Genomic DNA, 112,949 nt, shown 5'->3' on the forward strand with positions numbered 1-112,949 from the left:
ACACCTCGCAGATGTGCCCGCGTCGCGGACACACAGCGAGACACAACCGTCCCACCCGGGACGCCTTCTCCTGTCGTCGGTGCGGGCTCGCCGGCCCCGCCGATCACGTCGCCGGGGTCAACGTGCGCAACCGCGCACGCTCGGCGTGGGTCCTCGTCAACGGACCCGTACCACAAAGGGCTTGACCTCCCTGACTGGTAGATGCGACCCGTAACCGCCCCGTCGTAGGGGGCAGTCGGGAGCGCGACAAGGTGTAGACGACCGAGCCAACAAGCTCGGTCGTTTACGGCCGAGAAGTTGACTGAAGCTGCTGCTCGCTGCAACAGGGCTCGCGCGGAATCCGCGTAGCGCATCGCGGTCTTCTCGTCGAGTCCGAAGACCTCGGCGAGGTGAAGCGGGTCAGGGCCTTTGAGCATGGCCTCTTCGAGCTGTCGGTCGACGCGAAGTCTCTCCAGGGTCGCTTCCTGTCCCCGCATCGGAGCGCTGATCCAGTGGTTGCCGGCCCGGCTCGTCGTGTTGGCGGTCTGGTTGTTGATCAGCAGGTGGACTGCCGGACGGTCGGGTGTTTCACAGGCGACCACCTATGAAACATCCCGCCACTCCACCCTTGCGGCTCTGACGCCGACCTCGCCGCGACCAGGACCAGGCGTCTTGCAAAATATATAGACCGGTCTATTCTTCAATCATGGTTGGAACCAAGGGAGCCGAGACCAGCTTGCGGCTGGCGGAGTCGATGCTGGAACTGATCCAGCGGCACGGATACAGCGGTACGGGACTCAACACGGTGGTGGAGCACGCGGGCGCCCCGAAAGGGTCGCTCTACTTCCACTTCCCCCAGGGGAAGGAGGCCCTCGGAGAGAAGGCCGTCGAACTCGCGGCCGCGCGATTCGGCTCTCTCGTGGCCGACTCGGCGCTGGGGTCGGCCACGCCGGGTGAGGTGCTGCGCCGTGTGATCGACGAACTGGCCGGGATGCTCGACGACAGCGGCTTCCAGCTGGGATGCCCGGTCTCGGTGGTGACGCTGGAGATGGGTGCGCAGAGCGAACGGCTGCGAGATGCCTGCGCCAATGCCTTCGAGTCGTGGATCGCGCCGGTGAGTGAGCTGCTCATCGCGCACGGCCGTCCTCGTCCCGTCGCCCGTGCCCTGGCGACAGCTGTGGTCAGTATGGTGGAGGGAGCGGTGATCGTGTCGCGTGCCCAGCGGTCCACCGAGCCGCTGCACTGCGCCGCCGAGGCGCTCGCTGTGCTGCTGGAACAGGGTACGGAGGCCTCGGCATGAGCCTGGAGGACCGGCACGCACTGGTGCTGGGCGCGAGCGGCTTCATCGGCCGCCACCTGGTGCTCGCGCTCGGCCAGGCCGGCGTTCGAGTGAGTACGGCCAGCCGGAGCCATGAGTCCTACCAGCGGCTGGCCCGATGGCTGGCTGGGCGCGGGCACGACCAGGTCCCGGCAGACCTCCGGGTCGATTTCACCAAGGCGCCGATGATCGAGGGCGAGTGCGACGACATCACCGAGATCTACAACTGCGCCGGTGCCTACCGGTTCGGGATGTCGGTGGACGAGGCCCGCAGTGCCAATGTTGACAGCGTCCGCGCGGTCGTCGCGTTCGCGGCACGACTGCCGAACCTTCGCCGCCTGGTTCAGGTCTCCGGGTACCGCGTGGGCGGGCAGGACCCCGACCCGTGGAGCGAAGAGTACCGACGTGAAACCTACCGGGCGCTGGGCGCCTACGAGGCGTCCCGGGTCGAGGCGGACGCCGTTTTCCAGGGCGTGGCAGCGCAGTTGGGCGTTCCCTGGTCCATCGTCAATCCGGCCAGCGTCATCGGTGACAGCGCCACCGGGGAGTCCGACCAGTACCTCGGGCTCGCCTCCAACGTGAAAGACCTCTGGCAGGGCTCACTTCCCGCGCTACCGGGCAATGGGCAGACGTTCGTCCCCGTGGTCGCGGCCGACTACCTCGCCCGGTTCATGACCCTGCTGCCGATGGACGCGGCCACCCAGCGCACCGCGTACTGGCCGCTGGATGACGACACGCCCGCGCTGCCCGACCTGCTCACGCTCATAGCGGAGCACTACGGCGTCAAGGCACCCCGGACACGGGTACCGGTGCCCCTGCTCAAGCGGCTTCCCCGCTGGCTCACCAAGGCCGATCCGGAGACCCTGACGTTCCTGTCGACCGACCGCTACCCGACCGATTCGGCCCATGCCTTCGCCGCCCGGCACCGGCTGACCATGCCGGACACCGCCACGACGATCCGCCGCTGGGCCGACCACCTGGCAGCCCATCGCTTCGGCGACGCCCCCGCAGGTGACAGACGGTTCACCAAGCCGGGCGGAATACGGACGTTCGAACTGGGCGAGGCGGGCGCACCCACGGTGGTGTTGCCCGGCCTGCCGGTCAACGCCGACACCTGGGCGCCGGTCGTCGCAGCGGTCGGGCACGCCCGCGCCGTCGACCTGCCCGGCCTGGGCATGAGCACCGGGCGCCGTGACGACTGGCCGTCCTGGCTGACCGCACTGGTGACCGAAACCGGTGCCCGTCACCTGGTGGGCCACTCCATCGGCGCCGCGGCCGCCGTCGAGGCCGCGACCGCCCACCCCTACGCGGTGGATCAACTCACGCTCGTATCACCGTTCTTCCTGCAGGCGCACCCGCCCCGCACCGCCAAGTGGACGCCCCTGACCCGCCGGCACCTGAGCCGGACAACTCCCACGGCACTGGCCGAGCGACTGACCAGCGCCACGGGCCACGCGACCGCGCTCCAATCGGCTGTCGCGGATCTTCGCCGCGGCACCATCGCGGCCACCACCGCCCGGCTCCTGTCCGCCACCGCGAACCCGCAGTGGCGCGCAGACCTCCGGGCCAAGCTGCAGCACTACCCAGGGCGCGTCCACATCGTCATGGGCTCCCACGATCCGCTCACCGTTGAGGGAAAGTCCCTGCTGGACACCCTCCCGCACGCCGCCGTGACAGTGATTGCCGGCGCGGGGCACCATCCCCAGCTGACACACCCAGAAGACGTCGCTCAGGCCATCGGTGAGCAGACCGCCTCCCCCGGCCCGCAGGGAGAAGGTGGCGTCAGGGCGGTACACGAACGTCCGCGGTGACGAGGGCTGTGTGTCGGGGACTGCCATCTGCGATCACAGGGCGTGTCTGCCGTGGAGGCGTACGTCCGCGTACAGCCTCGTCCCGCAATGGCGTCCATGACCTCCTGCATCTTCACGTCGCCCCGGACGAGGCGGCGGGCAGCGGTGGTGACGGCGAACTCGTGCCCGGCCGGGGGCGAAGCGGCAACGTGGCCGGGTTGCACGGGCGCCCGGTCTCGTTGAGGGCCTGGCGGGCCGGCCGGCGACCGCATCAGCACCGGATTCACCAGCACGTACTCGCGCTGCACCGCCCACTCATACAGCCACGCCAGCGCGGCCGGGCCCCGGTTCCACCGTGCCCCGCCGACCCTGCACGGGTTCCGCGGAGACCGGGTCCGCCAGTCCTGACCCGCTACCACCTGGCCCGCCTGACCCACCTGGACCGTGCCACCGGCCGCGTCATACGCCGCTACGAACGCAACCGGCCCGGCGAACTCGTACACGTCGACATCAAAAGCTCGGCAACGTCCCCGACGGCGGCGGACACAAAGCCCTCGGGCGCCAGGCGGGCCGCAAGACCCGCTCCGGCGCCGGCTACAGCTACCTCCACAACGCCGTCGACGACCACTCCCGCCTCACCTACAGCGAGATCCTCGCCGACGAGAAGAAAGAGACCGCCGTCGCCTTCTGGCAGCGGGCCCACGCCTTCTTCACCCAGGCCGGGATCACCGTCGAACGCGTCCTGACCGACAACGGCTCCTGCTACAAGAGTCACCTGTGGCGCAACTCCCTCACCGCTCAGGGCATTTCACACAAGCGGACTCACCCCTACCGGCCCCAGACCAACGGGAAGGTCGAGAGGTCCAATCGCACCCTCCTGGACGAATGGGCCTACGCGCGGCCCTACCGGACCGAGGCCGACAGACGTGCCGCCCACCCGGCCTGGCTGCACACCTATCAATCACCACCGCGGACACACCGCGCTCAAGGGTCAACCACCCGCCATCCGCGTCCCCAACCTCAAGGGTCAGTACACCAGGCGTCGCCGGCCCAGCACCGTGTAGCTGCCCGCGATCGCGGGCAGCGCCCACAGCAGGACCGTCGAGGCGGCTTCCCATTTCTCTGCGGAAGGAGCCGCGCGGCGTTCGTCAAGATGGCGCCTTCCCTGCATCACTGTGGGTGATCTCCGTGTTGCGCAAGCCTGGTAGTGATCTTCGGTGGCATCCCGGTGGCATGCTCGCTCCGGCAGGCCGAGGGGCCGGCGGTGTGCGGGAGGCTGTTGTGATCTGGGAGCAGGGCGGCCGTGCCCGGGTACGGGGCATGGGCCGAAGCGGCCGGGGCGGTGCCTTGAGTGCACCGGTGGCCGTGGGCACCCTCGGTGCCCTTGTCCTTGGAGGGTGTGCGGGGGGTGGCGGGTCCTCGCATCCGTCGCCGTCGGCGAGTGTCGTGGGCAAGGCCACGCTGTTCCCCTCCGATTCCGGGGGCGGTGGCGGCCAGGGTGGCGGTTCCGGGATCGGGTTCCCGACCGTGAAGGTGGGTGAGTCCGCGGACACGGCCGTCGAAATGAAGAACAACGAGCAACGTGCCTGGGAGCACGACAAGCCGACGGTCGCCGGGGATGGTGCGGACGAAGGGGACGGTGTCCAGGGGGCCAAGGCCGACGGAACCGGTACTGCGGCGGAGGCCACCGGCGACGGACACAACGTGTACCTGATCGTCGAGGACCACTGCGGGAACGATCCGATCCCGCCGGGGCAGTCCTGCACCTTCAAGATCCGCTTCATCCGGGGGTCGACCGACGCGCCTCCGGCCGTACTGCTGGAGATCGACTCACCGACGTGGCCGATCCGGGCGGTGGTGACCGCCGCCAGTGAGCCGGGGGTCACCCCCAACACCGTCCCGTCGGGCCTTGAGACATCGGGCCCGGCTGTTTCCCCGGGGACCACAGGGCCGTCTCCCACAGGGAGTCCGACCGGTCCCGGCGAGTCCCCTGTAGAGACATCGGGCCCGGCTGTTTCCCCGGGGACCACAGGGCCGACGGGTCCCGGCAAGTCCCCTGTGCCCCAGCCGCCGAGCGAGCCGCCGCAGAACACCGCTTCTGCCACTCCCGGAACTGAGCGCGGCGGCGGCGTAACGCCGCCTCCACAGCCGGCGACGCCTGGCGCCCCTGCGACCTGACGGCCCGTAAGCTGCCCGGCGTACCGGGGGCGCGGGTGAGGTCAGGATGCTCCTGTTCCCCAGTACTCGCCGCGTACCTGCACCCGGATCGACGCGTCGTCCATGAGGATCATGGTGACATCTCCCCACTGCGGGTCCCGGTCGCCAGGGATGAGGTAGTAGTGCGTCTTGGAGTGGGCCAGTACCCGGTAGCCCTCACAGCGGTAGCGGAACGGCTGGTGTTGCCTCCCTTCGTCCACGCAGCGGATCGCCGCGCTGGCCGGCTCGACCGGCTCCCGCGCGTGAACCAGGACCGCCGGCAGGTCGCTGAAGTGGCGCTGCGCCTCGGCGGCGGCCGACGACTCCCCCACACCCCGGGCGTAGCGGGCCACGTCGAAGAACAGGACCATGGCGAGAACGGCGACCATGAAGCCCTCGGCCAGGCGCCACGGCCCTTCTTCCTGGCCGCCGGACCGGTGGTAGAGGCGGAGCGCCAGCATCATCAGTACCGCCCCGATGGCCACAAAGAGTGTGGGTACGAGGTCTCTCGGCCATCCGGACCTCAGCCGGCTCAGCACCAGATCCGACCACCACGGCGGTTCGAGGAACACCGGGAAACCGAGGAGCAGCAGAGCCACGCCCACGGCCGCGGCCGACCGGCAGACAAGGGTCCGCAGTTGTGTGTGGCGGGGACGGGCCAGTTCGCGCTCGGCCCACCGGAAGGCGAAGAAGACGAGGACTCCGAGGGTCAGCAGGACCCAGACCGGGAGGAAGAGCGCCTGGGGGCTGCCGAGCAGGTAGTCCTGGATCGAGTAGTCCAGTTGGTTCACCCGGATGCCGAAGTAGGTGAAGTAGGCGTTCCAGTAGGTGGCTCCGAAGTAGTACAAGAGGCCCAGAACAGCGGTTCCGGGCGTCACCACATAGGCGGCCTTCTCCACGAAGGACTTGCTCTTCGGCTTCTCCTCGGTCACCTGCTGCCGTCCCATCACTCTTCAGATGAAACAGGAATTATCCGGTTATTCGATCTCCATCCGGTGATCCGAACATAACCCGCATCGTCACCGAACGCAGATCGGGAACCGTTCTGAAGCCAGGCGTGCCCTGTTACGTGGAAGTTGGGGCTTTGCGTAGCCGGCATCTGCTTGAGGATTTCGCGGGGCGGCGGTTGGTGGACCCGCTCGGGTCGAGAAACCGGCAGTAAGCGTCCCGGTCTCGCGCGGAGGATGAGACACGGCGGGCGCGAAGGAACTGGGACATCGAGGTCTCCCGCAGCAGTCCGATCGCCCTACCGGCGCTCAGATGGCGAAGCGACTGCCGATCGACCGGACGGCGCCGGCGTGGGAGAGGTACTCCCCGATGCTGTGGACCCGGTCCCGGGCGTTGACGGCGGCGAGGTCGGTCGGGTTGTCCGCCCAGTCGTCGGCCAGCGGGCATCCGACGACCACCGCGTCGGTCGGGCACCATGCGTTGAGCCAGTCCGCCACCTTCTCCGGGCTTATGGGCCCCCCGGACAGCAGCCGACGGTACACGCTGTCCATGCCGAGAGGACTGCCCGCCGTGATCAGGTGGACGACCTCCACACCGGGAGGCAGCCGCGTGAGGAGGTCCATGCCGACGCCGTGCCCAGGCTGTGGCTGACGAGGACCGTCTCGCCCGCGTCCGGCACGGTCTCGAGCACGCGCAGCCCAGGGCCTCCTCACGGATCCGCTGGTCGTCGCGGTACGCCGTCACGTCGCGGAAGACGAGGGTCATGGTCCACGCGTCGAGATCGCTCCTGGCGGCCAGCCAGCCCAGACACCGCCACACGGCGCCCACCGCGGGGTCCAGGCTCAGTCCCTCGGCGGTCTGCTGCGTCTCGGACGGCAGGTACCACTTGGCGGCCGCCTCGCCGATGATCTCCTCGTACACCGCGCGAGTGGTGGGAGAGTCGGGTACGACGGCCCGTCGGCACCTCGGTGGCTCGCCGCACCACTTGGTGTTGAGCGCGTCCGCGCCGAAGTCGCGCATCAGCAGGTCCGGGACGCAAGGCGCGGTCTTGTCCGCGATCGTGGTGCGCTTCTTGCGCCGCAGGTGCCGGCCGACGATGTGGTTGACGCGAGTCAGCCGGACCACACGCTTGCGGTTGATCTTCCGCCCGCGCGATCGGAGTTCGGCATGCACGGGGGGCACCGTAGGCGCCGTGGTGTTCGGCGTGGATGGCGCGGATCTCCACGACCGCCCGCTCTTCGGCCGCCTGGTGCTCGGCGCTGGCCGGGGCAGTCGCCCGGTACCGGTAGAAGCCGGAGCGGGACACACCAAGGACCCGGAACAGCCGCTGGACGCCGAAGTCGGAGCAGTTGTCGGAGAGGAAGGCCCAGCAATGGAAGAAGTCCGCGGCAAGGATCCCCTGAGCCTGCGCCGTGAGGAAGCCGCGCCAAGTGGAGCCGGAGCGACGCGGGGCCGGGTCGATGCCTGCTGCGTGCAGCATCTCCCAGACCGTGGAGGTCGCGAGGGGGTGCCCGAGCCGGGCCGGTTCGCCCTGGATACGGCGGTGGCCCCAGCGGGGGACTTTCATCAGCCAGGCGCAGCACGAGACTCTTGAGCGCGGCCGCCGTCGGCGGCCGTCCGATGCGGGAGCTGCGGGAGCTGCGGGCAAAGTAGTCCCACTTCCTGGCGATCAGTTTGCGGTGCCAGGCCAGCAAGTACCGGGAGTAGCGGAAAAGACGGCAGCCCAGCGGCCACGCGGTAGCAGCGAGGTCAGGGCGGCGAGCCAGAATCGGTCGGCCGGCTCATAGCGCACCCTGCACCTCACATGCCTGCGCAGGATGGCGTCCTCGTGCCGCAGCACCAGCAGTTCGGCGTCCTTGGCGGTGTCCCGGCGCAGTAGAACCGCGGGGACGGACAACAGCGCACGGGCGGTGCGATAGAGCAGGGACACGATCATCACGGCAGCAATACAAGTCCCCACCGACGAGCCGGGAGGCGGGCGCTGACCAGCAGCGATGACTTTACGAGCCCCACACGTTCAGGATCGTGCTCGCCGACGCCCAACGGCTGCTGCATCACGGTCATGACGCCTTGTCGCAAGGGGCCGACCTCGATCATCGCCCGGCAGTCCGGCGGATCAGTCGACAGCGGCCAGCGCTGCGCGGGCCGCGGCGAGGATCTCCTCCGAGATGGGCGTGCCCTGGGTGGCCCTCGACAGGATCAGCGCCCCGACCATCAGGCTCAGCCTGCTCAGGCCGTCGTTCTCGTCGGTGGCAAGGTGCTGCGCGAACTCGGCCGCCCCCTTGCTGAACCTGTCCCTGGCAGCGGGACCGCCTTGCCCCCTCGCAATGTCGACGGCGAGCGCGGCCACCGGGCAGCCCTCTGCGGTGTCATCGCGGTGCTCGGCGGACAGATAGGCGTCGATCAGCTCGTGTGGTGACGCATCCAACGGGACGTGGTGGCGGTCCGTGCCATGAACGACCGCGTCGAATGCCTGGGCGGTGGCCTCGTCGAAGAGCGCCTCCTTGGACGCGAACTGCTTGTAGAACGCGCCGTGCGTAAGTCCGGAGGCCTTCATCAGGTCGGCGACGCTGACCTGGGCGCCCTGCTCCCGGAAGAGCCGCGCTGCGGTTTCCACCACACGCTGCCGGTTCTCCCGCGCCTGCGCCTGTGACACGCGGCCCATGCCCACCTCCCACTTAGATGCGATTTGACATCTATCGTACGCGCCCATATAGATTTGGTTCGTAATCTAATTGCGGGGCGGGTCTTCCGGCCCCGCGGCGAAAGGGAACGATCATGGAACTCAAGGGTGCGACCGCCGTGGTGACGGGCGCCAACCGCGGACTGGGGCGCCACCTCGCCGAGCAGCTGGTCCGGCGCGGGGCGAAGGTGTATGCGGCGGCACGCCGGCCGGAGAGTGTGGACCTGGAGGGCGTCACGCCGCTCCGCCTCGACGTGACGGACGAGGCATCGGTCCGCGAGGCGGCCCGTATAGCCTCCGACGCGACGCTGCTGATCAACAACGCCGGGATCGCCCTCTACAACCCCCTGATCGCGGGCGACATGGACACGGTGCACGCCGAGATGAACACCAACTTCTTCGGACCGCTCGCCGTGACACGCGCCTTCGCCCCGGTCATCGAGAAGAACGGCGGCGGTGCCGTCCTGAACATCCTCTCCGTGATCTCCTGGTGGCACCCGGCCCAGGCCGGCTCCTACGCGGCGTCCAAGGCAGCCGCCTGGGCGATGAGCGGTGCCGTCCGCGAAGAGCTCGCGCCGCGCGGCATCACTGTCTCCGCGCTGCACGTCGCCCTCATGGACACCGACATGACGGCGAACGTGCCCACCGAGGACAAGGCCGACCCTGCCGAGGTCGCGGCTCAGGCGCTGGACGGCATCGAGGCCGGCCTGCCCGAGATCCTCGCCGACGACACCACCCGGCAGGTCAAGCGCGGTCTGGCCAAGGCCCCGGCGGTCGGCTGACCCCGGTCTGCCGGCAGAGCCCCCGCCGCCCGCATCTACACAAGGCCGCTGCGTCCAGGCCGAGGCCTGGGACGACCTGGGCAGTTATCTGGCCGCAAAGGCACGCGCGCTGGAGGCGGGCGGCGCCGACTTCCTCGCCATCGGCAGCAACACGGGGCACGTGGTGGCCTCGGCCATCGAGGCGAGCACCACGCTGCCGCTGCTGCACATCGCGGATGTGGTCGCCGGCGCCGCAGGCCGTCTCGGTGCGCAACGGCTCGGGCTGCTGGGTACCCGTCCGGTGATGGAGGGCCGCTACTACCACGACCGGCTCGGCAGCCACGGGTTCGAAGTCATCGCCCCCGAGGTGGCGGACCGGGAGTTCGTCCACCGGCTGATCTTTGAGGAACTGACCCGAGGGCAGTCCACGCAGGCGTCCCGTACGGCGTTCACGGACATCATCGGGAAGCTCGACGCGGCGGGTGCCGAGGCCGTTGTCCTCGGGTGCACGGAGTTCGGCCTGCTCGTCAAGCAGTCGGATGTTCCCGAAACACCGTTGCTCGACACCACGGGCCTTTACATCGAGGCCATCGTCAAGGAAGCACTCGCCGCATGAACTGAGCCGTCGCCGCTGACCGACCCGAGCCGGAGACAATCACGCCCGGCCGGCCAGCGGCTGGAACGGCATCAGCCGGTCATGCGTAAACCGGTGAACCTTCAGCGGGAGGCCTGGGCCAGCTGCGGGTAGAGCGCCGCGACGCCCGCGGCCAGCCCGGACTGGCACCTGGCGGCTGACGCCGTCCGCGACGATACCCAGTTCTACTGGGACACTGGCCGACTCAGGCCGTGGGTACGCCGACCGCATCCCACGCCTGGAGTACCGCATCGCGCTCCTGCGGCCCGTAGGCGTCGGCGGCGTCCGCGGTCAGCCGTGCGAAGGACGTGAAGTCGGCGTCGCTGGCGAGCATGCCACTGGTGAGCACGTCGTACCAGATACGGCCGGCACCATCCCAGGCGTGGGCGCCAAGCTGGGTGGCGGCGAGGTAGAAAGCGCGGTTGGGGATGCCCGAGTTGATGTGCACGCCGCCATTGTCGGCGAAGGTCTGCACAAAGTCGCTCATGTGGGCAGGCTGCGGATCCTTGCCGAGCTCATCGTCGTCGTACGCGGTGCCGGGCGCCTTCATCGAGCGCAGCGCGACGCCCTGTACTCCGGGGCGCAGCAGTTCCTCTCCGATCAGCCAGTTTGCTTCCTCGGTTGTCTCGCCCTTGGCGTACTGCTCGACCAGGGACCCGAATACGTCGGACAGGTGCTCGTTCAGGGCTCCGGACTGGCCCATGTACGCCAGGTTGGCGGTGTATTGGGTGACGCCGTGGGTGAGCTCGTGGCCGATGACGTCGGGGGACTGAGTGAAGTCACCGAAGATGTGCCCGTCCCCGTCGCCGAAGACCATCTGCTCGCCGTCCCAGAAGGCATTGTCGTAGTCCCAGCGGTAGTGAATGCTGGCGTCCAGCGGGAGGCCGGCCCCGTCGATGGACGAGCGGGACAGGATCTGCAGATAGAAGTCGAAGGTGGCTCCAAGGCCGTCGTAGGCGTGATTGACCGAGGTGTCCGGTACGTCGGCCTCGCCCTCTCCGCGTATGCGTCTGCCGGGCAACTCCTGCCGGTGCTCGACGTCGCAGACGGTGCGGTCGGAGTGGTCGGGGCCGCGCGTCGGCGCGGCGGCGGTCGGGCCGATCTCGGCCGTCAGCCTGCGTTGGACGCGTTCTGCCGCGTCGAGCGCAAGGGTGCGGCGGGCAGGCTCGTGCACGGCCGGGTCCTCAGCTCGGGCCAGCCGGTTGAGCAGATGCGGCGGCACGATCGCACACGGCGTCGTGGCCACAGACCTGAGCGAGGAGCGCCGGATGTCGTCGGTCATGGGATGTGCTCCGATCGGTGCGGTAGCGCACCTCATCCGCCTGACGCTCGCGCTTTTCGCGGGTGGTGGCACGCGTGCCGACATTGGACTGAAGTGGTTGACGAACAGCGTCATCGTCGTCTGATCCGAGACCCGTATGTCCACCTCGAGGCAGTCCCGTGAAAACAGTGCTGCTGGTCCCTCAGATGCTGCTGCGAGCCGTCGACGCCTGCGACGAACGTAAGGCACTGCCCCCGCGATACTGGGCACGGACATACTCAAGGAAGTCGACGGGACCAACTACCTGAAGAGCACGCACCTCCGCCTTGAGATGCCGCGGCGCGAGAACGTCTTCATGTCGAAGGTGGCCAATTGCTGTGCCGAGAATGGAGTTCTCTCCCTGGAGGAGAAGACGCTTCCGGTTTCAACAGGCGATCCATGCGCGCGCGTGCTATGGCATCAGTTTCCGCCCGTCACCAGAGGCCTGCAACTCAGCGTCCAGCAGCTCCGGCCGTGGCCCGTCACTACAGCCAGGTCTCACCGAGGGGGCGGCATTGGCCTCGGCGCCAGCACCGAGGCCAATGCCCCCAAAGTCAGGGCAAGTTGGCGCAACTCGGCGTGGGTTTCCGGACGAGGCTCCACGGCGTGAGACGGTTTCCGGTCGCGCGATCAGGCCGGATTGGGCATCTTGCCGACATGCCCGAGATATGGATGCCGCAGGCCATCAAGACGGTGCGGGTGCCGATTATTACGTCCGGGCACGTCAAGCGGCGTGTGCGTACTCGTGGAGGACCCCGCCGAGTCGGTCACGTCGATGGACGTCCAGCCGGTGGAGTCGGTCGGGTTCGGTGATCGGCTCGGGGGCTGGCCGCAGGGGTGCTGCGCTGTGCAGGGTGCGGTGGGGCCGATGCTGATTGTAGAAGGCTTCGAACTCGCCGAGTGCGTGGAGCAGGTGGGCCTGGTTCCAGATCGAGGTCCGGTCGAGGAGCTCGTGCCTGCAGGTCTGCACCCAGCGTTCCGTGATCGAGTTCATGCGGGGAACACGGATGCCTGTGGTGATGATCTCGATGTCCTCGGCCTCGAAGACGGCGTCGAACGCACGGGTGAACTTGCTGTCACGGTCCCTGATCAGGTGCGTTACGGTGGCGCCGGCGTCCTGGAGGTCCATCACGACGTTTCTCGCGGCCTGGGTGGCCCAGTCCACGGTGGGGTGTGCGGTGGCGCCGAGGATGCAGATGCGGCAGTTGGCGTGCTCGATGACGGAGAAGACATACAGCGTTACGCCGTTCACGGTGATGGCGGTGAAGAAGTCGCAGGCCGGGATCGCGTGGGCCTGGGCGCGCAGGAACGCGGCCCAGGTCTGGCGGTCACGTTCGGGAGCAGGCTCGATGCCGTGCTGCCTTCAGAATCTCCCACACCGTGGAAGGTGCAACCTTGATACCGAGGGCAGCGAGTTCCCCGTGGATCCTTCTGTAGCCCATCCTGTGGGGCTCGAAAAGTCGTCGTTGCAGGTCACGTGGCGTATCGATACTCGTTGATGATGCCGCCGAGGACCCTGGTGCGGAGCAGGCTTCGGTCGTCGAGGTCGTGCACGATTGCGGGCTGCTCGGTCGCGCTGGGCGGTAGCTGTTGCCGGGATCGGTGCGGCCGGTGTCCGTTGTAGGGGTCCCGGTAGGCAGAGGGAGCACGAAGAGCTCGTTGGAGCCCGCCACCTGCTGGGTGGTGGCGCAGACCCGCGCGACCTCCTCGGCGGCGACGACGGCGACGAGGCGGTCGGCCCCTTCACCGCCGTACTCGGCAGGGATCGTGAGGGTGTGGAGGCGAGCGGCGACGAGTGCCTTCAGGGACTGCTCCGGGAACGCACTCCGGTCGTCGACCTCAGCGGCGTGCGGTGCGATCCGATCCTCGGCGACCTCACGGACGACGGCGCGCAGCTCGAGGTAGTCGGCGTCGAGGCCGAAGGTGGGCCGGCTCATCGGACGTCTCCGAGGCCGAGCACGCGCAGCGCGTTCTCCTTGAGCAGCAGCGGCTTGACCGCGTCCTTGATCTCCAGCGCGGCGAGGTCGCCGAACCAGCGGTCCGGCGTGATGACCGGGAAGTCGGACCCGAACAGCACCTTGTGGCGCAGCGGCCCGTTGAGCTGCCTGACCAGCTGCTGCGGGAAGTACTTCGGTGACCAGCCGGACAGGTCGATGTAGACGTTCGCCTTGTGGGTGGCGATCGAGATCTGGGTGTCGACCCATGGCACGGCGGGGTGCGCCATCACGATCGTCAGCTCCGGGTGATCGGCTGCGACGTCGTCGAGGAGCGCCGGGTCGCAGTAGCGCAGCTTGATCCCACGACCGCCCGGCAGGCCTGCTCCGATGCCGGTCTGTCCGGTGTGGAAGAGCGCGACCACGCCGAGTTCCTCGAGCGTCGACCACAGGCCGGAGAAGGCGGGATCGTCGGGAGCGAACGCCTGGAGGCCGGGGTGGAACTTGAAACCCTTGACGCCGTAGTCCTCGACGAGGCGGCGTGCCTGCGCAATCGCGTCCGCGCCGCGGTGCGGGTCGACCGACCCGAAGGGGATGAGCACGTCGGCGTGTGCGGCGGCCTGCTCGGCGATCTCCTCGCTCGAGAGCGGCGGGTGACCGAGGCCGGTGCCGGCGTCGATCGTGAAGATCACCGCCGCCATGTTCCGCTCACGGTAGTAGGCGGCGAGGTCGTCGACGGTCGGCGTCCGGGGGTGATCGCCACGGAAGTACGCCGCGGAGGCATCCATCAGCTCCTGATCGAGGGAGAGGTGCCCATGATGGTCGGCTTCGACGTGGGTATGGAAGTCGAGCGCTGTGATGGCATCGGTGTCGATGCGGGAGGTGTAGACGGTCATGTCATCCTTCTCGGTGGTTCAGGGCAGCGCGGTGTGCCGGCGCTTGGACTCGAGGAGTGCGATCAGCAGTTCGTCGCGGTCGGTGACGAGATCGCGCTGGTCGATGCCGGCGAGCTCGTCGTCGACGCCGGCGACCAGCAGGTCGACGAGCGCCGGGCTGAGCCGCGCGGGCCGCAGGTCCTTCATCCACTCCTCGGCGGGCGGGCCGAGGTGCTCCAGCGTGTGGGTCATGCCGCCGACGCCCCCGGAGAGGTGCTGGTTGACCAGCGGTCCGAGGAGTGCCCAGCGCAGCCCTGGCCCTTGGGAAATGGCGGCGTCGATGTCGGCGACCGAGGCGACGCCGCGCTCGACGAGCGAATATGCCTCCTGCCACAGCGCTACCTGCAAACGGTTGGTCACGTGCCCGGGCAGCTCCTGGCGTACGTGAATGGGCCGCTTGCCGACGCTCGCGTAGAACCGCATCGCGGTGGTGACGGCGGCCTCGCTCGTGAGGGCGCCGGGCACCACCTCCACCAGCGGGATCAGATGGGCGGGGTTGAAGGGGTGCCCCACCAGCACCCGCTCCGGGTGCCGGGAGCACATCGCCTGCAGCTGCGAGGGCATCAGCCCCGAGGAGCTGCTGGCGACCACCGTGTCGGCGGGCGCGGCTTCGTCGATGGCGGCGAAGAGCTCCCGCTTGAGGGCGATCTGCTCGGGACCGCTCTCCTGCACGAACGCGGCCGGCCCGACCGCAGTGGCGACGTCGGCGACGAAGCTCAGCCGGTCGGGTGACGCCCCGGCGGCGAGGCCGAGCCGGGTCAGGGCCAGCCAGGCGTCGGCCACCGCGGCGCGCAGCCTGTCCTCGGCCCCGGCGGCGGGGTCGTGGGCGATGACATCGTGGCCGGCCGCGAGGAAGAGCGCGGCCCAGCTCGCGCCGATGACGCCGGTGCCGACGACCGCGACCGGTCCGGTGGCGGGTGTCGTCATCGCTCGCTCTCCGCGTGGGTGCGGGCGTACTCGGCGTACGCGTCGAGGGCCGAGGGGTCGACAAGGGCTCCGGGCGAAGCGGCTTCCTCGGGGGCCGTGCCGCGCAGGATCTTCTTGACCGGGACCTCGAGCTTCTTACCGGTGCGGCTGTAGGGGACGGCGGGGACCGGGACGATCGTGTCCGGCACGTGGCGCGGCGACAGCGCGGTGCGGATAGCCTTGACCAGCCTGGCCTTCAGCGCATCGTCGAGGGGCGCCCCATCGGCCGGTACGACGAAGAGGATCAGCTCGCCCATGCCACCGTGCGGGTCCTCCAGGTGGACGATGACGCTGTCGCTCACCTCTGGCACGTCCTGCAGGACCCGGTAGAACTCGGCGGTGCCGAGCCGGACGCCGCCCCGGTTCAGCGTCGCGTCCGATCGGCCGGTGATGATGCAGGAGCCGACGCTGGAGAAGCGGCACCAGTCGCCGAAGCGGAAGACGCCGTCGTACTCCTCGAAGTAGGCAGCACTCAGGCGGCTGCCCCCCTCGTCGCCCCAGAAGCCGATCGGCATCGACGGCATCGGCGAGGTGATGACGAGCTCGCCGAGCTCCCCGACGACGACGTTCCCGTCCCGATCGAAGGCCTTGATGTCGACCCCGAGCGTGGGACCCGACATCTCACCGACGTAGACCGGCGTGAGCGGAGAGGCCTGGACGGTGCCGGTGCACACGTCGGTGCCGCCGCTGCCGACGTTGAGCACGATCCGGTTACCGAACTGCTCGTCGACCCAGCGGAACCCCTCGGCGGGGAACGGGCTGCCGACGACGCCGAGCTGGCGCAGCCGACTGAGGTCGAACTCCTCCGCCGGGCGGATGCCCTCCTTGCGGCACGACATGAGGTAACCCGGGCTGGCGCCCATCAGCGTGGCGCCGGTCTCCTCGGCGAGGCGCCACTGGTAGCGCAGGTCGGGGTGGAGCGGGTTGCCGTCGATCATCACCATGCCGGCCCGCACGAGCAGGGCCGAGACCATGCTGTTCCACATCATCCAGGCCGTGGTGGTGAACCACAGCAGCCTGTCCCCGGGGCCGAGGTCCCAGTGGAAGGTGTGGGCCTTCAGGTGCTCGAGGAGGATGCCGCCGTGGCGGTGGACGATCGCCTTGGGCTGTCCGGTGGTTCCGGACGAGTAGAGGATGTAGAGGGGGTGGTCGAACGGCACCGGCTCGAACGTCAGCGGCGCGTCGGTCTCGGCGAGCAGATCGGTCCACGACACGGTGTCGTCGAGTGCGAGCGGACCGTAGGGCACGTGGACGACGTGCTCGGCCGTCGTGAGCGCGGCGCGGATCTCGGCGACGTCGGCGCGCTTGTCGATCTGCTTCTCGCCGTAGGTGTAGCCGGCCACGGCGAGCAGCACCCTCGGCTCGATCTGCGCGAAGCGGTCGATCACACTGCGGGCACCGAACTCGGGGGCGCAGCTGGACCAGATCGCACCGAGACTGGCGGTGGCGAGGAAGGCGACGAGGGTCTCGGGACAGTTGGGCAGGTGCGCCGCGACCCGGTCGCCACGGCGGACACCTAGGCGCACGAGACCCGCGCGGACGCGACGGACCTGGTCGGCAAGCTCGGCGAAGGTTACCTCGATGGGCTCACGGGTCTGCGAGACCGCCACGACCGCGACGGTGTCGGCGTCCTCGGGCACGCCGAAGCAGTGCTCGGCGTAGTTGAGGGTCGCGCCGGGGAACCACTGGGCACCGGGCATGGTGCGGACCGGCAGCACCGCCTCGTACGGCGCGTGGGCCTTGACGTTGAAGTACTGCCAGATGCTCTCCCAGAAGTCCTCCAGCTGCGTCACCGACCACTGCTGCAGCTCGTCCCAGGTGGCAAGCTCCAGGCCCTTCTCCTCACGCAGCCAGCGCAGGTAGTCCTGCACCCGCGCACGGGCGACGTTGTCGGGGTGCGGCTCGTGGAGCAGCTCGGCTTCGGGCTTGACGGTGGTGGTCATCGGCGCGGCTCCTGGTCGCTCGGGGCGGCCGCGACCTTGGCCGCGCGGCCGGAGAGGAAGTCGGCCATGCGCTGCTTGGCCTCGGTGCTGCTCTGGGCGACGGCGGCCATCAGGGATTCGAGGACGTATCCGGTCTCGGGATCGGCCTCGGCGATGCGCGGAAGCGCCTGGAGGACGGCGAAGTTGGTCACCGGGGAGTTGCCGGCAATGCGTCCGGCCAGTTCGAGGGCCTTGTCGAGGCCCTCCCCCGCTGCGACCTGGTAGTCGGCGAGGCCGAGGGTCGTGCCCTCGGTGGCGGAGAGCACCCGTCCGGTCAGCATCATGTCGGTCATCCGCTGCACGCCGATCAGCCGCGAGACGCGCACCGAGGCGCCGCCGCCGACGAACAGCCCGCGCTGGCCCTCGGGCAGGGCGAAGAAGGCCGAGTCCTCGGCGACGCGGAGGTGGGCAACCGTGGCCAGCTCCAGACCGCCGCCGACGACGGCGCCCTTCAGTACGGCGATCACCGGGACCGGCGCCGACTGCACCTTGCCGAGTGCCTCGTGCCACATCCGGGAGTGGTGCACGCCCTCGACGGCGTCACGCTCGCTGAGCTCGCCCAGGTCCAGGCCGGCACAGAAGTGGTCACCCTCGGCGGCGAGGATCACCGCCTTGGCCGAGCTCGGCAGATCGGCGAAGAAGCGACCGATGGCGAGGATCGTCTCGTCGTCGAGAGCGTTGCGCTTATGCGTACGGGAGAGGGTGAGGATCGCGACCTCGTCGCGATCCTCCACGTGCAGGGAATCGGGAAACGCCCAGGGGGAAGTGTCCACGTCACACCTAAATCAACAGGAAACCTGACAGTCATCGACTGTGGAGTACAATCAGGTTTCCTGTCAATTGTTTGGGCGATAAGAAGTGGGAACGACATGCCCGGGAGACCTTCGAACGGCCCCTCGCTGCTCTACTTGGTCAAGAGGCTCGAACTTGCCATCCGGGCCCAGCTCGACGAGATGCTCCGCGACTCCGGCGTGACGACGCTTCAGTACACGGCGCTCACCGTCCTGGCCCACCGTGACGGGATCTCCGCGGCCCAGCTGGCCCGCGACTCCTTCGTCACACCCCAGTCGATGGCGGACATGCTCCGCCTCCTGGACAACTGCGGACTGATCCGCCGCGAGCCCAACCCACAGAGCAAGCGCGAGGTCCTGGTCCATATCTCCGACGCCGGGCGTGCGTTCCTGCGAGACTACGCCGCACCGGTGGCCGAGCTCGAGGACCGCGTGCTCGAAGGACTCACGCCCGCCGAGGCTGCCGCCTTCCGCTCGGCACTCCAGACCGGCTGGCAACGCCTGCTCTGACAGAGGCACCCCGAACCCTCGGGGGAAAAATCCCGACAACGCGACGGGCGACGGGCCAAGTTGGCCGGTATGACTCTTGCCGCCGAGGAAGAGGCGCACGACGCGACCTCTCTGCAATCGCACCTGCGCGCAGGCGGGATCGTGGCCAAGGTTCGAGAGACGAGCAGCTTCACCGCGCACTTCCGCAACGCCCAACGCGGCGGGATCATGCTCGGCCGCGTACGAGCCGACGAGCACGACTCCTACAACTGTCGTCGCAGCGCAAGTGGCTGCGGGTGCACAACACGCACGAGTGGCACGACTTCTACAGCAGGCACAACGTCGAAGACCTGCGCCGCTTCCTCGACCACGTCCTCAAGGGCGAGAACAACGCCCTTGGTGGGATGCTGGCGGCGTCTGCCGCCGAAGGAGGGGAAAGCAAGGCGTGAGTGTGGGAGACGACCTGGAGGACGAGGCGGTCGCGACGGATCTGCGGCCGCCTGCCGTGGACCCGGTACTGCAGGCCTTGCTGGCGAACCTGGACGAGGCGGCCCGATCTCCGCTGACCCCTGCCAACCTCGCGGCCAGACAGCGCCAAGACGCGACCTGCCGCCCCCGGCCGACAGTCGAGGAACTGCGTGTCGACGGCCGCTTCGAGGTGACGGAGCTGCGCACGCCGTCGGCCCGGAACGCGGGCGAGGTGGTGCTGGTCAGTGCCCGGCCCGCCGGAGCCGGCGGGCCGCTGCCGCTGCTTTACTACCTGCACGGCGGCGGCATGATCATGGGTAACGCCTGGTCCGTACTGCCCCGGTTGCTGCACGAGCTGGCACTCCCCCTGGGCCTCGCCGTCATCTCCGTCGAGTACCGGCTCGCCCCGCAAACCCCCTACCCCGGCCCGCTCGAGGACTGCTGGGCGGGCCTCGTCTGGGCCACCAGGCACGCCGTCGACCTGGGCCTGGACCCGAACCGTGTGATCATCGGCGGGAAGAGCGCCGGCGCCGGGCTGGCCGCAGCGCTCGCCCTGCTGACCCGCGACCGCGGCGGTCCGCAGCCGATCGGCCAGCTGCTGCTCAGCCCGATGCTGGACGACCGCAACAACACCTACTCCAGCCATCAGATGGCCGGCCACGACACCTGGGACCGCACCTCCAACGCCACCGCCTGGCAGGCGCTGCTCGGCGACCGCTACGGTGCCGACGACCTGCCGCCCTACGCGGCCCCCGCCCGTGCCACCGATCTCACCGGGCTGCCCTCCGCCTACCTCGAGGTCGGCGCGGCCGAAACCTTCCGCGACGAAGTCGTGGCCTACGCGGACATGATCTGGCAGGCCGGCGGCTCAGCCGAACTCCATGTCTGGCCCGGCGCCTGCCACGGCTTCGACACCCTCGCCCCGCACGCAGCCATCAGCCACGACGCCCGCAACGCCCGCACCCGCTGGCTCCGCCGCCTCCTCAGCCCCTGACCCCCAGCGCCGCAGGTGCCCGAAGGTTTAAGGTCTGGCCAGCGGGCGGCTCGCAACCGCATGACGAGGTCGGCAGCCTTCGGGCACGGCTTGCGGAAAGCGGTCGGCCTACTCGGGTGCCCGCTCGATCCGGCGCACGTTCTCCCGGCCGCATGCCTGGCAGACGATCCACTCACACAGCCAGCCGTTGTCGACGAAGGACTCGCTGGCGAGGTTGCTGTCCTCCCACCCGCAGAAGACGCAGTCCGCGAACTCACCGGTCAGGCGCCGGAAGGGGTGCAGGATGGGCCGGCCACCGAGGTCGGGCCGCCCCAGCCATCCGCAGCCGGGGCACCTACGCCATTCGTTGGGCTTTCTGCGCCACCCGTAGTCGCTGATCTTCTGCACCAGTGCTTCTCCGCAGCGCGGGCAAGCACTCGGCAGCCCGTCACCCGCCCGACCGGCATCCTCGACACCCACGACGCCCAGCCTCCCCCCCCGTGATCCGCCGCCGACGGCAGCCTAATGCGGCCACCGCAGCAGGCGGAAGACACCAGGTCGGCGCGGCTTATCGCCACGAAGGGATGCGTAGGCGGTCGCCGTGACGGTTGCGCTGCCTACAGGCATCGGTGTGAGAAGGCCGCGGTCGGCCCGTCGGCCAAGCGGACCACCACAGCGGACCCGCGAGGCTCAGGGTAGGTGAACTCAGCAGCGATGCCGCGCTCTCGCAGCCAGGACGCCAGGTGGGCCTTGAGGAGGAGATGGTCGGCCCTTTCCTTACCGCGCTCCTTGCGGCCGCACAGCTTGCCGTCCCCGCAAGCACCAGCTGCCGCAGCTGCTGGGTAGCGGGAGACGTCGGCGAATTCGGGCGGCAGTGCGGGCGTGCCGCCGTAGTCGCCGCCTCTTGTTCCTCGCCGGCTTCAACAACCGCGAGCTACCAAGAGGCCCTTCCTTCATGCGCGCACGGCGGCCAGCTCACCCGATCCAGGACCATGTTCGATCAAGAACGACCACACGACCGGAAGGACAACGTCTTGTGAAATGCTCAGGCAGTCCAGGGCGTTGCTGCTCGACCCTGCCCTCGGGCGCGCCCGGGCTCCGTCGCTTTACGCGCTCCCGCGAGCCGCCGTGACCAGCCCCGGTCGGGACATCTGCGGCCACACCAGCAACACGTCGCTCACACTGCCCTGTTGACGCGTGCCAATGATCACCATAGGCTGCCTCGCCGTCGGCTCCGGCGCGCACCCGGAATCCAGATTCCGTCCGTCTGCGCGCGGCTGCCCCTCGTCGACCCGTCGACGGCGGGTCAGGGGTCGCTGCCCGACAGCACCACCTGCACCGCCCCGTACTGACAACTCCGGGAGGAGCAAGTGAGAAGACGTCGCGCGGCCGCCTGGGCCGCCTCAGCCATCATCACCACCTTCGCGTTGACCGGCACGATCGCCGGATCCGCCGCCGCAACGCCCGGCGCGACATCCGGGTCTGCCACCGCAGCACAGGCCCGGTCGGAGGTGGTGGCCACCGCGACCGACCCCGTCACGCACGAGGAGAACGACCGCGTCCCGGAGGGCTCGCTCTGGACGCAGCACTACTTCCCTTCCTCGGACGGCAGCGGGGTCGAGCTGCACGCCGACGTGCTGCGCCCGGCAGACCTGCCGGCGGATGCGAAGACGCCGGTGATCCTGTCGGTGGGCCCGTACTTCTCCCACGCGGGGGAGACTTCTCCCGCGGGGTGGGACCGGGTCGGGCCATCGGCGCGTTTTCAGGATTTCATCAACGGCGCGCGGCTCATGGAGCGTGGATACACCTTCGTGATGGTGGACCTGCGCGGCTTCGGCGGCAGCACCGGGTGCCTGGACTTTCTCGGCCCGGGGGAGCAGGCTGACATCAAGGCGGCCGTCGAGTGGGCAGCGAGCCAGCCGTGGTCGACTGGCAAGGTCGGCATGTACGGCAAGTCGTACGACGCCAACACCGGGCTGGCGGCCAATACTCTCAAGCTCAAGCCTCTGCGGGCGATCGTTTCCCAAGAACCGACGTGGAACAGGTACAACTACCTGTACAGCAACGGGGTGCCGCGTTCCAACGTGTCCAGCACCCCGCGGAGTTACTACTCGATCGCGACGATGGCGCCGCTGGCCGATGACGGCGACCACTACAAGGCGAACGCGGGGTACGAGAAGAACCACCCCGAGTGCGAGAGTGACAACCTCACCAACACCCAGAACCCCGACCCGAAGTCGCCGTTCTGGCGTGCCCGCGACTTTGCCTCCCGCGCCGCCGGATCCCAGACGCCGCTGTTCGTCACGTCGGGCTTCATCGAGGACAACACCAAGCCGGAGGAGATGCAGAAGTACCTGGCCAACCATCAGGGTCCGCAACGCGGTTGGATCGGCCAGTGGGAACACGTGCGCGGTAACGAGACCAATGCCAGGGGCCAGCTCAAGATGGGACGGGCGGGCTGGTTCGACGAGGTGATGCGGTTCTACGACCAGTACCTCCGCGGCGTCGAACCGTCGGTGACCGACCCGGCGTTCTCCCTCGAGGACAGCCTCGGCCACTGGCGCGCCGAGCCGACCTGGCCGGTGTCCAACGACTCGTACAAGGTGCGGCTGGCTCCCGGGGAGTACGTCGACGACGGGGGCAAGGCGCAGAAGGCCGCCCTGTCGATGACGGCGCCGGAGCCTCAGGGCCGGGACATCGAGTACGCGCCGGAGGTCGGCTCGCTGACGACTGACCAGACGAGTGCGATCAGTGCCGACGCACCCGCCAACAGTTACTGGACCTGGTCCACGCCCGCCGCTGAGCAGGTGCGGATCACGGGCAGCCCGGAGATCACGCTGAAGACCAGAGGTCAGGGCAACGTCTGGGCACGGCTGTGGGACGTCGCTCCGGACGGCAAGGCGACGATGTTCAACGAGAACGTCGCACTGCTGGAAAGCAGCGGATCAACCTCCTTCGCCCTGAAGGCGACGGACTGGACCTTCGAGCAAGGGCACCAACTGGGGGTCCAGATCGGAACCATCACCTCAAACGGCTGGCGGAGCGTTCCCTCGGGTGAGATGATCACGGTTTCCGACGCGCGGCTCGCCCTCGAGGTGCAGGACCCGCGGTTCGACTTGCCGACCCAGGGTGACCGCTCGCCGTACCTGGACACGTACGTGAGGGCGAACACCACCACGCTGAACAACGTCGGCACCCCCACCTTCCCGCTGAGCATCTCAAAGAACGGATGACCTAGCGGCTGCCCGGCACCCGCATGTGCGGGTGCCGGGCAGCGTGGCGTATCGCGTGGCGACGGTGATCAAGGTTCAGGCTGAAGGACTCATGACTGGAGTCCGGATGCCGAGAATGAACTCGATCATGGAGAGGTGGGTGCAGACCTGTCGGCGCGAGCTGCTGGACCGCACCTTGATCTGGAACCAGCGGCACCTGCTCCATGCCCTGTGTGAGTTCGAGAAGTTCTACAACTCCCACCGGCCCCATCAGGGCATAGCGAACGCCCGCCCGCTGAACCCCTTTCCGACGCCGATCGCCGATCCGGACGAGACAGCCCGCCTCGACATACGACGATCCGATCGCCTCGGCGGAATTCCCCACGCGTACGAGCATGCTGCATGACCTGCCCAGACGGGGTCATCGGCAAGGGCAGGGTCATCTCACTTCTCCTTGCCGCCCTGTTCGCGGACCGGCTGTGGGGCCGGAAGGGCTGGTCCGCGGCCAGAGCACAGTCGCGCATTCCCGCCCGAACAGATCTGCCGTCAACCGGTCGGTCCTGTCGCTCGCACCAGAACTGACAGCTGTCTGACTCATGTCCCCCGGGCATCCTGGACGCGGCGGGCCTGTGGGACACCCGTTCGGAGCATCGGTGAACCGGTGAAATTCGAGGTGTCACCGCCAGTCGTACGGGCCGTCCATGGTGGCAGGCGCCACCATCGAGTCAACCTGGCAGGACGGAGTACCGATGGCGCAGGACTTGCAGGAAGCCGCGTCGGCCGAGCCGGCCGACAGGCGCATCAATGCCGGTGTGAGGCTCATGGGCTGGCTGACGACCACGGACCACAAGGTCATCGGCAATCTCTACATGGTCACCGCGTTCGGGTTCTTCCTGCTGGCCGGAGTGATGGCCATGCTCATGCGAGCGGAGCTGGCCCGGCCAGGACTTCAGATCGTCAGCACAGAACAGTACAACCAGCTGTTCACGATCCACGGAACCGTCATGATGCTGCTGTTCGCCACGCCGATGTTCGGCGGCTTCGCGAACGCCATCATGCCTCTGCAGATCGGTGCGCCCGACGTCGCCTTCCCCCGCCTGAACGCGCTCACCTACTGGCTCTTCCTCTTCGGCGGAATCATCGTGGTGTCCGGATTCGTGGTGCCCGGCGGCGCGGCACACTTCGGCTGGTTCGCCTACGCTCCGCTGAACAGTGCCGTCTTCTCGCCCGGTGCCGGCGGAGACCTCTGGGCCATGGGCCTGGTGCTGTCGGGAATCAGTACGACCCTGGCATCGGTCAATTTCATCACTACGATCGTCTGTCTGCGCGCCCCCGGCATGACCATGTTCCGGATGCCGATCTTCACCTGGAACGTTCTGTTCACCTCGATCCTCGCGCTGCTCGCGTTTCCGGTGCTCGCTGCCACGCTGCTCGTCCTCGAAGCCGACCGGAAGTTCGGGGCGCATGTCTTCGACTCCGCCAACGGTGGGGCGCTGCTGTGGCAGCACCTGTTCTGGTTCTTCGGCCATCCCGAGGTCTACATTGTCGCGTTGCCCTTCTTCGGTGTGGTGAGCGAGATCATTCCCGCGTTCAGCCGGAAACCGATGTTCGGGTATTTCGGAATGGTGATGGCCACGGTCAGCATCACCATGCTCTCGGCGGTTGTCTGGGCCCATCACATGTTCGCAACGGGAGCCGTTCTCCTGCCCTTTTTCTCCGCCATGTCGTTCCTCATCGCCGTGCCCACCGGAGTCAAGTTCTTCAACTGGATCGGCACCATGTGGCACGGCAGTATCACGTTCGAGACACCCATGCTCTGGGCGATCGGCTTCCTCGTGACATTTCTCCTCGGCGGCCTCAGCGGAGTGCTGATCGCCTCACCCCCGCTGGACTTCCATCTCACCGATTCATACTTCATCGTCGCCCACCTCCATTACGTACTCTTCGGAACAGTGGTCTTCGCGATGTTCGGCGGCTTCTACTTCTGGTGGCCCAAGTTGACCGGACGCATGCTGGATGAACGGATCGGACGTATCCATTTCTGGACCTTGTTCCTCGGCTTTCAACTGACCTTCCTAGTCCAGCACTGGCTGGGAGAGGCCGGAATGCCCCGCCGTTACGCCGACTATCTCTCGGCGGACGGCTTCACCTTGCTCAATACGATCTCGTCCGTCGGCTCCTTTCTGCTGGGCCTGTCGACCCTGCCGTTCCTGTACAACGTGTGGCACACCAGCCGTTACGCACCGAAGGTCGAAGTGGACGACCCGTGGGGGTTCGGCCGTTCCCTGGAGTGGGCTACATCCTGTCCACCCCCGAGGCACAATTTCCGGGCTTTGCCCCGCGTACGTTCCGACTCACCGGCCTTCGACCTGCACCACTCCATCGGGCCGGAGAAAGAGAAGCCGGGCCTCGGCCGAGGCGGGTCCCACTCCACATCGAGCGCTGAAGAGGAGTCGGGCCAATGAAGACCGAGGCCATTCTCTTCGCCGGAGTCGCGGGGTTCTTCCTCGTGACCGATGTTCTCTACGCCGTGTGGTCCCATGATCCGACAGGCACGGCAGCTCTCACCGTCTCGTTCCTCATGGCGTTGCTGGTCACGTTCTTCTTCGCCACCAACTACCGGAGGAAGGGACTGCGCCCCGAGGACCGCGGGGACGGGCACGTCCATGAGCGGTCCGGCCCGGTGGGCTTCTTTCCTCCGCACAGCATCTGGCCGTCACTGACAGCCGCGGGGATGGCCCTGCTCGCCCTCGGTGTGGTGTTCGGTCTGTGGCTTTTCCTGATCGGGCTGGGCGTGGTCCTGGCCGGGGTGTTCGGAATGGTCTTCCAGTACGTGCGTGCGCAGGCCTGAGGACGATTCTCAATCCTCAGGCTCGCGAACCAGCTCCGGCGGCGCCATCCGGTCCGCGATCCGGGACCGTTGCTCGTCCGTTGCGGGCAGTTCCACGAAGTCCCCGTAGTACCAGCCGCTCAGTACGGTCCGAAGCTGTCGCCGACGCGAGACCGGGCCCTCCGCGGGGAGCTCCAGGGGAGCCGGAACGTCACGCATCAGGATGCGGTAGCGGGCTGTCGGGCTCAGACCACGGTGGCTCTCCGAGAGGTCACCGCTCACCGACTGGGTCACCTGGCCGGTCTCCTCGCCCTCGGTCAGCCGGCGGCGGTCCCGCATCTGAAGGGCGAGGCAAAGGCGTTTGGTCAGCGCGAAGGCCAGGAGCGGGGCGGCGACCAGTGCGATCCTGAGGATCCAGGTCATGGTCTCGATCGAAACCCTGAACGAGAAGGCGACGACGTCGTTGCCGCCGGCGACCAGGAGAACGGCGTAGAAGACGACGGCCGCCACGCCGAGCCCGGTACGGGTCGGCCGGTTGCGCGGCCGGTCACACAGATGGTGTTCCCCGCGGTCGCCCGTCACCCACTTCTCGAAGAAGGGATAGAGGAACAGCACGGTGAAGACCACGCCTGGCAGCACGATCGTCGGAATGAACACATTCCACATGATGGTGTGGCCCGCGATGTCGGTCTCCCATGGCGGCATCAGCCGGAGCGCGCCCTCCAGGAATCCGACATACCAGTCCGGCTGCGCGTTACCGGATACCTGGTTGGCGCGGTAGGGGCCATAGTTCCATACGGGGTTGATCTGGGCGAGCGCACCCAGCAAGGTCAGTACGCCGAACACCATGAAGAAGAAACCTGTGGTCTTCGCGGTGAAGTGAGGGAACGCCGGTGAGCCGACGGCGTTCCTATTGGTCTTCCCCTGACCCGCCCAGTGGGTGTGTTTGAGATAGACCACCAGGATGAGATGAGCGGTGATCAGCGCCACGATCAGACCGGGCACGAGCAGGACATGCACGGGGTACAGACGAGGGATCACGGCATCGCCCGGGAACTGTCCTCCGAAGGCGAACAGCTCCAGGTACGTTCCGACGACAGGGATCGACCCCACAATGGTGGCCGCCGTCCTCAGGCCCGTACCGGACAGCAGGTCGTCGGGCAGCGAGTAACCCGCGAACCCTTCGAGCAGCGCGAGTACGAACAGTGTCACGCCCACGATCCAGTTGGCCTCCCGCGGCTTACGGAAGGCACCGGTGAAAAAGATCCGCAGCATGTGGACGGCGATCGCGGCGACGAAGACCAGGGCCGCCCAGTGGTGGATCTGACGCATCAGCAGGCCTCCGCGCACGGCGAAGCTGATGTCGATGGTGGTGGTGTAGGCCTGCGTCATCCTCTCGCCCTGAAGGGGCACATAGGAACCGGTGTAGACACTCTCGGTCATGCTCGGGTTGAAGAACAGGGTGAGGTACACGCCGGTGAGGAGCAGGACCACAAAGGAGTAAAGAGCGATCTCGCCGAGGAGAAAAGACCAGTGGTCGGGAAAGGCCTTGCGCAGCAACGGCCTGGCCAGCTCGCTGACGGGTAGGCGCCCATCCACCGCGCCGTATCCACTGACCGCCGCCGGCCCGGCCTGGGCCTTCAGCTGCGGCTTACGTCTCCGCAGGGGCATGCACCACTCTCCCGTCGATCTTCCTGCCAGCCTGCGCCCCTCATAGTGCCGGTTCGCCCTTTATGAGTAATGCATTACTCGAAGGGGCGACGCAGAATCGCGGTATCGGCACCTGATCGGCCGACCTGGCTCCGACGTGCCGGTCAGGGCCGTGCCGGCACGTCGGAATCGGCAGCGGGTTCTTCGTGGCGACCGAGTGGCCCGGAGAGCGCATGAAGGACGCCGTTCAAAGCTGTCACCGCATGCCATGCCGGGACACGGCGGCGCCCCCGTGCGTAGCTCGCACGGGGGCGCCGTGAAGAGGGCCGGAATCAATGCGACCAGTGCGCGTGCCCCTTCGCCACGAGGAACTTGACGGGCAGTCGGTGACCCTTCAGGTGGATCGTGTGGTGCTGCCGGCCGCCGTGGCGGATCTTGGTGGACTTCCCGTGCTGGTTGAACTTCCCGTGCTGGTTGAACTTCCCGTGCTGGTTGAACTTCCCGTGCTGGTTGAACTTCCCGTGCTGGTTGAACTTCTCGTGCTTGCAGTGATGCTTCGGGCCGCCGTGCGGGGAGGCGGCGCTCGCGACGGTCGCCGATCCCGCGAGCACCGAGATCGCGGCGACCGCGGTGACGACAGCGCGCTTGATGGTGAGATTCATTGTTCGTTCGTCCCTTCCGTGCCGGGCGTTCCGGCGCGGAATCACGATGTCCCGGGACCTCGTTCAGAGCGGTCTTGCCAGGAACAGCGGCGCGCCGCCCCGTCGGTACTGCATCCGGGCGCCCAGCATGAGGATCCTCTGAGAAGAGTTCGTCCGAAGGGGACCATAAGTCGGAATAGCGGGTGAATTTCTCTCATCTCCCTTTCATCCAGGGAGTTCTGGCGTACTCGGGAGTGCCGGTCAACTTCACTCCGACGGGTCAATCGCGGCCGGTCCTGGAGACGCGCGCGGCGTCATCGGAGACCGACCGGTTGCTTCCCCGCTACAAGCAGGCCGTGCGCCAGGCACGCGTCGAGCAGCTCGCGTTGGCGGTAGCTGCCGGGGATCGTGTCGCCGGATCGTCCTCACCGAGATGACCAGCCGGCGTGGTGAGCCCTTCGGAGACCCCTTTCGGCCATGTGCCCCCTCGGTGGACAACCAGACTTCCGGCTCATCGGGGCGCCGGCCAGGTCGAGGTGCCCGGATATCCGCGTCCCGGCGAGTCTCAGGCACGCGACGGCGCCCGGCTACGACATGGGCGGTGTCATTCACTGCCACCCGTGACCACCGGACAGGGGTCCCGGGCCGGCTCGGCGCCGGGCCGGGACCCCTTGGGACTGTCGTCGGTCACATGTGGGTGCCGCCGTCGATGCGGAGTTCGGTGCCGGTGATGAAGGCACCGTCGTCCGAGGCCAGCATCGCCACGACGCCCGCGACGGACTCCGGACCGGCGAAGCCCGTCGCCGGATCGGCGAAGCCCTCCCCCGTCAGCGCCGGCCGCAGTTTGCCGAACAGCTCCCAGTCGGTGTCCTCGGGCAGGCCGGGCCCGCTGTTCCGGCCGCCGGCACCGGAGCCGTCGGTCATGCCGCTGGAGATGCTTCCGGGCGCCACGCACAACGCCCGCAGCCCCTGCTTGGCGTACTCCAGTGCGATGGCGTGGGTGAAGGACTGGATGCCGCCCTTGCTCGCCGCGTACGCGGCCATGTAGGGGTGGGCGAAGGACGCCGAGGTGGAGCTGAAGTTGACGACCACGCCCCGGCCGTTGGCCAGCAGCGCGGGCAGCGCCTCGCGGGTCACCAGGAAGGTGCCGGTGAGGTTCACCGCGACGATCCGGTTCCAGAACTCCAGCGTCATCTGCTCGGTGTGCGCGGACCGCAGGATGCCCGCCGCGTTGACCAGCACGTCCAGGCCGCCCAGGTCGGCGAGCGCGCCGCCGACGCCCTCCCGTACGGAGGACTCGTCCGCGATGTCCATGACCCGGGTGCGCAACCGGTCCGCGTGGCCGGCGGCCAGGGCGGCCGTCTCCTTGAGCCCGGGCTCGGAGACATCGGCGGCAACGACGGCCGCGCCCTCCCGCAGGAGCCGCAGGACGGTCGCCCGGCCGATGCCCGATCCGCCACCGGTGATCAGGACTCGCCGTCCCTCGAAGCGCTGCATGGGTCCACTTCCTCTCTTGGTCTGCTGTATGCCACAGGGTCAGGTGCGCGCGATGTGGTCGGCCGCGAGCCAGCTGAACGTCATGGCGGGGCCGATGGTCGCGCCGGGACCCGGGTACGTCCCGCCCATGACCGCGGCGGAGACGTTGCCGGAGGCGTACAGGCCCTCGATCACCGTCCCGTCCTCCCGCAGCACCCGGGCCGTGGCGTCGGTGACCAGACCGCCCTTGGTGCCGATGTCGCCGGGGTGCACCGGGACGGCGTAGAACGGACCCTTCTCCAGCGGCGCCAGATTGGGATTGGGCAGCGTCGGGTCGCCGTAGTAGCGGTCGTAGACGCTGTCGCCGCGATGGAAGTCCTCGTCGCGGCCGGCGCGGGCGAAGCCGTTGAATCGGTCCACGGTGGCGCGCAGCCGCTCCGGAGCAGCACCGATCTGCCCGGCCAGCTCCTCGACGGTCCCGGCCCTTTTGGCGAAGCCGTTCTCCAGCCACGGCTTGGGGAACGCCTGGCCCGGGAAGAGCCCCATGATGAAGTAGCGGGACTTGGAGACGGCGTCGAGGACCAGCCAGGACGGGACGGTGGTCGCCTCCGGCCGGTCGTTGGCGTACATCGCGTCGACGAACTGGTGGTAAGGGGCGGCCTCGTTGGCGTAGCGCTCGCCCGCCGAGTCGACGATCACCATCCCGGGGATGCCGCGGTCGGCGACGAGGAAGAACGGCTTGCCTCCGGGAGGCACCGCGGACGGCGCGCCCCACACCCGGTCCATCAGGTCGACCGCGGCGCCGACGGCCATGCCCGCCTCCAGGGCGTCGCCGGTCTGGCCCTCGGGAGCGGCACTCCACTCGGCAGAGGTCGGTGCCGGCAGGTACTTCTCGCGCAGTTGCTGGTTCTGCGAGAAGCCGCCGGAGGCGAGGACCACACCGCCGGTCGCCCGGACCGCGAGCTCCCGGCCGTCTCGGGTGACCCGGATGCCGGCGATCCGGCCGTTCTCCTCCACCAGTCGGGTCAGGGGGGCGGACAGCCACAGCTCGCCTCCGAGGGTCCCCAGCGAGTGCCGCATCCGGGCGATCAGCGCCTCGCCGAGGGAGAGCAGCTTCTGGCCGGAGAGCAGGGCCCTGACCGCGCGGGCGCCGACCCTGGCCGAGGTCCGCCTGCCGGCCCAGGTGCGCCCGGCCATGTTCAGGTGGCGGAAGTCCTTGGAGGTGATGGTGAGCCCGTAGGTGGGCAGCCCGGCCCGTCGCATGGTGGCACGCTGCTCGGGCGGGAGCTTCGTGAAGTCGAAGATCCGCGGTTCGACGGAGCGGCCCTGCGGGTAGCCGCCGAGCTCCTCCGGGAAGTAGTCGGAGTAGCCGGGGGTGTAGACGAACTTGACGGCCGTCCGGTCGTGGAACTCCCGTACCATCCGCGGCCCGTGCTCGAGGTAGGCGTCCTTGCGGGCGGCGGGGACCCGGTCGCCGACGGTGGCGTCCAGGTAGGCGCGGGCCTTCTCGGGGGTGTCCCCGAGCCCGGCGGCGTCCAGGTGAAAGTTGTTCGGCACCCAGATCGCGCCGCCGGACAGGGCGGTCGTACCGCCGTAGACCTCGGTCTTCTCGACCACGAGGGCGGTCAGTCCGCGCAGCCGGGCGGTGATGGCCGCGGCCATCCCGGCGGCGCCGGAGCCGACCACCACGACGTCGTAGGTGTGGTCCCACTCAGTGCTCATGCGGGTGTGCGGTCCTCTCTGGTTCGGCGGGGGTTCAGCGGGCCGGGGGAGATTCGGGCGTCGGTGAGGACCGGTGCGTCGTCGCGGTCCGCGGCCGTGGCCGCCAGCCGGTAGCCGTCGCTGGTCTCCCACACACGCAGCCGCAGAGTCTCACCGGGGAAGAACACCCCGGCGAAGCGCGTACGGCACTCCGCGATGCGGGCGGCGTCCCCGTCCAGTAGGCGGTCGGTGACGGCCTTGACCGCCATCCCGAAGGAGCACAGCCCGTGCAGGATGGGCCGGTCGTAGCCCGCGCGGCGGGCGGTGGCGGGGTCGGCGTGCAGCGGGTTCCAGTCCCCGGCGAGCCGGTAGAGCAGCGCCTGCTGACGGAGCGTCGGAATCTCGAGCACCAGGTCGGGCTCCCGGTCCGGCGCGCGGAGGCGCTCGGAGGGACCGCGGTCCCCGCCGAAGCCGCCTTCCCCGCGTACGAAGATGTGGTTGCGCTGGGTGATCAGCGGCTCGCCGTCCTCGCCGAGGAGGGTGGACTCCTGCACGATGACGGCGGCCTTGCCCTTGTCGTACACCGCAGGCACCCGGGTGACCGTGGTCCCCCGCGCGGCGGCGGGCAGCGGACGATGACCTCCTGGCCACCGTGCAGCACCGCGGCCAGGTCGATGTCCACTCCCGGCAGGTCGAAGACCTGGAACCCCGCTCCCCCGCTGCCGCCGGCCACCACGCCGAAGGTGGGCAGCACGTGCAGGCCCCGCTCGTGCCCTTCGTAGACGTAGCGCAGTTCAGCGGGGTCGGCCTCCGGGACGCCCGCGCCCAGCGCCAGGTGGTACAGCCGCACCTCGCGGTCGTCCCAGACCGCTGCGGCGCGCACGGGCGAGGCGGAGGTCACCTTCTCGACGTCGATCGGCATGGGGGTATGGGTTCCTTTGCGGTCGGTGCGGGGCTGTGCTCAGCTCGAAAACGTGCCGGCGGCGTAGCGGCTCCGGAAGTACAGCAGCGGCCGCCCGTTCTCCTGGGCTGCCAGGTCGACGGCCTCGCCGGTGACGATGTAGTGGTCGCCGGCCTCGTGGACTGCCGCCAGACGGCAGTCCACGGTGGCCAGGGCGCCATCGATCACCACGGTGCCGTGCGCCGAGGTGCGCCAGGGAACAGCAGTGAACTTCTGCCCGCCGCGGGCGCCGAGTGCCGTGCAGACCTGCTTCTGGTCCTCGGCGAGGATGTTGACGCAGAAGCGGCCGGCCCGTTCGATCCTCGGCCAGCTGGTGGACGTCTTGCCGACGGCCAGCATGACCAGCGGCGGGTCGAGGGAGAGAGAGGCGAAGGACTGACAGGCGAACCCGACGGGCTCGGTGCCGTCGAGTGCCGCCACCACCGTGATGCCGCTGGCGAAGCGGCCGAGGACGTCCCGGAAGACGGCTGCGTCCACCCGACCGCCGGTCAGCCGTTCCACCGGTGGCCCCAGAAGCTGTCGGCGGTGATCTCCTTGGCGACCCAGGTGGCGGGGTCGACGAGCAGGCCGTCCCAGCCGTACTCGACCTGGAATCCGCCGGGGGCCTGGGCGTAGAAGGAGACCATGCGGTCGTTGGTGTGGCGGCCGAGGCTGGAGGCGATGGGAATGCCGGCGGCGTTCATGCGGTCCAGTCCGCGGCCCACGTCGTCTAGGGTCTCCAGTTCCACCATGAAGTGCACGATGCCGGGGGGCAGCGCGCCGGGGTACAGGCCCAGGCTGTGGTGGCGGCGGTTGGGGCTCAGGAAGTGCATCCAGTGGAAGTCCCGCTGCTCCGTGGCCGTCGGGACGGCCTGTGGCGGCAGCTTCATCGAATCGCGCAGCTGGAGGCCCAGTAGGTTCTCGTAGAAGTCCAGTGCGGCCTCGATGTCGGGCACCGGCAGCACCACATGGCCGAGGCCCAGGTCGCCGGTGACGAAGCGGTTGCCGTACGGGGTGCCGAGCGCAGTGTGGTCCTGCGCCTGGCCCCAGTAGATCTCCAGCGGGTTGCCGCCGGGGTCCGTCACGTGGATCAGGCCCTGGACGCGGCGCTCGGCGAGTTCGGCGGCGTCGGCCGCCTTGACGGCGAAGCCGGCGGTCTCCAGCTCCTGGGTGGCCGTGGCGAGGGCGGCGGCGTTCGCCACCTCCCAGCCGGCCGCCAGCAACCGGTCGCTCCCGCCCTTCTGGATGGCGATGCGGTACGAACGGTCGTCCATGCGCAGGTAGAGGGTGTCCTCGGTGGTGCCGGAGGCCTCCACCATGCCGAGGACGTCGAGAGTGTAGGCGCGCCACTCCTCCAACTTGGTGGTCTCCAGGCGGAGGTAGCCGAGAGCGCGAATGTCCATGGTTGAGCACCTCTCCGTCAGGGGCGGTAGTGGTTGGGTCGGTGAGCCGGTCAGTGGGAGAAGAAGTCGATGGCGAGGCGGTTGAACTCGTCGGCCTGTTCGGTCTGGGCCCAGTGGCCGCAGTGCGGGAAGACGTGAAGGCGGGCGTCCGGGATGTTCCTGAGGGCGACCAGCGCACCGTCGAGCGGGTTGACGCGGTCCTCGCGGCCCCAGGTGAGCAGCACCGGATGGGGGATCCGGTGGGCTTCGCGCCAGAGCATCCAGTCCTCGGCCCAGGCGGGGTTGGCGAAGGCGGCTGCCATCCGGGCGCTGCCCAGCCTGTTGTCGGGGTCGGTAGCCGACGCCCAGCGTTCCTCGACCAGTTCGTCGGTGACGATCGACTGGTCGTACGCCATGACGCTGATGAAGGCGCGCAGCTGCTCCTTCGTCGGCTCCGGTGCGGCGTTGAACTCGAAGAGCCGCTTGATGCCCTCGGTCGGATCCGGGGCGAAGAGGTTGACCGACACCCCGCCGGGGCCCATCAGCAACAGCTTGGCGGCCTTGTCCGGGTGGTTCAGGGCCATCCGTACGGCGGTCCCGCCGCCGAGCGAGTTGCCGATGAAGTGCGCCTGCGTGATGCCCAGTTCGTCCATCAGCGCGGCGACGGCGTCAGCGCTGTAGCTGAAGTAGTCCTTGTCGAGCTCCGGCTTGTCCGAGCGGCCGAAGCAGGGCTGGTCGACGAGCAGCGTACGGAAGGTCCGTGCGAACACCGGCAGGTTGCGGCCGAAGTTGCTCCAGCCGGAGGCGCCGGGGCCGCCGCCGTGCAGCATGATGACGACCGGGGCTCCCGGGGCCGCCGGTCCGGCCTCGTGGTAGTGGAGGGTGAGGCCGGCGGCCTTGGCGGTGCGGGAGCTCGACTCGTAGCTGATGTCTGTCACGTGATCTCCCATCAGAACATCGTGTCCTGGAAGACGAGGCCGAGGGCTGCTTGGCCGAAGAGGAGCAGGGCGCGCTCGGGGTCGTTGGCGGCGTGACCGCGGCCGGTGTGCGCGTCGCGCCAGGCGCGCTGGACGGGGTTGGGACCGGTGCGCATGGCGTTGCCGCCGGCGTTCTCCATCAGCAGGTCGAGTGCCGCGACCGCACGCTCGGTGGCAATCACCTGGTCGCGGCGGGTGCGGGTGCGCAGCTCCGTGGGGAGCTCCTCGCCGCGCTCGGCGAGGGCGTACATCGCGCCGATGTTGCGGGTCAGTTGCAGCCAGGCTGCGTCGATGTCGCTGGCCGCACGGGCGATGCGCACCTGCGCGAAGGGGTCCTCGGCGACCTTCTGTCCGTAGGAGACGCGGAACCGCTGCTTGGTGGCCTCGACGTAGGAGTCGTAGGCGCCCTCGGCGATGCCGACGATCGGGGTGGAGATGGTGGTGGTGAAAACGCCGGCGTACGGGAGCCGGTACAGCGGCTCGTGGTTGAGTTCATGGCCGGGCGTCTTCAGGGCGGTGACCGGACCGAAGCTCAGGGCACGGTGGTCGGGGACGAAGACGTCCTCCACCACGACGTCGTTGCTGCCGGTGCCGCGCAGGCCGACGGTGTCCCATACGTCGTCGATGCGGTACTCGGTACGGGGGATCAGGAAGGTCCGCATGTCCACCGGGTTGCCCTCGGCGTCCGGGACGAGGCAGCCGAGCAGGGCCCACTGGGCGTGGTCGCAGCCGGAGGAGAAATGCCAGCGGCCGGAGAGCCGGAAGCCGCCGTCGGCCGGGGTGGCCGTGCCGGTGGGGGCGTACGAGGAGGCGATGCGGGTCTTGGGGTCCTGGCCCCACACCTCCTGCTGGGCCCGCGGGTCGTACAGGGCCACGTGCCAGGGGTGGACGCCGACCACCGAGGCGACCCAGCCCGTGGAGCCGCACGCCTTGGCGATCTCCTTGACCGCCGAGTAGAAGACCAGCGGGTCGGCCGCGCGGCCGCCGAAGGCCTTGGGCTGCAGCAGTTGGAAGAAGCCGGTGTCCTCCAGCTCCTTGATGGAGGTGTCGGGCACGCGGCGCAGCGTCTCGGCCTCGGCCGCGCGCTCGCGCAGCGTCGGGGCAAGGGCACGGATCGCTGCCAGCACATCTTCGGCCATGGAGCATCCCCTCTCGGGTCGTGGTGGCGGAAGTGGCAGGACCATACGCTTTCGCTGTTCCGACACGACATGCGCTGCTCCCACTGAGCGGGAAGGTGCGGCGGCCGCACGCGAGAGAACGGGACGGAGCGACCGGCCTTCGTTCTGTCTCGTCGCGTCAGTGGATCGACCGCTCCTCGGGCTGACCACTCGGTGAACGGTGCTTTTCGCCCCACGAGTCCGTTTTCCCGGTCACCGGGAGCTTCGGCGTGTGCCGCGTGGCATGGCCGCCTACGCTCCTGCCCTCTTTCCACGAGGCGAGGGGACGACGACTTGAAGCCCCTGGTGGAGACCGCCGAACGGCTCGGTGTCAAAGCCCACTACGGCATGCGGATCGAGCGGTTGGTGGTCGAGCGGGACGGCAGGGTGTGCGGCGTGGTCGCGCGCAGCTACGGAGGGCGGGTCACCGTACGGGCCCGGCGCGGTGTGGTGCTCGCCACCGGCGGCTTCACCTGATTTCTCGCAGGATGCCCCGGCCTTCAGGCCTGGGAGGAATGGGTCCTTGGAGCGGAGCCGTCAAGCGGCGGAGTTCTCTGCGTACCTGCCGTGACCTGTACTTTCGGCTGTTGTCAGTGGTCGGGGCTAGGTTGGAGGGGTGAAGATTGTGGTGCAGGTGAAGCTGCTGCCGTCGCCCGAGGTGGCGAGGGTTTTGGCTGTGACCCTGCCTGCGTGCAACCGGGCGGCCGATGCCGTATCGGTGGTGGCTTACGAGACGGGCACCACGTCCCGCAACGAGTTGCAGAAGCTGGTCTACGCTCGTGTGAAGGCCGAGTTCGGGCTCGCTGCCCAACCGGCCGTCCGCACGGTGAAGAAGGTTGTTGACGCCTACGCGACGTTGCGTGCGAACATCCGGGCCGGGAACCTCGGCCCCGAGGGATCGAAGCGGCGCAGGCGTGCGGGGTCGAAGCCGATTGTCTTCCGTCCCGGTGCGGCTCAGCCGTATGACGACCGGATCTTGTCGTGGCAGCACGACGTGCAGACCGTCAGCATCTGGACGGTGGGCGGGCGGATCAAGGGCATCCGGTACACCGGGCACCCCGGCCAGTTGGCGATGCTGGCGAAGTACCGGCGAGGCGAGTCGGATCTCGTCCACCGTGACGGTATGTGGTTCCTGATCTCCACGTGCGAGGTCCCCGAAGCGCCGCTCAACACCGACCCGTTGGACTGGATCGGCGTGGACCGGGGCATTGCCAACCTCGCCACTACGTCCGACGGGGACAACTACCAGGGCCGCCGTCTTGGCCGTTACCGGCGCTGGCGCGCCCGCAAACGCGCCGAACTCCAGGCGAAGCAGACCCGCTCCGCCACCCGGCGCGCCAAGCGGCGGGTCAAGCGCGAGTCCCGGCACGCCGCGCACATCAACCACAGGATCAGCAAGGAGATCGTGGCCGTCGCGCAACGCACCGGACGCGGGATCGCCCTCGAAGAACTGAGCGGCATCCGTGACCGGGTACGGCCTTCCCGCGACCAGCGGGCCACGCTCTCCTCCTGGCCGTTCCACCAGCTCGAAGAACACCTCCGGTACAAGGCCCAGCGGGCCGGAGTACCGGTGATCGCGGTGGACGCCCGCTACACCTCGCAGATGTGCCCGCGTTGCGGACACACAGCGAGACACAACCGTCCCACCCGGGACGCCTTCTCCTGTCGTCGGTGCGGGCTCGCTGGCCCCGCCGATCACGTCGCCGGGGTCAACGTGCGCAACCGCGCACGCTCGGCGTGGGTTCTCGTCAACGGACCCGTACCACAAAGGGCTTGACCTCCCTGGCTGGTAGATGCGACCCGTAACCGCCCTGTCGTAGGGGGCAGTCGGGAGCGCGACAAGGTGTAGACGACTGAGCCAACAAGCTCGGTCGTTTACGGCCGAGAAGTTGACCTACAACGAGGAGATGCTGGCGGCGCACCCCCCACTGTTGCTGGACCGTCCGGGCTCGGCGGTCGAGGAGCACGACGGCATCGCGGTGAAGCTGGCGCAGGCGCTGGGCGCGGGGGTCGCGTACATGGACGCCTGCGAGGTCGCCCTCCACATGGATCCGCAGTACCTGATCCGCGGGATCATGGACAACGCCCGCGGCCAGCGGTTCATCAACGAGGACACCTACCCCGGACGGATCGGTCAGGCCGCCCTCTTCCAGAGCAGGACAACCGGACGTTCCTCGTTCTCGACGAGGAGGGTTTCGAGGAGGCCCGCCGGGTCTCCGCCGCGCCGGACGTCCTCCAGCTGCGGCCGGCATGGGTGTGCGAGACGGCGGCCGAACTAGAAGACTGCTGAAAATCTTGTTGAGGGGCTGTTCGGCCGTAGGCCGGGCGGCCCCTTCTTCGTCATGGGGTGGCCGGGGCGAGGTGCCAGGTGGTGTTGGTGCGGGTGAGTCCGAGGTTGATCAGTCGGCGGAGGTTGAGGGCGGCGGCGCGGTGGTGGAGTGCGATGTTGTTGGCGATGACGCCTCGGTAGCGGACTCTGCGGTTGCCGTGGGCGACGAGCCAGGCGATGGCGCGTTCGACCGGGGGCCGCCATCGGCGGTATTCGTCCTGCCAGGCGGTGTCGGTGGCGGCCTGGACGCGGGCTGCGGTCAGCAGTTCGTGCTGAGGGTGGACGTTGATAACCCGTCCGGTCTTGGAGGTTGTGCAGCGTTCCCGCAGTGGGCAGCCGGTGCACAGCCGTTTGAACTGGGCGGTGCGGCCCCCGTCGGCCTTGGTGCAGCCCAGGTTCGCGGTCTGTCCGGCCGGGCAGGTCACGGTGGCGGCGTCGGTGTCGACGTGGAAGTCGTCGATGGTGAAGCCTCCTGGGACGGCCTGCCGCAACGGCGGCGGCTTGACCACCAGGACGTGGCCCTGGGCGGTCAGTTGTTCACGCAGGTCGCCGGTGCCGTAGGCGGAATCGCCGAGCACGGTCAGCGTCTCGCCCTCGCTGTGGTCTTTGTCGGCCAGCAGGTCCAGCGCGACGGCGGCCTCGTGGTTGTCCGGCCCGTAGCCGCTGGTTAACGCGACGGCAGTGAACAGTCCGGCCTCTGGCTCGAAGGACACGTGTCCTTTGAAGCCCTCCTGGTGGCGGGTTCGGTTCTTGTGGATGTGCCGGGCATCGGGGTCGACGGTGGACACCGTCCGGTCGGGCACGGTGCGCCTGGCGATACGCCAGCGTCCGTCGCGGCCGTCGGAGTCCTCGGCCGGCTCCACGTCCTGGCCTGCGACGAGAGCGAGAAGGCCCACCGCGTTCGCGGCCCGCTCGCCCAGCTCACGCTCGGGCAGACGGCCGAGCATGTTGAGCGCGTCGGTCACCAGGGCGTCGACCAGCGCCTCGCGGGCGGCTTCGTCATTCCAGGCGATCCTGGGTTTGCCGGGGTCGGTGTAGTCGTGAGCAGTACACCACCGGCCGGCGACCTCGCCGGCGCCGGGGACCTCACGGATCACGCGGCGGATCGCGGCCACGATCTGGGTGACGGTGTCCTGAGTGGCCACCGCATCGTCCAGGACGGTGGAGTCCAGCGCCCGGCGCTGCTTTCCTCTGAGGACACCGGTGGCAGTCACCACCTCTTTGACCTTGGTGAAAATCCGCGTCGGGTCGGCCGAGCGGGCGAGCCGGCGCCGGAAATAGGTCAGCAGCGAGGGATCGAAGGCGGTGTCGTACAGGCCCAGCCCGCAGGCGGCCTTCCAGCGCAGGTCACATCAATGCCGGTGAGTTAGCGCGTCGGTGCAGGTCAGGCACTTGATGGTGCGGGGTTTGGGTGGGAATATCCCCTGGTGACGTTGCGTGATCCGTCACTTCTGGTGATGTGTCGGCGGAGGCCGGGACACGGCAACGGAGTTCCCGGTAGGACAGAAGATCGACCAAGATCCGACTGTCCGCGAGGGAACTCCGTTGGGTACTCAGTGTGCCATCGTCCGCATGCCGTCTGCCATCACCGAGGGCAGCCAGGCTCCGTTGAACAGGCTGGTGGCCCCCACGGACCGGCGCTTTGGCGAGCACGTCCGTCTCGGCGTGTTGACCGAGGAGATCAGCCCTGAACTGGTTGACGAGGTCGTGGAGTTGACCGGATGCGGCGAGCGTCGCCGCCGGTTGTTGCCGGCCCGGGCGGTGATCTACTTCGTCCTGGCGTTGTGCCTGTTCAGCAGCTCCGACAGTGCCGGGCCGCCGGGATACCGGTCAGTCCTGCGCACGTTGACGGAGAAGCTGCGGCATCTGCCGGGCCTGTGTGTGCAGCGCTTGCCCACCAGTTCGGCCCTGACACGGGCCCGGCAGCGGCTGGGCGACAAGCCGCTGCAGGCCCTGTTCGAGCGGCGGTGCGGCACGCTGGCCACGACCGTCACTCCGGGCGCGTTCGCCTTCGGGCTGCGGCTGATCGCCTGGGACGGCACCGCGCTGGACGTCCCCGACACCCCGGCAAACGCAGCTGAGTTCGGCTTCACCGGCAAGGGCGGTGTCAACCAGAGCGGACACCCGCAGGTCCGCCTGATGGCCCTGACCGAATGCGGCACCCATGCCCTGGTCGACGCGGCCTTCGACGCCGTGGCCAGGTTCAGCGAGCACAAGCTCGCCCGCCGGCTGCTGGCCTCCCTGCGACCGGACATGCTACTGCTGGCCGACCGCAACTTCGCCGGACACCAACTGTGGGGCCTGGCCCGCGCCACCGGCGCCCACCTGGCCTGGCGGATCAAGAAGAACCTGGTCTTCGTGCCGCTGCGGGTGCTGTCCGACGGGTCCTACCTGTCCATCATGCGCACGCCCGCGGAGAACATCCGCCACGGCCAGGCCCGCGCGGCCGGACGCACCCTGCCCGAGCCTCCCCGGGGACACCTGGTACGGATCATCGAGTACACCGTCACCATCCACCCGCAGGCCGGCCCACCCCGCACCGAGACCTTCCGGCTGGTCACCAGCCTGCTGGACCACCGCCTCGCCCCGGCCCACCAGCTGGCGAGGGCATATCACCAGCGGTGGGAGATCGAAAACGGATTCGCGGAACTGAAGAACCGCCTGCGCGGCGCCGGATTCATCCTGCGCTCCAAGGCGCCCGAGCTGATCTACCAGGAGATCTACGCCCTCCTCACCGTCTACCAGGCACTATGCGCACTGCAGACGCGCGCGGCAGAACACGGCGGGACCGATCCCGACCGGATCTCCTTCACCGTCACGGTGCAACTCGCCCGGCTCACCGTCGCCGCCCAGGCCGCAACCGACGCCACCACGCTGGACACCGCCCGCCGCGAAGTCACCACAGAGCTCTTGGCCGCCCTCCTCCCGCCCCGCCGCAACCGGCAGTGCCAGCGCATCAAGAAGCCGTCCAAAAACACCTTCGAGGTCAGAAAACGGGACCAGCCCCGCACTCCCAGTAACGTCCGCTACACACTCAAAGTCACCAAGCACCCAACCTGACCTGCACCAACGCGCTAACTCACCGGCATTGCAGGTCACATCGCAGTTCCTGGACTGTCTCGAAGTCCGACAGCCCCTGCAGGCTCTGCAGTACCACCGTCGCGGCCAGCACCTGCGGCGGCAACGACGGCCGTCCGTTGGCCGACGGATACATGTCCGCGAAGAACTCCGGCGGGAACAGCACCTCACGATGCTCGGCCAGGAAAGCGAACACACTCCCTGCCGGGATCAACTCCCGGCAGGTCTCCCACACATCCGGCCCGACCATCTCCCCGGCCCATTCCCCCTGCATGCTCACAAGACTGGCCCCGGACCTGCCGGTCCGGGGCCAGAACGCAAAAGATTTTCAGCAGTCTTCTAGACGAGTCATTCCGAATGCTGACGGTGTGTCCGGGAACGCAGACAGGGCGTCCAAGATCGTTGTGTGACGAACAACCTGGACGCCCTGCTGACCGCACTGTACGTGAAGATCGACGACGAGATCGGAGGTACCCGATGGCTTGGCCGACCGCCGCAGCTGACGGATTCTGAGCTGGTCACCCTTGCCGTGGCGCAGGCTCTGCTGGGCTTCACCTCGGAGTCCCGCTGGCTGCGGTTCGTGGACTCCCGACTGGGAGCGATGTTCCCGTACGTGCCCAAGCAGCCAGGCTGGAACAAGCGGCTGCGGGCAGCGTTGCCGCTGGTCAAGAAGGCAATACGGCTACTGGCCGTCGATACGGACTTCTGGTTCGACAACCACTGGATCATCGACTCCACGCCGGTGGAGTGTGGCCGCTCGCGTCCGACGGTGAAGCGGTCGGACATGGCCGGCTGGGCCGGATACGGGTACTGCGCCTCGCACTCCCGGTTCTTCTGGGGCCTGCGCCTGTTCCTGGTGTGCACCCCGACCGGGATGCCCATCCTGTGGGCACTGGCGAACCCGAAGCTGGACGAGCGGGAGGTGCTGTCGGCGATGCTGGACCGCGAACCGCACCTGGCCACGGACCGGCCGAGCCTGCTGGTGATCGCGGACAAGGGCTTCGCCTCCAAGGAGTTCGAGGCCGATCTGGCCTTCCGGGGCGCGGAGTTGCTGCGTCCTTCCTTCAAGCGCGAGAAGAAGCGCAAGGGCGAGAGCCTTCTGAAGTCGGTACGGCAGCTGATCGAGTCGGTCAACGACACCCTCAAAGGCCAGCTCGACCTGGAACAGCACGGTGGCCGGACCTTCGAAGGTGTCGCCGTCCGCGTCGCCCAACGCATCCTCGCGATGGCCGCCGCGATCTGGCACAACCACAAGACCGGCCAGCCCGTCATACGATCCTTGATCGCTTATGACCACTGATCACAACACCGTTGCGTTAGCGCCGTGAGCGGCTATTGAGGCCGTGGTCGAAGAACGCGACGGTGGTGCGGACGGTGTAGTTCTGGCTGGTCGTGGGGTGTTGTCCGGCGTTCGGTCCGTACTTGCTGGTGGGGTTCTTGCGGGTGCGGGCCTTCACTCGTTGCCGTCGGTGGGCGGGCAGGAGGGCGTCCAGGGCCGCGTGGCCGATCGTGCCGACCAGGTCGACGAGGGTGTTGGGGAAGATTCCATGGCCGGCGGTGACGGTGTCGGTTGCGGCGGCCAGCAGGACGGTGAAACTGATCCGTTCCATGGGTACTTCCGGCCGACCGGTCAGGGCGTCGTCGCCGGCGCGGATCAGAGCCTGGTAGGCGGTGAGCAGGGCGTAGACCTCCTGGTCGAGACCATCGATGCTGCGGGAGCGCAGGACGCGGCCGTCGAGCATCGTGGCCTTGATCGAAAAATACGTAGTTTCCGCCTGCCACCTGCGGTGATAGAGATCAACGAGCTCGGCGGCCGGATAGCGGACGGGGTCCAGCAGGTTGGTGATCAGCCGCCACTGCTCGGAGCGGACGGTGCCATCGGCCAAGGTGACGGTGAGGGTCGCCTCGATCACGCGTACCGGCAGCAGTACCCGCAGGACGCCGTAGCCGATGCGGGCGATGTAGGAGCCGTCGCCCAGGTGCCCGGCGGGGGTGGGGACACGGCGGGCCCCGGAGCGCACCAGGAACCGCGCCCCGCTCTGATGGACGGCATCAAGGAACTCGTTGCCGTCGAAGGCCGCGTCGGCCAGCAGGAGCATCGTCTTGTCCAGGGCGGCCAGAAGCCGCTTGGCATAGGGGAGTTCACCCTCGGACTCCGGTCCGAAGGCGGCGGCTATGAGCGCGCGGGTGCCGCACTCGACCAGGGTCAGCAGCCGTAGGAGCGGATAGCCGAACTCCAGACCCTCCCCGGCCCGTTTGGGGTAGCGCCAGGTGAGCGTCTCGTCGTCGGGGGTGTGCAGCAGGGTCCCGTCGACGGCCACCGTGCGCAGGCCCCGGTAGAAGGACCCGTCCTGACCGGGGCGGGCGACGGGCCCGGCCAGTGTCTCGAACAGGCGCCGCAGAGGTGCGGCCCCCACCCTGCGCCTGGCCCGCGTCAGCGAGGAGACCGCGGGACGCACCAGGGCCAGCGGGGTCAGGGCGGCGGTCAGTTTGGACCACACCGTGCGGTACGAGCGGTGCTCGAACAGTGCGAGAGCGAGCACGAAGTACACCACCACCCGCGAAGGCAGCAGTCGCAGGCGCTTCTCGCGCCGGCCGGTCTCCTCCAGCACCGCGTCCACCAGCGCAAAGTCCACGACCTGGGTCAACTCCCCCAGATGACCCGGCGCGAACACACCCCGGGCTGTCTCGATCGTGGACGTGATGACAGACTTCTCCTGCAACGGGATCCCTGACCTTGATCGACTTTCTTCGCCGATCGTTGATCTATCAGGTGGTCCCGTTGCGCTGTTCAGCAGGGCTTGACGTACAGCTCAGAGGTCAAACGCAACGGTGTTGCCACTGATCACATCGGAATGACTCGTCTAGAAGGCTGCTGAAAATCTTGTCGAAGGGCTGTCCGGCCGCAGGCCGGGTGGCCCTTTTCGCTATGCGGTGGCCGGGGCGAGGTGCCAGGTGTTGCCCGTCCGGATGAGTCCGAGGGTGATCAGTCGGCGGAGGTTGAGGGCGGCGGCGCGGTGGTGGAGCCAGATGTTGTTGGCGATGACGCCGCGGTAGGGAACCCGGCGGTTTCCCTTGGCGACGAGCCAGGCGATGGCCCGCTCGACGGGCGGCCGCCATCGGCGGTATTCGGCCTGCCAGGCCACGTCGGTGGCAGCCTGGGCTCGGGCGGCAGCCAGCAGGTCGTACTGGGGGTGGACGTTGAGGGTGCGTCCGGTCTTGGAGGTGGTGCAGCGTTCCCGCAGCGGGCAGTCGGTGCAGACGCGCTTGAACTGGGCGGTGCGGGCGCCGTCCGCTTTGACCTGTCCGAGGTTGGCGGCGTGTCCGGCCGGGCAGGTCGCGGTGCCGGCCGCTGGGTCGATACGGAAGTCGTCGATGGTGAAGCCGCCAGGGACGGCTTGCCGCATCGGCGGCGGTTTGATCACCAGGGTGTGGCCGTCGGCCTCAAGGCGCATCCGCAGGTCGCCGGTGCCGTAGGCGGAATCGCCGAGCACGGTTAACTCGCCGTTCTCGCCGTCCAGCAGGCCGGCGGCGACGGCGGCCTCGTGGTTGCCGGGACCATAGCCCCCGGTCAGGGCGACAGCGGTGAACAGGCCGGTCTCCGGCTCGAAGGACGCATGCCCTTTGAAGCCGTCCTGGTGACGGGTGCGGTTCTTGTGGATGTGCCGCGCATCGGCATCGACGGTCGACACCAGCCGGTCGGCCACCGTGCGCTTCGCGATGCGCCAGCGTCCGTCGCGTCCGTCGGAGTCCCCGGCGGGTTCCACGTCCTGGCCCGCGACCAGGGCCAGCAAGCCGACCGCGTTCGCCGCCTTCTCGCCCATCTCCTGCTCGGGCAGGTGCCCGAGCAGGAGATGGGCATCAGTGACCAGCGCGTCGACCAGCGCGGCGCGGGCCGTCTCGTCGTCCCAGGCAATCCTCGGCTTGCCCGGGTCGGTGTAGTCGTGCGCCCGGCAGTGCTCCGCGGCCACCTCCCCGGCGCCGGGGACCTCGCGGATCACCCGGCGGACGGCGGAGATGATCTGGGTGACGGTGTCCTGGGTGGCCACCGCGTCATCGAGCACGGTGGAGTCCAGCGCCCGCCGCTGCCTGCCCTTGAGCACGCCGGTCGCGGCCACGACCTCCCTGACCTTGGTAAAGATCCGCATCGGATCGGCAGAGTGACGCAGGCGGCGCCGGAAATACGTCAGCAGCGACGGGTCAAATGCACTGTCATACAGCCCGAGCCCGCAGGCGGCCTTCCACCGCAGGTCACACCGCAACTCCTGGACGGTCTCGAAGTCCGACAGCCCCTGCAGGCTCTGCAGCACCACCGTCGCGGCCAGCACCTGCGGCGGCAGACTCGGACGACCGTTGGACGACGGATACATGTCCGCGAACATCCCCGGCGGGAACAGCACCTCACGATGTTCAGCCAGAAACGCGAACACACTGCCGGCCGGGATCAACTCCCGGCACGTTTCCCACACATCCGGCCCGACCATCTCCCCAGCCCATTCCCCCTGCATGCCTACAAGACTGGCCCCGACTCCACCGAGCCGGGGCCAGATCACCAGATTTTCAGCAGTCTTCTAGCCGCCGAGACGGGGCTGCGGCCGCTGCGCGGCCCGCTGGGTGCCGTGGACCTCCGGGGCATGACGTCGGGCTTCGCCCTCGGCGGGCTGACCACCGGCACGGACGCGGAGGTGCTGCATGTGGACGGGGAGCCGATCCCCGGCCTGTACGCGGCGGGCCGGGCCACGGCGGGCGTCGCCGCCTGGGGGGACGCGAGCGGCGCGTCGCTCGGCGACGGCAGCTTCTTCGGCCGCGGGGCGGGGCGGAGCGCGGCGCTGAACGGATAGCGCGGGTGTGGGCGGGACGAGGGTCGCGGCCCGCCCACACGGCCGGCGCACATGGCCGACGCACACGGCCCGCCCACACGGCCGGCGCAGCGAAGCACGCAGGTCACGGACGGAGGGCAGGTCACGGATCGCGCGCCGGTCACGGATCCGGCATGCCGGGCCGGTGCACGGCCAGTTCTGCGCCCGCGCAGACCGGCCGCGCGGAACCGGCCCGCCTCACCCGCCCGTCCCCTGCCCCGCCATGTCGGAGGCGGCGATGTGGCCGAAGACCATGGCGGAGCCGATCGGCACGCCGGGGCCGGGGTAGGTGGGGCCGGCCACCGAGGCGGTGGTGTTGCCCGCCGCGTACAGGCCGGGGATCGGGCTGCCGTCCTCGCGCAGTACCCGGGCCTGGGCATCGGTCCGTACTCCGCCCTTGGTGCCCAGGTCGCCGAGCACGATCTGCACGGCGTGGAAGGGCCCTTCCTCGATCGGCACCAGGCAGGGGTTGGCGCCCTCGCCCTGGGCGAAGAAGCGGTCGTAGGCGTCCTCTCCACGGTGGAAGTCCGCGTCCGCTCCGTCGGCCGCGTAGCCGTTGAAGGTCCGCACCGTGGTGCGCAGCGCCTCGGTGCCGACGCCGATCCGCTGGGCGAGGCCGTCGAGGGTGGCGGCGGTGCGCCACAGCCCGGCCTCGGTGAACGTCTTCCGGTCGGCGGGGACGACGGTGATGCCGGGCAGCTCGTCGCCGAACCGGCCGTCGAAGATCCACCAGACCGGGTTGTCGGGGGTGGTCCCGGCCTTGGCCGCGAGCATCTGACGGCCCATCCGGTCGTACGGCAGCGACTCGTTGGCGAACCGGCGGCCGGTGCCGTCCACGAAGATGCCGCCGTGCAGGCCCAGGGTGAACGCGGCCGTGCCGTCGGGGAAGCGCAGCGAGGGACACCACCAGGACTGGTCGAGCAGGCCGGTGGCGGCTCCCGCCTCGACCGCCGCGACCAGGGCCTGGCCGGTGTTGGCGCCCTGGGGGCCCATCGTCCAGTCCGCCCCGGGCAGGCCCTGCCAGTCGCGGCGGAGCTCGGCGTTGCCCTCGAAGCCGCCTGCGGCGAGCAGCACGCCGCGGCGGGCGCGGATCCGCAGGGTGCGACCGTCTTGTGCGGCCTCTGCGCCGACCACGCGGCCGTCGTCGGTGATCAGCTGCCGCAGGGCGGTGTGCAGCAGGGTACGGCCGTTGCCGGTGGACTCCATGGCGAGGAGCAGCCGGCCGATCAGGGCGCGGCCGTCGGTGAGCGGGCCTTCGGCCGGCGGCAGGCCGAGCCGTTCGGCCCACACCGGGGGGCGTACCGCGTCGAGGAGTGCGTGCGGCGCCTCGGGCGCGGGCAGGTCCACGGGGAAGACGGCGCGGCCGGCCTCGAAGCGGCCGGGTGCGGCGTAGTAGTCGGGAAAGGGCCGGTACTCGAAGCGGAGGTGGGGATTGTCCTCGAGGAAGGCGACCGTTTCTCCGGCGTGGTCGAGATAGGCGTCCTGCAGCTCGTGCGGGCTGGCCTCGCCGACCACCGCGCGGAAGTACGCGCGCCCGAGGTCGGCGGAGTCCTCCAGTCCGCCCCGTGTCTGAGCCTGGTTGCCGGGCAGCCACAGGCCGGCGCCGGCGTACGCGGTGGTGCCGCCGAAGTACCCGGTCTTCTCGATGACCAGAGTGTCCAGCCCGCGGGCCGCCGCACCGTACGCGCCGGTGAGCGCGCCGCCGCCGGAGCCGACCACCAGCACGTCGCACTCCTGGTCCCATGTCTCGTCTGTGTTCGCCATCTCGTCCCTCGGATGTGGTGGGTTGCCGATGTGGGTCGGGCAGCCGGAAGGGCGCGGCGCTCGTGCGGGAGCAGGTGCACGGCGCGGGTGCGCCGGCCGGCGGCCGTGCGCGTGGAGGTGTCCTCGTGGCGGAGGGGGACCACCTCGTCGGCACCGCCGCCCCGGACCCGGCCGTGCAGTGGCGGGCGAGTCGGCAGCCGGTGCCGGCCGCCGCATCCCCCGCCACCTCGGCGAGGTGGTTGACGAGTATGTGCAGGGAGAGGGGGCAGCGGCCATCGCGGTTTCCCGGTGAGCGGGATTCCCCGGCCGTGTCAGAACCTCGACTTTCGACGTTTCCGTTGATCGTCGTTGGGGTCGCTCGGGTGGGTGATGGGGACCTGATCTGGCGGTGCGGGGCGGGACAGCAGAGAAGCATCGGCGGTGCTTGCGTCGCCTGCTGAGAGGGACCCGCCGATGCTTCCGGACACGACCGTACCCGCTTCGCTGCTGGCGGTGCTGACGTTCCTGCGGGGCTGTTTCACCACACCGACCTTCACCACCTTCGCCGCGCTGGTCACGGGCTTGATCGCGCAGACCGGCCGGGGCACGGTGACCGGCATGGTGACGGGCGCGGGATTGACGCGCACCTGGTCCCACGACCGTGCCCACGCCTTCTTCTCCCGCGCGAGCTGGAACCCCGACCTGCTGGGCATCTCCCTCTCCCACCTGGTTGTGCGCCAACTCCTGCCAGCAGATGGAGTGTTGACAGTGGCGGTGGACGACACGCTGTTCAAGCGGCGCGGGAAGAAAGTCTTCGGCGCGGCCTGGCAGCACGACGGCGCGGCCCGGGGTCCGAAGCCGGTCGGGCGCGGGACCTGCTTCGTGGTGGTCGGCATCGTGGTCCAACTGCCGTTCCTGGCAAGGCCGGTGTGCCTGCCGGTGATGGCCCGGCTGTGGCGCCCGAAGCAGGAGCAGTCCAAGGTCGGCCTCGCCGCGTCCATGATCCGCCTGCTGGCCGCCTGCCACCACGGGCGGCGCATCCACGTCGTCGCGGACGCCGCCTACCACGGCAAGGCGCTCCGCGACCTGCCCGCGACCTGCACGTTCACCACCCGCCTGCCCGCGAGCGCGGTGCTGTACGACCTGGCCCCGCCGCCCACCGGGCGCCGCGGCCGACCCGCCCTCAAGGGCGAACGCCTTGGCACACCCAAGGACCTGGCCACCACCGCCGCCTTCACCAGGACCGAGATCAAGCGGTATCAGCGGACCGACACCATGCACCTGGCCGAGACCACCTGCCTGTGGTACGGCTCCTTCCACACCCGCACCGTCCGCGTGATCCTCCTGCGCGACGACACCACCGACACCGCCTACGACCTGGCGCTGGTCACCACCGACCTCACCACCCGCGCGGCCGGCCTGATCGCCCGCTACGCGTCACGCTGGTCGATCGAGGTCACCTTCGCCGAGGCCCGCGACCTACTCGGCGTCGGTCAGGCCCAAAACCGTACCCGCTTGGCCGTCGAGCGCACCGTCCCGTTCGGTCTGTACTGCTACACGATCACCGTGGCCTGGTACGCGCTGCACGGCCACCACCCCCGCGACGTCGCCGAGCGCCGCGAGCGGGCCCCGTGGTACACCACCAAGGCCGAGCCGGCCCTGTCCGACATGGTCGCCAAGCTCCGCCGGGTGATCATCGCCGCCCGATTTACGCCCACCCGCCCAGGCCGGCCCACGGATGAGGAAATCCGCGCCGTCCAGCAGGCGTGGGCCGCAGCCGGCGCAGCCTGATCACCCAAACCTGTCAGAACATCGAAAGTCGAGTCAGAACTGCCGGCCGTCCCCGTGCCGCACCCCGCAACTCCCCCTGGAAAAGGAGGTCACAGCATGGGGTCGTGAATGTCGATGCCGAGCGCGTCCTGGCCGAAGAGGATGAGCGCCCGCTCCAGGTCGTTGGCCGCCTGGCCGCGGCCGGTGTGCACGTCCCGCCAGGCGCGCTGCAGGGCGCTGCCGCCCTGGCGCATGACGCTGCCGCCGGCGTTCTCCATCAGCAGGTCCACGGCGGTGACCGCGCGTTCGGTGGCGATCACCTGGTCCCGGCGGGCCCGTGCGCGCAGGGACATCGGCGGTTTCTCGCCGCGCCGGGCGGTCGCGTACAGGTCGGCGATGTTGCGGGTGAGCTGCAGCCAGGCTGCGTCGATGTCACTGGCCGCACGGGCGATGCGCACCTGCGCGAAGGGGTCCTCGGCGACCTTCTGCCCGTAGGGGACGCGGAAGCGCTCGCGGGCTGCCGCGACGTAGTCCTCGTAGGCGCCCTCGGCAATGCCGACGACAGCGGTCGAGATGGTGGTGGTGAAGACGGCGGCGTACGGCAACCGGTACAGCGGCTCCGTGTTGATCTCCTGTCCCGGACATGCCAGTGCACTCATGGGGCCGTAGCCGAGGGCGCGGTGGTCGGGGACGAAGACGTCCTCGACGACGATGTCGTTGCTGCCGGTACCGCGCAGGCCGACGGTGTCCCACACATCGTCGACGCGGTAGTCGGTGCGGGGCACCAGGAAGGTCCGCATGTCCACCGGCCGTCCCCCTCCGTCCGTGACGAGGCCGCCGAGCAGGGCCCATTGAGCGTGGTCGCAGCCGGAGGAGAAGTGCCAGCGGCCGGAGAGCCGGACGCCGCCGTCCACCGGAGTGACCGCCCCGGTCGGGGCGTAGGAGGAGCAGATCCGGGTGGAGCTGTCCCCACCCCACACCTCCTCCTGTGCCCGCGGGTCGTACAGGGCGACGTGCCAGGGGTGCACACCGATCACCGAGACGGCCCAGCCCGTCGAGCCGCACGCCTTGGCGATCTCCTTCACCGCGGCGTAGTGGACGGCCGGGTCGGCGGCGAGCCCGCCGTACGCCCTGGGCTGGAGCAACCGGAAGAAGCCGGCCTGCTCGAGCTCCTCGACCGAGGTGTCGGGCACACGGCGCCGCGCCTCGGCCTCGGCCGCGCGCTCGCGCAGGGCGGGGGCGACTTCGCGGACCGCCGCGAGGACGTCGTCGTCACGCATGCACATCCCTCTCAGGTCCTCAGGTCGTCCCGGGGCGACGGGAGGGAAACTACGCTTTACTGATCCGAAACGGAACACCCTCTTCCCAGCAGTGGAATCCACTGGCAATCTCCACGCAATATCGGAGATTACGGCCGCGGCCCGGAGGGTCGTCGGCTGTCCGTGTGGGAGGTGCCGTTGACAACGCACGCTGTCGAGGCCGGATGTCCGCCGCTGTCCCTGCTGGAGAAGGCGGCGAAGGTACTGAGCGCTTTCCAGGGCGCCCAGCCCCGGCTCACACTGACCGAGGTCGTACAGCGCTCCGGCCTCCCCCGGTCCTCCGCGCACCGCATCCTTGACCAGTTGGTGCAGCTGCGCTGGCTGGAGCGTGAGGGCCGCGACTACCGGCTGGGCATGAGCATGCTGGAGCTCGGCGCCCTGGCCTCGCACCACAACCGGCTGCGACGGGCGGCGCTGCCCCATCTCCACGCGCTGCACGAGACCACCGGCCATCTGGTGCACCTCACGGTGCTCGACGGTGCCGAGGTGGTCTATCTGGAGCGCATAGGCGGGTCGGACGACTCCGGCGTGCCGTCACGGGTGGGCGGGCGGCAGCCGGCGTACTGCACGGCGGCGGGCAAGGCGATCCTGGCCTTCAGTGACGGCGCGCTGGTGGAGCAGGTGATAGGGCATGGGCTGCGGCCACGGACGCTGCGTACCATCACCCGCCCGGAGTCCTTCCGCGGGGAGCTGGCGACGGTGCGGAAGCGCGGGGTGGCGTTCGACTACGAGGAGGGGCACCGGGGGGTCTTCTGCGTGGCCGCACCGCTGCGCGGGGCCGGCCGGGCGGTCGCTGCGATCTCGGTGTGCGGTAACGGCGCCCACCGGGAGCTGGAGCGGATCGCGCCCGCCGTGCAGAACTGCGCGCGGGCGGTGTGGCAGGCGATGTTCGGGCCGGGGCGGCACACGAGGAAGCCGGCGCAGACGGCCGAGACGGCGTCCGCGCCCGGTGTTCCGCAGCCCGCGATGGACAACATGATGTCCTGGCTGCGCTTCAGCGACTGGATGTGACGGCGGGGCTCACGGCGACCCGGGAAACACTCACCGGGGTGTGAGCGCGCCCTGCGGGCCGCGCTCACACCCCGGTGAGTCGGGATCAGCCTCGGGCGAAGCGCGCCCGCAGAGCGTCGAGGCCGGTGCCGTAGGTGCCGTCGCCGATGAGCGACTCCACCTGCGCCACCACTTCGTCAGGGCCCTGGTACGCGGCGGACCACCGGACCTCGGCACCGTGGGCGTGCGGGCGTACGGCGAGCGTCGCCACATAGTCGCCGACCGGCAGGATCACCGGGTCGAGGAGGGCGTAGCGGTACCAGCGGGCGTCGGCGTCGCGCTCCAGCAGGCGCTCGCGCGCGACGACCTTGCCGTCGATCGCGAAGACCCGTACGGCACCGGGGACTTGGGGGTTCGCGTCGTCCTCGATGGTGGACGGCGGCACGTGCGGGTGCCAGTCGGCGAGACCGCCGAAGTCGCCGATGGCCGCCCACACCTGGTCGGGGGTGGCCGCCAGCACGGTGGAACGCTCAAGCGTGCGCGTGTTCATGGACGTCTCCTCGATGTGTGTGCTCACCAGGTGCGGTCGCCGCGCAGGACCGCGTCGGCACCGCCGTCCACGAAGACGACCTGCCCGGTCACATGGGTGTTCTCGGGGGAGGTCAGCCAGGCGATCAGCGGGGCGATCTGCTCGGGGCGGGCGTGGCCGTGCAGCGGCATCGGTACGCTCTGCTCGACGAGTCGCAGCATGTCGGGGTCGTCCAGCAGGGGCTGGGTCATCGGCGTGATGATCACGCCGGGGCCGACGGCGTTGAGCGGGATACCCGCACCGGCCCAGTCCTCGGTGACGGCGCAGCGGCGGATCCAGCGGGAGATCGCGGCCTTGGAGGAGGAGTAGACGAGGTGCCCCTCCCCTCGGTCGACGGCTGCCTGGGAAGCCTCCACCGCCGCTTCCTCGTCGTCGGCGAGCGCGGCGTCCACGATCGCCGGGTCGGTCGGATGCACGGAGTCGACCGAGCCGATGACGAGGGCCCGCGGGGCGGTGCCGGCGGCCAGCAGTGGGCGCAGGCCGTCGAGGGTGGCGACGGCGCCGAAGTGGTTGACCTTGATGGTGAGCGGGTCGAAGTGCGCGATGCCCGCGCAGGAGATGACGGCGTCGAGGCGGCTGCCGGTCAGCTCACGGGCGCGGGCGACGAGTTCGGCCCGGCCTTCGACGGTGGACAGGTCGGCGGCGATGTCGCTGTCCTTGAGGTCGGCCCCGATGACGGTGTGTCCCTGCGAGCGCAGGAGTGCCACGGTGGCCTTGCCGATGCCGGAGGCCGCTCCGGTGATGAGGTAAGTGCGGGACATGGTGGGTTCCTTCGGGGACGGTGTGACGGTCGCGGTGGGCGGAACCGCGGTGCCTGTCACGGGACGGCTTCCGCTTCGTTCGCGTCATTCGCGTCTTTCGCGTCAGGAATAGGTGATCCCGACCTGGTCGGTGAGGGGAACGGCCTGACAGGCCAGCACATATCCCTCGCCGATGTCCTGGTCGTCCAGGACCTCGTTGCGGAGCATCTTCACCTCACCTGCCACGACCCTGCAGGTGCAGGCGCTGCACGCGCCCTCCCGACAGGAGTACGGGGCCTCCACCCCCGCGGCGAGGAGCACGTCGAGCAGCGGGGTCCCCGACGGCCAGACGACCGTGTGGGTCTCGCCGTCGAGTTCCACGTCCGCCGTGCTGCCTCCCTCGACGGGCGCGCACTCCCCCGCTGCGGGTGCCGGTGCCGGAACGTCGAAGACGTCCCCGCTCAGCGAGAAGAACCGCTCGCGGTGGATCCGGTCGCCTGGCGCGCCGAGCGCGCGCAAGCACTGCTCGGCGGCGTCCATCATCGGCCCCGGACCGCAGACGAACGCCTCGCGTCCGGCGTACGGTGCGAGCGCGGCGGCCAGCCGGTGCGCGGTGGGCAGACCCTGGAGCGACTCCAGCCAGTGGATCACCAGCAGCCGGTCCGGGTGGTCCTCGGTCAGCTCCCGCAGCTCGTCGCGGAAGATGACCGAGGACTCGTCGCGGTTGGCGTACAGAAGCGTCACCCGGCCGTGCCCCCTCGCCAGGGCCGACTTGGCGATCGACAGCACCGGCGTGATGCCGCTGCCCCCGGCGACGAGCAGCAGGTCCGCGTCGAGATCGGAGGGGGTGAAGGTGCCGGCCGGCGGCAGCACCTCCAGCTCGTCCCCCGCCGCCACCTGGTCGCACACCCAGTTGGAGCCGTATCCGCCGGCCACCCGCTTGACGGTGACCTTCAGTGGCTCGCCGGTGTGCGGTGAACTGGCGAGGGAGTAGCAGCGGGCGGCCGCCCCTCCGTCCGCCCCGGGCAGCTTCAGGGTGAGGAACTGCCCGGGGCGGTAGGAGAATCGGCCGGTGCTCTCCGGCGGCGCCTGGAGCACCAGGGAGTGCGCGTCGCCTGTCTCGGCGATCACTTCGACGACGCGCAGCCGGTGCGTACGCGACCCGGTCGCCGGCCCGGGCATCGGTTCAGGCATCGGCGACCTCCAGGGTGCCTTCTTCGACCGCGCGGTCGATGCTCTCGCGCAGCGCCAGGCAGGTCCGGATGCGGGCGGTGTTCCCGCCCTCGGCCACTCGGCCGCGGAACTCGGCGCAGACGACGGCCGCCTCGGCGGTCCATTGCACCGAGGTGTGGGCCATGCTGAACTTCTCACACAGGACCTGGTTGCCGCAGGTCACGCACTCCACCGGCTGCATGTCAGGATCCGGTTTCCTTCTCCGTCTCCGCCTTCTTCTCCGCCGCGAGGCGGGCGAGGTTCTCCTTGACCTCCGCCCGCCACGCCGCGGTGGCGCGGGTGACATCGATCTCGAACTCGAAGCGCTGCACCATCTCGTCCTTGACGTCCTCGACGTCGACGTAGAACTGCTCGTACCAGCGCCGCAGTTGGTAGACGGGGCCGTCTTCCTCGCAGAGCAGGGGGTTGTCGATCCGGCTCTTGTTCCGCCAGATCTCGATGTCCTGCTCGAAGCCGGCCGCGAGGCCTTCCGAGGTGAGCCGGGCCGCTTCGGCGGCCTCCTCGTCCGACATCCCGGGCAGCTTATTGACGATGGCCCCGTACTGGAGCATGAAGCTGTTCTCGTCGATCGGGTAATGGCAGTTGATCAGGGCCATCTCCATCTCGACTCCCTCGGCCACCGGCGAGAAGAGGTAGTCGATCATGTATGAGGGGCCGAAGTACGAGGCGTCGGAGCGCAGTGTGGTGCTCAGCGTGCCCAGGTTGTAGTCCTCCCGCGGCACGGTCTCCTGGTACTGGGTGGCGACGTGCCCCTCGAAGACGTTCTTGAAGTACGTGGGCAGCGAGTAGTGCACGTAGAAGAAGTGCGCCATGTCCACGACGTTGTCCACGATTTCGCGGCAGTTGGAGCCCTCGACCCGTACGGTCTTCCAGGTCCACTCGCTCCACTCGTCGCTGAAGGCGCCCTCGATCCGCGGGATGGCCACCTCGGGCGGCGGCGGGTTGCCCTGTGGGTCGTGCCAGACGAAGAGCTGCTTGTTCTCCTCGAGGGTGGTCCACGAGCGGGTGCGGGCGCGCGGCGGCACGCGGCGCGCGTACGGGATGTCCGCGCAGCGGCCGTTGCCCGACCAGCGCCAGTCGTGGAACGGGCACGCCACCGCGTCGCCCTTGACGGTGCCGTGGGCGAGGTTGCCGCCCATGTGCGGGCAGTAGGCGTTCAGGACGTGCAGCTGTCCGTCGCCCTGGCCCTGGAAGACCACCAGCTTGGTACCGAACGCCTCGATCTCGTGCGGCTTGCCGTCCTTGAAGCCGTCGGCCAGGCCGAGGCAGTGCCAGCCCCGGGCGAAGCGGGCGGGCGGCCTGCCCGCCTCGATGACCCGGACCTCGTCGTTGAGAGCAGTCATCTTGTCCCTCCAGTGTCGGCTGCCTGCGGGAGGCGGCCTCAGTTCTGTGCGGCGAGTTCCACTGCGATGTCGATGAGCTGGTCCTCCTGACCGCCGACGAGGCGTCGCTCGCCCGCGCGCAGGAGGATTTCGGCGCCCGAGACGCCGTAGCGCTCGGCCTGCCGGTAGGCGTGCTTGAGGAAGCTGGAGTAGACCCCGGCGTGGCCCATCAACAGGGCGAGCCGGTCGAGTCGGCACTCGTCGTCCATCACCGGGCGGACCACGTCCTCCGCCGCGTCGATGATCTTCAGTACGTCGACGCCGGTGCGGATGCCCATCTTGGCGCAGACAGCGACCAGCGCCTCGACGGCGGTGTTGCCCGCGCCCGCGCCGAGTCGGCGGGTGGAGCCGTCGATCTGCAGGGCGCCGGCCTTGACGGCCGCGATGGAGTTCCCCGTGCCGAGGGCCAGGTTCTCGTGTCCGTGGAAGCCGACCTGGGCGTCGCCTGCGAGCTCGGCGACCAGGGCCTCGACCCGGGCGGTGACGTCGTCCATGACCATGGCGCCGGCCGAGTCGACGACGTACACGCACTGGCAGCCTGCGTCGGCCATGATCCGGCCCTGCCGCGCCAGGTTCTCCGGCGTGGTCGAGTGGGCCATCATCAGGAAGCCGACGGTCTCCAGGCCCATCTCACGGGCGAGCCCGAAGTGCTGGATCGCGATGTCTGCCTCGGTGCAGTGGGTGGCGATCCGGCAGATGGTCGCGCCGAGCTCGCGTGCGGCCCGGATGTCGTCCTTGACACCGAGTCCGGGGAGCATCAGGAAGGCGATCTCCGCCTGCTGCGCGGTGTCCACCGCGATCTTGATCAGCTGCTGCTCGGGGGTTCTGGAGAAGCCGTAGTTGAAGGACGAGCCGCCGAGCCCGTCGCCGTGCGTCACCTCGATCACCGGGACGCCGGCGCCGTCGAGGGCCGCCACGACGGACCGTACGTCCTCGCCCGTGAACTGGTGCCGCTTGGCGTGCGAGCCGTCGCGCAGCGAGGAGTCGGTGATCCGGATGTCGAGGGTTTCCGAGTAGGGCATGCGGGGTGCTCCTTACGCGCCCTGGGCGAGGAGCGCCTTGGCGAACTCCTCGCCCACCTTGGTGGCGGCGGCGGTCATGATGTCGAGGTTTCCGGCGTACGGCGGCAGGTAGTCGCCCGCGCCCTCCACCTCCAGGAAGATCGCGACGCGTGCCATCCCGCCGTTCTCGGGGCGCGGATCGTCGAACTGCGGCTCTGTGCGCAGCCGGTAGCCGGGCACGTAGGCGGCGACCTGCTCGGCGATCTCCTTCACGGACTGGGTGATCGCGTCCCGGTCGGCGTCCTCGGGTATGGCGCAGAAGACGGTGTCGCGCATGACGACGGGTGGCTCGGCGGGGTTGAGGATGATGATCGCCTTGCCGCGCTCGGCGCCGCCGATGGTCTCGATGCCGAGGGAGGTGGTGCGGGTGAACTCGTCGATGTTTGCGCGGGTTCCGGGTCCGGCCGAGACGGAGGCCACCGAGGCGACGATCTCCGCGTACGCCACGGGGACCACGCGGGAGACCGCGTACACCATGGGGATGGTGGCCTGTCCTCCGCAGGTGATCATGTTGACGTTGGGTTTGTCGAGGTGCTCGCGCAGATTGGCGGGCGGGACGACGGCGGGGCCGACGGCCGCCGGGGTGAGGTCGACGGACCGGATGCCGAGCTCCGCGTAGCGCGGGGCGTTGGCCCGGTGGACGTAGGCGGAGGTGGCCTCGAAGACGATGTCGGGGAGTTCGTCCTGGGCGAGCAGCCGGTCGACGCCCTCGTGGCTTGCCTCCAGGCCGGCGTCGCGGGCGCGGGCGAGGCCCTCGCTGCCGGGGTCGACGCCGATCATCCAGCGCGGTTCGACGAGTTCGGAGCGTTGCAGCTTGTAGAGCAGATCGGTGCCGATGTTGCCGGAGCCGACGATCGCGGCGGTCGCCTTGGTCTTGCTGGTCATCATCACCTCAGGTGAACGAAAGGGAGACCGGGCCCAGCCCGGTGAACTCGGCGGTGAAGGTCGCTCCCGCAGCCACGTCGACTGCCCGGGTGCACGAGCCGGGCAGCACCACGTGCCCCTTCTTCAGGGGCACGCCGAAGCGGGCCACGGTGCGGGCGAGCCAGGCGACGGAGACGGCCGGGTCGCCGAGCACGGCGTCGCTGCGGCCCTCGGCCAGCAGCTCACCGCCGTGTGTGAGCCGCGCGTCGATCGCCTTGAGGTCCAGTTCGCGCGGGTGACGGCCCTCGCCGATGACGTATCCGGCGGAGGAGGCGTTGTCCGCGATGGTGTCGGCGATGGAGATCCGCCAGTCGCGGATCCTGCTGTCGATCAACTCCAGGGCGGGGACGACACGTTCGGTGGCGGCGAGCACATCCGCCGGGGTGCAGTTCTCGCCCGGCAGGTCGTCGCCGAGGACGAAGCCGACCTCGACCTCGATGCGCGGGCAGCAGTAGCGGGAGACGGGGACGGGACGGTCCGGGCTCAGCTCCATGTCGTCGAGCAGGTGGCCGTAGTCCGGCTCGTCCACGCCCATCATCTGCTGCATGACGGGGGACGACAGGCCGACCTTGTGACCGCGCACCTCGGCCCCGGCGCCGACGCGGTGCCGGACGTTGATGAGCTGGATCTCGTACGCGTCCTCGGTGCCGATCTCCGGGAAGGCCTCGGTCAGCGGGGCGACCTGCGTGCGGCGGTGCTCGGCGGAGCGCAGGATCTCCGCCGCGTGATGCCTCTGGGGGTCCGTGAGCATGGGGTCCTCTGCGGTGCGTTGGGCTGTTCCGGGAGGCTAAGCGGGGTGCCCTCCGAGCGGGGAGCGTGAATTCCCGCTGACCGGGAAAGGTGCGACGCGAAGACGCGAACGGCCCCGGGAGCCACCGTCGGCGGTTCTCGGGGCCGTTGAAGAAGGCTCCGCCTGACGGCGGGCCGGCGGGTCCGGCGGCTTCTACCGCGCCCCGTACACCGGCTGGGGGGGCACGGCCTCGGCCAGCAGCTTGAGGGCGGTCTCGCCCGCCTGCGCCGGGGTCCAGCGGGCACCCCTGTCCGCGGTGGGACCCGGACGCCAGCCCTCCATGACGGTGATCCGGCCGGCCTCGGCCTCGAAGACCCGGCCCGTCACCCCGGCACAGGCGCCGGAGCCCAGCCAGACGACGAGGGGGGAGACGTTCTCCGGGGCCATGGCGTCGAACGCGCCGTCCTCGGGGGCGGCCATGGTGTCGGCGAAGGTCTGCTCGGTCATCCGGGTGCGGGCGGCCGGGGCTATCGCGTTGACCTGGACGCCGTAGCGCGCCATCTCCGCCGAGGCGACGAGCGTCAGGCCGACGATCCCGGCCTTTGCGGCGGCGTAGTTGCCCTGGCCGACGCTGCCGAGCAGGCCGGCCCCGGAGCTGGTGTTGATCACGCGGGCCTCGGGCGTACGGCCGGCCTTCGCCTCGGCCCGCCAGTGCGCGGCGGCGTGCTTGAGCGGCAGGAAGTGGCCCTTGAGGTGAACGCGCATGACGGCGTCCCAGTCGTCCTCGTCGAGATTGACGAGCATGCGGTCGCGCAGGAATCCGGCGTTGTTGACCAGGGTGTCGAGGCGGCCGAAGGTGTCCACTGCGGTGGCGATGAGCGAGACAGCGCCCTCGGCGGTGGTGATGTCCCCGCCATGGGCGACAGCCTCCCCGCCGAGCGCGCGGATCTCGTCGACGACCTGCTGGGCGGGCTGGGCCGTCCCTCCCGTGCCGTCGAGGCCGACGCCGAGGTCGTTGACGACGACTTTCGCTCCCTCGGCGGCGAAGGCGAGGGCGTGGGCGCGGCCGAGCCCGCGGCCGGCCCCGGTGACGACGGCGACGCGTCCGGTGCAGATTCCCGTGGTCATGGCTGTGTCCTTTCGGTGAGCGGATGTCTTCCGGCAGCCGCCCGGGGCAGGTGCCCCCGGCACCACGACGGCGGCAGGCGCGCTTACTCACGCCCCACCCCTGCCGGAGGCGGTCAGGCGGTCAGTTGTTGTTGGCGGTTGCAGCGTCGAGGAAGGCGGGGCGCTCTCCTCCGCCGTGGACGTGCAGGGCGGCGCCGCTGATGTACGCGGCGCGGTCGGAGGCGAGGAAGACGCAGGCGTCGCCGATGTCGGAGGGATCGGCGAGCCGGCCGAGCGGCACGGTGCGGCCGACGGCGGCGATGCCGTCCTCGTCCCCGTAGTGCAGATGGGACAGCTCGGTGCGGACCATGCCGAGGACGAGCGTGTTGACCCGTACCCGGGGCGCCCATTCCACGGCCATGGAGCGGGCGAGGTTCTCCAGGCCCGCCTTGGCGGCTCCGTACGCCGCGGTCCCCGGGGACGGGCGGGTCCCGCTGACGCTGCCGACCATCACGATCGATCCGCCGCCGCTCTGATGGCGCATCACCTCGTACGCGGCGAGGGAGGCGGTCAGCGGCGCGACGAGGTTCAGCTCGACGACCCGGGCGTGGCGTTCGGCTCCGTCCCCGTCGAGCATCTGGAAGGGAGTTCCCCCGGCGTTGTTGACCAGGGTGTCCAGCCGCCCGTAGTCGCTCCGCACCTGTTCGAAGAATCCACCGACCGCCTCCGGGTCGCGGAGGTCGACCGGGAGGAAGCGGGCCGTACGCCCGGCTGCCTCGACGGGCTTGTCCGGAGCCCGTCGTGCGCAGGTCACGACCTGCGCACCGGCTTCGAGCAGGGCGCGGGTGATCCCCGCGCCGATGCCCCGGGTTCCGCCGGTGACGACGGCGACGGAACCGGACAGGTCGATGATCGCTGCCAATTGACACCTCCCGTAGCGAGGGATCCACTGCTACCTTCGCCTAACAAACGTTTGGTGGAAAGGTAGCTGATCTGCTCATGGGTGTCTCCACCTCCGCCCCGCAAGAGGGCATCACCGTCGTCACCGTGGACTTCCCCCCGGTCAACGCCCTCCCCGTACAGGGCTGGTACGACCTCGCCGCCGCGGTGCGCGCCGCCGGGGCCGACCCGAAGGTGCGCTGCGTGGTGCTCACCGCCGCGGGCCGCGGTTTCAACGCCGGCGTGGACATCAAGGAAATGCAGCGCACGACCGGGCACGACGCCCTGATCGGCGCAAACCGCGGCTGCTACGAGGCGTTCGCCGCGGTCTACGACTGCGAGGTGCCGGTGGTCGCCGCCGTGCACGGCTTCTGCCTGGGCGGCGGCATCGGCCTCGTCGGCAACGCCGACGCCATCGTCGCCGCCGACGACGCGACCTTCGGGCTGCCCGAGCTGGACCGGGGCGCGCTCGGCGCGGCAACCCACCTCGCCCGACTGGTCCCCCAGCATCTGATGCGGGCGCTGTACTACACCTCCCGCACCGCCACCGCCCAGGAGCTGCACCAGCACGGCTCGGTCTGGCGGGTCGTCCCCCGCGAGCATCTCCACGACGCCGCGCTGGAGCTGGCGCGGGAGATCGCCGCCAAGGACGGCTGTCTGATCCGCCTCGCCAAGGCCGCGATCAACGGTATCGACCCGGTGGACGTCCGCCGCAGCTACCGCTTCGAGCAGGGCTTCACCTTCGAGGCCAACCTCAGCGGCGTCGCCGACAAGCACCGCGACGCGTTCGTGTCGTCCAAGGAGGACCGACGGTGAGCGACAGGACGATGACCGCCGAGGAAGTGGTCGGCCGTCTCGAGAGCGGGATGACGATCGGCATCGGCGGCTGGGGCTCGCGGCGCAAGCCGATGGCACTGGTGCGCGCGCTGCTGCGCTCGGACCTCACCGATCTGACCGTCGTCTCCTACGGCGGCCCGGACGTCGGCTTGCTCGCCGCCGCCGGGAAGATCCGCAAGCTGGTCGCGGCGTTCGCCACACTCGACTCCATCCCCCTCGAGCCGAACTTCGGGGCGGCCCGGCAGCGCGCCGCGTTCGAGATGGTGGAGCTGGACGAGGCCATGGTCATGTGGGGCCTGACCGCCGCCGCGCACCGGCTGCCGTTCATGCCGATCCGCGCCGGTCTCGCCTCGGACGTGATGAGCGTCAACCCGTCGCTGCGCACGGTCACCTCCCCGTACGGGGACGGCGAGGAGCTGGTCGCGGTGCCGGCCCTGCGGCTGGACGCCGCGCTCGTCCACCTCAATCGGGCCGATGCGCAGGGCAACGCCCAGTACCTGGGCCCGGACCCGTACTTCGACGATCTGTTCTGCGAGGCCGCCGACGCGGCGTACGTCTCCTGCGAGCGGATCGTGGAGACCGCCGACCTGCTCAAGGACTCCGGTCCGCAGTCCCTGCTGGTCAAGCGCGCGTTCGTGAACGGCGTCGTCGAGACCCCGAACGGCGCGCACTTCACCTCCTGCGTCCCCGACTACGACCGCGACGAGACGTTCCAGCGCGCCTACGCCAAGGCGGCGCGCGACCCCGAGGCCTGGCGGGCCTTCGGCGAGCGGTTCCTTTCGGGCGACGAGGACGCGTACCGGGCCGCGGTGGCGGCGTTCCACGAGGAGGAAGCATGAGCAGCGGTACGACGACGGCGACGCGGGCCGAATACTGCGTGGTGGCGTGCGCCGAGGCCTGGCGGGGCGCGGGTGAGGTGCTGGCAAGCCCGATGAGCACGGTCCCGACGATCGGGGCCCGACTGGCGAAGCTCACCTTCTCGCCCGACCTGCTGCTGACGGACGGCGAAGCACTGCTCATCGGCGACGTACCGGCGGTCGGCGCCAGGGCACAAGTGGTGGAGGGCTGGCTGCCGTACCGGCAGCACCTGGCCCTGGTCGCCACCGGTCGACGGCACGTGATGATGGGCGCGAGCCAGCTCGACCGGCACGGCAACCAGAACATCTCCTGCATCGGCGCGTGGGACCGGCCTGAGCGACAGTTGCTGGGCGTGCGCGGCGCTCCCGTCAACACCCTCAACAACCCGACGAGTTACTGGATCCCCAAGCACTCCCCACGAGTCTTCGTCGAGCGGGTCGACATGGTGTCCGGAGTCGGCTACGACCGCGCCGCCGCGGCCGGCCCGTCCGCGACCCGCTACCACCGCATCCCGGACGTCATCAGCAACCTGGGCGTGTTCGACTTCGAGACCCCGGACCGGACGATGCGGCTGCGCTCGCTGCACCCCGGCGTCACGGTCGAGCAGGTCGTGGAGGCCACGGGCTTCGCGCTCACCGTCCCCGACGATGTGCCGCACACCCGCGAGCCCACCGCCGAGGAGCTGAGGCTGATCCGGGAGGTCATCGACCCGAAGGCGCTGCGCGACCGCGAGGTGCCGGCCGCATGAGCGACGTCACGATCAACACGCCGCTCACCGAACTGGTCGGTGTCCGGCACCCCATCGTGCAGACCGGCATGGGCTGGGTGGCCGGCCCCCGCCTGGTCTCGGCCGCCGCCCATGCGGGAGCGCTCGGGATACTCGCCTCCGCCACCATGACCACAGGCCAGCTCCGCTCCGCCGTGCGTGAGGTCAAGTCCCGTACGGACGCGCCGTTCGGGGTCAATCTGCGGGCGGACGCGGGGGACGCGGCCGAGCGTGTACGGATCATCGTCGACGAGGGCGTGAAGGTCGCCTCGTTCGCGCTCGCACCCTCCCGGGAGCTGATCGCCCGGCTGAAGGACGCCGGGGTCGTCGTCATCCCGTCCATCGGCGCGAGGCGGCACGCCGAGAAGGTCGCCGCGTGGGGCGCCGACGCGGTGGTGGTGCAGGGCGGCGAGGGCGGTGGGCACACCGGCGACGTCGCCACCACCGTTCTGCTCCCCCAGGTCGTGGACGCCGTCGACATCCCGGTCATCGCGGCGGGCGGCTTCCACGACGGGCGCGGCCTGGTCGCCGCGCTCGCCTACGGCGCCGCCGGAATCGCCATGGGCACCCGCTTCCTGCTCACCTCCGACAGCACCGTCCCGGACGCGGTCAAGGCGAAATACCTGACCGCGGCGGTCAAGGACGTCACCGTCACCACCAAGGTGGACGGCCTCCCCCACCGGATGCTCCGCACCGAACTGGTCGACGCGCTGGAACGCTCGGGCCGGACCGCCTCGCTACTGCGGGCCGTCCGCCACGCCGCGGCCTTCCGGCGCGAGAGCGGCATGAGCTGGGAGCAGGTGATCCGCGACGGCCTGGCGATGAAACACGGCAAGGAACTGACCTGGAGTCAGGTACTGCTGGCCGCCAACACTCCCATGCTGCTCAAGGCCTCGATGGTCGAGGGTCGCACCGACCTCGGTGTGATGGCCGCCGGCCAGGTCGCGGGGCTGATCGACGATCTGCCGTCCTGCGCCGAGCTCGTCGACCGCGTCATGGCCGAAGCACACGCCACCCTCCGCTCCCTGCCCCTCGCGGGCTGACGGGCTGCGTTGCGCTCCACCGCCGGGAAAAGTCCCCTTCCGCCTTCTTGGAGTTGATCCCATGCGTGCTGTCCACATCCGCCGTGCGACCGGAGTGGTGGTCTCCGCTGTCGTTCTCGGCTGTCTCCCCGTCTGTGCCGCGACCGACGCCACGGCGCAGTCCGCCGCCACGGGCTCGCTCAACGCCGCCGGCCACACCGACTCCGTCCGCCACATCGCCCTCCAGGGCGCGGTCAACGTCCGTGACCTCGGCGGCTACCGCACCGACGAGGGCCGCCAGGTGCGCTACGGCCAGGTCTTCCGCGCCGACGCGCTCGGCAGTCTGACCGACACGGACATCTCGAAGCTGTCCGCGCTGGACCTGCGCACCGTGGTGGACTTCCGCGTCCCGTTCGAGGTCCAGCGGGACGGCACCGACCGCCTGCCGGCAGGGGTCACCGCGGTCTCCCGGTCCGTGAACGACCTCGGCCTGTACGGCAGGACCATGGAGGCCATCGGCTCCAAGGACCCGGTCGAGCAGCAGGCGCTGCTCGGTGACGGGAAGGCGGAGCAGTTGATGCGGGACATCTACCGCACCTTCGTCACCAGCCCGGAGAGCCGCCGTCGGTTCGCCGAAACCCTGCGGGACCTCGCGAACCACAAGCAGTCCCCGCTGCTCTACCACTGCACCTCGGGCAAGGACCGCACCGGCTGGATGAGCTACCTCCTGCTGCGCGCCGTCGGAGTCCCGGACGAAACCGCCGAGAAGGACTACCTGCTGTCCAACGACTTCCGCGCGGAGGCGGACCGCAGGTCCCGCGAGGGACTCAGGAAGGCCGGTCTGATGGAGAACCCGGACCTGCTCCTCCCCCTCCAGGAAGTCCGCGAGGACTACCTGGAGGCGGCCCTGGACCAGGCCGACCACGACTACGGCAGCCTCCACGGCTACCTCACCGAAGGCCTCGGCCTGGACACGCCGACCCTGGCGAAGCTGCGCGCCCGCCTGGTGAAGTGAAGGAGGAACCCACATGCTGCGACGGGGCCCGGGCGCATTGCGCGACCGGATCGACCGCCACCGCACCGAGGCCCTGGACAGGCTGTCATGAGCGGGGTCCAGATCCTCGACACCGTCGTCCTCGCGGACGCCCGGGTCGCGGGATGGCTGCGGCGCTGGCGCACCGAGTATCTGCCGGGCGCCCGCGACCGCGGCATGGTCGCGGAGCGCGTCTGGCGCACCTGGACCGGCCCGGACACCGCGGCCGTCCGCATCCTGTGGTCGCTGCCGGACAGCGACGCGTTCTACGCCGCGCGCGGCGCCTCCGGCCGCGATCCCGGGGTCGCCGCGTTCTGGGCGCACACCGACGAGATCGCGCTGGACCGCGACCGACAGGTGCTGGAACCGATCGCCCCCGCCGACGAAGGGCCGGTGGCATGACCCGCTGGGTGGCACTGCTGCCGGCCGAAGCGGCCGAGGCGTACGGCACGGCCGCCACGGTCCCCGGCGTGTCGGTGTCCTCTGCGGGGCCCGATCTGCCCGGCGGTCTCAGCGGCACGGGCGCCACCTGGGACCTGACGTCGGACCGGTCGCCCGCCGAGATCGCCGTCGGAGCCGGCCTGCCGGAGCCCCTCGACACGGTCGCGCTCGTCCCCGTACGGAGCCGGACCGCAGCGCTGTCCGGCCCGCGCGTGAAGCGGACACTGCTGCTCGCCGTCCGGCCCGGGACGCCCGACGGCCTCGTCGCCCTCCTGGAGAGGGATCTCCTCGCCATGCCCGGTCACATCCCCACCATCCGCTCGTGGGCTCTCAGCCACGTGGACCAGGCGCTCACCCCGTCCCGGTGGACCCACGTGTGGGAGCAGGAGTACGCCGACGTCGAGGGCCTGACCGGGGAGTACCTGGGCCACCCCTACCACTGGACCTGCGTGGACCGGTGGTTCGACGGTGAGGTGCCGGGCGCCGGGATCGTGGAACCGCGGCCGGCCCACGTCTTCCGCTGGAGCGACGGGCCCGTACTGACGTCGGGCTGATAGACCTTCAGCACCACCGTGTCCGTGGGAAACCCGGGTGCCTCACCACGTACGTTCCGCCGGTCGACAAGACCAGCGGGACGTACGGCCCCTTCCGAACCGAACATGAACGGATCCTTCTGATGCCGATCCGCCGGCTGAACCACGCCGTCCTCTTCGTCTCCGACCTGGAGCGCAGCACCGCCTTCTACCACGACGTCCTCGGCTTCAGGCCGCTGCCGCAGGCACTTCCCGGGGCTGTCTTCCTTCAGGCGGCCGACTCCGCCAACGACCACGACCTCGGCCTGTTCCAGTCCCCGCGGCCGGGCCCCGGGCCCCGCACCGGGCAGGTCGGCCTGTACCACCTGGCCTGGGAGGTGGACACCCTGGCCGACCTCCGCCGGATGCGGAGCCGACTGGACCGAGCGGGGGCGCTGTCCGGGGCGAGCAACCACGCCTCCACCAAGGCCCTCTACGGGCGCGATCCTGACGGCCTCGACTTCGAGGTGTGCTGGCTGGTCCCCGACCACGCGGTGGCGGAGGAACTCGCCGCCATGACCGCCCCGACCCTGCCCCTCGACCTCGAGGCCGAGATCGCCAGGTACGGTGCGGACACTCCGGGCGGTCCTCGCACCGATCACGCCGTCTGGGAAGCGGTCTTCGCCGCGGCGCGGCCCGACGGACCGCGCTCCCGCTGACAGTCCTCCTGCGGCCGGCCTGTCGGCCGGCCGCAGGAGGCCGTCGCATGTCGGAGACACTCGATGAGGGTGACCGTCGGCTACAGCCGCTCGATGATCGTCACGTTCGCCTGCCCGCCGCCCTCGCACATCGTCTGGAGGCCGTAACGGCCGCCCGTGCGCTCCAGTTCGTTCAGCAGGGTGGTCATCAGCTTGGTGCCGGTGGCACCGAGCGGGTGGCCGAGGGCGATGGCGCCGCCGTTGACGTTGACCTTCTCCGGGTCGGCCCCGGTCTCCTTCAGCCACGCCAGCACCACGGACGCGAACGCCTCGTTGATCTCGACCAGGTCGATGTCGTCGAGCGTCATCCCGGCCTTCTTCAGTGCGTACGCCGTGGCCGGGATCGGCGCGGACAGCATGCGGATCGGGTCCTCGCCGCGCACCGAGAGGTGGTGGATGCGGGCGCGCGGGGTCAGCCCGTGCTCCCGTACGGCCCGCTCGCTCGCGAGCAGCATCGCGGAGGCGCCGTCGGACACCTGCGAGGAGACCGCGGCGGTCAGCCGCCCGTCCTCGACCAGCGGTTTGAGGCCCGCCATCTTCTCCAGGGTGGTGTCGCGCCGCGGGCCCTCGTCGGTGCTGACATCGCCGTAGGGGACGAGCTCGCGGGCGAAGCGGCCCTCATCGATGGCGCGGATCGCCCGCCGGTGCGAGCGCAGCGCGAACTCCTCCATCTCCCGGCGGGAGATGTCCCACCTCTGCGCGATCAGCTCCGCGCCGTGGAACTGGTTGACCGGCCGGTCGCCGTAGCGGGCCCGCCAGCCCTCGGAGCCGGCGTACGGGCCCTCTGTCAGTCCGAGCGGCTCGGCGGCCTGGCGGCTCGCGAAGGCGATCGGCACCTGCGATATGTTCTGCGTGCCGCCCGCGACCACCAGGTCGCTGGTGCCGGACAGCACCGCCTGCGCCGCGAAGTGCACCGCCTGCTGGGAGGAGCCGCACTGGCGGTCCACGGTCACGCCGGGCACCTCCTCCGGCAGTCCCGCGGCCAGCCAGGAGGTGCGGGCTATGTCGCCGGCCTGGGGACCGACGGTGTCCAGGCAGCCGAAGACGACGTCCTCGACGGCCGCCGGGTCGGCGCCCGAGCGTGCCATCAGCGCCTTGAGCACATGTGCGCCGAGGTCGGCCGGGTGGACGGCGGACAGCCCGCCGTTCCGCTTCCCGACGGGGGTACGGACCGCTTCGACGATGTATGCCTCGGCCATGGCCACTCCTTTTCCGATGTCTGCAGTGTCATGCGCGGAGGGCGATCCCCTCCAGCACCATCGACAGGTACTGGCGGGCGATCTCCTCCGGGCTGTGCTGTCCCTCCGGCCGGTACCAGGACGCGGCGACCCATACGGTGTCGCGCACGAAGCGGTAGGTGAGCCGGACGTCGAGGTCGGCGCGGAAGACCTTGGCGGCCACTCCGCGCTCAAGGGTGCCGAGCCACGCCTTCTCGAACTTCTGCTGTGAGCCGGCGAGATAGCCGAAGCGCGGCTGGGTCCCGAGGTGCTTGGACTCGTTCTGGTAGATGGCGACCGCGGCGCGGTGCCGGTCGATCTCCCGGAAGGACTCGGTGACGAGGGCCTCGATCGTCTCCCTGGGTCCGAGTCCGGCGGCGAGCACGGCGTCGTACCGGGCCCACAGGTCGTCCAGGAAGGTGGCGAGGATCTCGTCGAGCATCGACTCCTTGGAGTCGAAGTGGTAGTAGAGGCTGCCCGCGAGCATCCCCGCCGCATCCGCGATCTTGCGGACGGTGGTGGCGTTGTACCCCTGTGCGGCGAACACCTCGGCCGCGGTGGCGAGGAGTTCCTCGCGCCGCTCGGGCGACGGGCTCATCGTGGTCTTCCTACTGCTGCTTTTCGGCACGCGGCCATTCTCGCCTCACGCGTGCTGGCTGCTGACGGACAGGATCTCTCCGGTCATGTACGACGAGTAGCCACTGGCCAGGAACACGATGACGTTGGCCACTTCCCACGGCTCGGCGTAGCGGCCGAACGCCTCGCGGGCGGTCAGTTCCTCCAGCAGTTCGGGTGTGGTGACCTTCACCAGGTGGGGATGCATGGCGAGGCTGGGCGAGACGGCGTTGACGCGTACGCCGTACTCGGCGGCCTCCAGCGCGGCGCAGCGGGTGAGCGCCATGACCCCGGCCTTGGCGGCGGCGTAGTGCGACTGGCCCTTCTGCGCCCGCCAGCCGATCACCGAGGCGTTGTTGACGATGACGCCTCCGCCGCCCGCGGCCTTCATGCGGCGCAGAGCGGCGCGGGTGCAGCGGAAGGTGCCGTTCAAGGTGACGTCGAGGACCTTGTCCCACTGCTCGTCGGGCATGTCGACGAGATCGGCCGTGCCACCGAGCCCGGCGTTGTTGACCACGATGTCGAGGCGTCCGTGCCGCTCCTCGGCGAGGTCGAAGAGCGCCGTGACCTGGGCCTCGTCGGTCACGTCGCAGGGCAGCGACGTCACGCGGTCCGCACCGAACTCGGCGGCCAGCTCCGCCTCGGACTCCTTCAGCCTGCGGGCGTGCGCGTCGGAGACGACGACGCTCGCCCCCTCCTCCAGCAGCCGCTTTGCGGTCGCGCCGCCGATCCCGGCGCCCGCCGCGGCGGTGACGACGGCGGTACGGCCGGCGAGCAGGCGGTGGCCTGGCACGTACGGCGGCGGGGCCGAGGTCATGGGCGAACCTCCTTGGGCAGGCCAAGCACGCGCTCGGCGATGATGTTGCGCTGGATCTCGTTCGATCCGGCGTAGATGGTGTCGGAGCGGGAGAAGAGGAACAGCCGCTGGAAGTCGTCGAGGTCGTAGGGCTCGCCGGCCGCCAGCATTCCGTCGGCGCCACGGACGTCCATGGCGAGCTCGCCCAGCTCCCGGTGCCAGGTCGCCCAGAAGATCTTGCCGATGGACGCCTCGGGGCCCGGTGCGCCGGCCGCGACGCCGTCGAGCATCCGCAGCGCATTGCCCCGGATGATCTCCAGGCCGATCCAGGCCCGGGCGATCCGGTCGCGGATCAGCGGGTCCTCGGCCGCGCCGTCGCGCTTGGCCAGCTCGATGACGGCCTCCAACTCGCGGCGGAAGCCGACCTGCTGGCCGAGGGTGGACACACCGCGCTCGAAGCCGAGCGTGGCCATGGCGACCTTCCAGCCCTCGCCCGGCGCTCCGACGATGTGCGACGCCGGCGTGCGGGCACCGTCGAAGAACACCTCGTTGAACTCGCAGGTGCCCGTCAGCTGCGTGATCGGCCGCACCTCCACACCGGGCTGGTCCAGCGGCACCAGCAGGTAGGACAGGCCCTGGTGTCGGGTGGAGCCGGACTCGGTGCGGGCGACGACGAAGCACCAATCGGACTCGTGCGCGAGTGACGTCCAGATCTTCTGGCCGGTGACCGCCCACTCCTCGCCGTCGAGTTCGGCACGCGTCCGTACGTTCGCCAGGTCCGACCCGGCGTCCGGCTCGCTGTACCCCTGGCACCACAGCTCCTCGACCGCGACGATCCGGGGGAGGAAGCGCTCGCGCTGCTCGGGCGTACCGAAGGCGATCAGGGTGGGACCGAGCAACTGCTCCCCGATGTGATTGACGCGGGCGGGGGCGTCCGCGAGGGCGTACTCCTCGTGGAAGGCGACCTGCTGCTCGAGCGTGGCGCCGCGGCCGCCGTACTCCTTCGGCCACCCGACGCAGGTCCACCCTGCGGCGGCCATGTGCCGCTCCCAGGCGAGGCGTTCCGCGAAGGCCTCGTGCTCTCGGCCGGGTCCGCCGCGCCCGCGCAGGCTCGCGAACTCCCCCGTGAGATTGGCTCGCAGCCAGCCGCGGACCTCGATGCGGAACTCCTCGACGCTGCTCATGGGCGGCTCCGGACGACTCTCGACGAATGGGCGACTCGACTTCTCGACGGCCGAGGGCCCGTACGTTAACCTACCAAACACTTGTTAGGGAAGGAGGCCAGATGTCCGCTGCCCACACTGCACCCCCTGAGCCCGTCCGATACGAGCGCCACGGCACCGTCGCCGTGGTCACCATGGATCGGCCCGACTACCGGAACGCCCAGAACTCCGCGATGACCTACGCCCTGGACCGCGCCCTCTACCGCGCGGCCGACGACAACGAGGTGAAGGTCGTGGTCCTCGCCGGAGCGGGGAAGCACTTCTCGGCCGGCCACGACATCGGAACCCCGGAGCGGGACGCGCATCTGCCGTTCGACCGCAAGGCGGGCCTGTGGTGGGACCACTCGGACAAGCAGGGAGCGGAGAGCCGCTACGCCCGCGAGTCCGAGGTCTACCTGGGCATGTGCCGGCGCTGGCGCGAACTGCCCAAGCCGCTGATCGCCTCCGTGCAGGGCGCGTGCGTCGCGGGCGGCCTGATGCTGGCCTGGGTCTGCGACCTGATCGTCGCCTCCGAGGACGCGTTCTTCGCCGACCCGGTCGTGCGCATGGGCATCCCGGGCGTTGAGTACTTCGCCCACCCCTGGGTGATGCCGCCGCGCATCGCCAAGGAGTTCCTCTACACCGGCGACCGGATGAGCGCGCAGCGCGCGTACGAGGTCGGGATGGTCAACCGGGTCGTGCCCCGTGCCGAACTGACCGAGCACACCATGGAGTTGGCGATCCGGATCGCCAACATGCCGCGCCTGGGGCTGGCGCTGACCAAGCGGGCCGTCAACCAGGCCGAGGACCTTCAGGGAATGCACGCCGGAATGGACTCGGTCTTCGGGCTGCACCACCTGGCGCACGCGCACAACGCCGAGACCGCGAAGGACTCGCTCGGCGGCATGGACGTCCGCGCGATGAAGGAGGCCTCCGCCTGATGGACCTCGACTTCACCGCCGAGGAGGAGGCGTTCCGAGCCGAGGCCCGCGCCTGGCTCGCCACCCGTGTCCCGGCCGCGCCCCTGCCCTCCCTGGAGACCGCCGAGGGTTTCGCAGCCCACCGCGAGTGGGAGCGCACGCTGTCCGCGGACCGCTGGTCGGTGGTCTCCTGGCCCGAGAAGTACGGCGGCCGGGGCGCCTCGGTCCTCGAGTGGCTGATCTTCGAGGAGGAGTACTACGCCGCCGGCGCACCCGGCCGGGTCAGCCAGAACGGCATCAATCTCCTCGCCCCCACCCTCTTGGAGCACGGCACGGCCGAGCAACTGGCCCGGATCCTGCCGCCGATGGCGAGCGGCGAGGTGATCTGGGCCCAGGCCTGGTCCGAGCCGGAGTCCGGCTCGGATCTCGCGAGCTTGCGCTCCACGGCCGTACGGGCCGACGGCGGCTGGCTCTTGAGCGGCCAGAAGGCCTGGTCGTCCCGGGCGGCCTTCGCCGACCGCGCGTTCGGCCTCTTCCGCAGCGACCCCGGGGCGGACAAGCCCCACCGCGGTCTGACGTACGTCATGTTCCCGCTGGACGCGGACGGGGTGACCGTGCGGCCCATCGGGCGGCTCGACGGCAAGCCCGCCTTCGCCGAACTCTTCCTCGACAACGTCTTCGTGCCCGACGAGGACGTCATCGGGGAGCCGGGCCAGGGGTGGCGGGTCGCGATGAGCACGGCGGGCAACGAGCGCGGGCTGACCCTGCGCAGCCCCGGGCGGTTCACCGCGGCGGCGGACCGCCTGGTGGCGCTGTGGCGCTCGGGCGCGGACCCGGGCGACACCGCCCTGCGCGACCGGGTCGCCGATGCGGTCGTCGGCGCCCGCGCGTACCGGCTCTTCACCTACGCGGGCGCCTCGCGGATCGCCGCCGGAGGGGCGATCGGCGCCGAGTCGAGCCTCAACAAGGTCTTCTGGTCCGAGCTGGACATCGCCCTCCACGAGACCGCGCTGGACCTGCTGGGCCCGTACGGCGAACTGTCGGACACGGCCGGGGAGGCGCCCGCGCACGGGAGCTGGGCCGAGGGGTACACCTTCTCCCTCGCCGGCCCCATCTACGCCGGCACCAACGAGATCCAGCGCGACATCATCGCCGAGCGGCTGCTCGGCCTGCCGAAGGGACGCCGGTGATGCGCTTCCTCCTCGACGACGAGCAGCAGGCGTTCGCCCGCTCCCTGGACGGCATGCTCGCGGCGGCCGGTACACCTGCCGTCGTACGGGCCTGGGCTGCCGGGGACACCGCACCCGGCCGCGACGTGTGGGCGAGGCTGGCCGAGGCCGGCGTCTTCGCCCTCGCCGTACCGGAGCAGCACGACGGTCTCGGCCCGCTGCCCGTCGAACTCACCGTCGCCTTCACCGAAATGGGCCGCCACGCGGTGCCGGGCCCGGTGGTGGAGACGGTGGCCGTGGCGGCATTCCTCGACCGCCTGGGAGACGACGCGGCGGCCGCCGCGTGGCTGCCGGGCATCGCGTCCGGCAAGACGGCCGCCTCACTCTGTCTGCTGTCCGACGACAGCCCCTACGCCTTGGACGCCCATGCCGCCGACGCGGTCTTCGTCGTGGACGGCGACGCCGTACGCCTGGCAGGGGCGGCCGGGCCCGTCCAGCCGTCCGTCGACCCGGCGCGCCGGCTGGCCCGCCCGCTCGGCGGAACCGTCCTGGCGCGGGGGCCGGAGGTGGCCGCCGCGGCCGCGCACGCCGCCGACGTCGCGGCGCTGGCGACGGCGGCCCAGGCCCTCGGTCTGGGCCGCACGCTGCTCGCACGAACCGTCGAATACGCACGGCAGCGCACCCAGTTCGGGGTGGCCATCGGCTCGTTCCAGGCGGTGAAGCACCGGCTGGCCGACACGTTGATCGCCCTGGAGTTCGCCCAGCCCCTGATCCAGGCCGCGGCAGTGGTCCTGGCTGCGGAGGATCCTGCGTCCGGCCGCGAGATCGCGGCGGCGAAGGTCGCGGCGTGCGAGGCGGCCTGCGCCGCTGCCCGTACCGCTCTGCAGGTCCACGGCGCCCTCGGCTACACCGAGGAGCTCGACCTCTCCCTGTGGATCCGCAAGGCCCGCGCGCTGCGGTCCGCCTGGGGCACACCGGCCGCCTGCCGCGCCCGCGTGCTCGCCCCCTGAACCCTGGGCCCACCCCCCATGACTCGTTCTCCCGGGACCACCCGCCCGGGAAGAGCGACCTGCGCGGCACCCACAAGGCAGACCCCGCTCGTACATCCCAACGTCCCTACCGCACCATGGAGTCAGCCATGTCCGCTGCACCGAACCCGCAGAGACCTGAGAGAGCCGAGGGACCGGTCGCGGTCCCGGACCCTGCTCTGTTGCGCAAAGTGGCTCTGTCCAGCCTGCTCGGCACGGTCATCGAGTACTACGACTTCCTGCTCTACGGCACGATGGCCGCGATCGCGTTCGGCCGGCTCTTCTTTCCCGAGTCCAATCCGACGGTCGGCACGATCGCCGCGTTCGGCACGCTGGCCGCCGGCTACGTCGCGCGTCCCGTCGGCGGCGCCCTCTTCGGGCACTTCGGCGACCGGCTCGGCCGCAAGTCCATGCTCGTCCTGACGATGGCCCTCATGGGCGCGGCAAGCTTCCTGATCGGCGTGCTGCCGACCTACGAGAGCATCGGCATCGCGGCGCCGGTCCTGCTGGTCCTGTTCCGCGTCGTCCAGGGCATCGCCATCGGCGGCGAGTGGGCCGGCGCCACGCTGATGGTCGTCGAACACGCCGACGCGCGGCACCGCGGTCTGTGGAGCGGCGTGATGCAGATGGGGTCGCCACTCGGATTCCTGCTGTCCACCCTCGCCGTCACCGCAACCACACTGCTTCCCCCGGACCGGTTCCTGGCCTGGGGCTGGCGCATCCCGTTCCTGTTCAGCGCGCTGCTGCTCGGTATCGGCCTGTATGTGCGCATCAGCATCACGGAGAGCCCGCTGTTCCAGCAGGCGGCGCGATCGCGGGACACCGGTACGACGCCCCGTATCCCGCTGGCGGAGGTGCTGCGCGAGCCCCGGACTCTCGTTCGCGCATGCGCCGTCGGCATCGGCCCGTTCGCCCTGACGGCGCTGATCAGCACCTTCATGCTCATATATGCCACGTCCGTCGGGTACGCGACCTCCGATGTGATGACCGGTCTCCTCTTCACCGCGGTCACGGGACTGGTGGGGATCCCGCTCTTCTCCGCGCTCTCCGACCGCGTCGGGCGTCGGGCGGTCGTGCTCGGCGGCGCCGTGGGCATCATGCTGCTCGCCGCCCCCGTCTACGCCCTGGTCGACACGAAGTCCACGGCCCTGCTGATCCTCGGCATGGTTCTCGGCCAGGTGGTGCAGTCCGCGATGTACGCGCCGCTGGGGCCGCTGTTGTCCGAGATGTTCGGCACCCGCGTCCGCTACACGGGCGCGTCCCTGGGTTACCAACTGGCCGCCCTCATAGGCGGCGGGTTCACGCCGCTGATGGCCGGCAGCCTGCTCTCCGCCTCGGGCGGCGTCTCGAGCACCCCCCTCGTGGCGGTGGCCGTTCTCTGCGGGCTGGTGACGGCGCTGGCCATCTGGCGGACGGCCGAGACCCGCGGCCGGGACCTGGCGGACGACTCCGTCCCGCGAAGAAAGCCCGAATCGTCGCGAGCACACCACGGCAGGCCGGATGGAGCGGCACAGAAGGGAGCCGGCAGGTGAGGCCGACGGAAGAACAGAAGGAACTGCGGTCCGCCGTGCGGGCATCGCTCGCGCGGCACGAAGGTGCGGCGGCCTGGCTGCCGTTGACCGAGCAGATCGGCGTCGCCGGGCTCGGCGTCCCCGAGGAGTACGGCGGTGCGGGCTGCGGTGCACGTGAAGTCCATGTCGTCATGGAGGAGTTGGGCCGGAGCCTGAGCCCCGTCCCCTACCTCGGGTCCGCGGTGCTCGTGGTGCAGGCCCTGCTCGCCTCCGGCGACGCGAGGGCATGCGCGCAACTGCTGCCGGGGCTCGTCGAGGGAAGGACGGTGGGGACCCTGGCCTGGGCCGAACGCGGTTCCTGGGACCCGGCGGCCATCCGGGCCGACGCCGCCCGTGGCCCGGGTGGCACCTGGCGGCTCACCGGGACCAAGGAGTTCGTGCTGCACGGGACCGAGGCCGATGTGCTGCTCGTGGCGGCCCGAACGGCGGTCGGGGTCTCCCTCTTCCAGGTGCCCGTCGACGGCGCGGGTGTGCGCCGCGAAGCGGCGGTCACCATGGATCAGACCCGGGCGCAGGCGCGCATCGTCCTCGACGGGGCCGAGGGCCGGCTCATCGGCGCGGAGGGCGACGGCGGCCGGGTCCTGCGGCACGTACTGGACCTGGCCTGCACAGCGCTCGCCGCCGAGCAGGCCGGCGCGGCCGAGCGATGCCTGGAGATCACGGTCGCCTACGCCAAGGAGCGCATCCAGTTCGGCCGGCCGATCGGCTCCTTCCAGGCGCTCAAGCACCGACTGGCGGACGCGTACGTGCTGGTGGAGTCGGCGCGGTCGGCCGCGCTCGGCGCGGCTTTCGCGGCCGCCGCCGGCTCATCGGAGTTGACCCGCTGCGCGGCCGTCGCCAAATCCGCGTGCTCGGAGGCGTTTTCGGCGGTGGCGGGCGAGACGATCCAGCTGCACGGCGGCATCGGCATCACCTGGGAACACGATGCCCACCGCTACTTCAAGCGCGCACACGGCTCGGCCCAGCTGTTCGGCCCACCTGCGTGGCACCGCGTCCGGCTCGCCAAGGACCTGGGGCTGACCGCGGCCTGACCGAGTACCGCGCAACTGGTCGCGGGGGAACCGGTCGCCCCGTATCCCGGCCCCCCGCGGGCTGCTGTTCGCCCTGCCCTCCGTCACGCCCCGCGGTCCACGGTCCGCACCGGCCCTGGAACAGGGTGCCGTCCTCGCGGGCGGTGAGCTCCAGGACACGGGACACGCAGGCGGACGGAATCCCGCTGACCGGGAATTGCCGCCTGCGCCGCACCGCCTCGGCCTGCCACTCTCCGACCGGCTGTAGTTCCATGCCCGCGCCCCGAGGGGCGAAGGGCGGCAGGGAGGACGTGACGGATCATGAGCGGCGCGCAGACGATCGCCCGGCTCGCGGACTGGGCGGCGGAGAGGTACGGGGATGAGGAGGCCCTCGTCTTCGGCGAGGACCGCTGGACGTTCGCGGAGTTGCGCGACCGGGTCGCCCGGGTGGCGCGGGCGGTGGTGGCACAGGGGGTGCGCCCCGGCGACTCGGTCGCGGTGTGGGCGCCCAACAGCGCCCGCTGGGTGGTGGCCGCGCTGGGAGCGGTGGCGGCGGGCGCGGTGCTGGTCCCGCTGAACACCCGCTACAGGGCGCCGGAGGCCGCCGACATCCTGCGCCGCTCCCGCACCCGTCTCCTCTTCACCGAGCACGATTTCCTGGGCACGGACTACCGGGCGCTGCTCGCGGACTCGGGAGAGGAACTCCCCCTGCTGGAACGGACGGTGCCCCTCCACTCCCCGGAGTGGTCCCGGTTCCTGTCGGGCGCGGACCGGGTGACCGAGGAGGAACGGCTCGCCCGCACCGCCGCAATCCGCCCCACCGACACCGCCGACATCCTCTTCACCTCCGGCACCACCGGCCGCCCCAAGGGCGTACCCACCACCCACGGGCAGAACCTGCGCGTCTACGACGCCTGGGCCCGCGCGGTCACCCTCCGGCACGGTGACCGCTACCTCCTGGTGAACCCGTTCTTCCACACCTTCGGCTACAAGGCCGGCATCATCGCCTGCCTGCTGTACGGGGCCACGATCGTCCCGGAACAGGTCTTCGACGCGGAGACCGTCCTCGCCCGGATGCAGGACGAGCGGATCTCCGTCCTCACCGGCGCCCCCACGGTCTTCACCTCGCTCATCCACCACCCCGAGCGCGCGGCGTACGACCTGACCTCGATGCGGATGGCGGTCACGGGCGCCGCGAACATTCCCACCGAACTCATCGAGCAGATAGGGAAGTTCATCGGCGCACGGAACATCAACACTGCGTACGGACTGACCGAGTCGACAGGCGTGGTCACGATCTGCGAACCGCACGAGTCCCCGGAGACCCTGGCCCGCACCTCCGGAACCGCCCTCGAAGGCACCGAGCTGCGCATCGACGCACCGCCCGGGGAACCCGGCGAGATCCTCACCCGCGGCTACCACGTGATGCACGGCTACCTCGACGACCCCGAGGCCACCGCCGAGGCCGTCGACGCGGACGGCTGGCTGCACACCGGGGACGTCGGCGTGCTGGACGAGCGCGGGTTCCTGCGGATCACGGACCGGCTGAAGGACATGTTCGTGGTGGGCGGGTTCAACGTGTACCCGGCGGAGGTGGAGCAGGTGCTGCGCGGCCATCCGGCCGTCGTCGACGCGGCGGTCGTGGGCACGCCGGACGGGAGGCTCGGGGAGGTCGGCGTCGCGTACTGCGTGCCGGCGGCCGGGGCCCGGATCGACGCGGCGGAGCTGACCGCGTACACGCGTGAGCGGCTCGCCAACTTCAAGGCCCCGCGCGCCTTCCATTCCCTGACGGAACTCCCGCACAACGCGGCGGGCAAGGTCGACAAGGGCGCCCTGCGGAGGCTGGCACGCGAACGAACACCGTTCCTAACCAGTGCGCATGAGTGAGTCTTGGACCCACTGTTGCGTTCTGGGCGCATCCCGAACGGTTGTGGATGCACTGGTTTCCCGCTTTCGCTTCCCGTTCGGCGACGGTCCTCCAGGGGGCCGGTCCGTGGTGGGTGGGCGGGTTCCCTCACGCCCCCGGGCGCCTGGTCCGGCCTGGACGGTCCGATGCCCCGCACGATCGCTCCGGTCGTGTGGGGGCGGTGCCGTCCTTCCCCAAGCTCTCAACTGCGTTCGAGCAGGGGATACCCCATCCCGGACCGGGTGTCCGAGGGCGCGTCGTCCGATCGCGATACCGGCGGCATCGTGACGGGACATGGTGCGGTGGGAGGTGACCAGTGGCTTCTGCCAGTGCTGGGCACCCCACAGGGAGGTGTAGGCGGGGTCGACCGCGACGATCGCAAGGCCCTGTTCGGCGGCCATGGAGACGAGCCGGGCCTTGAGCCTGCCGGTCGGGATGCCGGAGATGAGCTGCCGGAACCTTTTGCGGCGGCCGTGTTTCTCGCGGGTCTTCTCGGTGGTGAAGTCGAGATCTTCGATCCCGATCGCCGCGACCCCAACACGCACCGCCCAGTTGATCAACCGGGTCAGCGCGTGGCGGATCTGCGCGTCGCGGTGACTGGCGGTGCCGGACAGGTCGTAGGGGAAACGGTGCGGGTCACCGACCGGGTTGCCGTGCCGGTCGAGCCGGTAGGCGGCGAAGTGGTCGGCGTTGGTGTCGACACCGATCATGCCCCGGGCGCAGGCGGCGGCGAGTGGGATCGTCTTCACGGCGGGGCGTTGCCAGGATGCGGTGAGGTACCAGCGGCCGCGGCCCGTGTCGAGGTGGATGCGGTAGGCGACGGCCCGGTTCGCTTCGATGCGGTCGGCCCACTCCGCGCCCCGGTGCGCGAACGCCACGGTGGCGGTGAGGACGTACCGGCCGTGCCGGGCGTTGGCCAGGTGCGCGAGCGGGGCAGGCAGTTTGATGCTGACCTCGCCGTCCGGGGTGACGCTGATCGTCTCGTTCCCGAACCGCTTCCCCGACTCACCGTCGGCGGCAAGAAACCAGCGTCCCGCCTCCCAGCGTTCCCGCCACTGCTCCTCGGTGAGCCGGGCCTCGGTGAGATGGTGGCGGGTGTTCAAGAGACGCCTACCGCCCCGCACCACCCGCACCCGCCCCGCCTGCCACTCCGCGACAGCAGCAACATGCCGTGCCTCCAGTGCCGCGAGGCGGCGGGACTTGCGGAACCACTCGCCCCGGGAGCGGTAGCCGCCCGCCGCGCGCTTGGTGCCCTTCTCCCCGACCGGAAGAGACAGCCGGTGCCGCAGCGTCCTGATCCCGGCCGCCAGGTTCTGGATGTGCGCCGCCTGGCCACGCCGGGCAAGCGCCCACTGATCATGCGTGGCCTTCGTGATCGCCCCCGCGATCCGCGACGACGACACCCCGGTCAGCCCCCGCTTACGCGACGCCCAGGTCTCCGCGCTGTGATCGTGGCCGTCCGCACAGCGGGCCTTGAGATCACGGGAAGCCAGCGCACCCTGGTGCTCGCCGACCGTGCGCAGGACTTTCTCGTCCTGGGGGGTCAGGTGTTTGAGACGGTCCCGGATCGCCACCCCGCAAGGCCCGGGCACCACGAAGGGCACGGCCAGCTTCCGCAGACCACCCACCACATCACCCCCTCCCGCAAGGCCGGACACCTGCCACCCAAACCAACGAGCAACAGCCACCAAGGTCACCCATTCGACCCCAGAACCTCCGTTCCCACCCCCACAAACCCACCCACAGGACTCACTCCCGCTCGCTACAACTCACTTCAATGCAGCAAACCGACAGCAGTTCGCAACCCCTCTCTTCCTTTGGTCACCAGTCAGGAGTCGGAACATGAGCGACACCAGCAACACCCACGAGTCCGTCGACGTCGTGGTCGTCGGCGCGGGCGTCACCGGCCTGTACACCGTGCACCGGCTGCGCGGCCTCGGCTACAAGGTGCGCGGCTTCGAGCGCGGGGACGACGTGGGCGGCGTCTGGTACTGGAACCGCTACCCGGGCGCCCGCTGCGACGTGGAGTCCGTGGACTACTCGTACTCCTTCGACGAGAGCCTCCAGCAGGAATGGGACTGGAGCGAGAAGTACGCCACCCAGCCGGAGATCATGCGCTATCTGTGCCATGTCGCCGACCGCTTCGACATCCGCCGCAGCTACACCTTCTCCACCTCGGTGACCTCGGCCGAACTGGACGAGGAGACGCTGCGCTGGACGGTGCGCACGGACGGCGGCGAGGTGCTGTCGGCCCGGTTCTGCGTGTTCGGGGTCGGCTGCCTCTCCAGCACCCACCGCCCCGGGATACCGGGCGTCGACAGGTTCGCCGGGGCGACGTACCACACCGGCGAATGGCCGCACGAGGGCGTGGACTTCACCGGCCTGCGGGTCGGCGTGATCGGCACCGGCTCCTCCGGCATCCAGTCCATCCCGCTGATCGCCGGGCAGGCCGCGCATCTGACCGTCTTCCAGCGCAGCGCCAACTACAGCATCCCGGCAGGCAACAAGCCGCTGGACGAGGCGGCCCGCCGGGAGCAGAAGGCGGGGTACGCCGAGCGGCGCCGCCTGGCGCGGCTCAGCGGCGGCGGCTCTCCCCACATGGCGCACCCCGACAGGACGCTGGAGGTGAGCGAGGAGGAGCGGCGGGCCGCTTTCGAGAAGCGCTGGGAGCTGGGCGGCGTCCTGTACTCCAAGACGTTCCCCGACCAGCTCACCGACCGGGCGGCCAACGACGCGGCACGCGCGTTCTGGGAGGAGAAGGTCCGCGCACGGATCGACGACCCGGCCGTCGCCGACCTCCTCGTCCCCACCGACCATCCGATCGGCACCAAGCGCATCGTGACCGACTCGGACTACTACGAGACGTACAACCGCGACAACGTACGCCTGGTCGGCCTGCGCGGGAACGCGATCGAGCGGATCGACGAACGCGGGATCAGGCTGGCGGACGGTGAGCACGTCGGGCTGGACGCGATCGTCTTCGCGACCGGCTTCGACGCGATGACTGGCGCGGTCGACCGCATCGAGGTGCGCGGCCGGGGCGGGCGGCTCCTCAAGGACGCCTGGAGAGGCGGCCCGCGCACGTACCTCGGCCTCGGCGTCAACGGCTTCCCGAACTTCTTCAACCTCACCGGCCCCGGCAGTCCGTCCGTCCTGGCCAATGTGGTCCTGGCGGGCGAGCAGCACGGCGAGTGGCTGGCCGACTGCCTGCGCCACCTCGACGACCACGGGTACGCGGCCATCGAGGCGACCGAGCAGGCAGTGGAGAGCTGGGTCACCGAGTGCCACGACCGCGCGGCGGCCACCCTGATGATGTCGGCGAACTCCTGGTACCTGGGTGCCAACATCCCCGGCAAGCCACGTGTGTTCATGCCGTTCGTCGGTGGCTTCGGGGTGTACGGGCAGATCATCGCGGACGTGGCGGATTCCGGGTACAAGGGGTTCGAGCTGCTGCCGGTTTGCTGCACTGAAGTGAGTTGTGGTGAGCGGGAGTGAGTCCTGTCGGCGGGTTCGTGGGGGTGGGAACGGGGGTTCTGGGGCCGAATGGGTGACCTTGGCGGCTGCTGCTCGTTGGGCTGGGTGGCAGGTGCCCGGCCTGGTGGGAGGGGGTGACGCGGTGGGTGGTGTGCGGGAGTTGGCCGGGTCCTTCGTGGTGCCCGGGCCTTGCGGGGTGGCGGTCCGGGACCGTCTGGGGCACCTCACGCCCCAGGACGAGAAGGTCCTGCGCGCGGTCGGTGAGCATCAGGGTGCGCTCGCTTCCCGTGATCTCAAGGCTCGCTGCGCGGATGGTCTGGAGCACGGCGCGGACACCTGGGCGTTGCGCAAGCGGGACCTGACGCCGCTGTCGTCGTCGCGGATCGCGGGTGCGATCACCAAGGCCACACACGATCAATGGGCGCTCGCGCGCCGTTGCCAGGCAGCACACATCCAGACACTGGAAACCGGGATCAGAACGCTGCGGCACCGCCTGTCCCTCCCGATCGGTGAACCCGGAACGAAGCGGGCCGCGGGCGGCTACCGCTCCCGGAGTGAGTGGTTCCGCAAGTCCCGACGTCTCGCGGCACTGGAGGCGCGGCATGCGGCCGTTGTCGCCGACCGGCAGGCCGGACGCGTGCGGGTGGTACGGGGCGGCAGACGTCTGCTCAACACCCGCCACCATCTCACCGAGGCCCGGCTCACCGAGGAGCAGTGGCGGGAACGCTGGGAGGCGGGGCGCTAGTTCATCGCGGCTGACGGTGAGTCGGGGAAGCGGTTCGGGAACGAGACGATCCGCGTCACCCCGGACGGTGAGGTCAGCATCAGACTTCCTGCTCCGCTCGTGCACCTGGCCAACGCCGGGCACGGCCGGTACGTCCTCACCTCCCGGATCTCGTTTGCGCACCGGGGTGCGGAGTGGGCCGACCGCATCGAAGCGAACCGGTCCGTCGCCTACCGCATCCACCTCGATACGGAGCGAGGCCGCTGGTACCTCACCGCGTCCTGGCAACGCCCCGTCGTGAAGACCATCCCGCTGGAGACCGCCCGCGCCCGGGGCATGATCGGTGTCGACACCAACGCCGACCACTTCGCCGCCTACCACCTGGACCGGCACGGCAATCCAGTCGGTGACCCGCGCCGCTTCCCTTACGACCTGTCCGGCACCGCCAGTCACCGCGACGCGCAGATCCGCCACGCGCTGACCCGGTTGATCAACTGGGCGGTGCGTGTTGGGGTCGCGGCGATCGGGATCGAAGATCTCGACTTCACCACCGAGAAGACCCGGGAGAAGCACGGCCGCAAGAAGCGGTTCCGGCAGCTGATCTCCGGCATCCCGACCGGCAGGCTCAAGGCCCGGCTCGTCTCCATGGCCGCCGAACAGGGCCTTGCGATCGTCGCGGTCGACCCCGCCTACACCTCCCTGTGGGGTGCCCAGCACTGGCAGAAGCCACTGGTCACCTCCCACCGCACCATGTCCCGTCACGATGCCGCCGGTATCGCGATCGGACGACGCGCCCTCGGACACCCGGTCCGGGATGGGGTATCCCCTGCTCGAACGCAGTTGAGAGCTTGGGGAAGGACGGCACCGCCCCCACACGACCGGAGTGATCGTGCGGGGCATCGGACCGTCCAGGCCGGACCAGGTGACCGGGGGCGTGAGGGAACCCGCCCACCCATCACGGACCGGCCCCCTGGAGAGCCGTCACCGAACGGGACGCGAAAGCGGGAACCCAGCGCATCCAAAACCGTTCGGGATGCGCCCAGCACGCAACAGTGGGTCCAGGACTCACTTACGCACACTGGTTAGGAACGGTGTCAGGCCACGTCGAGCGCCATGCGCAGCGCGGCGAACGCGGTCTCGCAGGCCGCGGCCACCTCGGGCAGGGCGGCGGCCATCGACAGGAAGCCATGGAACATCCCGGCGTAGTGGTGGGCCTCCACGGAGACTCCGGCCGTGGTGAGGGCCTCCGCGTACGCCAGGCCCTCGTCCCGCAGGGGGTCGAGGCCGGCGGTGACGACGTATGCCGGCGGGAGGCCGGACAGGTCGGTGCGGGCCAGGGGGGCGGCGTAGGGGTCGGCCCGGTCCGCAAGGTCCGGCAGGTAGCTGTCCCAGTACCAGCGCAGGTGGTCGGAGGTGAGGAAGTACCCCTGGCCGTTCCGGCGGTGGGATGGCTGGGAACAGGTGGGGTCGAGCATCGGGTAATAGAGCGCCTGGTAGGCGATCTCGGGGCCGCCCCGGTCGCGGGAGAGCAGGGTGAGGACGGTGGCGAGGTTGGCGCCCGCGCTGTCCCCGGCGACGGCGATCCGGCGGCCCGGGTACGTCTTCGCGGTCCACAGCAGGGCCGTGTACGCGTCCTCGGGAGCGGCGGGGAAGGGGTGCTCGGGGGCGCGGCGGTAGTCCACGGAGACGACGACCGCGCCCGTGGCGTCGGCGATCGACCGGCAGAAGCCGTCGTGGCTGTCGAGGTCGCACAGGACGAAGCCGCCGCCGTGGCAGTACAGGACCACCGGGGCGTCCGCGTGGACTGCCTGGTCGTAGACGCGTACGGGGACGCCGTCGGCGTCCTCGTCCCGGACGTGGGCGACGGGAAGCGCGGGGACGGCGGGCCTGGGGCGGGCGGCGAAGAAGGCGCGCACCTCGGCGATGTCCGTCATCTCCGTTCCCAGCGGGGGGAAGTTGGCGGTGGCCAGGTCGATGACCGCCTGGACCTCGGCGCCGGGCCTGGTCACGCGTCGCCTCCCCTCTGGGGGAAGACCGGCATCCGTCCGGCCGACGCCCCTCCGTCCACGGCGAGCTCGGCACCGGACAGGTACGACGAGTCGTCGGAGGCGAGGAACGCGACGAGGCGGGCGACCTCCTCTGGCTCCCCCACCCGTCCGAGGGGCGCGCCCGCGTGCTCCTTGGTCCCCAGGTGGGCGGTCATCGCCGTGGTGATGGCCCCCGGGTGGACGGAGTTGACACGGATGCCGTCCGCGCCGAGCTCCAGGGCGGCCGTCTTGGTGAGGCCGCGCAGCCCCCACTTCGCGGCCCCGTACGCGCCGTGTCCCCACATGCCCTGCAGGCCGGCCTGCGAGGAGATGTTGACGATGGATCCGCCGCCGTGCGCCTTCATCGCCCCGGCGACGGCGCGGATGCCGAGGAACGGGCCGATCAGGTCGACCCGGAGGACCGCCTCCAGGCGGGCCGGGTCCTCCTCGACGATGGGCGAGGTGGTGTAGATCGCGGCGTTGTTGACGAGTACGTCGAGCCGGCCGAAGCCGTCCACGGCGGCGGCCACGGCCGCCTCCCATGCCTTCTCGTCGGTCACGTCGTGCCGTATGAAACGGGCGGCGGAGCCGATGGACGCGGCCGTCGCTTCGCCCTCCGTCTCCAGTACGTCGGTGAGGACGACCTTCGCCCCGCGGGCGGCGAGCAGGCGGGCCTCGGCCTCGCCCATGCCGCGTGCCGCGCCGGTGACGAGCGCGACCTTTCCTGTCAGATCGACGGACATCAGCGGTTCTCCTGGTTGCGGATGCTCGGAAGGAGCCTCGTGTCGCGCCGACACGGGGTACCCGTCGAGCCTGCCCGTACCAGGTCCTACGGCGGCAGCGTCCTTTCCCGGTGAGTGGGAAGCTCCGCGTGCCGCCGGGCCGGATCCGCTGCCAGCATCGCTGCCACCTGCATACACCGGCATACGGGAGGTTCCGGCATGAGCGGACGGGCGGACGGCAAAGTGGTCGTCGTGACGGGCGGGGCACGCGGCCTGGGCGCCGCGCACGCACGCCGACTGGTCGCGGAGGGCGCGAAGGTGGTGATCGGCGACGTCCTCGTGAAGGAGGGCGAGGCCCTCGCGGAGGAACTGGGTGCCCAGAACGCCCTGTTCGTGGAACTGGACGTCACCAGCGAGGTGTCCTGGCAGGCGGCCGTCGCACGCACGGAAGAGGTGTGCGGCAAGGTCACGGGCCTGGTGAACAACGCCGGCCTGGTCCACCGCTGCCCCATCGAGGAGCTCACCGAGGCCGACTACCGGCGGGTGATCGACGTCAACGAGATCGGCGTCTTCCTCGGCATGAAGGCCGTGCTGCCGTCGATGCGGGCGGCCGGCGGCGGCTCGATCGTCAACATCTCCTCGCTGTGCGGGATCATCGCGTTCCCGTACATCCTCAGCTACACGGCCTCCAAGTGGGCCGTGCGCGGCATGACGAAGGCGGCGGCCCAGGAGTTCGCCCCGTACAACATCCGCGTCAACTCCGTGCACCCCGGCGTCGTGGCCACCGAGATGACGGCGGACTCGGAGCGCTCGCACGAGACGGTGAAGCGCCAGCCGATCCAGCGGGAGGCGCAGCCCGCCGAGATCTCGAACATGGTGCTGTACCTGCTGTCGGACGAGGCGAGCTACTCGACGGGCTCGGAGTTCGTGGTGGACGGCGGATACGCCAGCCAGTGAGCGGCTGCCGAGCAGCGCGCCCCCTCGACGGAGCGGACGATCGGTCCGGCGCGTAGCCGCGGTCCCGCACCAGACGGCTCGCGAGTCGGGTGAAGGCACGAGCCGCCGCGCTCGGGATCGCGTTCCTGGCCGCAGGCGTCGTACTCCTGGTTCGCGCCTGACCGCCGCTACGGCCCTGTTCTCCCGAGGCTACGGCGAAGTGACAAGTAGCTCCTTGTAATCAGAGTGACGCTCGGTCAGGGAGAGCTGGGCGGGGTCCGGGGACTTCGCCGGCTCGGAGGGCGGCGAAGTCGGCGTGTGCCTGTTCGATGGCTCCGGGGTATGCCTCGCGCTTGGCGTGCTCGGCGAGCGCCCGGTGGATGCTGGCGACGGACGGGCTCTGCCCCTTGCGCTTGCCGGTGGGGATGATCAGGTCGGGCTGGATCTGCTCAACGGATTCGCCGAGCGCCCGGCGGCGAAGCACGGTGTGGAGCATGTCGTCGGTGATGACCTGGGGCCGGCCGCCGTGCTTGCCCTTGCGAGCTGCGGTGTCGAGCCCTTCGAGCGTGGACTCGCGGATGTTCTCCCGCTCGGTCTCCGCCATCGCCGCGAAGAACGCGAACAGCAGCTTGCCCGGCCCGGTGGGGTCGTAGATGCCGGGCAGGGGCCCGGCGAGCATCTCCAGGACCAGGCCGTGAGCGGTGAGGTGGTCGGCGAGCACGGTGAGCTCGGCGGCGTCGCGGCCTTTACCGATCGTCGTTCTGGCCGGATGGGCTCTGAACTGCACGGATGCGTCGCGTAGGTGTCCGTGACGCGGCGGGCTCGGTGGCGAGGGCGGCTTCGAGTGTGTCCGCGTGAAAGCACAGGGCCGCGCTGAACACTTCACTGGCACGGTTGAGCCCGAAGTACGGGCCCAGCCGAGATACGGGCAATACCGGCCATGGCTTCCGCGACTACAGCTGAGCTGCGTCAGTCCAGGCAGAACTCGTTGCCCTCGGGGTCGGTCATCACGATGAAGCCGGCGCTCATCGGGGGAGCGGGCTCGTCGCGACGTACCCGCTTCGCTCCCAGCGCGACGAGCCGGTCGCACCCGGCCTCCAGTGCCGCCATCCGCTCCTCTCCCTGCAGTCCGGGAGCCGCACGGACGTCGAGGTGGACGCGATTCTTGGCGACCTTGTCCTCCGGCACCTGCTGGAAGAACACTCGCGGGCCGTGCCCGTCCGGGTCCTCGATGGCCGATTTCGAGTTGCGCTGTTCCTCCGGTACGCCGACCCGAGCGAGGAAGTCGTCCCACGCTGCCAGCGGGTCGGCGCTCTCGGGCAGGTAGACCCCGGGCGGGCCGGGGTGGACGTAGCCCAGTACGTCGCGCCAGAAGGACGACAGCGCCCGCGGGTCATGGGCGTCGAAGGTGACCTGGATGTGGCGGCTCATCGGGTTGCTCCGTTCGTAGCGGGATTCGTGTGCCGGTAGAGGTCGCGCAGCAGGCAGACCTCGGACAGGTGGTGGATCAGCTCCTGGTGGATGTGCAGCACCAGATCGGCCATGGGCGCCTCGGGGAAGGGCTCTTTCTCACCGATCGGGACCTGGAGCCCGGCGTCGCCGAGGCTGCGCACCCCGGCCAGCCAGACGTCGAGCTGGGTCTTGAGCTGGTCGAGTGTGGTGGCCGCGCTGCCGGCGTAGTTCCAGGTCTCGTACGACGCCGCCGACGCGCCGAAGTGCGCCGCGTTGCGCGCGGCGAGCACGCCGACGATGACGTGACCGAGTCGCCAGGCGATCGTGGTGAAGGCCGCCGGGACCGGCTGCGGGAAGGCGAAGTCGATCGTGAAGTCCCCGGCACCGAGCTGCACGGGCGCCGTCGCGCGGCCGCACGCTCCAGGCGTCCGGCACCGGCGACCAGAAGTACTCGTCGTCGGTGAGGCCCTCGAGCCCGGCTCGGAGTTGATGTTTCCAGTGGAACTCCCACTGCTCGCGCAGCGTCCGGTTCCAGTCGATTTCGTCTGCGTCCATGGAGCCACCGTGACACCTCTGGCGGACAGGATCGGTCCGCTATTTCTGGCAGGGTGAGCGACATGGACGTGGCAAGCGGTAACGAGCGGGGCACGACGGAGCGGGTGCTCACCCTGCTCGGGCTGCTGCAGCAGCGCCAGGTCTGGACCGGCCCCGAGCTCGCCGACCGGCTCGGGGTCACGCCGCGCACGGTACGGCGTGATGTCGAGCGGCTGCGCACGCTCGGCTATCCGGTGCGTGCCAGCCAGGGGGTCGGCGGCGGCTACCAGCTCGGCCCGGGGCAGGACCTGCCGCCGCTGCTTCTCGACGACCAGGAGGCGATCGCCACCGCAGTCTCGCTGCTCGCCGGCGCGGGTGGCGCGGTTGCCGGCGCAGGCGACGCCGCACTCCGGGCGCTGACCAAGCTCGACCAGGTGCTGCCCACCCGGCTTCGGCACGAGGTGCACGCGCTCTCCGGCTCGGTGGAGTCCTTCGGCGGAGGCCGCACGCCGGTCGACCCCGAGGTGCTCATGACGCTGGCCAGAGCCTGCCGCGACGAGGTCGAGGCCGGCTTCGACTACCCGTCCGGGAGCAGGGTACGACGGCGGCGGGTCGAGCCCTACCGCCTGGTCGCCTCCGACCGGCGCTGGTACCTCCTCGCCTACGACCTTGATCGCGACGACTGGCGCAGCTTCCGCGTCGACCGGATGATCGATGTGTCCGCACGGACCTGGCGCTTTTGCCCGCGCGCGGCGCCCGACGCGGCGACGTACGTGCAGGAGGGTGTGGCGAGTCGGGTCTACCCGCACCAGGCGCGCTTCCTCGTGCACGCGTCGGCCGACACGGTGCGCGCGCAGATTCCGGCGTCGGCGGCCGTCGTACGACGGCGAGGGAGCGAGCTCTGCGAGGTGCTCAGTGGCGCCGCCAGCCTCGACGCCGTGCTCATGCACGTACTCCTGCTGGGGCACGCCTTCGAGATACTCGACCCTCCGGAGCTCGGGAGGCGCTGTCGCGCGCTGGCGGAGAGACTGCTGTCGGCCGGTGCAACGATCTCACCGGTGCCGGACATGGAGAAGTCATGAGCCGCGACCACGCCAGCGCCGACTGAGCGCCTCCGCTGCCTCTATGCCGAGCACGTCGACCCGATCCTGGGCTTCGCCATGCGCCGCCCGACCAGGCCGACGACGCCGCAGACATCGTCGCGGAGACCTTCCTGGTGGCCTGGCGACGGATCGGGTCGGAGTCGGGCGGTTCGGTCATGAGTGGTCCCGTTCGAGGAGTTGGGCTTCGAGGTCGGCGATGCGCTTGTCGGCGAAGCGGAGGTTGGACCGAGCGCCTTCGAGGCGTTCTTGCAGCGTGCGGTGTTCCTGGGCCAGCTGCTGGACGCGGTGCTTGAGACTGGTGGTCTCGGTGACGAGCTGCTGGACGGACTCGCCGGGGACCATCTGTTCGACGTCGCGGACCTGGCCCATCAGTTCGCCGATCCGCTGCCGCTGCCGCTGCCGCTGCCGCTGCCGCTGCGTGAAGATCTCCTTCTGTGCTCGGGTGAGTTCTTCCTCGGCGTTGAGCGTGCGTTCGCGCCAGGACGCTTCGATCCGCTCGTGCTCCTGCTGGGCTTCGTGGTCGTGACGGTTGCAGTGGTCGGCGACGGCGTGCTGAACGAGGGACCGCGCGTCGGTGTTCTCGTAGAGGAACATGGCGGAGACCTTGGCTTTTTCGGCGACGGCCCGGACGGTCAACCGGCCTCGCTCTCGGCGGAGTTGCCGGATCGCCTTTTCGACTCGGGTGAGCTTGTCCTGGGTTTGGCGGCGCCGGGCGGCGATGGCTGCCGCGGTGGCGGGCGTGGAGGTCATGCTGCTTCACCGCCGTCTTGCTGGTGGGCCAGTTCCTGGGCCCGGAAGGCCGTGTTCCAGACCCGTCCGAAGTAGTCCTGGGGTCGTCGCACGTCGAGGGCGAGGGCTTCGTCGGGCATGCCGACGGCCTCCAGTGCCCTTTCCAGGCCGTCGATCGCGCGGGCGGTCGGTTCGAAGACCTCGTGCAGGTAGTCGGCTGTGGCACTGTCGGGGGCGCGTTCGGCGAGCAACCGCCACTGCTCGCGTTTGCGGTGCCAGTAGACGAGGTCAGCGCCGGACATGACGAACTTGTCGCAGCTGTGGCAGTTCAGATTCCAGGGGCAGGCGTCGCCGTGGACCACGGGTTGGAAGGTGCAGAAGCCGCCGTCGGCGGGAGTGCTCCGACGGGTGAGGTCGATCGCGAGGGCCTCGGATTCCTCCGGAAACTTGAGCTGAACCAGGTGTCGAAGGTCGGCGCTCTCGGTGTCCGGGCTGCTGAACAGCCTGCGGAAGGCAGGGGCGGACGACCAGGTTGCCGCCCTGGCCAGACGGCTTCCTGCAGCGGGATGCTTCACTCAGTTCATCGGGATCAGTGGCCACCGGGAACGGTTCCGATTCGGGCGGGAGCCCGACGGGAGTGCGGCCCCCTGTGTGGACGTGGCAGCACCTGGAGTGAGCCGGGAACCAGCCAACCCAAACTCCCTCGCCTCCGCCCCGATCGATGACCAGTCGGGCAAAGTGAGAACGTTTCAGGAATCCCGAAGTTACGTCAGACCACGGAGGGACACCTGAGAGAGGGCGAACCCGCTGGCCACGGGACTAGCGACTCAGCGGGGCTCAGGAGAACTCACGGGATGTCGCACATGCGGTGACGGCAGAGCCCCGGTACCGCTCCCCCGTAGGTACCGGGGCTCTGCCCAGGGCCCCGGAGGGTTCCCGGGATGTCCGGTTTGGTCAGTGGTGCTGTGGATCGAGACAGCCGGCGGGGGAATCAAACAAGTCCGTCCTGTCTCGCTGAGTCGGGGCCCGTCTGAGTCATGGCCGACGCCGACAGCTCGCTTCCCAGTGCTCGCCGGGCCACGGTAACGAACTCCCGGCTGCTGGCGACCCGAGCACGGAGCGCTCCCGAGCGAGCTGAAGGTTCGAGTTCGGCGGCGCTGCTGGCCGTGTCTGGGCTGTCGTTCACGATGCGCGCATGCAGTCGAAACTCGTCACTTATGCTCCGGAGAACTTCAGCTCCCCGCTCCGCGACGTCGTCTGGCCCTACCAGCCGAACCCGGATGTATGCCTCATCCAGCGCCCTGCGCGCAGCGAATCCCGCTTCCCAGCGACGCAACTCCGTGAACGGCAGTGCGAACCATCCATCGTCCAGCACGCGGTAGGCCGCGTCAGCCTGAGCCAAGAACTTCTCGTATGCCTCACGGCGCATCTCCCGATGGTCGATCGCTCGCCGCTCGGCCCGCTCCTCACGGGCCAGCACGCCCTGGTGCCGTAACTGCCGACCGGCCACCCACGCCGAAGCGATACCTGCCAACCCCGCAGCGCTCAGCGTGGACAGAGACGTGATCAGGGCTACCGCGACCGTGTCATTCACGGCGCCCATTTTTCCTTGTCTGCGGACTCCTCATCAGGGCCCCGAAGCGATCCCGGGATGTCCGGTCTGCTCGCGTGATGCCGTGGAGTCGGAGGATGACGGCGGGATCGGTGTGGGCGCGTCCGGCACTGGCGGTGTTGACCCGGCCCAGGGCCCGGAAGGTGCCGCGGACGCTTCAGCTCTCGGTTCTGCACGCCCCGCATCCGGCCGGCAATCGGCTCAGCGCCGACCGCCGACCACTTCATTTTTGAGCCGAAGCACGCTGGTTGTCACCATGGGCGTCCATTGACCTGTGGCTTCGATCAGGCAGAGCACGGTGGTTGTCACCAGGTCGGCATGCTGCGCGTCACCAGCATGGATCACGAGCTGCGGTTCCCGTTCAGCTGAAGGGAACGGCGTCCTTCGGGGCGGTGTGCCAGTTGGTGACGATCGGGTGATCGACAGTGATGGTGCCGACCGGCAGGGAAACCGGGTTGGGGTCGTCGTCACCGATGGCGACGATGATGCTGTCCAGTTCCTTGCCACCGTTTGCGTTGGTGGTCTTCGGGTTCACCCCGGCGTAGGCGGTGGTGCTCCCGCTCAGCTTGATCTGCTTGCCGGCGGTCTGCTCCGCGGGACCCGCCTCGGTGCCGTCGGATCCGAACGCCACGGTCGGAAGCGCGGCGGGCAGGTAGCAGGTGATCCCCGACTTCGCCTTCGCGATGATCAGAATGTATCCGCCGGCCTGGGTCTCGGGCCTGGTGCTCCAGGAGATGTCGTTGGCGCCGCAGCTCTGCCCGACCGGCTCCCGCTCGCCGTTGCCGGTGTCGGCGCCGGACCCGTCCGCAGTTCCCTTGCCCGTCGCGTCGGAGCCCTTGCCGGTGCCCTGGTTACTGCCCGCGGTCGACGAGCCGGACGGGGTGACCGCATTGCCGGCCGGAGTGGCGGACGAAGAACCCTGCGCGGCGCCGGTGTCCGTGGCCGCGTCCGAGTCCTGGCACGCCGTCATCAGCATGGCGCCGCCGACGAGGACTGCGGAGACGAGAAAGGCCTTGCGACGGTTGCCGGACATGAAATCCCCTTGGTAATCAGTGGTTGAGGCCGAAGCGGTTTCGGCTTCTTGGTGCTTGCTTGATCACTATGAGGGGGCTGTGAGCCGAGGAGATCCCGGCGTCTTCGTTCCAGGACATCGCTGTCGCAGACCGGTGACATGATCACGAAGTGGAAGAACCAGGGTCAGTCCATGCGCCGGACCACCGGGGCCGGGGCGGGATCGTCATGTGGTGTCGGCGGAGAGTGTCTTCATGGTGACGTAGCTGGTCACCGTGGCCACGCCGGGCAGGCTGGCCAACTGGTTGGCGTGGAAGTCCTCGTAGGCGGGCAGGTCGGCCACCTCGACCTGGAGCAGATAGTCGAAGTTGCCGGTGATGTGGTGGCAGGCGACCACCTCGGGCAGCCGGGTGACCGCACTCTCGAACGCGACCACGTCCGCGCGGGTGTGCCGCATCAGCCGGACACCGGCGAACACCCGCAGACTGCGACCGACCGCGGCGGGATCGATCAACGCCCGGTAACCGCGGATGACCCCGGCTTCCTCCAGTTGACGCACGCGCCGCAGGCAGGGTGACGGCGACAGCCCGACCCGGTCGGCGAGCTCGGCGTTGCTGATGCGACCGTGCTGTTCGAGCACGGTCAGAATCGATCGGTCCACCTCATCCATAGTGGCAGATTATTGCTCTCTTGCCCTGACTACCACAATCGTGTGCCTGGAATGAGCGCAATTTGCTGCCAAAGTTGCTGGGATCTGTTCGCATCGGAGCGGCGGTCGGCCACGCTTCATAGCGTCATACCAACGGTCCAGGGAAGGGCAGCCATGCCGGGCAAGAGCACCATCACCGTTCACGCCGATCGCGAGGTCCATCCCAGCCGCGCCGTGGCACCGCCCATCTACCAGACGGCGGCGTTCTGGGCCGAGGACGGGGAGACGTTCGCGCAGGGCGCCGTCGCCCCGCGGGGCAAGGACTTCTACACCCGCTTCGGCAACCCGAACCACGCACAGGTCGCGGCCGTCATCGCCGAGCTGGAGAACACCGAGACGGCCATGGTCACCGCGTCCGGGATGGCCGCGCTCACCACGGCCGTGCTGGCCCTGGTGTCTGCCGGTGACCATGTCATCGGGCAGAAGTCCACGTACGGGGGCACGGCGTCGGTGCTGCTGAACATGCTGCCGCGCCTCGGCGTGTCGACCACCCTGGTGGATCAGACCGACCCGGAGACGTTCGCGAAGGCACTGACCCCGCAGACCCGCCTGATCCTGGTGGAGTCGCCGAGCAATCCGCTGCTGCAGATCACCGACCTGCGCGCCGTCGCGGACCTGGCCCGCGCGCACAACGTGCTGACCATGGCGGACAACACCTTCGCCACTCCGCTGAACCAGCGTCCGGCGGACTTCGACATCGATCTGGTCTGGCACAGCGCGACCAAGTACCTCAACGGCCATTCCGACGTCTCCGCCGGAGTGATAGCCGGGCCGGCCGAGCTCCTGGACCGGATCTGGGACGTCGGCCTGCTCACCGGTGCCACGCTCGGCCCGATCGACGCGTGGTTGCTGCTGCGCGGCATGCGCACCCTGCCGCTGCGTGTGCCACGGCACAACGCCAACGGCCAGGCGCTCGCCGAGGCACTGAACGACCATCCGGCCGTGGCGAAGGTGCACTATCCCGGTCTGGCGACCCACCCGCAGCACAAGCTGGCGGCCAGTCAGATGAGCGGTTTCGGCGGGGTGCTCGGAATCGAGTTCGCCGGAGGTTTCGAGATGGCCGACGCCTTCCTCGGCCGACTGCGCTACCCTCGCCGGTCGGCCAGCCTCGGCGGTGTGGAATCGCTGGCCGTGCACCCGGCGTCCATGTGGCGCGGGATGCTCAGCGAGGAACAGATCTCCGAGTCGGTTCCGCTGGCCCTGGTCCGGCTGGCCGCAGGCACGGAGGACACCGCCGACCTGGTCGCCGACGCGCTCGCCGCGGCCGACGCGGTGCTCGCCGAAGCGGCGACCTCCTGAGCGATCATTCGTGCTGCGGCGGCGACGCCCGTCGCACACCTGTCGAGACTTCAGGCGGCCCTCATTGTGTGGCCGAGGCGACGGCCGCGTCAGGACGGCGTGAGCACCATCGACAGCGTGCACCGCACCGTGCGCGATGGCCACACGTCGGCGCACACGGTGCACCACAACGCTCCGACACAACCGGCCCACCAATGGTCCAGGAGAGTGCCGAACTGGCCCCCGGAGACCGACCCACGGCGCACGTCGACGCGCCCACATGCTCCGTTTCGAACAGGACCTCGCGCTGCATCCCCTGCTCGCCCTCCGGCAGGGCCGGACAGCGACGAATCGAAGAGGTGGACCTCCATGTCCCACCTGCAGAGCCATCGCCTCGGCAGCAAAGCGCCCGCCCACGAAATCGCCGGCGACGCGCCCCACAGCGGCACCCCGCTCTCTCGTGGGCTCAAGCAGCCCGGAGACCGTCTTCGCCTGGCTGCTCAACATGATCTTGAACAAACCGAAAGCGTCTGTGACCGAAAGCGTCTGTGAAGGAGTTCAACCGATGAAGACCCTGCTCACGGGCGGCACCGTGGTCAGCATGGACCCGGCTGTCGGCGATCTCGACCGCGGTGACGTGCTCATCGAAGACGGCGTGATCGTCGAGGTGGCCGAGCGCGTCGACGCGCCGGACGCCGAGGTGATCGACGCGACCGACCGGATCGTCATGCCCGGCTTCGTGGACAACCACCGCCACACCTGGCAGACCGCGTTCCGAGGCGTCGGCGCGGACTGGACATTCCCCGAGTGGGCAGTGGCCATGCACGGCACGGTCAAGCCCCATTACCAGCCCGAGGACGTCTATGCGGGCACCCTGCTCGGCCGCCTGGAGGCCCTGCACTCCGGTGTGACCACGATGCTGGACTGGTACCACGTCGCGCAGAGCCACGAGCACGAGGACGCCGCCGTCGCCGCGCTGCGGGACGTGCCGGGGCGGTCGATCTTCTGCCTCGGCGCCGGATGGGGCACCCCCGACCCCGTCGAAGCCGAGATCCGCCGCGTCCGCTCCGACCTGGCCGGGGACGGCCTGGTCACCATGGCGCTGGGGCTGCGCGGGCCCGAGGACACCAGCATGGACACCGTCGCCCGAGAGCTGAAACTGGCGGCCGAACTCGGCCTGCGCACCAGCCTGCACATCGCCTCTGACGGGACGCAGCGCCCGGTCGCCGAGTTGCGCGAGCATGGTCTGCTGCGGGACACCACCACGTTCGTGCACGCCAACGGGATCAGCGACGAAGAGCTGCGGATGCTCGCCGACGCGGGCGGCTCGGTGTCGATCAGCCCTGACGTCGAGCTGAAGATGGGGTTCGGTAACCCGATGACCGGCCGGGCGCTGGCCGCCGGCCTGCGCCCGACGCTGTCCATCGACGACGTCCCATCGGTCGGCGGCGACATGTTCTCCACGATGCGTACCGCCTTCGCCGTGCAGCGCGGCCGGGACGGCGGCCTGCGCTCCCGGGACCTGCTGGAGTTCGCCACCGTCGACGCCGCCCAGTCGTGCGGGCTCGCCGCCCGAACGGGCAGCATCACGCCCGGCAAGGACGCCGACGTCATCCTTCTGCGCGCCGACGACCTGACCGTGTTCCCGGTCACCGACCCGGCCGCCACGATCGTCAGCGCAGGCCATCCCGGCCTGGTGGACACCGTCCTCGTCGCCGGCCGCGTGGTCAAACGCGACGGCGTGCTGGTGGACGTCGACCTGCCGGCGCTGAGGACCCGACTGCTCGAATCACGCAACCGGATCGCGGCGGCCGCCGGCATTCCGCTCGACGGCACATGGCGCCCACGGCCGGAATCGGAGTAACCGCACTCGAGGAGTGCACACGGTACGGCGCGTCCGGACACATCTCCCCGACCTTGTCGCTGGTGAAGGAACTCACTCGGCGTGACCACCGGGCCAGCGTGGCAGTCGCCGCCCAGGTGGTCGCCGGCTGTCGCAGCGGCGAGTACCAGGTGACCGTTGGCGCTGTCTGCGGCGAGGCCCGTTGTACCTCTCCCCGGACTTCAGGCGGCCCGCACTGACCTGTCGGCGAAGTGATCCGGAGGAGGCACGGGATCCGGCTGCCCTTGTGCCGCCCACGCTTGTGAACTTCTGCCCGGACACAGGGCGGTAGGGGTGCCGACTGAGGGAGAGCGGAGGGTGGGGCGCGGGATGGCGTATGCCATGTACCGGTTTTGGTAGGGGTCGTGTAGCGCGCCATGTTTACGCGCACAGCGGGGTCGGCAAGACAACGGTCCCTCCATTACGGAGGGACACCCGGATGCTCCTGCATGGTGGCTGCTGCACGGACCTGTGGATCCGGGTCGGCCTCCAGATGAGAAGGGCTTCTGGATTGTCTCGTCGTCAGCGCAGTCAACCTCGGCGCCAAGCGCATCGCCGGTTTCAATCGCAAGTTCCTCGTACTGGGCGCGCAGGACAGCGACGGCACCATCCGGGCGAGCGGTGTCGCGGGCAGCAGTGGCCTGCTTCGGTGTGGTGATGTCCTCCCCGACTACGTCCATGGTCAGGTCGAGGCCCTTGGCGGTGGGTCGTCGATGATCGGGACGACCTCGTCGACCGTTTCGCCGGGGATGAAACGGTCGACGACCTACTTGGTCAATGGCCGCGTCACTTGACGATGTCCAGCACCGCCATCATGCCCGCGTCCTCGTGGTTGAGAATATGGCAGTGCAGGACGGTCTTGCCGGTGTAGTCCTTGAAGCGGATCCGGATGACGAACTGGCCCTTGGCGGGAACGCTCGCAACGTCCTGCAAGCCATGGCCCTGATGCGGACGTCCATTGATGCTCATCAGCTGGAAGTGGTTGGTGTGCACATGGAAGGAGTGTTCTTCGTTGCTGTCGTTGCGCACGGTCCACTCCTCGACCGTGTTCAGCTTGGCCCGCAGGTCCACTCGGTTCGGATCGAACTGCTTGCCGTTGATGTAGAACTTGGTGCCGGCCTTGTTCTCGGAGAACACGACGGTGCGCCGCGCGGCGATCGGAGCATCGCTCAAATTCACGGTCGGCGCGAAGGACGAGGTGGGCAGCGTCGCCGGCTGCGCAGCAGGCCCTTCGGAGACCAGGGTGGCCAAGTTCGCCTGCGGGAAGGAATTGCCACCCGGCCCGGTCTTGTAGGCGAGCGTCTGCAGTTGGGTGCGGCCGGCCGGACCGCCTTGGACGAGCACGTCGAAGCGGGCCCCGGCCGCCAGGAGCAGCGAGTCGGCTGTCCAGATGCGGTCAACGGGGGTGCCGTCGTGGGCGATCACATGGAACTTCTGTCCTTTCAGGTGGACCTTGTAGTAGATGTTGGCGCTGATGTTGGCCAGCCGCCACAACTGGGTCTCACCTGGCCGGATAGGAATGGTCGGGTTCAGCTGGCCGTTGACGGTGCGATGGGTGGGCGCGCCGATGTGGAGGTTCTCGGTCCTGATCGCGTCTCCCTGGACCTGGAAGTCCTTGAGCGCGATGACGTGCTCGGTGATGTGGCGCAGGTTCGCCGGAAGGTACTGCTGCAGGCTGTCGATGATGATGATGCCCGACATGCCCCCGGCGACCTGCGCTGCGGAGGTGTGGTGCGGGTGCGGGTGGTACCAGTAGGTGCCGGCTCGCAGGGTGTTGGGGAACTGGAAGGAGTAGTGGAACGTCTGGCCTGGATCGATGCGGATGAAGATGTTGTCGGCGTTGCCGCTCGGTGACACGTGGAGTCCGTGGACATGCAGGTTGGTGACCTCGTTCAGCGTATTCTTCAGGTCCAGCTCCAGCTTGTCCCCCGGCCGGATCCGCAGCGTGGGCGGCATGTAACCACCGTTGTAGGTGAGAGCCCAGAACTTGTGGCCGCCCAGGTCCACCCGCCGTCTCTCCACAGCGATTTCCGCCCGCAGCAGCCCGTTGTGGCTGACCATCTGCGCCGGTTCCTTGAGCGGAGAACCTTCCGCGAACGAGGGCGCCGGCGACGACGACCGGGACGGGTCGCCGGCGCAGCCGCTCATCAGGGCGCCGATGGCCAGGATCAGGAGCATGGCAACGCGCGGTAGCACGAAACGGGATCGCATGACGCCTCCACTGACGGACATCCACATCACGCGTAGCTGACCACCGGCAAGCACCCGAACGAAGCCGTGCGCGCGCCGACTGGACCGTTCGAGCGACGAGCTACACCCCGATGCCACCTCTGGCTCACGCACTTCCTCACCGTCTCCGATGTGCCGCGCTCCTGGGCGTTCTACGCCGACGTGCTGGGCGGAACGGTGGTGCTGGACGAGAATCACTGCATCATCAAGGTCACCAACGGCTGGATCATCCTGAACCCCGGCGGCGGCCCCGCCGATGACAAGCCCGACGTCGTACTGCGCACACAGGACGACCCCATGCACCGCCTCCAGCTTCCTGAACGTGCGGGTGGCCGACATTCACCGCTTTTACGACGCGGCGGTCGCGAAGGGAGCAGAGTTCCTCACCCCGCCCGTCGACCGTCGCGCCGAGTTGCGCTGCCACATGCGCGATCTGGGCGGCTACCTCATCGAGGTGGGCCAGGCGACGGGTCTCCTCAGGGGCGAGCTGGCGCGCACCGACAGCCGTCCCTCCAGGCCCGCCAAGCGTAGGGGTGACCAAGGGCTTCGCGCTGGAGACAGTGCCGCACAGCCCACGCTTTCACCCGTCGAGGCGTTCGCGGACGCCCGCGTAGTGGCGCTGCCAGTCCCGGAGTCAGTCCTCGGCCCGCTGGGTGACCGGTGCGTCGGTGCGATCGCCGGGGAACTCGTACCAGCGGCGCTGCAGGCAGACGAACTGCACGTCGGCCTGTACCAGCTGCATGAACCCGGAGATGATCTCGGCGAGCCGCTCCTGTGCTTCGGGGTGGGCGAGCCGGCCGTCCTCGGTGAAGCCCTCGTGCGCGCGGGGCAGGCTGAACATGTCGGGGTAGACCCGCGTCCCCAGGTGCTCCAGCGGGACCCGCAGCGCCCACAGGCCGCGATTGCCACCGATCAGTGACGGGGAGGCCGACAGCAGCAGCGCGTGCCTGGTCTTGAACGGCTGCGGCCGTACCCGTGACACCCAGTCGATGGCGTTCTTCAGCAGCCCCGGGACGGAGCCGTTGTACTCGGGAGACGAGATCACGAACGCATCGCAGCGCTTGATCCGCTCACACAGGGCCAGGGCACCCGCGGGCAGCCCCTCGGCGGCCTCCACATCCCCGTCGTACAGCGGCATGTCGAAGTCCCGCATGCTGGCCATGTCGACCTCGGCACCGGCCTCGGCGACCAGGCCCGACGCCAGCGAGGCCAACTGCGCGTTGGTGGACCCGGCGCGCCGGGCCGCACCGAATACAAGGACCCGAACGGGAGCCGGGCCAACGTCCGTGGTCATCTTGCGATCCCTTCCAGCGGGCGGAGTGCCCTCAGCAGACAGTTTTTCCCGGCCCCGGTCTGCCGCACGCGACGACACGCTTGCGGCTGGCGGCGTCACCCTTGAGGCGGTCCCAGGCCGGTGCATGGTCGTGTGGGTGGGCTGGCAGCAAGATCCGGCCCGTTCAGGCCTACGAAACCGGCACCGACTCTTACCGGCTCGCCACCACCCGAGCACGCGCCGAGCAACAGCCGATCAGCTGAACCGTTCCTAGCCAGTGTGCGTAAGTGAGTCCTGGACCCACTGTTGCGTACTGGGCGCATCCCGAACGGTGTTGGATGCGCTGGGTTCCCGCTTTCGCGTCCCGTTCGGTGACGGCCCTCCAGGGGGCCGGTCCGTTGCGGGTGGGCGGGTTCCCTCACGCCCCCGGTCACCTGGTCCGGCCTGGGCGGTCCGATGCCCCGCACGATCGCTCCGGTCGTGCGGGGGCGGTGCCGTCCGACGCCGGACCGGGTGTCCGAGGGCGCGTCGTCCGATCGCGATACCGGCGGCATCGTGACGGGACATCTTTCGGTGCGGGGTGGTCAGCGGTTTCTGCCAGTGCTGGGCACCCCACAAAGTGGTGTAGGCCGGGTCGACCGCGACAATGCTCAGGCCCTGTTCGGCGGCCATGGACACCAGCCGGGCCTTGAGTTTCCCGGTCGGGATGCCGGAGATGAGCTGCCGGAACCGTTTCCTGCGGCCGTGTTTCTCGCGGGTCTTCTCGGTGGTGAAGTCGAGGTCTTCGATGCCGATCGCGGCGACACCGGCCTGCTTGGCCCAGTGGATCAGCCGGGTCAGCGCGTGGCGGATCTGCGCGTCGCGGTGACCGGCGGTGCCGGACAGGTCGTAAGGGAAACGGTGCGGGTCACCGACCGGGTTGCCGTGCCGGTCGAGAAGGTAGGCGGCGAAATGGTCGGCGTTGGTGTCGACGCCGATCATGCCCCCGGCGCGGGCGGTCTCCAACGGGATGGTCTTCACGACGGGGCGCTGCCACGAGGCCGTGAGGTACCAGCGTCCACGCCCCGTATCGAGGTGGATGCGGTAGGCCACGGCCCGGTCCGCTTCGATGCGGTCGGCCCACTCCGCACCCCGGTGCGCAAACGAGATCCGGGAGGCGAGGACGTACCGGCCGTGCCTGGCATTGGCCAAGTGCGCGAGCGGGACGGGCAGCTTGATGCTGACCTCACCGTCCGGGGTGACGCGGATCGTCTCGTTCCCGAACCGCTTCCCCGACTCACCATCAGCAGCGATGAACCAGCGCTCCGCCTCCCACCGTTCCCGCCACTGCTCCTCGGTGAGCTGTGCCTGGGCGAGGTGGTGGCGGGTGTTGAGGAGACGTCTGCCGCCCCGCACCACCCGAACCCGTCCGGCCTGCCGGTCGGCGACAACGGCCGCATGCCGTGCCTCCAGTGCAGCGAGGCGGCGGGACTTGCGGAACCACTCACTCCGGGAGCGGTAGCCTCCCGCGGCCCGCTTCGTTCCGGGCGCCCCGATCGGGAGGGACAGGCGGTGCCGCAGCATCTTGATCCCGGCTGCCAGCTTCTGGATGTGCGCTGCCTGGCAACGGCGCGCGAGCGCCCATTGATCGTGTGTGGCCTTGGTGATCGCACCCGCGATCCGCGACGACGACAGCGGCGTCAGGTCCCGCTTGCGCGACGCCCAGGTGTCCGCGCTGTGCTCCAGACCGTCCGCGCAGCGAGCCTTGAGATCACGGGAAGCGAGCGCACCCTGATGCTCACCGACCGCACGCAGCACCATCTCGTCCTGGGGCGTGAGGTGCCCCAGACGGTCCCGGACCGCCACCCCGCAAGGCCCCGGCACCACGAAGGACGCCGCCAACTCCCGCACACCACCCACCACACCACCCCCTCCCGCAAGGCCGGACACCCATCACCCAGCCCAACGAGCAACAGCCGCCAAAGGTCACCCATTCGACCCCAGAACCCCCGTTCCCGCCCGCGCGAACCCGCCGACGGGACTCACTCCCGCTCACCACAACTCACTTCAGTGCAGCAAACCAACAGCAGCTCGCAACCCCTCCCGCGGACCGGACCTCTGTCGGTGACGAGTTCTGAGTAGGTGCGCTGACGGCATGCGGAAGCGGGGGTGACGGCGGCGGAGCGGGTGCTGCCGGCGGCATCGGCGGTGGCCAGGCGAAGGCTCCGGTGGTCGTGACCGAAGACATGGTCCAGCCGTTTCCACTTCTGACCGACATTCCAGGCCCTCTGTTGCCAGATCCGCTGCCAGCACTCGCCGACAGTCGTTCTCACATCTCACCTACGCAGCCAAGCGAGAGTGGCGGGCCCAGCCGCCCTGGTCGGCGATGGTGATGCCGTCCTTGCCCTTCTTGCGGCCGGTGGAGGCGAGCCCGATGCGCAGGGAATGCCCGGTCCAGTGGACTCCCGGCAGTGGAGGTCGCACGTCTCCCACTCCTCGATCGGTGGCTCCCGTCCCGTGGCGGGCGAGGACGCGCCGGGAGCGCGCGAGAGGCTGGTGGTGAAGCGTCAATGCACCGGCTGCCAGGGGGGCGGCGGCAGCGCGGCGCCGAAGCAATCGGACAGCTCCTAGTTGCGCCACCAGCGTTGGGACTCTCCGCCCGTGCACGTCGTGGTGTTGAGGCGGTCGTTCGCCATCCGCGCGAGGCACTTGTGGGTCGCGCTGTTCTGGATGAGCCGGGGGTTCGAACTGCTGATTTGCCACACCGCCGCCTGGTCCGCGGCCGCGCACGGCTTCATCGTCGGCTGGTCGTTACGCACGGTCAGACACAGCTTGGTGGCCTTCTGCCGCAGCGCGGTGTACTCATCGCCTTCCGCCCAGTACCACATCTGATAGTCCGTGTGGTTGCAGCCGAAGACATAGGGCCCGTAGTCCGCCCGAAAGTCCAAACACGCCATCGCACCAGCGTAGTTCGCGAACGAGGTAATGACCGGTTCGGCGCTCGCTGGCGTGCTGCCGAGACCAACCGTCAAGCCCACGACCGCCCCCACGGCGGCCAATCTCTTCTTCAGCATGCTTCTCCTCCCCCGTGTATGCAGACCGGGACGAGAGTATCGAGAACACGACACGTCAGACGTAAGGCGCCATCGTCTGTCACCGGTGAGCCAACGCATTGGCCCGGTGGGCACACCAGGCGGAATTCGGGGACGCTCAGCTGTAACGCGACTCGAAGACCTGGTGGATTGCCGCCAGCGGGTACGGGATCTCTCGACTCTCGTGCTGCAGCCTCAAGTAGAAGTCCGTCACGACTGCCGCAATCGGTGCGTGACGGGCAAGGACCCCGGTAACCTCCGGCGGACCCGCAGGGGGCCGCCCCCCTTCGGCACACGCGTGAATCAGCGCCACCCGTTCATCCGGCTCGTACCCGTAGAGGCCGGTGATCAGCCAGTTCACCAAGTAGCTGAGCGTGTAAGCGCGATCGTATGTTCGGTGCCTCTCGAAGAACTCGGTCTCGGCGTGGGTCAGGTCGAAGCGGGACGACAGTGCCAGGCCGTAGTCGGCGAAGTAGAGGCGCCGGCCGTCGGTCAGGATGTTCTGGAAGTGGGCATCGAAGTGCAGGAGACCGCGGTCGTTCATGAATGAGGTCCGGCTTCCAGTTCCCTCTCCACCAGGACAGAGGCCCGGCCGGCCGCCTCGTCACCGACCCCTACCTGCTCGGTGAGCCACTCGTGCAGCGTCTGGGGGATGTACTCCAGGAACAGCACGAGGCTCGCCGGGGACTCCGCAAGAGCCTCGATACGCCGACGTACCTCCGGCCCGCCTCCCCAATAGGACACGGCACGATCCACGTCGGCAAGCTCCTTCGGAAGAGCCGGTGCCGTGTCCGGCAGAACCCGCCAGTGATACATCAGCGGAAACCCCTGATATTGCCCTGAGAGGACCCAGTTGGTGGTCATTGTGTGGACGGCAGCCTCCCGCCACGCCCCGAAGCTTGGCCCGCCGACGCCGTACTGACAGAAGACTGGCAGCCCGAACACGTTCGCCGTGGATCGAACATGCTCTGGCCGAAGCTCCACCCCAGTGAGGGGGACCCGCTTCACGAAGACCGGCTTACCTGCAACCTCCAGTAGCGCCGACCTCCCGCCAATACCGGTACCGAGCGGTGCAGCAGCGTCCACAAGCTCGCCCAGTCCTCGATCACTGTGCAGGGCAAGGGACGTGGAAACGGCGCTGTAGGCAGCCAGCCGCTCATTGGACAGCGTCCCAGCGCCATCGACCCTCGCCTGCATCCGGATCCCTACCTCTTTTCTCGTCGCTGACCGTGGGCGTCCGGAAGGCAACAGCCGCGCTACGCCAGGACATGGCCGTGACCGACGTGCCCGCCTTCGGGGAAGGCGCGCAGGTCCACAACGGGTGACCACCCCTATCCATGGCACCGGATGATACGGGCCGGGAGAGGCCAGCGGCGCGCTGCTCTTCCGCCATACGCTGCTGATCACGGCTCAGAGCGTCCGCCTCGGAGGGACGGACAACCGGCCCGCCGATCCCCTTGAGCACTCGCTCAACTCGGGCTACCGTGCCGCTTGAGCGAACGCTCAAATCGTGAGAAGGGGGCGGTGGCGGCCATGGGGTTGTACGTGGAGACCGTGATCGACGCCGACATGGACGTCCTGTGGGAGCGGACCCAGGACCCGGCGCGGCACCAGTCCTGGGACCTGAGGTTCACCTCGATCTCCTACCTGCCCCGCGCCGACGGAGAGCCGCAGCGCTTCCGGTACGCGACCCGGCTGCTGCCCCTCCTGTGGATCGCAGGCACCGGAGTCAGCGCGGGCGAGCGGCAGCGGTCCGACGGCACACGCGTTTCGGCGCTCCGCTTCGCCTCGGGTCACCCGCTCTCGCTGCTGGCCGAGGGCAGCGGCTATTGGCGCTACGTCCCCGGCCCCACCGGGATCTGCTTCCTGACCGGCTACGACTACCGCCCGCGCTGGGGCCGCTGCGGGGCCCTCGCCGACCGGCTGGTCTTCCGGCCGCTCATGGCCTGGGCCACCGCTTGGTCCTTCGACCGGCTGCGGCTGTGGTGCGAACGCGGGACCCACCCGCGCGCCGCCCTCGCCCGCGCCCTCGGGGAGTGCGCCCTGCGCCTGGCCCTGGTCCTCGCCGCCCTGCTCGCCTCTCCCGTCGCCCCGCTCGCCCTCGCGGCGGCCACCGCCGTCCTCGCTGCCCTGCTGCCCCCGCTGCCCGGCACCCCCGCCGCACGCCGCTGCCGACGCACCCCGTCCGGGCGCGTCCGCGCCCCCCGCCTGCTCGCCACCCTGGAGCCCTCGTGACCTCGATCTTCCACACTCACATGGGCGCCGACTTCGGCCGTCTGCACCCCGAGATCCGGCGGCGCTTCTCCGTCGGGCTCGACAGCGGCGAAGCCTGCGTCGGGCGCGGGACGATGGAGCGGATTCGCCACGGGGGCCCTTTCGTCAAGCCGTTCCTCCGGCTCGGCAGGATGCGCAACATCCTCGTCCCGCGTGAGGGGCGCGACGTGCCCTTCGTCATCGAGAACTTCCCCTACGTGGACTCCTTCGGCCGCGAGACCGTCACCTTCGTGCGGACCTTCCAGCTGCCTGACGGCCCCCACCGCTTCGACGCCACGATGGTCTTCAGCCCCGAGCGCGACTGCGTCCTCGACTACCTCGGCACCCACCAGCACCTCGCCAGCGACCTCCACATGAGCGCCGAACCCGACGGCTCGCTCCTCATCCGCTCCGGCGAGCACCGCTTCCGCGAGGGCCCCGTCGACGTCCGCGTCCCGTCCCTGATCGGAGGCGAAGCCGAGGTCCGCGAGTCGTTCGATGAGAGCACCGGCCGCTTCCGGATCCGGGTGCGGGTGACCAACCGGCACTTCGGCTTCCTCTTCGGCTACGAGGGCTCCTTCACTGCCGAGTACGCCGACGCGGGCGGGCGCGGAGTCCGCGCCGACCTGAGGCCCGTCCGCGAGGAGGCCCGCGCGTGAGCGCGTCCGGCGGGGCCACTCGCCTCAAACTCCTCGAAGGGGCCCTGCGTACCCTGGTCGAGCAGGGCATCGCCAAGACCTCGGCCCGCTCGATTGCGACCACCGCGGGGGTCAACCAGGCTCTGATCTTCTACCACTTCGGTTCCGTCGACGAGCTCCTCGCCGCCGCCTGTGTGCACGGCGCCGAACAGCGCGTCTCCCGCTACCGCGAGAGGCTCGCCGCCCTGGACTCCCTCACGGAACTCCTGACCTTCGCCCGCGCGATGCACGCCGAGGAACGGGCCGCCGGACAGGTAGCCGTCCTCGGTCAATTGCTTGCCGCTGGCCAGACCGCACCCGCCCTCGCAGCCGCGACCTCCGCAGGGCTCGCGCTGTGGATCGAGGAGCTGGAGGGCGTCCTGACCCGGCTGCTCGCCGCGACCCCCCTGGCCGCCTTCGCCGACCCCGCCGGGCTGGCCCGTGCCGCGGCCGCCTCCTTCGTCGGCATCGAACTGTACGAGGGCATCGACCCCGAGGGCGCCGCCCGCGCCCTGGACTCACTCGAACAGCTCGCCGTCCTCGCCCAGGCCCTGCAAGGACTCGGCCCCCTGTCCCAACGGGCCGTCACCCACCGGCTGCGCCGCCGCACCCGAGGCTGACCCGGCGCCCGCCCCGTACCCGAAGGGCCCTACTCCACTCGCACCCCCGCGGGACCGTCGCCTTGTCTGGAAGGGAGATCCCGGGTTCTAGGCTGGAGGAACTGCGCTTTCTGCGACTCCTGACCTAGTCCCACCAAAACTTCCACTCGTCGGCGTCGATGAGTTGATCGGCATATGCGGTGAGGCTTCCAGCTCCTTGCCAAATATTGTCGGGGCAGAACGCGAAGTGCTCAGCGGCGACAGCCAGGGCAGCGTCCCGGCCAGTTGGGGCCACGGCAACGCTCACGGAGAGGGTGTCGAAGCCGACGCAGATCACGCGGGCACTGAAAAGCGGTGTTCCCAGTCCTTCAGGACGGCGGAGAAAGTCGCCGTGTCGTTGTCGTAGTTGACCGGGCCTTGCCAACCGACAGCTGACAGAGCTGCGGCGCCGGAGGAGGCGGCGATCAGGCCGAGGCGAAGCCACGGGCGGCGGACAAGGAGCGCTTGGGCGTACTCGTCGGTGAGTTGGTCGGCATCGCGGCGTTGTGGTCCGGTGGGTGCGAGACCGGGCCGCCGCTGGCCGAAGGGGGCGGCGACCGCGAATCGCTGGTCGGGGGTGCGGTTGTCGTCGTCCTCGCTGATGCGTGTGTAGTCGTGCCACCAGGCGGAAAGCAGGGCGGCCGGCTCGTGGGCGTCAGGCGACGTGATCCGCTCCAGGAAGAGTTCGCCACTGCCCCAAGGCCGGTACTCGGGGTCATGGTGATCGTGGGCATCGAGGAGCAGGGGCCACAACCCGGAGCGAAAAATCCCAGCATCGTCGGTTTCGAGTCGGTACTTGTCGAGCCATGTCGTCTGATCCCTCATGTCCACGGCGAGCTTGGTGAGAGTCTCGACCAGGTACTTCCATGCGCTTGCTTCGGACAGCTGCTGCTCGTTCGTTCAGCCCCCTTGTCGCCCATGGGACCCCGCTAGGACTGGCAGCGCTGACACCCGCCAGAGTTGTCGGCTTCCGCCTGACCCAGTCATCTGCTTCGGCCGACCGCACGTGCGAGCCGTCCGACCCAACTGCTCGCCTCCAGGCCGGCGGATGCGGCCCGGCGGGCAGTGTCACTAGCCCGTGCTTGACTGCCTGGTCATGGACGAACAGGAGTTGCTCGCGGGTATTCATGCCCTGGTCGCGCGGGGCCGACAGGGCCTGGTGTGCGACCAGGCCGGTCATGGAACAGGGCACATGTGCCTGACGCCCGATGACGACATCTACCTGCCCGCCTTCGGCCAGGTACTTAGCGGCCGGTACGGGCGGCCACGCAACCTTGCCACAGGCGAGTTTGTCGATCCGCCCTTGACCGAACGCACCGGAAAACCGCTCCTCGCCCCCTTTGGGAAGCGACTCGTTGAGATGCGCGCGTGGACCTACGCCGACCGATGGATCGGCTGCGGAACGGTACGGACCGGCGGCGATATGCAGCCGGTTGTGCTCGTCGCCGAGCGGCCGATGGGGAAGCCGGACGTCGCCGAGCGGGCCACGGGGAAGCCGGACGGGCTGCCGGAGGACGCGTCCTGGGTGGACGCTGTCGTCGCCGTCACCGGATGGTCACCGGACCGGGGCGACGTTGTCGACTGGACGACGGCCGAGAATCGGCTCGGAACAGCCTTGCCCGGTGACTACAAGAGACTGGTCGAGCTGTTCGGGTATGGAGCATTCGACGACTATCTCAGTCTCCTGCTCGCCGGCGGGCCGCCCGGGAGCCTCGACATCGTCGAGTTCAACGAGTTCTGGGCTCGGTGCGCCGCAACTGACGGCGACGGCCCGTGGAACCCGTACCGTCTGTATCCAGCCCCCGGTGGGTTGCTGCAGTGGGCGAGCACCGAACAAAGGACCTCCTTCTATTGGCTCACGGAGGGCGCTGACCCTGACCGGTGGCCCATCCTCGTCACAGACGACGCCTACATCTCTTGGGACCGCTTCGACGGCTCGACCGCGGAGTTCATCTACCGTCTGCTCACCGACCCGCTGCACCCTCACTCGACCGCTCGCTACTTCGACAGCCACTGGTTCATGGCCTACGAGAGCCCCAACCAGGACGGCGATCAATGACATAGCCTGACAACCGGATCGTGTCCCTTGGCGTGGCGTAGCCGATCAATCGTCGGTTGTGTTGGTGGTGTTGGGTAGTGCGGGGGCGCTTTCATCGGGCTCGGTGGGGTAGATCTGGTCCATGCTGGCCTCGGGTAGGTAGCGGCGGGGGAAGGCGATCCACTCATCGTGCATCTCGAAGAGCACGGCAGTGACCAGCCGCGGGTACCGAACAGAGCGACCTGCTGCGCCGTGACGTCCTCGCGCAGAGCTGATACCAGGCACGCCTTGGACGTACGCGGTACTCCTGATCAGCCTCCGTGCGCGGGCTGCGGGACGCTGCGCAGCCGCTCCTCCAGCGCGTCCAGCAGACCGGGCAGTCCGGGCAGTCCGGGTGCAACGGCGAGGTCGTCCAGAGTGGCCGCGGGGAGGAAGCCGAAGTCGGCGATGCCGCGTAGGGCGTCGACCAGAGGCGTCCAAAAGCCCCCGGCGTCGAGGAGGCCGACCGGCTTGGCGTGGAAGCCCAGCTGGCGCCACGACCACACCTCGAAGATCTCCTCCAGCGTGCCGAGCCCGCCCGGCAGAGCGACGAAGGCGTCGGCGAAATCGGCCATCATCGCCTTGCGCTCGTGCATCGAGTCGCATATGTGCAGCTCCGTCACCTCCTCGTGCGCCCACTCCCGCTCGACCATGCTGCGCGGCATCACGCCGATGACCTCGCCGCCCGCCTTCAGTGCGGCGTCCGCCACCACCCCCATCAGCCCCCTGCGGCCGCCGCCGTAGACAACGCCGATCCCGCGCCGGGCCAGCTCCGCACCCACACTGGCGGCCAGCTCCGCGTACGCCGGGTCCTTTCCGTCGGACGAAGCGAGAAAGACGGCAAGACGGCGCATGGGAACCTCCGGGACAGCTGTGACGGAGCCACCCGCTGTACCACAGGCGCGCTGGCGCTGACCAAGGGTTTCCCGCGCGAGACGGTCCGCGGGACGACTCGCAGGCCCCCTGGGTCGGCAGTCGTCCCGCCGTCAAAAGAAGCGACCTCTAGGGGTATGAAACTGGCGACCTCGCGTAATCGGGAGTCGTGTATTCCTGAGCCGGTGAGGGCTTGTGTTCACCGTGAGTGGTCGCCGGGTGCATAGTGCCGCCAGGTTCCTCCGGCTTCGGCTGCGAGTTGGGCGGTGGTGTCGTCGTGGTAGCTGAGCATGCGGGCGATGACGGGTGCGGGGGCTTGGAGGACGAGGTGGCGGATCGCCGCCGTGCGTCCTCTCTGGGTGGGGAAGTCCAGGTGGCGAAGTCGGAGTTCGAAGGTGGCCGGGGTCATGGGTTGTCCGGCTCGTCGGCCGGGGAAGAGCCATCGGGCGTCCGGGTTGGACGCGATCATGGTGTTCGGCCGTTGGCCCAGGTAGCCCAGCAGCATTCCGGCGAAAGGGGCCGGGACGGGCGAAGGTGGGTCGCCGAGCCGGACCAGGACCTCACCGTCTTCTTGGAGGACATCGTCGATGGTGAGTCGGGCGATGCGGGTAAGTGGCTGCGCGTAGAGAAGGACGAGCACGGCGGCCACGCGGTCCTGGAGCGGCATGTCTTCGCGGGTCACGAGCTGTCGCAGCAGCGTGAGCCGTTGGTGCTGGGCGAGTGGGGCGGGGTTGCTCGTGGAGCGGTGCGGGACTGCGACTTTCGGCATGTGTTTGGACCGCATTGCCCACCGTAAGAAGGCGTGGGTGAGGCGCCGGGCGACGTAGCCGCCCGCGTACCAGGCATCGACATCGGCCTGGGTGCAGTCGGTGAGGGCCCGTCCACGCTCGGCAAGGTGATCGAGGAAGGCGGTCGCGAGGTGGATTTCGCTGCGGGCCTGCTGGATCTGCTTGCCGGTGAGTGGAACGCGGTCAGACAGGGTGTTCAGGCGGCGCTGGACGTGCCAGGTAGCGAAGAGCTCCAGCAGTTGCCGGTACCCGGCGTCAGCGACGGCGGGCAGCTTCTCGGTGAGCCATCGTTGGAACAGCAGCAGGTGCCGGTCGGCCGGTGGCAGGACTCCGGTCTGGATGAGCAGATCACGCAGGTAAGCCACTGAACGCCAGGGGGTGAGCTGGCTCAAGCCCTCGTGAGTGAGCGGGACTTCACCGCAGGCCAGAGCTCGTAGATTCCGCTGGACGTGGGGCTTGCTCGTCCAGGTCAGGGCGCCCTTCGGGCGGCGCGTCTGCCGCAGGGCGTCAAACATCGGAAGCAGCTCGGCGCGGATGGAGCCGGTGCCGCTGTCGAGGAGTTCGTGGAGGCGTTCAGCCAGCACGCATTGGCCGCAGATTCCTCGCCGGTAGCGCCTTGCTTCTCGTCCGCACTGTTCGCAGGTGAAGTCGCCGAGGCCGCCGGCGCAGTCGGTGCAGAGTTTGCCGCCGTCCGGTGCCAGGCCAGGCGTCAGCCGCTCAGCGCCGCAGATGGCGCAGATCCCATAGGTTTCCAGCGCGTGGTCGTAGCAGGCAGCGCAGAGGTAGCCCTCGGGCCAGTGGGCCGTCCCGAGGCGGACGGCTCGGTGGCAGCGAGCGCAGAACAGATCCTCGGCGCGGACGCGGGTGCGGCTCATCCTTCCGGCCGAATGCGGGCGCGCTTGGGACGGACCGCCGACAGGTCGACCACCGCGTCGCCGGTGGCGACCTTGCGGACGGCGGCGTTCTCCGCCTTGGTGGCGATCAGGTCGGCCGGGGTGCAATCGAAGGTGTCGCAGAGCGCGGCCAGTACTGGCAGCGACAGCCGCTCGGGGGTGCCGGTGACCAAGCGGTGAACCTGGGAGATCGAGAGGTTGATGCCGCGCTCGGCGAGCGGCGGGGCGAGCTCGCTGGTGGTGAACATCCCCGCGGCGGCCATCCGCTCGCGCAGCCGCCACTGGTAACTGACCTGGCGTTTCATCGGGCCCTCCTCGCGGGCTTGAGCGCGGCCTCGATGGTGGCGTCCAGGGCCCGCCGCAGGGTGCGGGTGCGGAAGTCGGAGGACACGCAGGTGTAGATGGAAGTGGTGGACGCGTGGTCGTGGCCGGCCTGCTGCTGGACGAACAGCGGGTCCCAGCCGTCCTCGATCAGGTGGGTGACGTACGACCTTCGCAGCGAATGGAAGTCCAGGACCGGGTCCAGCCCAAGGTCGTCGCGGTAGGTGGCGAAGCGGGAGTCCAGCCGTTGCAGGCCGACCCGCTGGCCGCGTTCGGACGGCCATAGGGCGGGGCCGTCCGCGTGGCGCATGGCGGGCCTCACCTCGCTGACCCACTGGTCAAGGATCTCGGCCGACCAGTCCCACACGGTCAGCACGCTGCGGCGCTTGGGGGGCGAGCCCTTCTTCGCCTTGCCGTGGCGGACGTAGCAGACGCCGTACTCGCCGAACTCCGTCCCTTCGGGGTTGCGGCCGAAGTCGGCGAGATCCAGCATCCGCGTCTCGTTGCGCCGCAGCCCGAAGGCGTACGCGGTCTTGAACAGCATCGCGTCACGGAAGGCGGGCAGCCATCCCTTGCGGCCGCGTCCGCGGACCCTGCTCACCTCGTCGTCGGCGTGGTCGAAGAACGCCTGCAACTCGTCCCGGGTGAAGGCCCGTTTCGGGGACTCGGCCTCGCACTCCTGCATGTGCACGGCGGTGTTCCACTCGTGACACACCTGGATCGGATGAGTACCGAAACGGCGTTCACACTCGGCGGCCCAGCCGTAGGCCGGGGCGGTGGCGTAGTCGCAGAACAGCCGCACCGCCTCCTGGTAGCCGCGCAGCGTTGAGCGGACGCAGCCCCGGACAGCCCGCAGGTCGCCGAACCACTCGTCCGCCAACGGCGAGGACCAGTTCCACGGAAAGGCGTCCGCGTGCGCGGCGAACGCCCGCACCTTCCGCTCACGGCCGTTGATCGTCGACAGCGCGAGGTTCCGGGCCAGTTGCTGGTTGCGCCAGCCGTCCAGCATCGCCTCGAAGACCTGCTCCTCCGGCCGCAACAGCGGTACCCCGTCGGCCAGATGCAGCCGCGCGGTCCCTGGCGCCGTCCCGTTCCC

Annotated in this window: 103 protein-coding genes and 12 pseudogenes (2 of these 115 cut by a window edge); 47 read left to right on the forward strand and 68 right to left on the reverse strand. The window is 69.6% G+C overall.

What is annotated here, in order from left to right; genetic code table 11:
- The 4 genes and pseudogenes from OG972_RS43205 to OG972_RS43220 form a co-directional block, all read left to right on the forward strand.
- Positions 1-185: pseudogene (locus OG972_RS43205) on the forward strand (zinc ribbon domain-containing protein) (its annotated part extends 43 nt beyond the left edge of the window); the annotation flags it as partial.
- A gap of 500 nt (positions 186-685) precedes the next feature.
- Positions 686-1,279, forward strand: a complete 594-nt coding sequence (locus tag OG972_RS43210; protein ID WP_266991871.1) for a TetR/AcrR family transcriptional regulator — start codon at positions 686-688, stop codon at positions 1,277-1,279.
- On the forward strand, positions 1,276-3,108 hold the full coding sequence (locus tag OG972_RS43215; protein ID WP_266991873.1) for an alpha/beta fold hydrolase: 1,833 nt from the start codon (positions 1,276-1,278) through the stop codon (positions 3,106-3,108). Before OG972_RS43210 ends, OG972_RS43215 begins: the two co-directional genes overlap by 4 nt.
- A gap of 380 nt (positions 3,109-3,488) precedes the next feature.
- Positions 3,489-4,151: pseudogene (locus OG972_RS43220) on the forward strand (IS481 family transposase); the annotation flags it as partial.
- On the opposite strand, the gene OG972_RS43225 reads toward OG972_RS43220, so the two are convergent.
- On the reverse strand, positions 4,115-4,258 hold the full coding sequence (locus tag OG972_RS43225; protein ID WP_266993062.1) for a hypothetical protein: 144 nt from the start codon (positions 4,256-4,258) through the stop codon (positions 4,115-4,117). The pseudogene OG972_RS43220 and the gene OG972_RS43225 overlap by 37 nt on opposite strands.
- A gap of 275 nt (positions 4,259-4,533) precedes the next feature.
- On the opposite strand from OG972_RS43225, the gene OG972_RS43230 reads away from it, so the two are divergent.
- On the forward strand, positions 4,534-5,265 hold the full coding sequence (locus OG972_RS43230; protein WP_266991875.1) for a hypothetical protein: 732 nt from the start codon (positions 4,534-4,536) through the stop codon (positions 5,263-5,265).
- A gap of 41 nt (positions 5,266-5,306) precedes the next feature.
- Here OG972_RS43230 and OG972_RS43235 read toward each other — a convergent pair whose 3' ends face one another.
- The 5 genes and pseudogenes from OG972_RS43235 to OG972_RS43255 all read right to left on the reverse strand — a co-directional run bounded on the left by OG972_RS43235 (position 5,307) and on the right by OG972_RS43255 (position 8,896).
- Complete coding sequence (locus tag OG972_RS43235) at positions 5,307-6,230, reverse strand: hypothetical protein (protein WP_266991877.1); 924 nt, start codon at positions 6,228-6,230, stop codon at positions 5,307-5,309.
- A gap of 309 nt (positions 6,231-6,539) precedes the next feature.
- Positions 6,540-6,854, reverse strand: a complete 315-nt coding sequence (locus OG972_RS43240; protein WP_266993064.1) for a hypothetical protein — start codon at positions 6,852-6,854, stop codon at positions 6,540-6,542.
- Between the two features lie 349 nt (positions 6,855-7,203).
- Positions 7,204-7,600 (reverse strand): annotated as a pseudogene (locus tag OG972_RS43245) (IS3 family transposase); the annotation flags it as partial.
- Positions 7,601-7,603: 3 nt separating this feature from the next.
- A pseudogene (locus OG972_RS43250) lies at positions 7,604-8,167 on the reverse strand (integrase); the annotation flags it as partial.
- Positions 8,168-8,347: 180 nt separating this feature from the next.
- Positions 8,348-8,896 carry a TetR family transcriptional regulator gene (locus tag OG972_RS43255; protein ID WP_266991879.1) on the reverse strand — a complete coding sequence of 183 codons (549 nt, stop codon included), beginning with the start codon at positions 8,894-8,896 and terminating at the stop codon, positions 8,348-8,350.
- Between the two features lie 113 nt (positions 8,897-9,009).
- Here OG972_RS43255 and OG972_RS43260 point away from each other — a divergent pair, with 113 nt between their 5' ends.
- Both OG972_RS43260 and OG972_RS43265 read left to right on the forward strand, forming a co-directional pair.
- Complete coding sequence (locus OG972_RS43260; RefSeq protein ID WP_266991881.1) at positions 9,010-9,696, forward strand: SDR family oxidoreductase; 687 nt, start codon at positions 9,010-9,012, stop codon at positions 9,694-9,696.
- A 7-nt stretch (positions 9,697-9,703) separates the two neighbouring features.
- On the forward strand, positions 9,704-10,291 hold the full coding sequence (locus OG972_RS43265; RefSeq protein ID WP_266992976.1) for an aspartate/glutamate racemase family protein: 588 nt from the start codon (positions 9,704-9,706) through the stop codon (positions 10,289-10,291).
- A gap of 223 nt (positions 10,292-10,514) precedes the next feature.
- Here the strand turns inward: OG972_RS43265 and OG972_RS43270 are convergent, their stop codons facing one another.
- From OG972_RS43270 to OG972_RS43305, 7 genes and pseudogenes are all read right to left on the reverse strand, one after another.
- Positions 10,515-11,591 (reverse strand): M4 family metallopeptidase, encoded by a 1,077-nt coding sequence (locus OG972_RS43270; protein ID WP_266991883.1) that lies wholly within the window; start codon positions 11,589-11,591, stop codon positions 10,515-10,517.
- 742 nt (positions 11,592-12,333) lie between these two features.
- Positions 12,334-13,048: pseudogene (locus OG972_RS43275) on the reverse strand (integrase core domain-containing protein); the annotation flags it as partial.
- Positions 13,049-13,270: 222 nt separating this feature from the next.
- Positions 13,271-13,546 (reverse strand): annotated as a pseudogene (locus tag OG972_RS43285) (acyl-CoA dehydrogenase family protein); the annotation flags it as partial.
- Positions 13,543-14,439 (reverse strand): 4-hydroxyphenyl-beta-ketoacyl-CoA hydrolase, encoded by an 897-nt coding sequence (couO, locus tag OG972_RS43290; protein WP_266991885.1) that lies wholly within the window; start codon positions 14,437-14,439, stop codon positions 13,543-13,545. The pseudogene OG972_RS43285 and the gene couO, both read right to left, overlap by 4 nt.
- A gap of 18 nt (positions 14,440-14,457) precedes the next feature.
- Positions 14,458-15,405 carry a 3-hydroxyacyl-CoA dehydrogenase NAD-binding domain-containing protein gene (locus OG972_RS43295; RefSeq protein WP_266991887.1) on the reverse strand — a complete coding sequence of 316 codons (948 nt, stop codon included), beginning with the start codon at positions 15,403-15,405 and terminating at the stop codon, positions 14,458-14,460.
- The gene (locus OG972_RS43300; RefSeq protein ID WP_266991889.1) at positions 15,402-17,387 is read right to left on the reverse strand and encodes an acetoacetate--CoA ligase; all 1,986 of its coding nucleotides are present in this window, start codon (positions 17,385-17,387) and stop codon (positions 15,402-15,404) included. The genes OG972_RS43295 and OG972_RS43300 overlap by 4 nt, the downstream gene beginning before the upstream one ends.
- On the reverse strand, positions 17,384-18,199 hold the full coding sequence (locus OG972_RS43305) for a crotonase/enoyl-CoA hydratase family protein (RefSeq protein ID WP_266991891.1): 816 nt from the start codon (positions 18,197-18,199) through the stop codon (positions 17,384-17,386). Before OG972_RS43305 ends, OG972_RS43300 begins: the two co-directional genes overlap by 4 nt.
- 96 nt (positions 18,200-18,295) lie before the next feature.
- Between OG972_RS43305 and OG972_RS43310 the strand changes: the two genes are divergently transcribed.
- The 3 genes from OG972_RS43310 (at position 18,296) to OG972_RS43320 (ending at position 20,168) form a co-directional block, all read left to right on the forward strand.
- The gene (locus OG972_RS43310) at positions 18,296-18,727 is read left to right on the forward strand and encodes a MarR family winged helix-turn-helix transcriptional regulator (RefSeq protein WP_266991893.1); all 432 of its coding nucleotides are present in this window, start codon (positions 18,296-18,298) and stop codon (positions 18,725-18,727) included.
- A gap of 275 nt (positions 18,728-19,002) precedes the next feature.
- Positions 19,003-19,155: a hypothetical protein gene (locus OG972_RS43315; protein WP_266991895.1), complete on the forward strand. Its 153-nt coding sequence runs from the start codon at positions 19,003-19,005 to the stop codon at positions 19,153-19,155.
- 80 nt (positions 19,156-19,235) lie between these two features.
- Positions 19,236-20,168 carry an alpha/beta hydrolase gene (locus tag OG972_RS43320; protein WP_323135995.1) on the forward strand — a complete coding sequence of 311 codons (933 nt, stop codon included), beginning with the start codon at positions 19,236-19,238 and terminating at the stop codon, positions 20,166-20,168.
- A gap of 108 nt (positions 20,169-20,276) precedes the next feature.
- On the opposite strand, the gene OG972_RS43325 is transcribed toward OG972_RS43320, so the two are convergent.
- Entirely contained in the window at positions 20,277-20,555 is a 279-nt protein-coding gene (locus OG972_RS43325) for a hypothetical protein (RefSeq protein WP_266991897.1), read from the reverse strand.
- Positions 20,556-21,517: 962 nt separating this feature from the next.
- Here OG972_RS43325 and OG972_RS43330 point away from each other — a divergent pair.
- The 4 genes from OG972_RS43330 to OG972_RS43345 all read left to right on the forward strand — a co-directional run bounded on the left by OG972_RS43330 (position 21,518) and on the right by OG972_RS43345 (position 26,210).
- The gene (locus OG972_RS43330; protein WP_266991899.1) at positions 21,518-23,380 is read left to right on the forward strand and encodes a CocE/NonD family hydrolase; all 1,863 of its coding nucleotides are present in this window, start codon (positions 21,518-21,520) and stop codon (positions 23,378-23,380) included.
- 91 nt (positions 23,381-23,471) lie between these two features.
- On the forward strand, positions 23,472-23,765 hold the full coding sequence (locus tag OG972_RS43335) for an integrase core domain-containing protein (RefSeq protein WP_266992980.1): 294 nt from the start codon (positions 23,472-23,474) through the stop codon (positions 23,763-23,765).
- Positions 23,766-24,108: 343 nt separating this feature from the next.
- Entirely contained in the window at positions 24,109-25,824 is a 1,716-nt protein-coding gene (gene ctaD / locus OG972_RS43340; protein WP_266991901.1) for a cytochrome c oxidase subunit I, read from the forward strand.
- Entirely contained in the window at positions 25,821-26,210 is a 390-nt protein-coding gene (locus tag OG972_RS43345; protein ID WP_266991903.1) for a cytochrome c oxidase subunit 4, read from the forward strand. The genes ctaD and OG972_RS43345 overlap by 4 nt, the downstream gene beginning before the upstream one ends.
- A 9-nt stretch (positions 26,211-26,219) precedes the next feature.
- On the opposite strand, the gene OG972_RS43350 is transcribed toward OG972_RS43345, so the two are convergent.
- From OG972_RS43350 to hsaA (OG972_RS43390), 9 genes and pseudogenes are all read right to left on the reverse strand, one after another.
- Positions 26,220-27,860, reverse strand: a complete 1,641-nt coding sequence (locus tag OG972_RS43350; protein ID WP_266991905.1) for a cytochrome bc complex cytochrome b subunit — start codon at positions 27,858-27,860, stop codon at positions 26,220-26,222.
- Positions 27,861-28,171: 311 nt separating this feature from the next.
- Positions 28,172-28,501: a hypothetical protein gene (locus OG972_RS43355; RefSeq protein WP_266991907.1), complete on the reverse strand. Its 330-nt coding sequence runs from the start codon at positions 28,499-28,501 to the stop codon at positions 28,172-28,174.
- 666 nt (positions 28,502-29,167) lie between these two features.
- Complete coding sequence (locus OG972_RS43360; RefSeq protein ID WP_266991909.1) at positions 29,168-29,977, reverse strand: SDR family NAD(P)-dependent oxidoreductase; 810 nt, start codon at positions 29,975-29,977, stop codon at positions 29,168-29,170.
- A gap of 39 nt (positions 29,978-30,016) precedes the next feature.
- The gene (locus tag OG972_RS43365) at positions 30,017-31,678 is read right to left on the reverse strand and encodes an FAD-dependent oxidoreductase (RefSeq protein ID WP_266991911.1); all 1,662 of its coding nucleotides are present in this window, start codon (positions 31,676-31,678) and stop codon (positions 30,017-30,019) included.
- Positions 31,675-32,579, reverse strand: a pseudogene (locus OG972_RS43370) (MaoC/PaaZ C-terminal domain-containing protein). Before OG972_RS43370 ends, OG972_RS43365 begins: the two are co-directional and overlap by 4 nt.
- 39 nt (positions 32,580-32,618) lie before the next feature.
- The gene (locus tag OG972_RS43375) at positions 32,619-33,119 is read right to left on the reverse strand and encodes a flavin reductase family protein (protein WP_266991913.1); all 501 of its coding nucleotides are present in this window, start codon (positions 33,117-33,119) and stop codon (positions 32,619-32,621) included.
- A complete protein-coding gene (locus OG972_RS43380; RefSeq protein ID WP_266991915.1) occupies positions 33,107-34,000 on the reverse strand; it encodes a VOC family protein in 894 nt (297 codons plus the stop codon). The genes OG972_RS43375 and OG972_RS43380 overlap by 13 nt, the downstream gene beginning before the upstream one ends.
- A 50-nt stretch (positions 34,001-34,050) precedes the next feature.
- Complete coding sequence (gene hsaD, locus OG972_RS43385; RefSeq protein ID WP_266991917.1) at positions 34,051-34,929, reverse strand: 4,5:9,10-diseco-3-hydroxy-5,9,17-trioxoandrosta-1(10),2-diene-4-oate hydrolase; 879 nt, start codon at positions 34,927-34,929, stop codon at positions 34,051-34,053.
- Positions 34,929-36,095, reverse strand: a complete 1,167-nt coding sequence (hsaA, locus tag OG972_RS43390) for a 3-hydroxy-9,10-secoandrosta-1,3,5(10)-triene-9,17-dione monooxygenase oxygenase subunit (protein WP_266991919.1) — start codon at positions 36,093-36,095, stop codon at positions 34,929-34,931. The genes hsaD and hsaA (OG972_RS43390) overlap by 1 nt, the downstream gene beginning before the upstream one ends.
- A 192-nt stretch (positions 36,096-36,287) precedes the next feature.
- Here hsaA (OG972_RS43390) and OG972_RS43395 point away from each other — a divergent pair, with 192 nt between their 5' ends.
- From OG972_RS43395 to OG972_RS43405, 3 genes are all read left to right on the forward strand, one after another.
- A complete protein-coding gene (locus OG972_RS43395) occupies positions 36,288-36,590 on the forward strand; it encodes an FAD-binding protein (RefSeq protein WP_266991921.1) in 303 nt (100 codons plus the stop codon).
- 139 nt (positions 36,591-36,729) lie between these two features.
- Positions 36,730-37,890: a transposase gene (locus OG972_RS43400; protein ID WP_266991922.1), complete on the forward strand. Its 1,161-nt coding sequence runs from the start codon at positions 36,730-36,732 to the stop codon at positions 37,888-37,890.
- 112 nt (positions 37,891-38,002) lie between these two features.
- Complete coding sequence (locus tag OG972_RS43405) at positions 38,003-38,392, forward strand: hypothetical protein (protein ID WP_266991924.1); 390 nt, start codon at positions 38,003-38,005, stop codon at positions 38,390-38,392.
- Positions 38,393-38,453: 61 nt separating this feature from the next.
- Here OG972_RS43405 and OG972_RS43410 read toward each other — a convergent pair.
- Positions 38,454-39,791 (reverse strand): annotated as a pseudogene (locus tag OG972_RS43410) (IS1182 family transposase); the annotation flags it as partial.
- 223 nt (positions 39,792-40,014) lie between these two features.
- Between OG972_RS43410 and OG972_RS43415 the strand changes: the two are divergent.
- Complete coding sequence (locus tag OG972_RS43415) at positions 40,015-41,502, forward strand: IS4 family transposase (protein ID WP_266991926.1); 1,488 nt, start codon at positions 40,015-40,017, stop codon at positions 41,500-41,502.
- A 19-nt stretch (positions 41,503-41,521) separates the two neighbouring features.
- Here the strand turns inward: OG972_RS43415 and OG972_RS43420 are convergent, their stop codons facing one another.
- Complete coding sequence (locus OG972_RS43420; protein WP_266991928.1) at positions 41,522-41,794, reverse strand: transposase; 273 nt, start codon at positions 41,792-41,794, stop codon at positions 41,522-41,524.
- A gap of 132 nt (positions 41,795-41,926) precedes the next feature.
- Here OG972_RS43420 and OG972_RS43425 point away from each other — a divergent pair, with 132 nt between their 5' ends.
- Complete coding sequence (locus tag OG972_RS43425) at positions 41,927-42,820, forward strand: IS982 family transposase (RefSeq protein ID WP_266991930.1); 894 nt, start codon at positions 41,927-41,929, stop codon at positions 42,818-42,820.
- Positions 42,821-42,836: 16 nt separating this feature from the next.
- Here the strand turns inward: OG972_RS43425 and OG972_RS43430 are convergent, their stop codons facing one another.
- On the reverse strand, positions 42,837-44,243 hold the full coding sequence (locus OG972_RS43430; RefSeq protein ID WP_266991932.1) for an IS4 family transposase: 1,407 nt from the start codon (positions 44,241-44,243) through the stop codon (positions 42,837-42,839).
- Between the two features lie 204 nt (positions 44,244-44,447).
- Positions 44,448-46,028, reverse strand: a complete 1,581-nt coding sequence (locus tag OG972_RS43435) for an IS1182 family transposase (RefSeq protein WP_266991934.1) — start codon at positions 46,026-46,028, stop codon at positions 44,448-44,450.
- On the opposite strand from OG972_RS43435, the gene OG972_RS43440 reads away from it, so the two are divergent.
- Positions 45,927-46,361 carry an FAD-binding protein gene (locus OG972_RS43440; RefSeq protein ID WP_266991936.1) on the forward strand — a complete coding sequence of 145 codons (435 nt, stop codon included), beginning with the start codon at positions 45,927-45,929 and terminating at the stop codon, positions 46,359-46,361. The two genes, OG972_RS43435 and OG972_RS43440, sit on opposite strands and share 102 nt — an antisense overlap.
- Positions 46,362-46,577: 216 nt before the next feature.
- Here the strand turns inward: OG972_RS43440 and OG972_RS43445 are convergent, their stop codons facing one another.
- Positions 46,578-48,143: an FAD-binding protein gene (locus OG972_RS43445; protein ID WP_266991938.1), complete on the reverse strand. Its 1,566-nt coding sequence runs from the start codon at positions 48,141-48,143 to the stop codon at positions 46,578-46,580.
- 453 nt (positions 48,144-48,596) lie between these two features.
- On the opposite strand from OG972_RS43445, the gene OG972_RS43450 reads away from it, so the two are divergent.
- The gene (locus tag OG972_RS43450) at positions 48,597-49,913 is read left to right on the forward strand and encodes a transposase (protein WP_266991940.1); all 1,317 of its coding nucleotides are present in this window, start codon (positions 48,597-48,599) and stop codon (positions 49,911-49,913) included.
- Positions 49,914-50,002: 89 nt separating this feature from the next.
- Here the strand turns inward: OG972_RS43450 and hsaA (OG972_RS43455) are convergent, their stop codons facing one another.
- Complete coding sequence (gene hsaA / locus OG972_RS43455; protein WP_266991942.1) at positions 50,003-51,172, reverse strand: 3-hydroxy-9,10-secoandrosta-1,3,5(10)-triene-9,17-dione monooxygenase oxygenase subunit; 1,170 nt, start codon at positions 51,170-51,172, stop codon at positions 50,003-50,005.
- 171 nt (positions 51,173-51,343) lie between these two features.
- Between hsaA (OG972_RS43455) and OG972_RS43460 the strand changes: the two genes are divergently transcribed.
- Entirely contained in the window at positions 51,344-52,222 is an 879-nt protein-coding gene (locus tag OG972_RS43460; protein ID WP_266991944.1) for an IclR family transcriptional regulator, read from the forward strand.
- Positions 52,223-52,307: 85 nt separating this feature from the next.
- On the opposite strand, the gene OG972_RS43465 is transcribed toward OG972_RS43460, so the two are convergent.
- The 10 genes from OG972_RS43465 to OG972_RS43510 all read right to left on the reverse strand — a co-directional run bounded on the left by OG972_RS43465 (position 52,308) and on the right by OG972_RS43510 (position 60,889).
- The gene (locus tag OG972_RS43465; RefSeq protein ID WP_266991946.1) at positions 52,308-52,751 is read right to left on the reverse strand and encodes an SRPBCC family protein; all 444 of its coding nucleotides are present in this window, start codon (positions 52,749-52,751) and stop codon (positions 52,308-52,310) included.
- A 23-nt stretch (positions 52,752-52,774) separates the two neighbouring features.
- A complete protein-coding gene (locus OG972_RS43470; protein ID WP_266991949.1) occupies positions 52,775-53,551 on the reverse strand; it encodes an SDR family oxidoreductase in 777 nt (258 codons plus the stop codon).
- A 102-nt stretch (positions 53,552-53,653) separates the two neighbouring features.
- On the reverse strand, positions 53,654-54,724 hold the full coding sequence (locus tag OG972_RS43475) for a ferredoxin--NADP reductase (protein WP_266991951.1): 1,071 nt from the start codon (positions 54,722-54,724) through the stop codon (positions 53,654-53,656).
- Positions 54,717-54,944, reverse strand: coding sequence for a hypothetical protein (locus OG972_RS43480; RefSeq protein ID WP_266991953.1), 228 nt, complete (start codon positions 54,942-54,944; stop codon positions 54,717-54,719). The genes OG972_RS43475 and OG972_RS43480 overlap by 8 nt, the downstream gene beginning before the upstream one ends.
- A gap of 1 nt (position 54,945) precedes the next feature.
- Positions 54,946-56,106 (reverse strand): Rieske 2Fe-2S domain-containing protein, encoded by a 1,161-nt coding sequence (locus tag OG972_RS43485; RefSeq protein ID WP_266991955.1) that lies wholly within the window; start codon positions 56,104-56,106, stop codon positions 54,946-54,948.
- Between the two features lie 38 nt (positions 56,107-56,144).
- On the reverse strand, positions 56,145-57,167 hold the full coding sequence (gene dmpG / locus OG972_RS43490; RefSeq protein WP_266991957.1) for a 4-hydroxy-2-oxovalerate aldolase: 1,023 nt from the start codon (positions 57,165-57,167) through the stop codon (positions 56,145-56,147).
- Between the two features lie 12 nt (positions 57,168-57,179).
- Positions 57,180-58,091, reverse strand: a complete 912-nt coding sequence (locus OG972_RS43495; RefSeq protein WP_266992982.1) for an acetaldehyde dehydrogenase (acetylating) — start codon at positions 58,089-58,091, stop codon at positions 57,180-57,182.
- A gap of 7 nt (positions 58,092-58,098) precedes the next feature.
- Positions 58,099-58,881, reverse strand: a complete 783-nt coding sequence (locus tag OG972_RS43500) for a 2-keto-4-pentenoate hydratase (RefSeq protein ID WP_266991959.1) — start codon at positions 58,879-58,881, stop codon at positions 58,099-58,101.
- 192 nt (positions 58,882-59,073) lie between these two features.
- A complete protein-coding gene (locus OG972_RS43505; RefSeq protein ID WP_266991961.1) occupies positions 59,074-59,988 on the reverse strand; it encodes an SDR family oxidoreductase in 915 nt (304 codons plus the stop codon).
- 121 nt (positions 59,989-60,109) lie between these two features.
- A complete protein-coding gene (locus tag OG972_RS43510) occupies positions 60,110-60,889 on the reverse strand; it encodes an SDR family oxidoreductase (RefSeq protein ID WP_266991963.1) in 780 nt (259 codons plus the stop codon).
- 77 nt (positions 60,890-60,966) lie between these two features.
- Here OG972_RS43510 and OG972_RS43515 point away from each other — a divergent pair, with 77 nt between their 5' ends.
- The 8 genes from OG972_RS43515 to OG972_RS43550 all read left to right on the forward strand — a co-directional run bounded on the left by OG972_RS43515 (position 60,967) and on the right by OG972_RS43550 (position 67,094).
- Entirely contained in the window at positions 60,967-61,722 is a 756-nt protein-coding gene (locus OG972_RS43515; RefSeq protein ID WP_266991965.1) for an enoyl-CoA hydratase family protein, read from the forward strand.
- The gene (locus tag OG972_RS43520; protein WP_266991967.1) at positions 61,719-62,582 is read left to right on the forward strand and encodes a CoA transferase subunit A; all 864 of its coding nucleotides are present in this window, start codon (positions 61,719-61,721) and stop codon (positions 62,580-62,582) included. Before OG972_RS43515 ends, OG972_RS43520 begins: the two co-directional genes overlap by 4 nt.
- Entirely contained in the window at positions 62,579-63,349 is a 771-nt protein-coding gene (locus tag OG972_RS43525; RefSeq protein ID WP_266991969.1) for a CoA-transferase subunit beta, read from the forward strand. Before OG972_RS43520 ends, OG972_RS43525 begins: the two co-directional genes overlap by 4 nt.
- The gene (locus OG972_RS43530) at positions 63,346-64,410 is read left to right on the forward strand and encodes a nitronate monooxygenase family protein (protein ID WP_266991971.1); all 1,065 of its coding nucleotides are present in this window, start codon (positions 63,346-63,348) and stop codon (positions 64,408-64,410) included. The genes OG972_RS43525 and OG972_RS43530 overlap by 4 nt, the downstream gene beginning before the upstream one ends.
- 61 nt (positions 64,411-64,471) lie before the next feature.
- Entirely contained in the window at positions 64,472-65,404 is a 933-nt protein-coding gene (locus OG972_RS43535) for a tyrosine-protein phosphatase (protein ID WP_266991973.1), read from the forward strand.
- 87 nt (positions 65,405-65,491) lie between these two features.
- Complete coding sequence (locus OG972_RS43540; RefSeq protein ID WP_266991975.1) at positions 65,492-65,824, forward strand: NIPSNAP family protein; 333 nt, start codon at positions 65,492-65,494, stop codon at positions 65,822-65,824.
- Complete coding sequence (locus OG972_RS43545) at positions 65,821-66,417, forward strand: Dabb family protein (protein WP_266991977.1); 597 nt, start codon at positions 65,821-65,823, stop codon at positions 66,415-66,417. The genes OG972_RS43540 and OG972_RS43545 overlap by 4 nt, the downstream gene beginning before the upstream one ends.
- 122 nt (positions 66,418-66,539) lie before the next feature.
- On the forward strand, positions 66,540-67,094 hold the full coding sequence (locus tag OG972_RS43550) for a VOC family protein (RefSeq protein ID WP_266991979.1): 555 nt from the start codon (positions 66,540-66,542) through the stop codon (positions 67,092-67,094).
- Between the two features lie 80 nt (positions 67,095-67,174).
- Here the strand turns inward: OG972_RS43550 and OG972_RS43555 are convergent, their stop codons facing one another.
- The 4 genes from OG972_RS43555 to OG972_RS43570 are packed head-to-tail and all read right to left on the reverse strand — an operon-like array spanning position 67,175 to position 70,945.
- Positions 67,175-68,332 carry an acetyl-CoA C-acetyltransferase gene (locus OG972_RS43555; protein WP_266991981.1) on the reverse strand — a complete coding sequence of 386 codons (1,158 nt, stop codon included), beginning with the start codon at positions 68,330-68,332 and terminating at the stop codon, positions 67,175-67,177.
- 28 nt (positions 68,333-68,360) lie between these two features.
- Positions 68,361-68,948, reverse strand: coding sequence for a TetR/AcrR family transcriptional regulator (locus tag OG972_RS43560; RefSeq protein WP_266991983.1), 588 nt, complete (start codon positions 68,946-68,948; stop codon positions 68,361-68,363).
- 45 nt (positions 68,949-68,993) lie between these two features.
- Positions 68,994-69,782 (reverse strand): SDR family oxidoreductase, encoded by a 789-nt coding sequence (locus OG972_RS43565; protein WP_266991985.1) that lies wholly within the window; start codon positions 69,780-69,782, stop codon positions 68,994-68,996.
- Positions 69,779-70,945 (reverse strand): acyl-CoA dehydrogenase family protein, encoded by a 1,167-nt coding sequence (locus OG972_RS43570; protein ID WP_266991987.1) that lies wholly within the window; start codon positions 70,943-70,945, stop codon positions 69,779-69,781. Before OG972_RS43570 ends, OG972_RS43565 begins: the two co-directional genes overlap by 4 nt.
- A gap of 101 nt (positions 70,946-71,046) precedes the next feature.
- On the opposite strand from OG972_RS43570, the gene OG972_RS43575 reads away from it, so the two are divergent.
- From OG972_RS43575 to OG972_RS43600, 6 genes are all read left to right on the forward strand, one after another.
- Complete coding sequence (locus tag OG972_RS43575; RefSeq protein WP_266991989.1) at positions 71,047-71,904, forward strand: enoyl-CoA hydratase; 858 nt, start codon at positions 71,047-71,049, stop codon at positions 71,902-71,904.
- Positions 71,904-73,073, forward strand: a complete 1,170-nt coding sequence (locus OG972_RS43580; protein ID WP_266991991.1) for an acyl-CoA dehydrogenase family protein — start codon at positions 71,904-71,906, stop codon at positions 73,071-73,073. Before OG972_RS43575 ends, OG972_RS43580 begins: the two co-directional genes overlap by 1 nt.
- Entirely contained in the window at positions 73,073-74,062 is a 990-nt protein-coding gene (locus OG972_RS43585) for an acyl-CoA dehydrogenase family protein (protein ID WP_266991993.1), read from the forward strand. The genes OG972_RS43580 and OG972_RS43585 overlap by 1 nt, the downstream gene beginning before the upstream one ends.
- Positions 74,063-74,190: 128 nt before the next feature.
- Positions 74,191-75,612, forward strand: a complete 1,422-nt coding sequence (locus tag OG972_RS43590) for an MFS transporter (RefSeq protein WP_266991995.1) — start codon at positions 74,191-74,193, stop codon at positions 75,610-75,612.
- On the forward strand, positions 75,609-76,682 hold the full coding sequence (locus OG972_RS43595) for an acyl-CoA dehydrogenase family protein (protein WP_266991997.1): 1,074 nt from the start codon (positions 75,609-75,611) through the stop codon (positions 76,680-76,682). The genes OG972_RS43590 and OG972_RS43595 overlap by 4 nt, the downstream gene beginning before the upstream one ends.
- A 300-nt stretch (positions 76,683-76,982) precedes the next feature.
- Complete coding sequence (locus OG972_RS43600; RefSeq protein ID WP_266991999.1) at positions 76,983-78,548, forward strand: FadD3 family acyl-CoA ligase; 1,566 nt, start codon at positions 76,983-76,985, stop codon at positions 78,546-78,548.
- Here the strand turns inward: OG972_RS43600 and OG972_RS43605 are convergent.
- The gene (locus OG972_RS43605) at positions 78,528-80,195 is read right to left on the reverse strand and encodes a transposase (RefSeq protein ID WP_266992001.1); all 1,668 of its coding nucleotides are present in this window, start codon (positions 80,193-80,195) and stop codon (positions 78,528-78,530) included. The two genes, OG972_RS43600 and OG972_RS43605, sit on opposite strands and share 21 nt — an antisense overlap.
- Positions 80,196-80,409: 214 nt before the next feature.
- On the opposite strand from OG972_RS43605, the gene OG972_RS43610 reads away from it, so the two are divergent.
- Both OG972_RS43610 and OG972_RS43615 read left to right on the forward strand, forming a co-directional pair.
- Entirely contained in the window at positions 80,410-82,062 is a 1,653-nt protein-coding gene (locus OG972_RS43610) for an NAD(P)/FAD-dependent oxidoreductase (RefSeq protein WP_266992003.1), read from the forward strand.
- Between the two features lie 121 nt (positions 82,063-82,183).
- A pseudogene (locus tag OG972_RS43615) lies at positions 82,184-83,851 on the forward strand (IS200/IS605 family accessory protein TnpB-related protein).
- Between the two features lie 8 nt (positions 83,852-83,859).
- Here the strand turns inward: OG972_RS43615 and OG972_RS43620 are convergent.
- Positions 83,860-84,774, reverse strand: coding sequence for an alpha/beta hydrolase (locus OG972_RS43620; RefSeq protein WP_266992005.1), 915 nt, complete (start codon positions 84,772-84,774; stop codon positions 83,860-83,862).
- A complete protein-coding gene (locus tag OG972_RS43625; RefSeq protein ID WP_266992007.1) occupies positions 84,771-85,535 on the reverse strand; it encodes a glucose 1-dehydrogenase in 765 nt (254 codons plus the stop codon). The genes OG972_RS43620 and OG972_RS43625 overlap by 4 nt, the downstream gene beginning before the upstream one ends.
- Positions 85,536-85,733: 198 nt before the next feature.
- Between OG972_RS43625 and OG972_RS43630 the strand changes: the two genes are divergently transcribed.
- Positions 85,734-86,471: a glucose 1-dehydrogenase gene (locus OG972_RS43630; protein WP_266992009.1), complete on the forward strand. Its 738-nt coding sequence runs from the start codon at positions 85,734-85,736 to the stop codon at positions 86,469-86,471.
- Between the two features lie 220 nt (positions 86,472-86,691).
- On the opposite strand, the gene OG972_RS43635 is transcribed toward OG972_RS43630, so the two are convergent.
- The 3 genes from OG972_RS43635 to OG972_RS43645 form a co-directional block, all read right to left on the reverse strand.
- Positions 86,692-87,237, reverse strand: a complete 546-nt coding sequence (locus tag OG972_RS43635) for a recombinase family protein (RefSeq protein WP_266992011.1) — start codon at positions 87,235-87,237, stop codon at positions 86,692-86,694.
- A gap of 182 nt (positions 87,238-87,419) precedes the next feature.
- Positions 87,420-87,881: a VOC family protein gene (locus OG972_RS43640; RefSeq protein WP_266992013.1), complete on the reverse strand. Its 462-nt coding sequence runs from the start codon at positions 87,879-87,881 to the stop codon at positions 87,420-87,422.
- On the reverse strand, positions 87,878-88,297 hold the full coding sequence (locus tag OG972_RS43645; RefSeq protein ID WP_323135983.1) for a DinB family protein: 420 nt from the start codon (positions 88,295-88,297) through the stop codon (positions 87,878-87,880). Before OG972_RS43645 ends, OG972_RS43640 begins: the two co-directional genes overlap by 4 nt.
- A gap of 222 nt (positions 88,298-88,519) precedes the next feature.
- Here OG972_RS43645 and OG972_RS43650 point away from each other — a divergent pair, with 222 nt between their 5' ends.
- Positions 88,520-89,518, forward strand: coding sequence for a YafY family protein (locus tag OG972_RS43650; RefSeq protein ID WP_266992015.1), 999 nt, complete (start codon positions 88,520-88,522; stop codon positions 89,516-89,518).
- 174 nt (positions 89,519-89,692) lie between these two features.
- Here OG972_RS43650 and OG972_RS43655 read toward each other — a convergent pair whose 3' ends face one another.
- The 5 genes from OG972_RS43655 to OG972_RS43675 form a co-directional block, all read right to left on the reverse strand.
- Positions 89,693-90,289, reverse strand: coding sequence for a DUF6262 family protein (locus OG972_RS43655; RefSeq protein WP_266992017.1), 597 nt, complete (start codon positions 90,287-90,289; stop codon positions 89,693-89,695).
- Positions 90,286-90,843, reverse strand: a complete 558-nt coding sequence (locus tag OG972_RS43660; RefSeq protein WP_266992019.1) for a hypothetical protein — start codon at positions 90,841-90,843, stop codon at positions 90,286-90,288. The genes OG972_RS43655 and OG972_RS43660 overlap by 4 nt, the downstream gene beginning before the upstream one ends.
- A 416-nt stretch (positions 90,844-91,259) precedes the next feature.
- On the reverse strand, positions 91,260-91,862 hold the full coding sequence (locus tag OG972_RS43665; RefSeq protein ID WP_266992021.1) for a hypothetical protein: 603 nt from the start codon (positions 91,860-91,862) through the stop codon (positions 91,260-91,262).
- Between the two features lie 379 nt (positions 91,863-92,241).
- A complete protein-coding gene (locus OG972_RS43670) occupies positions 92,242-92,913 on the reverse strand; it encodes a DUF4232 domain-containing protein (protein ID WP_266992023.1) in 672 nt (223 codons plus the stop codon).
- A gap of 204 nt (positions 92,914-93,117) precedes the next feature.
- A complete protein-coding gene (locus tag OG972_RS43675; protein WP_266992025.1) occupies positions 93,118-93,561 on the reverse strand; it encodes an Lrp/AsnC family transcriptional regulator in 444 nt (147 codons plus the stop codon).
- A gap of 153 nt (positions 93,562-93,714) precedes the next feature.
- On the opposite strand from OG972_RS43675, the gene OG972_RS43680 reads away from it, so the two are divergent.
- Together OG972_RS43680 and OG972_RS43685 are read left to right on the forward strand one after the other, a co-directional pair.
- On the forward strand, positions 93,715-94,899 hold the full coding sequence (locus tag OG972_RS43680; protein ID WP_266992027.1) for a PLP-dependent aspartate aminotransferase family protein: 1,185 nt from the start codon (positions 93,715-93,717) through the stop codon (positions 94,897-94,899).
- A gap of 544 nt (positions 94,900-95,443) precedes the next feature.
- Positions 95,444-96,742, forward strand: coding sequence for an amidohydrolase family protein (locus OG972_RS43685; RefSeq protein WP_266992029.1), 1,299 nt, complete (start codon positions 95,444-95,446; stop codon positions 96,740-96,742).
- Between the two features lie 641 nt (positions 96,743-97,383).
- Here the strand turns inward: OG972_RS43685 and OG972_RS43690 are convergent.
- A pseudogene (locus OG972_RS43690) lies at positions 97,384-97,541 on the reverse strand (proline dehydrogenase); the annotation flags it as partial.
- Between the two features lie 5 nt (positions 97,542-97,546).
- Positions 97,547-98,998: a multicopper oxidase family protein gene (locus tag OG972_RS43695; protein ID WP_266992984.1), complete on the reverse strand. Its 1,452-nt coding sequence runs from the start codon at positions 98,996-98,998 to the stop codon at positions 97,547-97,549.
- Positions 98,999-99,037: 39 nt separating this feature from the next.
- Between OG972_RS43695 and OG972_RS43700 the strand changes: the two are divergent.
- Positions 99,038-99,482: pseudogene (locus tag OG972_RS43700) on the forward strand (VOC family protein); the annotation flags it as partial.
- Between the two features lie 141 nt (positions 99,483-99,623).
- Here the strand turns inward: OG972_RS43700 and OG972_RS43705 are convergent.
- The 5 genes and pseudogenes from OG972_RS43705 to OG972_RS43725 form a co-directional block, all read right to left on the reverse strand.
- Entirely contained in the window at positions 99,624-100,283 is a 660-nt protein-coding gene (locus OG972_RS43705; protein ID WP_266992031.1) for an NADPH-dependent FMN reductase, read from the reverse strand.
- 249 nt (positions 100,284-100,532) lie between these two features.
- Positions 100,533-102,161 carry a transposase gene (locus OG972_RS43710; protein ID WP_266992033.1) on the reverse strand — a complete coding sequence of 543 codons (1,629 nt, stop codon included), beginning with the start codon at positions 102,159-102,161 and terminating at the stop codon, positions 100,533-100,535.
- 420 nt (positions 102,162-102,581) lie between these two features.
- Complete coding sequence (locus OG972_RS43715) at positions 102,582-102,725, reverse strand: hypothetical protein (RefSeq protein WP_266992035.1); 144 nt, start codon at positions 102,723-102,725, stop codon at positions 102,582-102,584.
- A gap of 143 nt (positions 102,726-102,868) precedes the next feature.
- Positions 102,869-103,315 (reverse strand): ricin-type beta-trefoil lectin domain protein, encoded by a 447-nt coding sequence (locus OG972_RS43720; RefSeq protein WP_266992037.1) that lies wholly within the window; start codon positions 103,313-103,315, stop codon positions 102,869-102,871.
- A gap of 136 nt (positions 103,316-103,451) precedes the next feature.
- Positions 103,452-104,530: pseudogene (locus OG972_RS43725) on the reverse strand (protein kinase family protein).
- 336 nt (positions 104,531-104,866) lie between these two features.
- Between OG972_RS43725 and OG972_RS43730 the strand changes: the two are divergent.
- The 3 genes from OG972_RS43730 to OG972_RS43740 are packed head-to-tail and all read left to right on the forward strand — an operon-like array spanning position 104,867 to position 106,883.
- Positions 104,867-105,568, forward strand: coding sequence for a hypothetical protein (locus OG972_RS43730; RefSeq protein ID WP_266992986.1), 702 nt, complete (start codon positions 104,867-104,869; stop codon positions 105,566-105,568).
- Entirely contained in the window at positions 105,565-106,245 is a 681-nt protein-coding gene (locus OG972_RS43735; protein ID WP_266992039.1) for a DUF4166 domain-containing protein, read from the forward strand. Before OG972_RS43730 ends, OG972_RS43735 begins: the two co-directional genes overlap by 4 nt.
- Positions 106,242-106,883 carry a TetR/AcrR family transcriptional regulator gene (locus OG972_RS43740; RefSeq protein WP_266992041.1) on the forward strand — a complete coding sequence of 214 codons (642 nt, stop codon included), beginning with the start codon at positions 106,242-106,244 and terminating at the stop codon, positions 106,881-106,883. The genes OG972_RS43735 and OG972_RS43740 overlap by 4 nt, the downstream gene beginning before the upstream one ends.
- Before the next feature lie 124 nt (positions 106,884-107,007).
- Here OG972_RS43740 and OG972_RS43745 read toward each other — a convergent pair whose 3' ends face one another.
- Both OG972_RS43745 and OG972_RS43750 read right to left on the reverse strand, forming a co-directional pair.
- Complete coding sequence (locus OG972_RS43745; protein WP_323135984.1) at positions 107,008-107,199, reverse strand: DUF4253 domain-containing protein; 192 nt, start codon at positions 107,197-107,199, stop codon at positions 107,008-107,010.
- On the reverse strand, positions 107,196-107,726 hold the full coding sequence (locus OG972_RS43750; RefSeq protein WP_266992043.1) for a DUF4253 domain-containing protein: 531 nt from the start codon (positions 107,724-107,726) through the stop codon (positions 107,196-107,198). The genes OG972_RS43745 and OG972_RS43750 overlap by 4 nt, the downstream gene beginning before the upstream one ends.
- A 478-nt stretch (positions 107,727-108,204) precedes the next feature.
- Between OG972_RS43750 and OG972_RS43755 the strand changes: the two genes are divergently transcribed.
- Positions 108,205-108,960: a hypothetical protein gene (locus OG972_RS43755; protein ID WP_266992045.1), complete on the forward strand. Its 756-nt coding sequence runs from the start codon at positions 108,205-108,207 to the stop codon at positions 108,958-108,960.
- Between the two features lie 45 nt (positions 108,961-109,005).
- On the opposite strand, the gene OG972_RS43760 is transcribed toward OG972_RS43755, so the two are convergent.
- The 5 genes from OG972_RS43760 to OG972_RS43780 form a co-directional block, all read right to left on the reverse strand.
- Positions 109,006-109,134 (reverse strand): hypothetical protein, encoded by a 129-nt coding sequence (locus tag OG972_RS43760; protein WP_266993066.1) that lies wholly within the window; start codon positions 109,132-109,134, stop codon positions 109,006-109,008.
- 116 nt (positions 109,135-109,250) lie between these two features.
- Entirely contained in the window at positions 109,251-109,832 is a 582-nt protein-coding gene (locus OG972_RS43765) for a TIGR00730 family Rossman fold protein (protein WP_266992047.1), read from the reverse strand.
- A 218-nt stretch (positions 109,833-110,050) separates the two neighbouring features.
- A complete protein-coding gene (locus OG972_RS43770) occupies positions 110,051-111,514 on the reverse strand; it encodes a hypothetical protein (protein WP_266992049.1) in 1,464 nt (487 codons plus the stop codon).
- The gene (locus tag OG972_RS43775; protein WP_266992051.1) at positions 111,511-111,837 is read right to left on the reverse strand and encodes a helix-turn-helix transcriptional regulator; all 327 of its coding nucleotides are present in this window, start codon (positions 111,835-111,837) and stop codon (positions 111,511-111,513) included. The genes OG972_RS43770 and OG972_RS43775 overlap by 4 nt, the downstream gene beginning before the upstream one ends.
- Positions 111,834-112,949 carry the 3' portion of a site-specific integrase gene (locus OG972_RS43780; protein ID WP_266992053.1) on the reverse strand. The gene runs 18 nt beyond the window's last position, so the window shows 1,116 of its 1,134 coding nt (coding positions 19-1,134); the start codon falls outside the window, past its right edge — the gene reads right to left on this strand; it ends in the stop codon at positions 111,834-111,836. The genes OG972_RS43775 and OG972_RS43780 overlap by 4 nt, the downstream gene beginning before the upstream one ends.

Source organism: Streptomyces sp. NBC_01669 (assembly GCF_026339735.1).
In the GTDB taxonomy this organism is placed as follows: domain Bacteria; phylum Actinomycetota; class Actinomycetes; order Streptomycetales; family Streptomycetaceae; genus Streptomyces; species Streptomyces yanii.

Coding starts and splice junctions, on each gene's coding strand:
- OG972_RS43210 (WP_266991871.1), top strand. CDS start 686: ATGGTTGGAACCAAGGGAGCCGAGACCAGCTTGCGGCTGGCGGAGTCG.
- OG972_RS43215 (WP_266991873.1), top strand. CDS start 1,276: ATGAGCCTGGAGGACCGGCACGCACTGGTGCTGGGCGCGAGCGGCTTC.
- OG972_RS43225 (WP_266993062.1), bottom strand. CDS start 4,258: ATGCAGGGAAGGCGCCATCTTGACGAACGCCGCGCGGCTCCTTCCGCA.
- OG972_RS43235 (WP_266991877.1), bottom strand. CDS start 6,230: ATGGGACGGCAGCAGGTGACCGAGGAGAAGCCGAAGAGCAAGTCCTTC.
- OG972_RS43240 (WP_266993064.1), bottom strand. CDS start 6,854: ATGGACCTCCTCACGCGGCTGCCTCCCGGTGTGGAGGTCGTCCACCTG.
- OG972_RS43255 (WP_266991879.1), bottom strand. CDS start 8,896: ATGGGCCGCGTGTCACAGGCGCAGGCGCGGGAGAACCGGCAGCGTGTG.
- OG972_RS43260 (WP_266991881.1), top strand. CDS start 9,010: ATGGAACTCAAGGGTGCGACCGCCGTGGTGACGGGCGCCAACCGCGGA.
- OG972_RS43270 (WP_266991883.1), bottom strand. CDS start 11,591: ATGACCGACGACATCCGGCGCTCCTCGCTCAGGTCTGTGGCCACGACG.
- couO (WP_266991885.1), bottom strand. CDS start 14,439: ATGACCGTCTACACCTCCCGCATCGACACCGATGCCATCACAGCGCTC.
- OG972_RS43295 (WP_266991887.1), bottom strand. CDS start 15,405: ATGACGACACCCGCCACCGGACCGGTCGCGGTCGTCGGCACCGGCGTC.
- OG972_RS43300 (WP_266991889.1), bottom strand. CDS start 17,387: ATGACCACCACCGTCAAGCCCGAAGCCGAGCTGCTCCACGAGCCGCAC.
- OG972_RS43310 (WP_266991893.1), top strand. CDS start 18,296: ATGCCCGGGAGACCTTCGAACGGCCCCTCGCTGCTCTACTTGGTCAAG.
- OG972_RS43335 (WP_266992980.1), top strand. CDS start 23,472: ATGACTGGAGTCCGGATGCCGAGAATGAACTCGATCATGGAGAGGTGG.
- ctaD (WP_266991901.1), top strand. CDS start 24,109: ATGGCGCAGGACTTGCAGGAAGCCGCGTCGGCCGAGCCGGCCGACAGG.
- OG972_RS43345 (WP_266991903.1), top strand. CDS start 25,821: ATGAAGACCGAGGCCATTCTCTTCGCCGGAGTCGCGGGGTTCTTCCTC.
- OG972_RS43350 (WP_266991905.1), bottom strand. CDS start 27,860: ATGCCCCTGCGGAGACGTAAGCCGCAGCTGAAGGCCCAGGCCGGGCCG.
- OG972_RS43355 (WP_266991907.1), bottom strand. CDS start 28,501: ATGAATCTCACCATCAAGCGCGCTGTCGTCACCGCGGTCGCCGCGATC.
- OG972_RS43360 (WP_266991909.1), bottom strand. CDS start 29,977: ATGCAGCGCTTCGAGGGACGGCGAGTCCTGATCACCGGTGGCGGATCG.
- OG972_RS43365 (WP_266991911.1), bottom strand. CDS start 31,678: ATGAGCACTGAGTGGGACCACACCTACGACGTCGTGGTGGTCGGCTCC.
- OG972_RS43380 (WP_266991915.1), bottom strand. CDS start 34,000: ATGGACATTCGCGCTCTCGGCTACCTCCGCCTGGAGACCACCAAGTTG.
- hsaD (WP_266991917.1), bottom strand. CDS start 34,929: ATGGGAGATCACGTGACAGACATCAGCTACGAGTCGAGCTCCCGCACC.
- hsaA (WP_266991919.1), bottom strand. CDS start 36,095: ATGGCCGAAGATGTGCTGGCAGCGATCCGTGCCCTTGCCCCGACGCTG.
- OG972_RS43415 (WP_266991926.1), top strand. CDS start 40,015: ATGCCGTCTGCCATCACCGAGGGCAGCCAGGCTCCGTTGAACAGGCTG.
- OG972_RS43420 (WP_266991928.1), bottom strand. CDS start 41,794: ATGCAGGGGGAATGGGCCGGGGAGATGGTCGGGCCGGATGTGTGGGAG.
- OG972_RS43440 (WP_266991936.1), top strand. CDS start 45,927: ATGTTCAGCCAGAAACGCGAACACACTGCCGGCCGGGATCAACTCCCG.
- OG972_RS43435 (WP_266991934.1), bottom strand. CDS start 46,028: ATGCAGGGGGAATGGGCTGGGGAGATGGTCGGGCCGGATGTGTGGGAA.
- OG972_RS43445 (WP_266991938.1), bottom strand. CDS start 48,143: ATGGCGAACACAGACGAGACATGGGACCAGGAGTGCGACGTGCTGGTG.
- OG972_RS43450 (WP_266991940.1), top strand. CDS start 48,597: ATGCTTCCGGACACGACCGTACCCGCTTCGCTGCTGGCGGTGCTGACG.
- hsaA (WP_266991942.1), bottom strand. CDS start 51,172: ATGCGTGACGACGACGTCCTCGCGGCGGTCCGCGAAGTCGCCCCCGCC.
- OG972_RS43465 (WP_266991946.1), bottom strand. CDS start 52,751: ATGAACACGCGCACGCTTGAGCGTTCCACCGTGCTGGCGGCCACCCCC.
- OG972_RS43470 (WP_266991949.1), bottom strand. CDS start 53,551: ATGTCCCGCACTTACCTCATCACCGGAGCGGCCTCCGGCATCGGCAAG.
- OG972_RS43475 (WP_266991951.1), bottom strand. CDS start 54,724: ATGCCTGAACCGATGCCCGGGCCGGCGACCGGGTCGCGTACGCACCGG.
- OG972_RS43480 (WP_266991953.1), bottom strand. CDS start 54,944: ATGCAGCCGGTGGAGTGCGTGACCTGCGGCAACCAGGTCCTGTGTGAG.
- OG972_RS43485 (WP_266991955.1), bottom strand. CDS start 56,106: ATGACTGCTCTCAACGACGAGGTCCGGGTCATCGAGGCGGGCAGGCCG.
- dmpG (WP_266991957.1), bottom strand. CDS start 57,167: ATGCCCTACTCGGAAACCCTCGACATCCGGATCACCGACTCCTCGCTG.
- OG972_RS43495 (WP_266992982.1), bottom strand. CDS start 58,091: ATGACCAGCAAGACCAAGGCGACCGCCGCGATCGTCGGCTCCGGCAAC.
- OG972_RS43500 (WP_266991959.1), bottom strand. CDS start 58,881: ATGCTCACGGACCCCCAGAGGCATCACGCGGCGGAGATCCTGCGCTCC.
- OG972_RS43505 (WP_266991961.1), bottom strand. CDS start 59,988: ATGACCACGGGAATCTGCACCGGACGCGTCGCCGTCGTCACCGGGGCC.
- OG972_RS43515 (WP_266991965.1), top strand. CDS start 60,967: ATGGGTGTCTCCACCTCCGCCCCGCAAGAGGGCATCACCGTCGTCACC.
- OG972_RS43525 (WP_266991969.1), top strand. CDS start 62,579: ATGAGCAGCGGTACGACGACGGCGACGCGGGCCGAATACTGCGTGGTG.
- OG972_RS43530 (WP_266991971.1), top strand. CDS start 63,346: ATGAGCGACGTCACGATCAACACGCCGCTCACCGAACTGGTCGGTGTC.
- OG972_RS43535 (WP_266991973.1), top strand. CDS start 64,472: ATGCGTGCTGTCCACATCCGCCGTGCGACCGGAGTGGTGGTCTCCGCT.
- OG972_RS43540 (WP_266991975.1), top strand. CDS start 65,492: ATGAGCGGGGTCCAGATCCTCGACACCGTCGTCCTCGCGGACGCCCGG.
- OG972_RS43545 (WP_266991977.1), top strand. CDS start 65,821: ATGACCCGCTGGGTGGCACTGCTGCCGGCCGAAGCGGCCGAGGCGTAC.
- OG972_RS43550 (WP_266991979.1), top strand. CDS start 66,540: ATGCCGATCCGCCGGCTGAACCACGCCGTCCTCTTCGTCTCCGACCTG.
- OG972_RS43555 (WP_266991981.1), bottom strand. CDS start 68,332: ATGGCCGAGGCATACATCGTCGAAGCGGTCCGTACCCCCGTCGGGAAG.
- OG972_RS43560 (WP_266991983.1), bottom strand. CDS start 68,948: ATGAGCCCGTCGCCCGAGCGGCGCGAGGAACTCCTCGCCACCGCGGCC.
- OG972_RS43565 (WP_266991985.1), bottom strand. CDS start 69,782: ATGACCTCGGCCCCGCCGCCGTACGTGCCAGGCCACCGCCTGCTCGCC.
- OG972_RS43570 (WP_266991987.1), bottom strand. CDS start 70,945: ATGAGCAGCGTCGAGGAGTTCCGCATCGAGGTCCGCGGCTGGCTGCGA.
- OG972_RS43575 (WP_266991989.1), top strand. CDS start 71,047: ATGTCCGCTGCCCACACTGCACCCCCTGAGCCCGTCCGATACGAGCGC.
- OG972_RS43580 (WP_266991991.1), top strand. CDS start 71,904: ATGGACCTCGACTTCACCGCCGAGGAGGAGGCGTTCCGAGCCGAGGCC.
- OG972_RS43585 (WP_266991993.1), top strand. CDS start 73,073: ATGCGCTTCCTCCTCGACGACGAGCAGCAGGCGTTCGCCCGCTCCCTG.
- OG972_RS43590 (WP_266991995.1), top strand. CDS start 74,191: ATGTCCGCTGCACCGAACCCGCAGAGACCTGAGAGAGCCGAGGGACCG.
- OG972_RS43600 (WP_266991999.1), top strand. CDS start 76,983: ATGAGCGGCGCGCAGACGATCGCCCGGCTCGCGGACTGGGCGGCGGAG.
- OG972_RS43610 (WP_266992003.1), top strand. CDS start 80,410: ATGAGCGACACCAGCAACACCCACGAGTCCGTCGACGTCGTGGTCGTC.
- OG972_RS43625 (WP_266992007.1), bottom strand. CDS start 85,535: ATGTCCGTCGATCTGACAGGAAAGGTCGCGCTCGTCACCGGCGCGGCA.
- OG972_RS43630 (WP_266992009.1), top strand. CDS start 85,734: ATGAGCGGACGGGCGGACGGCAAAGTGGTCGTCGTGACGGGCGGGGCA.
- OG972_RS43640 (WP_266992013.1), bottom strand. CDS start 87,881: ATGAGCCGCCACATCCAGGTCACCTTCGACGCCCATGACCCGCGGGCG.
- OG972_RS43650 (WP_266992015.1), top strand. CDS start 88,520: ATGGACGTGGCAAGCGGTAACGAGCGGGGCACGACGGAGCGGGTGCTC.
- OG972_RS43655 (WP_266992017.1), bottom strand. CDS start 90,289: ATGACCTCCACGCCCGCCACCGCGGCAGCCATCGCCGCCCGGCGCCGC.
- OG972_RS43670 (WP_266992023.1), bottom strand. CDS start 92,913: ATGTCCGGCAACCGTCGCAAGGCCTTTCTCGTCTCCGCAGTCCTCGTC.
- OG972_RS43675 (WP_266992025.1), bottom strand. CDS start 93,561: ATGGATGAGGTGGACCGATCGATTCTGACCGTGCTCGAACAGCACGGT.
- OG972_RS43680 (WP_266992027.1), top strand. CDS start 93,715: ATGCCGGGCAAGAGCACCATCACCGTTCACGCCGATCGCGAGGTCCAT.
- OG972_RS43685 (WP_266992029.1), top strand. CDS start 95,444: ATGAAGACCCTGCTCACGGGCGGCACCGTGGTCAGCATGGACCCGGCT.
- OG972_RS43695 (WP_266992984.1), bottom strand. CDS start 98,998: ATGTGGATGTCCGTCAGTGGAGGCGTCATGCGATCCCGTTTCGTGCTA.
- OG972_RS43705 (WP_266992031.1), bottom strand. CDS start 100,283: ATGACCACGGACGTTGGCCCGGCTCCCGTTCGGGTCCTTGTATTCGGT.
- OG972_RS43720 (WP_266992037.1), bottom strand. CDS start 103,315: ATGCTGAAGAAGAGATTGGCCGCCGTGGGGGCGGTCGTGGGCTTGACG.
- OG972_RS43730 (WP_266992986.1), top strand. CDS start 104,867: ATGGGGTTGTACGTGGAGACCGTGATCGACGCCGACATGGACGTCCTG.
- OG972_RS43750 (WP_266992043.1), bottom strand. CDS start 107,726: ATGAGGGATCAGACGACATGGCTCGACAAGTACCGACTCGAAACCGAC.
- OG972_RS43760 (WP_266993066.1), bottom strand. CDS start 109,134: ATGCACGATGAGTGGATCGCCTTCCCCCGCCGCTACCTACCCGAGGCC.
- OG972_RS43765 (WP_266992047.1), bottom strand. CDS start 109,832: ATGCGCCGTCTTGCCGTCTTTCTCGCTTCGTCCGACGGAAAGGACCCG.
- OG972_RS43770 (WP_266992049.1), bottom strand. CDS start 111,514: ATGAGCCGCACCCGCGTCCGCGCCGAGGATCTGTTCTGCGCTCGCTGC.
- OG972_RS43775 (WP_266992051.1), bottom strand. CDS start 111,837: ATGAAACGCCAGGTCAGTTACCAGTGGCGGCTGCGCGAGCGGATGGCC.